The 87,634-nt window shown below is 61.2% G+C and carries 78 protein-coding genes and 2 pseudogenes; 25 read left to right on the forward strand and 55 right to left on the reverse strand.

What is annotated here, in order from left to right; translation table 11 throughout:
• Nucleotides 1–389: 389 nt before the first annotated feature.
• From lysS to BT116_RS20245, 3 genes are all read right to left on the reverse strand, one after another.
• Nucleotides 390–1,892, reverse strand: coding sequence for a lysine--tRNA ligase (gene lysS / locus BT116_RS20235; RefSeq protein ID WP_057448378.1), 1,503 nt, complete (start codon nucleotides 1,890–1,892; stop codon nucleotides 390–392).
• A gap of 108 nt (nucleotides 1,893–2,000) precedes the next feature.
• Nucleotides 2,001–3,096 (reverse strand): peptide chain release factor 2 gene (gene prfB / locus BT116_RS20240; protein ID WP_139209464.1). Its coding sequence is split into 2 segments (ribosomal slippage): nucleotides 2,001–3,023 and nucleotides 3,025–3,096, totalling 1,095 coding nucleotides; the frame shifts between segments, so codons are not numbered across the junction.
• A 230-nt stretch (nucleotides 3,097–3,326) separates the two neighbouring features.
• Entirely contained in the window at nucleotides 3,327–4,037 is a 711-nt protein-coding gene (locus BT116_RS20245) for a tellurite resistance TerB family protein (RefSeq protein WP_072346658.1), read from the reverse strand.
• Between the two features lie 183 nt (nucleotides 4,038–4,220).
• On the opposite strand from BT116_RS20245, the gene BT116_RS20250 reads away from it, so the two are divergent.
• The 9 genes from BT116_RS20250 (at nucleotide 4,221) to BT116_RS20290 (ending at nucleotide 13,202) form a co-directional block, all read left to right on the forward strand.
• Entirely contained in the window at nucleotides 4,221–5,135 is a 915-nt protein-coding gene (locus BT116_RS20250) for a LysR family transcriptional regulator (protein WP_072346660.1), read from the forward strand.
• Nucleotides 5,136–5,279: 144 nt separating this feature from the next.
• On the forward strand, nucleotides 5,280–6,737 hold the full coding sequence (locus BT116_RS20255; RefSeq protein ID WP_072346661.1) for a gamma-aminobutyraldehyde dehydrogenase: 1,458 nt from the start codon (nucleotides 5,280–5,282) through the stop codon (nucleotides 6,735–6,737).
• A 90-nt stretch (nucleotides 6,738–6,827) separates the two neighbouring features.
• Nucleotides 6,828–7,979 (forward strand): putative ABC transporter substrate-binding protein YdcS, encoded by a 1,152-nt coding sequence (gene ydcS / locus BT116_RS20260; RefSeq protein WP_072346663.1) that lies wholly within the window; start codon nucleotides 6,828–6,830, stop codon nucleotides 7,977–7,979.
• 259 nt (nucleotides 7,980–8,238) lie between these two features.
• Nucleotides 8,239–9,276, forward strand: a complete 1,038-nt coding sequence (locus BT116_RS20265) for an ABC transporter ATP-binding protein (RefSeq protein ID WP_003198125.1) — start codon at nucleotides 8,239–8,241, stop codon at nucleotides 9,274–9,276.
• Between the two features lies 1 nt (nucleotide 9,277).
• Complete coding sequence (locus BT116_RS20270) at nucleotides 9,278–10,225, forward strand: ABC transporter permease (RefSeq protein ID WP_072346665.1); 948 nt, start codon at nucleotides 9,278–9,280, stop codon at nucleotides 10,223–10,225.
• Nucleotides 10,215–11,033 (forward strand): ABC transporter permease, encoded by an 819-nt coding sequence (locus BT116_RS20275; protein ID WP_057448389.1) that lies wholly within the window; start codon nucleotides 10,215–10,217, stop codon nucleotides 11,031–11,033. Before BT116_RS20270 ends, BT116_RS20275 begins: the two co-directional genes overlap by 11 nt.
• A gap of 72 nt (nucleotides 11,034–11,105) precedes the next feature.
• The gene (locus BT116_RS20280; protein ID WP_072346667.1) at nucleotides 11,106–12,530 is read left to right on the forward strand and encodes a gamma-aminobutyraldehyde dehydrogenase; all 1,425 of its coding nucleotides are present in this window, start codon (nucleotides 11,106–11,108) and stop codon (nucleotides 12,528–12,530) included.
• Between the two features lie 146 nt (nucleotides 12,531–12,676).
• Entirely contained in the window at nucleotides 12,677–12,940 is a 264-nt protein-coding gene (locus tag BT116_RS20285; RefSeq protein WP_063322816.1) for a CopG family ribbon-helix-helix protein, read from the forward strand.
• The gene (locus BT116_RS20290) at nucleotides 12,903–13,202 is read left to right on the forward strand and encodes a type II toxin-antitoxin system RelE/ParE family toxin (RefSeq protein ID WP_063322817.1); all 300 of its coding nucleotides are present in this window, start codon (nucleotides 12,903–12,905) and stop codon (nucleotides 13,200–13,202) included. Before BT116_RS20285 ends, BT116_RS20290 begins: the two co-directional genes overlap by 38 nt.
• Before the next feature lie 44 nt (nucleotides 13,203–13,246).
• Here BT116_RS20290 and BT116_RS20295 read toward each other — a convergent pair whose 3' ends face one another.
• Nucleotides 13,247–13,432 carry a hypothetical protein gene (locus tag BT116_RS20295; protein WP_072346669.1) on the reverse strand — a complete coding sequence of 62 codons (186 nt, stop codon included), beginning with the start codon at nucleotides 13,430–13,432 and terminating at the stop codon, nucleotides 13,247–13,249.
• 362 nt (nucleotides 13,433–13,794) lie between these two features.
• On the opposite strand from BT116_RS20295, the gene BT116_RS20300 reads away from it, so the two are divergent.
• A complete protein-coding gene (locus BT116_RS20300) occupies nucleotides 13,795–15,423 on the forward strand; it encodes a glucan biosynthesis protein D (RefSeq protein ID WP_072346672.1) in 1,629 nt (542 codons plus the stop codon).
• Nucleotides 15,424–15,521: 98 nt separating this feature from the next.
• On the opposite strand, the gene BT116_RS20305 is transcribed toward BT116_RS20300, so the two are convergent.
• The 3 genes from BT116_RS20305 to BT116_RS20315 all read right to left on the reverse strand — a co-directional run bounded on the left by BT116_RS20305 (nucleotide 15,522) and on the right by BT116_RS20315 (nucleotide 19,416).
• Nucleotides 15,522–16,628 (reverse strand): NADH:flavin oxidoreductase/NADH oxidase, encoded by a 1,107-nt coding sequence (locus BT116_RS20305; protein ID WP_063322819.1) that lies wholly within the window; start codon nucleotides 16,626–16,628, stop codon nucleotides 15,522–15,524.
• Between the two features lie 377 nt (nucleotides 16,629–17,005).
• Entirely contained in the window at nucleotides 17,006–18,715 is a 1,710-nt protein-coding gene (recJ, locus tag BT116_RS20310) for a single-stranded-DNA-specific exonuclease RecJ (protein WP_072346674.1), read from the reverse strand.
• A gap of 158 nt (nucleotides 18,716–18,873) precedes the next feature.
• Complete coding sequence (locus tag BT116_RS20315; RefSeq protein WP_003198109.1) at nucleotides 18,874–19,416, reverse strand: YaeQ family protein; 543 nt, start codon at nucleotides 19,414–19,416, stop codon at nucleotides 18,874–18,876.
• 147 nt (nucleotides 19,417–19,563) lie between these two features.
• Here BT116_RS20315 and BT116_RS20320 point away from each other — a divergent pair, with 147 nt between their 5' ends.
• Entirely contained in the window at nucleotides 19,564–20,763 is a 1,200-nt protein-coding gene (locus BT116_RS20320; RefSeq protein ID WP_072346676.1) for a CaiB/BaiF CoA transferase family protein, read from the forward strand.
• Nucleotides 20,764–20,997: 234 nt separating this feature from the next.
• On the opposite strand, the gene BT116_RS20325 is transcribed toward BT116_RS20320, so the two are convergent.
• The 11 genes from BT116_RS20325 to ffh all read right to left on the reverse strand — a co-directional run bounded on the left by BT116_RS20325 (nucleotide 20,998) and on the right by ffh (nucleotide 31,596).
• On the reverse strand, nucleotides 20,998–21,285 hold the full coding sequence (locus BT116_RS20325) for a DUF3509 domain-containing protein (protein WP_072346678.1): 288 nt from the start codon (nucleotides 21,283–21,285) through the stop codon (nucleotides 20,998–21,000).
• A gap of 184 nt (nucleotides 21,286–21,469) precedes the next feature.
• Entirely contained in the window at nucleotides 21,470–22,840 is a 1,371-nt protein-coding gene (locus tag BT116_RS20330; protein WP_072346680.1) for a transporter substrate-binding domain-containing protein, read from the reverse strand.
• Nucleotides 22,841–22,960: 120 nt separating this feature from the next.
• Nucleotides 22,961–24,370, reverse strand: a complete 1,410-nt coding sequence (gene thrC, locus BT116_RS20335; protein WP_072346682.1) for a threonine synthase — start codon at nucleotides 24,368–24,370, stop codon at nucleotides 22,961–22,963.
• 146 nt (nucleotides 24,371–24,516) lie between these two features.
• The gene (locus BT116_RS20340) at nucleotides 24,517–25,821 is read right to left on the reverse strand and encodes a homoserine dehydrogenase (RefSeq protein WP_003198098.1); all 1,305 of its coding nucleotides are present in this window, start codon (nucleotides 25,819–25,821) and stop codon (nucleotides 24,517–24,519) included.
• Between the two features lie 132 nt (nucleotides 25,822–25,953).
• Nucleotides 25,954–26,685, reverse strand: a complete 732-nt coding sequence (locus BT116_RS20345; RefSeq protein WP_063322825.1) for a DsbC family protein — start codon at nucleotides 26,683–26,685, stop codon at nucleotides 25,954–25,956.
• Nucleotides 26,686–26,994: 309 nt separating this feature from the next.
• Nucleotides 26,995–27,891 (reverse strand): site-specific tyrosine recombinase XerD, encoded by an 897-nt coding sequence (gene xerD / locus BT116_RS20350; RefSeq protein ID WP_003198093.1) that lies wholly within the window; start codon nucleotides 27,889–27,891, stop codon nucleotides 26,995–26,997.
• Nucleotides 27,892–28,023: 132 nt separating this feature from the next.
• Nucleotides 28,024–28,374, reverse strand: a complete 351-nt coding sequence (gene rplS, locus BT116_RS20355; RefSeq protein ID WP_003175895.1) for a 50S ribosomal protein L19 — start codon at nucleotides 28,372–28,374, stop codon at nucleotides 28,024–28,026.
• A 45-nt stretch (nucleotides 28,375–28,419) separates the two neighbouring features.
• The gene (gene trmD, locus BT116_RS20360; RefSeq protein WP_170845966.1) at nucleotides 28,420–29,193 is read right to left on the reverse strand and encodes a tRNA (guanosine(37)-N1)-methyltransferase TrmD; all 774 of its coding nucleotides are present in this window, start codon (nucleotides 29,191–29,193) and stop codon (nucleotides 28,420–28,422) included.
• Nucleotides 29,175–29,711: a ribosome maturation factor RimM gene (gene rimM / locus BT116_RS20365; protein ID WP_058544503.1), complete on the reverse strand. Its 537-nt coding sequence runs from the start codon at nucleotides 29,709–29,711 to the stop codon at nucleotides 29,175–29,177. Before rimM ends, trmD begins: the two co-directional genes overlap by 19 nt.
• A gap of 5 nt (nucleotides 29,712–29,716) precedes the next feature.
• Nucleotides 29,717–29,968: a 30S ribosomal protein S16 gene (rpsP, locus tag BT116_RS20370; protein WP_003198088.1), complete on the reverse strand. Its 252-nt coding sequence runs from the start codon at nucleotides 29,966–29,968 to the stop codon at nucleotides 29,717–29,719.
• A gap of 251 nt (nucleotides 29,969–30,219) precedes the next feature.
• Complete coding sequence (gene ffh, locus BT116_RS20375) at nucleotides 30,220–31,596, reverse strand: signal recognition particle protein (protein WP_072346684.1); 1,377 nt, start codon at nucleotides 31,594–31,596, stop codon at nucleotides 30,220–30,222.
• Between the two features lie 206 nt (nucleotides 31,597–31,802).
• On the opposite strand from ffh, the gene BT116_RS20380 reads away from it, so the two are divergent.
• From BT116_RS20380 to cmoB, 8 genes are all read left to right on the forward strand, one after another.
• Complete coding sequence (locus BT116_RS20380; RefSeq protein WP_072346686.1) at nucleotides 31,803–32,615, forward strand: cytochrome C assembly family protein; 813 nt, start codon at nucleotides 31,803–31,805, stop codon at nucleotides 32,613–32,615.
• Between the two features lie 12 nt (nucleotides 32,616–32,627).
• Nucleotides 32,628–33,869: a transporter associated domain-containing protein gene (locus BT116_RS20385; RefSeq protein ID WP_072346688.1), complete on the forward strand. Its 1,242-nt coding sequence runs from the start codon at nucleotides 32,628–32,630 to the stop codon at nucleotides 33,867–33,869.
• 411 nt (nucleotides 33,870–34,280) lie between these two features.
• The gene (locus BT116_RS20390; RefSeq protein ID WP_072346690.1) at nucleotides 34,281–35,594 is read left to right on the forward strand and encodes an MFS transporter; all 1,314 of its coding nucleotides are present in this window, start codon (nucleotides 34,281–34,283) and stop codon (nucleotides 35,592–35,594) included.
• A 153-nt stretch (nucleotides 35,595–35,747) separates the two neighbouring features.
• The gene (gene lon / locus BT116_RS20395; RefSeq protein WP_063322830.1) at nucleotides 35,748–38,162 is read left to right on the forward strand and encodes an endopeptidase La; all 2,415 of its coding nucleotides are present in this window, start codon (nucleotides 35,748–35,750) and stop codon (nucleotides 38,160–38,162) included.
• Nucleotides 38,163–38,356: 194 nt separating this feature from the next.
• The gene (locus tag BT116_RS20400; protein WP_072346692.1) at nucleotides 38,357–38,749 is read left to right on the forward strand and encodes a protease inhibitor I42 family protein; all 393 of its coding nucleotides are present in this window, start codon (nucleotides 38,357–38,359) and stop codon (nucleotides 38,747–38,749) included.
• A gap of 2 nt (nucleotides 38,750–38,751) precedes the next feature.
• Nucleotides 38,752–39,387 (forward strand): lysoplasmalogenase, encoded by a 636-nt coding sequence (locus BT116_RS20405; RefSeq protein ID WP_072346694.1) that lies wholly within the window; start codon nucleotides 38,752–38,754, stop codon nucleotides 39,385–39,387.
• A 148-nt stretch (nucleotides 39,388–39,535) separates the two neighbouring features.
• The gene (cmoA, locus tag BT116_RS20410; RefSeq protein WP_072346696.1) at nucleotides 39,536–40,279 is read left to right on the forward strand and encodes a carboxy-S-adenosyl-L-methionine synthase CmoA; all 744 of its coding nucleotides are present in this window, start codon (nucleotides 39,536–39,538) and stop codon (nucleotides 40,277–40,279) included.
• Complete coding sequence (cmoB, locus tag BT116_RS20415) at nucleotides 40,276–41,232, forward strand: tRNA 5-methoxyuridine(34)/uridine 5-oxyacetic acid(34) synthase CmoB (protein WP_072346698.1); 957 nt, start codon at nucleotides 40,276–40,278, stop codon at nucleotides 41,230–41,232. Before cmoA ends, cmoB begins: the two co-directional genes overlap by 4 nt.
• 196 nt (nucleotides 41,233–41,428) lie before the next feature.
• Here the strand turns inward: cmoB and tadA are convergent, their stop codons facing one another.
• From tadA to treP, 7 genes are all read right to left on the reverse strand, one after another.
• A complete protein-coding gene (gene tadA, locus BT116_RS20420) occupies nucleotides 41,429–41,926 on the reverse strand; it encodes a tRNA adenosine(34) deaminase TadA (RefSeq protein ID WP_072346701.1) in 498 nt (165 codons plus the stop codon).
• A complete protein-coding gene (locus BT116_RS20425; RefSeq protein WP_072346703.1) occupies nucleotides 41,926–43,302 on the reverse strand; it encodes a multicopper oxidase family protein in 1,377 nt (458 codons plus the stop codon). Before BT116_RS20425 ends, tadA begins: the two co-directional genes overlap by 1 nt.
• Nucleotides 43,303–43,483: 181 nt before the next feature.
• A complete protein-coding gene (locus BT116_RS20430; protein WP_072346705.1) occupies nucleotides 43,484–43,771 on the reverse strand; it encodes a PTS sugar transporter subunit IIB in 288 nt (95 codons plus the stop codon).
• A gap of 2 nt (nucleotides 43,772–43,773) precedes the next feature.
• Complete coding sequence (ptsP, locus tag BT116_RS20435; RefSeq protein WP_072346707.1) at nucleotides 43,774–46,308, reverse strand: phosphoenolpyruvate--protein phosphotransferase; 2,535 nt, start codon at nucleotides 46,306–46,308, stop codon at nucleotides 43,774–43,776.
• A 71-nt stretch (nucleotides 46,309–46,379) separates the two neighbouring features.
• Nucleotides 46,380–47,603: a maltoporin gene (locus tag BT116_RS20440; RefSeq protein WP_072346709.1), complete on the reverse strand. Its 1,224-nt coding sequence runs from the start codon at nucleotides 47,601–47,603 to the stop codon at nucleotides 46,380–46,382.
• Nucleotides 47,604–47,743: 140 nt separating this feature from the next.
• The gene (gene treC / locus BT116_RS20445; protein ID WP_072346711.1) at nucleotides 47,744–49,387 is read right to left on the reverse strand and encodes an alpha,alpha-phosphotrehalase; all 1,644 of its coding nucleotides are present in this window, start codon (nucleotides 49,385–49,387) and stop codon (nucleotides 47,744–47,746) included.
• Between the two features lie 73 nt (nucleotides 49,388–49,460).
• Nucleotides 49,461–50,903, reverse strand: coding sequence for a PTS system trehalose-specific EIIBC component (gene treP / locus BT116_RS20450; protein WP_072346713.1), 1,443 nt, complete (start codon nucleotides 50,901–50,903; stop codon nucleotides 49,461–49,463).
• A 244-nt stretch (nucleotides 50,904–51,147) separates the two neighbouring features.
• Here treP and treR point away from each other — a divergent pair, with 244 nt between their 5' ends.
• Both treR and BT116_RS20460 read left to right on the forward strand, forming a co-directional pair.
• Nucleotides 51,148–51,852 (forward strand): trehalose operon repressor, encoded by a 705-nt coding sequence (gene treR, locus BT116_RS20455; protein WP_072346715.1) that lies wholly within the window; start codon nucleotides 51,148–51,150, stop codon nucleotides 51,850–51,852.
• Nucleotides 51,853–52,141: 289 nt separating this feature from the next.
• Nucleotides 52,142–54,214, forward strand: a complete 2,073-nt coding sequence (locus BT116_RS20460; RefSeq protein ID WP_072346717.1) for a TerD family protein — start codon at nucleotides 52,142–52,144, stop codon at nucleotides 54,212–54,214.
• A gap of 449 nt (nucleotides 54,215–54,663) precedes the next feature.
• Here BT116_RS20460 and BT116_RS20465 read toward each other — a convergent pair whose 3' ends face one another.
• The 7 genes and pseudogenes from BT116_RS20465 to BT116_RS20490 form a co-directional block, all read right to left on the reverse strand.
• Nucleotides 54,664–55,248, reverse strand: a complete 585-nt coding sequence (locus BT116_RS20465) for a plasmid pRiA4b ORF-3 family protein (RefSeq protein ID WP_072346719.1) — start codon at nucleotides 55,246–55,248, stop codon at nucleotides 54,664–54,666.
• A 185-nt stretch (nucleotides 55,249–55,433) separates the two neighbouring features.
• Nucleotides 55,434–55,511: pseudogene (locus tag BT116_RS31895) on the reverse strand (hypothetical protein); the annotation flags it as partial.
• A gap of 82 nt (nucleotides 55,512–55,593) precedes the next feature.
• Entirely contained in the window at nucleotides 55,594–57,207 is a 1,614-nt protein-coding gene (locus BT116_RS20470) for a Fic family protein (RefSeq protein ID WP_072346721.1), read from the reverse strand.
• A gap of 254 nt (nucleotides 57,208–57,461) precedes the next feature.
• Complete coding sequence (gene guaA, locus BT116_RS20475) at nucleotides 57,462–59,039, reverse strand: glutamine-hydrolyzing GMP synthase (RefSeq protein ID WP_045155136.1); 1,578 nt, start codon at nucleotides 59,037–59,039, stop codon at nucleotides 57,462–57,464.
• 79 nt (nucleotides 59,040–59,118) lie between these two features.
• Nucleotides 59,119–60,588: an IMP dehydrogenase gene (gene guaB / locus BT116_RS20480; protein ID WP_072346723.1), complete on the reverse strand. Its 1,470-nt coding sequence runs from the start codon at nucleotides 60,586–60,588 to the stop codon at nucleotides 59,119–59,121.
• 293 nt (nucleotides 60,589–60,881) lie between these two features.
• Nucleotides 60,882–61,430 (reverse strand): sugar ABC transporter ATPase, encoded by a 549-nt coding sequence (locus tag BT116_RS20485; protein WP_072346754.1) that lies wholly within the window; start codon nucleotides 61,428–61,430, stop codon nucleotides 60,882–60,884.
• Between the two features lie 70 nt (nucleotides 61,431–61,500).
• Nucleotides 61,501–62,268 (reverse strand): sulfite exporter TauE/SafE family protein, encoded by a 768-nt coding sequence (locus BT116_RS20490; RefSeq protein ID WP_072346725.1) that lies wholly within the window; start codon nucleotides 62,266–62,268, stop codon nucleotides 61,501–61,503.
• A gap of 219 nt (nucleotides 62,269–62,487) precedes the next feature.
• Between BT116_RS20490 and xseA the strand changes: the two genes are divergently transcribed.
• The 3 genes from xseA (at nucleotide 62,488) to leuA (ending at nucleotide 66,761) form a co-directional block, all read left to right on the forward strand.
• On the forward strand, nucleotides 62,488–63,867 hold the full coding sequence (gene xseA / locus BT116_RS20495; protein WP_072346727.1) for an exodeoxyribonuclease VII large subunit: 1,380 nt from the start codon (nucleotides 62,488–62,490) through the stop codon (nucleotides 63,865–63,867).
• A 3-nt stretch (nucleotides 63,868–63,870) separates the two neighbouring features.
• The gene (locus tag BT116_RS20500) at nucleotides 63,871–64,692 is read left to right on the forward strand and encodes a peptidoglycan DD-metalloendopeptidase family protein (RefSeq protein WP_072346729.1); all 822 of its coding nucleotides are present in this window, start codon (nucleotides 63,871–63,873) and stop codon (nucleotides 64,690–64,692) included.
• A 389-nt stretch (nucleotides 64,693–65,081) separates the two neighbouring features.
• A complete protein-coding gene (gene leuA, locus BT116_RS20510) occupies nucleotides 65,082–66,761 on the forward strand; it encodes a 2-isopropylmalate synthase (RefSeq protein ID WP_063322843.1) in 1,680 nt (559 codons plus the stop codon).
• A 134-nt stretch (nucleotides 66,762–66,895) separates the two neighbouring features.
• Here the strand turns inward: leuA and BT116_RS20515 are convergent, their stop codons facing one another.
• The 22 genes from BT116_RS20515 to trmJ form a co-directional block, all read right to left on the reverse strand.
• Complete coding sequence (locus BT116_RS20515; RefSeq protein ID WP_072346734.1) at nucleotides 66,896–67,309, reverse strand: hypothetical protein; 414 nt, start codon at nucleotides 67,307–67,309, stop codon at nucleotides 66,896–66,898.
• A gap of 63 nt (nucleotides 67,310–67,372) precedes the next feature.
• Nucleotides 67,373–68,167 (reverse strand): amidohydrolase, encoded by a 795-nt coding sequence (locus tag BT116_RS20520; RefSeq protein WP_072346736.1) that lies wholly within the window; start codon nucleotides 68,165–68,167, stop codon nucleotides 67,373–67,375.
• Nucleotides 68,155–69,303 carry a pyridoxal phosphate-dependent aminotransferase gene (locus BT116_RS20525; RefSeq protein WP_072346738.1) on the reverse strand — a complete coding sequence of 383 codons (1,149 nt, stop codon included), beginning with the start codon at nucleotides 69,301–69,303 and terminating at the stop codon, nucleotides 68,155–68,157. The genes BT116_RS20520 and BT116_RS20525 overlap by 13 nt, the downstream gene beginning before the upstream one ends.
• Nucleotides 69,304–69,612: 309 nt before the next feature.
• Nucleotides 69,613–71,085, reverse strand: coding sequence for a ribosome biogenesis GTPase Der (gene der / locus BT116_RS20530; protein ID WP_063322847.1), 1,473 nt, complete (start codon nucleotides 71,083–71,085; stop codon nucleotides 69,613–69,615).
• Between the two features lie 133 nt (nucleotides 71,086–71,218).
• The gene (gene bamB / locus BT116_RS20535; RefSeq protein ID WP_072346740.1) at nucleotides 71,219–72,370 is read right to left on the reverse strand and encodes an outer membrane protein assembly factor BamB; all 1,152 of its coding nucleotides are present in this window, start codon (nucleotides 72,368–72,370) and stop codon (nucleotides 71,219–71,221) included.
• The gene (locus BT116_RS20540) at nucleotides 72,363–73,004 is read right to left on the reverse strand and encodes a YfgM family protein (protein ID WP_063322849.1); all 642 of its coding nucleotides are present in this window, start codon (nucleotides 73,002–73,004) and stop codon (nucleotides 72,363–72,365) included. Before BT116_RS20540 ends, bamB begins: the two co-directional genes overlap by 8 nt.
• Before the next feature lie 40 nt (nucleotides 73,005–73,044).
• Nucleotides 73,045–74,334 carry a histidine--tRNA ligase gene (gene hisS, locus BT116_RS20545; RefSeq protein WP_014336698.1) on the reverse strand — a complete coding sequence of 430 codons (1,290 nt, stop codon included), beginning with the start codon at nucleotides 74,332–74,334 and terminating at the stop codon, nucleotides 73,045–73,047.
• Between the two features lie 22 nt (nucleotides 74,335–74,356).
• Nucleotides 74,357–75,466, reverse strand: a complete 1,110-nt coding sequence (gene ispG / locus BT116_RS20550) for a flavodoxin-dependent (E)-4-hydroxy-3-methylbut-2-enyl-diphosphate synthase (RefSeq protein WP_072346742.1) — start codon at nucleotides 75,464–75,466, stop codon at nucleotides 74,357–74,359.
• 3 nt (nucleotides 75,467–75,469) lie between these two features.
• Entirely contained in the window at nucleotides 75,470–76,489 is a 1,020-nt protein-coding gene (locus BT116_RS20555) for a RodZ domain-containing protein (RefSeq protein WP_072346744.1), read from the reverse strand.
• Nucleotides 76,489–77,247, reverse strand: a complete 759-nt coding sequence (pilW, locus tag BT116_RS20560) for a type IV pilus biogenesis/stability protein PilW (RefSeq protein ID WP_063322851.1) — start codon at nucleotides 77,245–77,247, stop codon at nucleotides 76,489–76,491. The genes BT116_RS20555 and pilW overlap by 1 nt, the downstream gene beginning before the upstream one ends.
• Nucleotides 77,248–77,259: 12 nt before the next feature.
• A complete protein-coding gene (gene rlmN, locus BT116_RS20565; RefSeq protein WP_063322852.1) occupies nucleotides 77,260–78,408 on the reverse strand; it encodes a dual-specificity RNA methyltransferase RlmN in 1,149 nt (382 codons plus the stop codon).
• Nucleotides 78,409–78,436: 28 nt separating this feature from the next.
• Nucleotides 78,437–78,862 (reverse strand): nucleoside-diphosphate kinase, encoded by a 426-nt coding sequence (gene ndk, locus BT116_RS20570; RefSeq protein WP_003185145.1) that lies wholly within the window; start codon nucleotides 78,860–78,862, stop codon nucleotides 78,437–78,439.
• A gap of 88 nt (nucleotides 78,863–78,950) precedes the next feature.
• A complete protein-coding gene (gene iscX, locus BT116_RS20575) occupies nucleotides 78,951–79,151 on the reverse strand; it encodes a Fe-S cluster assembly protein IscX (protein ID WP_003198004.1) in 201 nt (66 codons plus the stop codon).
• A 13-nt stretch (nucleotides 79,152–79,164) separates the two neighbouring features.
• The gene (fdx, locus tag BT116_RS20580; protein ID WP_003198002.1) at nucleotides 79,165–79,506 is read right to left on the reverse strand and encodes an ISC system 2Fe-2S type ferredoxin; all 342 of its coding nucleotides are present in this window, start codon (nucleotides 79,504–79,506) and stop codon (nucleotides 79,165–79,167) included.
• Nucleotides 79,507–79,509: 3 nt separating this feature from the next.
• On the reverse strand, nucleotides 79,510–81,372 hold the full coding sequence (gene hscA / locus BT116_RS20585; RefSeq protein WP_072346746.1) for a Fe-S protein assembly chaperone HscA: 1,863 nt from the start codon (nucleotides 81,370–81,372) through the stop codon (nucleotides 79,510–79,512).
• A 50-nt stretch (nucleotides 81,373–81,422) separates the two neighbouring features.
• Entirely contained in the window at nucleotides 81,423–81,944 is a 522-nt protein-coding gene (gene hscB / locus BT116_RS20590; RefSeq protein WP_072346748.1) for a co-chaperone HscB, read from the reverse strand.
• Nucleotides 81,945–81,952: 8 nt separating this feature from the next.
• Nucleotides 81,953–82,276: an iron-sulfur cluster assembly protein IscA gene (gene iscA / locus BT116_RS20595; protein ID WP_030139597.1), complete on the reverse strand. Its 324-nt coding sequence runs from the start codon at nucleotides 82,274–82,276 to the stop codon at nucleotides 81,953–81,955.
• 24 nt (nucleotides 82,277–82,300) lie between these two features.
• Entirely contained in the window at nucleotides 82,301–82,687 is a 387-nt protein-coding gene (gene iscU / locus BT116_RS20600) for a Fe-S cluster assembly scaffold IscU (RefSeq protein ID WP_003185157.1), read from the reverse strand.
• A gap of 43 nt (nucleotides 82,688–82,730) precedes the next feature.
• The gene (locus BT116_RS20605; protein ID WP_063322856.1) at nucleotides 82,731–83,945 is read right to left on the reverse strand and encodes an IscS subfamily cysteine desulfurase; all 1,215 of its coding nucleotides are present in this window, start codon (nucleotides 83,943–83,945) and stop codon (nucleotides 82,731–82,733) included.
• A gap of 50 nt (nucleotides 83,946–83,995) precedes the next feature.
• Nucleotides 83,996–84,487, reverse strand: a complete 492-nt coding sequence (iscR, locus tag BT116_RS20610; protein ID WP_003185160.1) for a Fe-S cluster assembly transcriptional regulator IscR — start codon at nucleotides 84,485–84,487, stop codon at nucleotides 83,996–83,998.
• Nucleotides 84,488–84,753: 266 nt separating this feature from the next.
• Nucleotides 84,754–85,530, reverse strand: coding sequence for a serine O-acetyltransferase (cysE, locus tag BT116_RS20615; protein ID WP_072346750.1), 777 nt, complete (start codon nucleotides 85,528–85,530; stop codon nucleotides 84,754–84,756).
• Between the two features lies 1 nt (nucleotide 85,531).
• A complete protein-coding gene (trmJ, locus tag BT116_RS20620; protein WP_072346752.1) occupies nucleotides 85,532–86,302 on the reverse strand; it encodes a tRNA (cytosine(32)/uridine(32)-2'-O)-methyltransferase TrmJ in 771 nt (256 codons plus the stop codon).
• 144 nt (nucleotides 86,303–86,446) lie between these two features.
• Here trmJ and suhB point away from each other — a divergent pair, with 144 nt between their 5' ends.
• On the forward strand, nucleotides 86,447–87,265 hold the full coding sequence (gene suhB, locus BT116_RS20625) for a type III secretion system regulator SuhB (protein WP_003185165.1): 819 nt from the start codon (nucleotides 86,447–86,449) through the stop codon (nucleotides 87,263–87,265).
• 41 nt (nucleotides 87,266–87,306) lie between these two features.
• Here suhB and BT116_RS20630 read toward each other — a convergent pair.
• Nucleotides 87,307–87,634, reverse strand: a pseudogene (locus BT116_RS20630) (IS4 family transposase); the annotation flags it as partial.

Genomic DNA, 87,634 nt, shown 5'->3' on the forward strand with positions numbered 1-87,634 from the left:
CTCACGGCGCCGGTAGCACATGGCAGGCTAAACAGATCTCCCAGGGTAATTCGCGCGACCTTCCTGCTTATGCCTGTCGGATCTACGTCACAGCGTTCCGTGCAAGTATCGGGCTTTGAAGATATTGGCCTTCTTACCCCGCTGTGCCGCCTAATCCGCTTCCTGTTCGTCAGGCCAGCATTTTGCCTCGGGCTGCCTTCAGATTCGCAGTCGCCCGCGACACCCTTGCCTCTGGCTAACACTTCCCCTTGCCGGGTGTGTAGAGGACTTGCACCTCCAAGTCACCAGCGTGGCCACCACAGCCAAGCTGGTTGCGCTTGCGCGCAACGCGCCATGCCTGGCGCACCAATAAAAAGCCGCCCATCGAGGCGGCTTTTTAGTTGAAGCACTTACGCTTGAGGCCGCATGTGCGGGAAGAGAATCACGTCCCGGATCGACGGCGAGTTGGTCAACAACATCACCAGGCGATCGATGCCGATGCCTTCGCCTGCGGTCGGCGGCATGCCGTATTCCAGGGCCCGCACGAAGTCGGCATCGTAGTGCATGGCTTCGTCGTCGCCAGCGTCCTTGTCAGCCACCTGGGCCATGAAACGCTCGGCCTGGTCTTCTGCATCGTTGAGCTCGGAATAGGCGTTGGCGATTTCACGACCACCGATGAACAGCTCGAAACGGTCGGTCACGCTTGGGTTCTCGTCGTTGCGACGGGCCAGCGGCGACACTTCGAACGGGTACTGGGTAATGAAGTGCGGCTGCTCCAGCTTGTGCTCGACCAGCTCTTCGAAAATCATCACTTGCAGCTTGCCCAGACCTTCGAAGCCGAGCACCTTGGCACCGGCCTTCTTGGCGATGGCGCGAGCCTTTTCGATGTCGTTCAGGTCATCGGCAGTCAGTTCAGGGTTGTACTTGAGGATCGAGTCGAACACCGACAGGCGCACGAACGGCTCGCCGAAGTGGAACACCTTGTCGCCGTACGGCACGTCGGTGGTCCCGAGAACAAGCTGCGCCAGCTCGCGGAACAGTTCCTCGGTCAGGTCCATGTTGTCTTCGTAGTCGGCGTAGGCCTGGTAGAACTCGAGCATGGTGAACTCGGGGTTGTGCCGGGTCGAAACGCCTTCGTTACGGAAGTTGCGGTTGATCTCGAAGACTTTCTCGAAGCCACCGACCACCAGCCGCTTGAGGTACAGCTCCGGCGCGATGCGCAGGAACATTTCCATGTCCAGGGCGTTGTGGTGGGTTTCGAACGGCTTGGCCGCCGCACCGCCGGGGATGGTCTGCAGCATCGGCGTCTCGACTTCCAGGAAGTCACGCTTCATCAGGAAGCTGCGGATGTGAGCGATGACTTGCGAGCGCACGCGGAACGTCTGGCGCACGTCTTCGTTGACGATCAGGTCGACGTAGCGCTGGCGATAGCGCTGCTCGGTGTCGGTCAGGCCGTGGTGCTTGTCCGGCAACGGGCGCAGGGACTTGGTCAGCAGGCGCACGCTGGTCATTTCGACGTACAGGTCGCCCTTGCCGGAACGGGCCAGGGTGCCTTCGGCGGCAATGATGTCGCCCAGGTCCCAGGTCTTGACGGCGGCCAGGGTTTCTTCCGGCAGGGTCTTGCGGTTGACGTAGACCTGGATGCGCCCGGTCATGTCCTGGATCACCATGAACGAACCACGGTCGAGCATGATACGACCGGCCACCTTGACTGGAATCGCCGCCTCGGCCAGCTCTTCCTTGGTCTTGTCCGCATACTGCTTCTGCAAGACGTCGCAGTAGGCGTCGCGGCGGAAGTCGTTGGGGAAGGCCTGGCCCTTGGCGCGCTCGGCAGCAAGCTTTTCCTTGCGCAGGGCGATCAGGGAGTTTTCTTCCTGTTGCAGGGCTTGCGGGTCGAGTTCTAGGTCGCTCATGTCTTTAAGGATTCCATCACAGGTTCGTTGCCCCCGGCCCCGGGCCGGAGTTTGCGGGCCAGTCTGCTCCTTGATGGAAGCGTGCCTGCCCGCCGCATGGGTGTCGCGTTACAGCCCTTGTTTGAGGCTGGCGATCAGGTATTCATCGATATCGCCATCGAGCACCTTGTCGCAATCGCTGCGTTCGATGCTGGTCCGCAGATCCTTGATCCGCGAGGCATCGAGCACGTACGAACGGATCTGGTGACCCCAGCCGATGTCCGACTTGGTGTCTTCCAGTGCCTGGGACGCCGCGTTGCGCTTCTGCACTTCCTGCTCGTAAAGGCGAGCCCGGAGCATCTTCATCGCGGTGTCTTTGTTGGCGTGCTGGGAACGCTCGTTCTGGCAGCTGACCACGGTGTTGGTCGGTACGTGGGTAATCCGTACGGCCGAGTCGGTGGTGTTGACGTGCTGGCCACCGGCCCCGGAGGAACGGTAGGTGTCGATGCGCAGGTCCGCCGGGTTGATCTCGATCTCGATGTTGTCGTCGATTTCCGGCGAAACGAACACGGCCGAGAACGAGGTGTGGCGGCGGTTGCCGGAGTCGAACGGGCTCTTGCGCACCAGGCGGTGCACGCCGATCTCGGTCCGCAGCCAGCCAAAGGCGTATTCGCCCTTGATGTGCAAGGTGGCGCCCTTGATCCCGGCGACTTCACCGGCCGACAGTTCCATGATGGTGGCGTCGAAACCGCGTTTGTCAGCCCAGCGCAGGTACATGCGCAGCAGGATGTTGGCCCAGTCCTGGGCTTCGGTGCCGCCGGAACCGGCCTGGATGTCCAGGTAGGCGTTGTTCATGTCCATCTCGCCGCTGAACATGCGACGGAATTCCAGCTTGGCGAGGTTCTCGTCGAGGCGTGTCAGCTCGGCGACGACATCGCCGACCGCGCCTTCATCGTTCTCTTCGACAGCCATGTCCAGCAGGTCGCGGCAATCGGCCAGGCCACTGGACAACTCGTCCAGGGTCTCGACGATCTGCGCCAGCGCAGAACGCTCGCGGCCCAGCTCCTGGGCGTACGAAGGGTTGTTCCAGACATTCGGATCTTCAAGCTCGCGATTGACTTCGGTCAGACGCTCATGCTTTTGATCGTAGTCAAAGATACCCCCGAATAGTTTCGGAGCGCTCGGACAGGTCCTTGATGGTGTTAAGGATCGGGTTGATTTCCATGGCGGGCAGCACTCGTTGGCGAACTTTTGAAAGCCGGCGAGTATAACGTAATCAAGCGCCAGCGGCAGCCCGCCTGGCGGCTTTAGGGGCAATGATACTCAGGGGTGGGTCAACACGGACCTGTGGCGAGGGAGCTTGCTCCCTCGCCACAGGGGGTTACGCCAGTCAATGCTCTTCTGTGGGAGCCTGCTCGCGATGGCGGTGGATCAGGGACTAGCGTTGGGGCTGTTCTAGGCGGTCGCCTGGCGCACCTGTTTTTCCAGTTCCACTTTCAACCCCGGCTCCAATTTGAGTTGGCGCGCCAGTTCATCGAGGTAGGACTTCTCCATGAAGTTTTCCTCGTCCACCAGCATCACGCTGGCGATGTACATTTCTGCCGCCATCTCCGGGGTGCTGGCGGCGCGGGCGACGTCGGTGGGGTCCAGGGGCTTGTTGAGTTCGGCGTGCAGCCAGTGTTGCAATTCCTGGTCGTTGTCGAGCTTGGTGAACTCGCCTTCGATCAACTGCCGCTCGCGCTCGTCCACATGGCCGTCGGCCTTGGCCGCCGCCACCAGCGCCTTGAGGATCGCCTGGCTGTGCTGCTCGACCTGCGCCGGGGGTACACGGTCGAGGGTCTGCGGTTCGGATTTCGGCGCGGTGCCTTGCTGGGCCTGCCAGTTGCCGTAGGCCTTGTAGGCGATCACGCCCAAGGCCGCGAGGCCACCATAAGCCAGGGCCTTGCCGCCGAAGCTGCGGGCTTTCTTGTTGCCCAGCAACAGGCCCATGGCACTGGCGGCCAGTGCCCCGCCGCCCGCGCCGGAAAGCATCCCGCCCAGGTTGCCGGAGCCGCCGAGTAATCCACCCAGACCACCGGACGACTTGCCTTGGGACCCGCCAGCCTTGTTCTGCAACATTTCCTGGCCGGACTTGAGAAGCTGATCGAGCAATCCACGGGTGTTCATTTGTTGCCTCCACAGTGTCGGGTCAACGTAAGGCCACCAGCCTAGATCGAAAGTGCCCCGGCGCCGTTGGCGAGATTGCTTCCAGATGTTGCCTGGCTCATTCAAAGACGCATTCACCTATCCTTCTAAAAAAACGATATACACTCCAGTACATTGATAAAATCGCCCACCGGGTATTCGACCATGATGACCCTGCGCCAGATCCGCCATTTCATCGCGGTGGCCGAAATCGGCTCGATCTCCGCCGCTGCGCAAACGGCGTTCATTTCCCAGTCGACCTTGACCCTGGCCATCCAGCAACTGGAGCAGGAAATCGGCGTCAGCCTGTTCAACCGCCATGCCAAAGGCATGACCCTGACCCATCAGGGTCATCAATTCCTGCGCCAGGCCCATTTGATCCTGGCTACGGTCGACAATGCCAAGCGCAGCCTGCAACAGAGCACCGACCAGGTCACCGGCCAAGTCACCATCGGCGTCACCAGCCTGGTCGCCGGCTATTACCTGGCGGACCTGCTGACCCGTTTCCAACGCGCCTATCCCAACGTGGAAATCCGGGTGATGGAAGACGAGCGGCCCTACATCGAGCATTTGCTGGTCAGCGGCGAAATCGACGTCGGGGTGTTGATCCTGTCCAACCTGGAAGACCGCCACGCCTTGCAGACCGAAGTGCTGACGCATTCGCCACATCGCTTGTGGCTGCCGGCGCAGCACCCATTGCTGGAACACGACAGCATCAACCTGGCCGACGTGGCCCGCGAGCCGCTGATCCAGCTGAACGTCGATGAAATGGACCGTAACGCCCAACGCCTGTGGCGCGGTGCCGGCCTGCAACCGAAGATCACCCTGCGTACGGCATCGACCGAAGCGGTGCGCAGCCTGGTGGCGGCGGGGTTGGGCGTGTCGATCCAGCCGGACATGACCTACCGGCCTTGGTCGCTGGAGGGTGACATCATCGAAGCACGACCGATTGCCGACCTCAACCAGACCCTCGACGTCGGCCTGGCCTGGCGCCGGGGCACGGCGCGACCGGCGTCGGTCGACCCGTTCCTGGCCGTCGCCCGGGAACAACCTCATGGCGGGCGCAAGCCATCTATTTAATCGAACGCAGCCTTGAGTATTTCGAATTTGTCGGCCTTGAGGCTGAGCACTAGTCTTGCAGCATCACCCCATTCCATTGTGGGCGCGAGCAAGCTCGCTCCCACAGGTTCGGTGTTTCAACCGATATAAAAAGAGAAATCGGACATGGCTGGTATGCAAACCCCGTTGTGCACCGCGTTGCTGATCGACGGGGAACTCGTTCCCGGTGCAGGCCTTGTCGAGCCGATTCTCAACCCAGCTACCGGCGAAGTGGTGGCTCACATCGCCGAGGCCAGTACGGAGCAAGTCGAAGCTGCAATCCTCGCCGCCCATCAGGCCTTCGACGGTTGGTCGCGCACCACGCCGCAACAACGCTCGAACCTGCTGCTGGACATTGCCAGCGCCATCGAAAAGAACGCCGATGAACTGGCCCGCCTCGAATCCCTGAACTGCGGCAAGCCGCTGCACCTGGCGCGCCAGGATGACCTCAGTGCGACGGTGGATGTATTCCGTTTCTTCGCTGGCGCCGTGCGCTGCCAGACCGGCCAGCTCAGTGGCGAATACCTGCCCGGCTACACCAGCATGGTGCGCCGCGACCCGATTGGCGTGGTGGCGTCCATCGCACCATGGAACTACCCGATCATGATGGCCGCGTGGAAAATCGCCCCGGCCCTGGCTGCCGGCAATACGCTGGTGTTCAAGCCGTCGGAACACACACCGCTGTCGATCCTGGCCCTGGCGCCGACACTGGCCCAGATCCTGCCTCGAGGCGTCATCAATATCCTCTGCGGGGGCGGCGAAGGTGTGGGCAGCCATCTGGTCAGCCATCCCAAGGTGCGCATGGTCTCGCTGACCGGCGATATCGTCACCGGGCAGAAGATCCTTCAGGCAGCAGCGAAAACCCTCAAGCGCACGCACTTGGAACTGGGCGGCAAGGCACCAGTGATCGTGTGCAACGACGCCGACATCCAGGCCGTGGTCGAAGGCGTGCGCACCTACGGCTATTACAACGCCGGGCAGGATTGCACCGCGGCGTGCCGGATCTACGCCCAAGGCGCGATTCACGATCGCCTGGTGGCCGAACTCGGTGCGGCGGTCAGCAGCCTGCGCTTTGCCGGCAAGCGCGACGCCGACAACGAGATCGGCCCGCTGATCAGCACCCGTCAGCGCGACCGGGTGGCCAGTTTCGTCGAGCGCGCCCTCAGCCAGCCGCACATCGAACGCATCACCGGCGCGGCGGTGCATTCCGGCGCCGGTTTCTACTACCAACCCACGCTGCTGGCCGGCTGCAAGCAAAGCGATGAAATCGTCCAGCGCGAAGTGTTTGGCCCGGTGGTCACCGTGACCCGCTTCGACGAACTCAGCCAGGCGGTGGACTGGGCCAACGACTCCGAATACGGCCTGGCCTCCTCGGTGTGGACGCAAAACCTGGACAAGGCCATGCAGGTCGCGGCGCGCCTGCAATACGGCTGCACCTGGATCAACAGCCATTTCATGCTGGTCAGCGAAATGCCCCACGGCGGCCTGAAGCGCTCGGGCTATGGCAAAGACCTGTCCAGTGACTCGCTCCAGGACTACAGCGTGGTGCGCCACATCATGGCCCGCCACGGCCAGCATCTGTAGATAACAGCACTACTCTAATAACAGGCCTTCGATGGCGCTTCACCCCGTTGAAACACTGCCCCGACCATAATTAAAGCAAGAGGGATTTCCATGTACGCGCACAAGACCGTATTGCTCAGTGCAATCACCACGGCGCTGCTGACCAGCGTCAGCCTCCAGGCCGCCGAACCGCTCAAGGCCGTTGGCGCCGGCGAGGGCCAACTGGATATCGTCGCCTGGCCGGGTTACATCGAACGCGGCGAAAGCGACAAGGCTTACGATTGGGTCACCGGTTTCGAGAAGGAAACCGGTTGCAAGGTCAATGTGAAAACCGCCGCCACCTCCGACGAAATGGTCAGCCTGATGACCAAGGGTGGCTACGACCTGGTCACCGCCTCGGGCGACGCCTCGTTGCGGCTGATTGCCGGCAAGCGTGTGCAGCCGATCAACACCGCGCTGATCTCCAACTGGAAAAACCTCGATCCGCGCCTCAAGGATGCACCGTGGTATGTGGTCAACCAACAAACCTACGGCACCCCGTACCAATGGGGCCCGAACGTGCTGATGTACAACACCGACGTGTTCAAGCAGGCGCCCACCAGTTGGAACGTGCTGTTCAGCGCCCAGAACCTGCCCGATGGCAAACCGAACAAAGGCCGCGTGCAAGCCTACGATGGCCCGATCTACATCGCCGACGCGGCGCTGTACCTCAAGACCGCCAAGCCCGAGCTGGGCATCAAGGACCCCTACCAACTCGACGAAGCCCAGTACAAGGCCGTGCTGGAGTTGCTGCGGGCCCAGCAACCGCTGATCCACCGCTACTGGCACGACACCACTGTACAGATGAGCGATTTCAAGAACGAAGGCGTGGTGGCATCCGGTGCCTGGCCGTATCAGGTCAACGGGCTGATGAACGAGAAGCAACCGATCGCCTCGACCATTCCCAAAGAAGGTGCCACTGGTTGGGCCGACACCACGATGTTGCACGCCGAGGCCAAGCACCCCAACTGCGCGTACAAGTGGATGGACTGGTCGCTGCAACCGAAAGTCCAGGGTGACGTCGCCGCCTGGTTCGGCTCGTTGCCGGCGGTGCCAGCGGCGTGCAAGGGCAGCGAACTGCTGGGCGCCGAGGGCTGCAAGACCAACGGTTTCGATCAGTTCGACAAGATCGCCTTCTGGAAAACCCCACAGGCCGAGGGCGGCAAGTTCGTGCCGTACAGTCGCTGGACCCAGGACTACATTGCGATCATGGGCGGGCGCTAAGTCCCTCAGTCGGCGAAAAAACCGGAGCTGAGCACCGCTCTTGTGGCGAGGGGATTTATCCCCGCTGGGGCGCGAAGCGCCCCCAAAACTGACGCCTCTGACTATCAGGCAGACTGAGTCGACTGCTTTGGGGCTGCTTCGCAGCCCAGCGGGGATAAATCCCCTCGCCACAGGTCCGCCATGTTCCCGATCCAAACAGTTCGTGCCCGGCAACCGGGTAATGATTCAACACAAGCCCCGCTTGTTGGAGCACCGCACCATGACGCTTGCAGTCCAATTCACCCAGGTATCCCGTCAGTTCGGCGATGTCAAAGCCGTTGACCGGGTTTGCATCGACATCCAGGACGGCGAGTTCTTTTCCATGCTGGGCCCATCCGGTTCGGGCAAGACCACCTGCCTGCGACTGATCGCCGGATTCGAACAACCCAGTGCCGGCTCGATCCGCATCCATGGCGAAGAGGCCACCGGGCTCGCGCCGTACCAGCGCGACGTCAATACGGTTTTCCAGGATTACGCCCTCTTCCCCCATATGAACGTGCGCGACAACGTGGCCTACGGCCTGAAAGTCAAAGGCGTCGCCAAGGCCGAGCGCATCCAGCGCGCCGACGAAGCGCTGGAGATGGTTGCCCTGGGCGGCTACGGCGAACGCAAGCCGGTGCAGCTCTCCGGCGGCCAGCGCCAACGCGTGGCCCTGGCGCGCGCGTTGGTCAATCGCCCACGGGTGTTGCTGCTCGATGAGCCCTTGGGCGCCCTGGACTTGAAGTTGCGTGAACAGATGCAGGGCGAGTTGAAAAAGCTGCAACGCCAGTTGGGCATCACCTTCATTTTCGTCACCCACGACCAGACCGAAGCACTGTCGATGTCCGACCGCGTGGCGGTGTTCAACAAGGGCCGCATCGAACAGGTCGACACCCCACGCAACCTGTACATGAAACCGGCGACCACCTTCGTCGCCGAATTCGTCGGCACCTCCAACGTGATCCGCGGTGAGTTGGCCCGGGAACTGAGCGGTTATCCACAGCCGTTCTCGATTCGCCCGGAACACGTGCGTTTCGCCGAGGGTCCGTTGGCCAGTGGTGAGATCGAAGTCCACGGCCTGCTGCACGACATCCAATATCAGGGCAGCGCCACGCGCTACGAGTTGAAACTTGCCAACGGCCAGACCCTGAACCTCAGCCAGGCCAACACCCAGTGGCTCGACAACACGGCGCAGCACCAGACCGGCCAGCATCTGAGCGTACGCTGGGCGCGGGAGGCGATGGTCGCGCTGCACGACACCGTCAGTGGCGAGGTGTGAGATGAACACCCTGGCCATCGCTCAAACGCCCTCGCCCGGCTCACCGTTGCGACGCTTTTCCAACCTGCTGTACCGGCGCCCCAACCTGTACCTGTCGATGTTGTTGGTGCCGCCGCTGATCTGGTTCGGCGCAATCTACCTGGGCTCGCTGCTGACCTTGCTGTGGCAAGGTTTCTACACCTTCGACGACTTCACCATGGCGGTCACGCCGGACCTGACCCTGGCGAATTTCGCGGCGCTGTTCCAGCCGTCGAACTTCGACATCATTTTGCGCACCCTGAGCATGGCGATAGCGGTGTCCATCGCCAGCGCCATCGTCGCGTTCCCGATTGCCTATTACATGGCGCGCTACACCAGTGGCAAGACCAAGGCGTTTTTCTACATCGCGGTGATGCTGCCGATGTGGGCCAGCTACATCGTCAAGGCCTATGCCTGGACGCTGCTGCTGGCCAAGGGTGGCGTGGCGCAATGGTTCGTCCAGCACCTGGGCCTGGGGCCGGTGTTGCAGTTCGTGCTGGGGATCCCGGGCGTGGGTGGCAGCACCTTGTCCACCTCACACCTGGGGCGTTTTTTGGTGTTCGTCTACATCTGGCTGCCGTTCATGATCCTGCCGATCCAGGCGTCCCTGGAGCGTCTGCCGCCCTCGCTGCTGCAAGCCTCGGCCGACCTGGGCGCCAGGCCACACCAGACGTTCATGCAGGTGATCCTGCCGCTGTCGATCCCCGGCATCGCCGCCGGCTCGATCTTCACCTTCTCGCTGACCCTGGGGGATTTCATCGTGCCGCAACTGGTGGGCCCGCCAGGCTACTTCGTCGGCAGCATGGTCTACGCCCAGCAAGGCGCCATCGGCAACATGCCCATGGCCGCGGCGTTCACCCTGGTGCCCATCGTGCTGATCGCGATTTATCTATCCATCGTCAAGCGACTGGGAGCTTTCGATGCACTCTGACTCTCAAGACCGGGCCTCGTGGGGCTTGCGGATCGCGGCGTGGGGCGGGCTGGTGTTCCTGCACTTCCCAATCCTGATCATCTTCCTCTACGCCTTCAATACCGAGGACGCGGCGTTCAGCTTCCCGCCCAAGGGCCTGACCTTGAAGTGGTTCAGCGTCGCCTTCTCGCGCCCGGATGTGCTGGAAGCGATCAAGCTGTCGTTGCAGGTCGCGGCCATCGCCACGCTGATCGCCATGGTGCTTGGCACCCTGGCCTCGGCGGCGCTGTACCGGCGCGATTTCTTCGGCAAGCAAGGCATTTCGCTGATGCTGATCCTGCCGATTGCCTTGCCGGGCATCATCACCGGTATCGCGCTGCTGGCGACCTTCAAGACCTTGGGCATCGAACCCGGGATGTTCACCATCGTCGTCGGCCATGCAACCTTCTGCGTGGTGATCGTCTACAACAACGTGATCGCCCGCCTGCGCCGCACCTCCCACAGCCTGATCGAGGCTTCGATGGACCTGGGCGCCGACGGCTGGCAGACCTTTCGCTACATCATCCTGCCTAACCTGGGGTCGGCACTGCTGGCCGGCGGGATGCTGGCGTTCGCGCTGTCGTTCGACGAGATCATCGTCACCACCTTCACCGCCGGCCACGAACGCACCTTGCCACTGTGGCTGCTCAACCAGCTCAGCCGCCCGCGCGATGTGCCGGTGACCAACGTGGTGGCGATGCTGGTGATGATGGTCACGATGTTGCCGATATTGGGCGCGTATTACCTGACCCGTGGCGGTGAGAGCGTGGCCGGTAGCGGTGGGAAATAATCAACATTGATCGCTCACTGGGGAACCGCTCCCACAGGGGACTTGGGAAAACATTCAAGAGAGGACTTGGACATGCAAACCAAACTGCTGATCAACGGCCACCTGGTGAACGGCGAAGGCCCCAGCCAGGCGGTGTTCAACCCGTCGCTGGGGCGAGTACTGGTGGAAATCAACGAGGCCAGCGAGGCCCAGGTCGATGCTGCCGTGCGCGCCGCCGATGCCGCCTTCGAAGCCTGGTCGCAAGTACCGCCCAAGGACCGTTCCCTGTTGCTGCTCAAGCTGGCCGATGCCATCGAAGCCCACGGCGAAGAACTGGCGAAGCTGGAGTCGGACAACTGCGGCAAACCCTTGAGCGCCGCGCTGAACGACGAGATCCCGGCGATTGCCGACGTGTTCCGCTTCTTTGCCGGTGCCAGCCGCTGCATGAGCGGTTCGGCGAGCGGCGAATACCTGCCGGGGCACACTTCGATGATCCGTCGCGATCCGGTGGGCGTCATCGCCTCCATCGCGCCGTGGAACTACCCGCTGATGATGGTCGCCTGGAAAATCGCCCCGGCCCTGGCGGCCGGCAACACCGTGGTGCTCAAGCCGTCGGAGCAAACCCCACTGACAGCGTTGCGCCTGGCGGAACTGGCGTCGGAAATTTTCCCGGCTGGTGTACTCAACGTGATCTTTGGCCGTGGGCAGACCGTCGGCAATCCGCTGGTCACCCACCCGAAAGTGCGCATGGTGTCGCTGACCGGCTCCATCGCCACCGGCTCAAACATCATTTCCAGCACGTCCGACAGCGTCAAGCGCATGCACATGGAACTGGGCGGCAAGGCCCCGGTGATCATTTTCGACGACGCCGATATTGACGCGGCGGTGGAAGGCATTCGCACTTTCGGTTTCTACAACGCCGGCCAGGACTGCACCGCCGCCTGCCGCATCTATGCCCAGCAAGGCATCTACGAGCAGTTCGTCGAGAAACTCGGCGCCGCGGTGGGCAGCATCAAGTATGGCCTGCAAACCGCATCCGACACCGAAATGGGCCCGCTGATCACCGCCCAGCACCGCGACCGCGTGGCCGGTTTCGTCGAGCGGGCCATCGCCCAGCCACATATCCGCCTGATCACCGGCGGCAAGGCCGTGGACGGCAACGGTTTTTTCTTCGAGCCGACGGTGCTGGCCGACGCCCAGCAGGATGACGAAATCGTCCGCCGGGAAGTCTTCGGGCCTGTGGTCTCTGTCACGCCGTTCCTCGACGAGGCACAGGTGCTGGCCTGGGCCAACGACTCGGACTATGGGCTGGCCTCATCGGTGTGGACCGCCGACATTGGCCGTGCCCATCGCCTGTCAGCCCGCTTGCAATATGGCTGCACCTGGGTGAACACGCACTTCATGCTCGTCAGCGAAATGCCCCATGGCGGTCAGAAACGTTCCGGCTATGGCAAGGACATGTCCATGTATGGGCTGGAGGACTACACGGTGGTGCGACATGTGATGTTCAAGCATTGACGACAAGACAACGTTGGCAACACATGCTCGCGCCTGCCCGGCGTTCGTCCTGCTAAGGTTTTCGTCGATCGGTGCACGCCCGCCGGTTGACGGAAATCCTGGCAGCACCTAGGGTGTCTACAACGTATACACCTTGGAGATCAGCCATGGCCTCGCCCGTTTTGTCCTTTCGTGTGGAAGAAGGTCTGGCCCAACAGCTGGACTTGCTGGCTGCCGCCACCGACCGCGACCGCCAATATCACCTCAAGCGTGCACTGGTTCGATATGTGGAAGCCGAATCCTGGCATCTGCAAGCCATCAGCGAAGGCATGGCCGATGCCGACGCTGGAAATCTGACCGATCTGGACGCCGTGAAGGCTAAGTGGGCAAAGCGTGCCGAGCATCGTACTGACCGACAAAGCACAGAGTGACCTCGACTCGATCCACGAACATTACCAAAGCGCTATCGGCGCAGAAGGCGCCGATGAGGTCATCCTCGCCATCCTGGAGACATTGCGCCAACTGCAACGCTTTCCCGGCTCGGGCCGTCCTTCGGTCGTTCCCGATATTCGAGAGCTGGTGTTGACACGCTACCCGTTCGTTGCCCCGTACCGGCTCGAGCAGGGACAACTACAAGTCCTGCGGATACTGCACCAGCGCACCGAACGTCCCCAGGACTGGTCGGTGGAGTGATGTCGGCCGGCGCGCCTGCCCCGACCGCTCACCTGCGCCACGCTTCAAAACCGCGAAACACTCCTCATCGCATCCACCAGGTAGCGCATGGCGATGCGGTCGTTTTCCGACAGCTCTCGATAGCGCTCCACCAGTCTCAATTCTTCAAGGCTGAGCCGGCGTGGCCTGCGCAGGTTGGTCAGGCCAGGAAAGATTCCCAGCATTTCGGTAATGCCCTGTATTTTTGTCATGAGTTGTCCTTCTTTACGTCGAGGTTGACCTGGTAGCCCCGTCTGAACCCGGATTAAATCGTCTAACACGCTAAAGAATAGGGAGGATTCAAAGCGTGAAAAGGGAGTTTTAGAGTAATTAGTCAAAAAAAGCCGAAATCTGCATAAAAAAAGAAATAACTGTAAGAAAATTTGACCAAGCCAGGCTTTCCTTGCTCTCAAAGCCCGTATTTCCCCTATGATCTTGCGCCTCGGTGAACCGATCCAGCTCTCAGGCATCTGTTCTAACGTTCGTCGCGTTTGGCCAAAGGCATTGTCCGAACTCCCTTATCAGTCTTTGTTGCCAGGAACGGCTCGGGATTGTTTCGAGAAAGGTTGTATTTATGCACCGCAGGAATCTGCTCAAGGCCTCCATGGCCTTCGCCGCCTACACCGGGCTTTCAGCCTCCGGGCTCATGGCCGCACGCGCCTGGGCCGCCGATCAGACTGCCGACGGCGAAGCCCGTCCTTTCGACTTCAACGGTTTGAAAGATCAAGCCCGACGGCTGGCCGAGAGCCGCTATGTCGACACCAAGCAAGTCCTGCCAGAAACCCTGGCCCTGATGTCTCCGCTGCAGTTCAACGCCATCCAGTACGACGTCAACCACTCGCTGTGGAATGACCTGGACGGGCGGCAACTGGATGCGCAGTTCTTCCACGTCGGCATGGGCTTCAAACAGCCAGTGCGCATGTACAGCGTCGATCCGAAGACGCGCATGGCCCGTGAGGTGCACTTCCGTCCGGAACTGTTCAACTATGAGAAAACCACGGTCAACACCGCGCAACTGAAGGGTGACCTGGGCTTCGCCGGCTTTCGCGTCTTCAAGGCGCCGGAACTGGACCGGCACGACATCGTTTCGTTTCTGGGGGCCAGCTACTTCCGCGCCGTGGATGCCAGCGGCCAGTACGGGCTGTCGGCCCGCGGCTTGGCCATCGACACCTACGCCAAGCAACGCGAAGAGTTCCCGGACTTCACCAAGTTCTGGTTCGAAACCCCGGAAAAGAACAGCACCCGATTCGTGGTCTATGCCCTGCTCGACTCCCCCAGCGCCACCGGAGCTTATCGGTTTGACATCGATTGCCAGCCAACCCGGGTAGTGATGGAGATCGACGCGCACATCAATGCCCGTACCGCCATCGAGCAACTGGGGATCGCCCCCATGACCAGCATGTTCAGCTGTGGCACTGTCGAACGGCGCATGTGCGACACCATTCACCCGCAAATCCACGATTCCGACCGGCTGGCCATGTGGCGCGGCAACGGCGAGTGGGTGTGCCGTCCGTTGAACAACCCCGCCACCCTGCAATTCAACGCCTTCGCCGACAAGGACCCGAAAGGTTTCGGCCTGGTGCAGACCGACCACGACTTTGCCAGCTACCAGGACACTGTGGACTGGTACAGCAAGCGCCCAAGCCTGTGGGTCGAACCGACGACGGCGTGGGGCGAAGGCTCGGTCGACTTGCTGGAGATTCCTACCACCGGCGAAACCCTGGATAACATTGTCGCGTTCTGGACGCCGAAAAAACCGGTGGCCGCCGGCGACTCGCTGAACTATGGCTACAAGCTCTACTGGAGCGCGCTGCCGCCGGTCAGCACGGACCTGGCCCGCGTCGACGCCACCCGCTCAGGCATGGGCGGTTTCATCGAAGGCTGGGCACCGGGCGAGCATTACCCGACCGTCTGGGCCCGTCGTTTCGCCGTGGATTTCAGCGGCGGCGGCCTCGACCAACTGCCGCCGGGCACCGGCATCGAACCGGTGGTGACCTGTTCCCACGGTGAAGTGAAGGACTTCAACGTGCTGGTGATGGACGCAATCAAGGGCTACCGCATCACCTTCGACTGGTACCCGACCGACGACAGTGTGGAGCCGGTGCAGATGCGCCTGTTCATTCGCACCAAGGACCGCACCTTGAGCGAGACCTGGTTGTACCAGTATTTCCCGCCGGCGCCGGATAAGCGCAAGTACCCCTGAGCCCTGCTGCTCGCGATGAGACAGATATAGACACCGAATATTTCCGCCAGATAAGCAAAAGCCCCGGCCAACAAGACCGGGGCTTTTTTATCGCTCACTCAATCGCGCAAATCCGACTCATGAATCGGCTGGTCCCGATGCGTTGCCCGCTGGTACTGCGCGGGCCACGTGGCCTTGCGTCCGCCCAGGTCATCGTCGGCATGCAGGGCCCAGTACGGATCGCGCAACAATTCGCGGGCCAGGAAGATGATATCGGCCTGGCAGGTGCGCAGGATGTGCTCGGCCTGGGCTGGTTCGGTGATCATGCCGACGGTGCCGGTGGCGATTTCCGACTCCTTGCGCACCCGCTCGGCAAAGCGCGTCTGGTAACCCGGGCCGGTGGGAATTTCCGCATTGGCGGCCGTGCCACCCGATGACACATCGATCAAATCCACTCCCAAGGCCCTGAATCGCCGCGCCAGCTCCACGGTTTCGTCCGGGTTCCACCCGTCCTCGACCCAATCGGTGGCGGAAACGCGAACGAACACCGGCAGTTCTTCAGGCCATACGGCCCGCACCGCTTCGGTGACTTGCAGCACCAGGCGGATGCGATTCTCGAACGAGCCGCCATATTGATCGCGCCGCTGATTGCTCAAGGGCGAGAGGAATTGATGCAGCAGATAGCCATGGGCCGCGTGGACCTCGACCACCTTGAAACCGGCCGTGAGGGCGCGCTTGGCTGAATCCACGAAGGCCTGGATCACCCCGGCGATCTGCCCTTCGTCCAGTTGGACCGGCTGGGTGTGCTGCGGGTCGAAGGCAATCGGCGATGGGCCGACCGGCACCCAACCGCCGTCCGCCGGTTTTACGCTGCCATGCTTGCCCAGCCAGGGTCGCCAGGTGCTGGCCTTGCGTCCGGCATGGGCCAGTTGTATGCCCGGCACGGCCCCTTGGGCGGTGATGAACCGGGTGATGCGTTGCAAGGGTTCGATCTGTTCATCATTCCACAGCCCCAGGTCCTGGGCAGTGATGCGACCGTCGGCGGTGACGGCGGTGGCTTCGGTGAACACCAGGCCGGCACCGCCCACGGCACGGCTGCCCAAGTGCACCAGGTGCCAATCGTTGGCCAGGCCATCGGTGCTCGAATACTGGCACATCGGCGATACCGCGATGCGATTGGGCAGGGTCAATTGGCGAAGGGTATAGGGTTCCAGCAGCAGACTCATGGGGCACCTCTCGAATCAGTGGGCAGGCTCCAGGGTTCTGTTTGAAAAGTCGACGTGTGACAAAAGGTGCAACACCCGCCCCCGCGGGCAAAAAATTCGACAAGACGTCACAAGGGCTATCAAGCAGTGCTTAGAGCCTAGTCGACAACCCGCAAGGACGGAGGGTTCAGAACTTAAAAACCGACGGTGCGAACAGATTACTCTCGAACGGGCCTGTGACTTTGTGGCGAGGGGATTTATCCCCGCTGGGCTGCGCAGCAGCCCCCTGGATCTATCAGACGGACCGAGTTGTCAGGTTGTAGGGCCGCTTCGCGCCCCAACGGGGATAAATCCCCTCGCCACAGGACAGTATTCCCACAGTAACTAACAGCTAGAGCCTAGCGCGGTTCGATATGGGCAATCATCAACTGCACCGTTTCCTGGCCGCGGAACTCGTTGAGGTCGAGCTTGTAGGCCAGTTCCACCCAGCGCACGGTAGGGTTCGGCCAGATCTCGCGGTCGATGCCGAAGGCAATGCCGTCGAGCTTCACCGAACCGCACTCGCTCTTGAGGACGACCTTAAGGTGCCGTTCGCCCACCACCCGTTGTTCGACCAACTGGAACACGCCATGGAACATCGGCTCCGGGAAATGCTGGCCCCAGGGACCGGCATGGCGCAGCGCCCGGGCCAGTTCGAGGTGGAATTCCTCCACCGCCAGGGTGCCATCGGACAACAGCCGGCCGGTCAGGTCTTCTTCACGCAATTGCCGACGCACTTCAGCGTCGAACGCCTCGGCGAACAACGGGAAATTCGCTTCCGGCAAGGTCAGGCCCGCCGCCATGGCGTGACCGCCGTACTTGCTGATCAGGGTCGGATGTTGCGCCGCCACCACGCTCAGCGCATCACGAATATGAAACCCCGGCACCGAGCGCCCCGAGCCCTTGAGCAGGCCGTCCCCGGCATCGGCAAAAGCAATGGTCGGACGGAAATAGCGCTCTTTCATCCGCGAGGCGAGAATGCCGATGACCCCTTGGTGCCACTGCGGGTCGAACAGGCACAAACCGAATGGCATCGACTCCACGGGCAGGTCCTTGAGCTGGGCCAGGGCTTCGCGCTGCATGCCCTGCTCGATGGACTTGCGGTCCTGGTTCATGCCGTCCAGTTGCGCCGCCATCTCCCGCGCCAGGGCCGGATCGTCGGTGAGCAGGCATTCGATGCCCAGGCTCATGTCGTCCAGGCGCCCGGCCGCATTCAGACGCGGCCCGAGGATAAAGCCGAGGTCCGTGGAGGTAATGCGCGAATGATCGCGCTTGGCCACTTCCAGGATTGCCTTGATGCCGGGCCGGGCACGCCCGGCGCGAATCCGTTCCAGGCCCTGATGGACAAGGATCCGGTTATTCGCGTCCAGGGGCACTACGTCGGCCACGCTGCCCAGGGCCACCAGGTCGAGCAATTCGCCGATGTTCGGCTGGGGTGTACTGGCATACCACCCCAGGCTGCGCAGACGGGCCCGCAGGGCCATCAGCACATAGAAAATCACCCCGACACCGGCCAGGGCCTTGCTCGGGAACTCGCAGCCCGGCTGATTCGGATTGACGATGGCATCGGCTGCCGGCAGTTCGAGGCCGGGCAAGTGGTGGTCGGTGACCAGCACCTTGAGCCCCGCCGCTTTCGCCGCCGCCACGCCTTCCACACTGGAAATACCGTTATCCACGGTGATCAGCAACTGCGGTTCGCGGGCCAGGGCGACTTCGACGATTTCCGGGGTCAGCCCGTAGCCATATTCGAAGCGATTGGGCACCAGGTAGTCGACATGGGCCGCACCGAGCAGGCGCAACCCCAGCATCCCCACGGTGCTGGCGGTGGCGCCATCGGCATCGAAGTCGCCCACGATCAGGATGCGTTGGCGTTGTTCCAGCGCCGTCACCAGCAGATCCACCGCGGCGTCGATCCCCTTGAGCTGCTGAAAGGGAATCAAGCGTGCCAGGCTCTTGTCCAGTTCAGCCTCGGACTGCACGCCACGCGCGGCATACAGGCGGGTCAACAGGGGCGGCAGGTCACCGAGAAATGGCAGGGTGTCGGGCAGTTGGCGGGGTTCTATGCGCATGGGGTGACGGACATTTCTCTATTTTTTGGATCCTGGACTGCGGCGAGGGAGCTTGCTCCCGCTGGGCTGCGAAGCGGCCCCCTTTTGTGGGTGCTGCGCACCCAAGCGGGAGCAAGCTCCCTCGCCACAATGAGTTCACTCAATACCGGGTCAACGGCTCAACCACGCTCGCCCAGCAACCATTGCAGCTGGACTTCATGCTGGCCACGGTCGTCGGTCACGAAAATCGTGCCCTCACTGATCATCACATCCCACTTGATCACCCGGGGCATGTCCTGGGCCAGGGTTTCGAGCACTTCCTGGGGCACAGCGGCGATGTTGACGTTCTTCAGGTTCTTGACCGCCGGGATCACCTTGCCTTCCCAGACCCGCAGGCTGCCGTAAGCCAGCAGGCTGGTGCGCTCGGTCCGGCGCGAGCACCAGGTCAGGCGATCGGCATCCGGCTGGCCGACTTCGATCCAGTGCAGCACACGGTCATCCAGGCTTTTTTCCCACAGCGCAGGCTCGTCGACGTCTGACAGGCCACGACCAAACGCCAGCAGCTCGTTGTACCAGAATGCGTAGGCCAACAGACGCACAGTCATGCGCTCTTCGGTTTCCGAAGGGTGGCGGGCGATGGTCTGCTTCACATTCTCATACACATTGCGGTCGAGATCGGTGAGGTTCAGTTCAAACTTGTAAGTCGTGGACGGCTGGGCCATGAACGGGCTTCTTGATACGAGGAAAGGCGGCAAGTCTAACCGATGACGCGGGCAATCCACGAATTGCCGACCATCAACCTACGGCGACTGACGCTGGCCTATGATAAAACGCTCTATTCGTTCTGCCTTTGTCCTACAGGATCTGTCATGTCGCTTACTGCCAAACCCCTTGCCGGCGTCAAAGTCATCGAACTCGGCACCTTGATCGCCGGGCCTTTCGCCTCGCGCATCTGCGGCGAATTCGGTGCCGAAGTCATCAAGGTCGAATCGCCCGACGGCGGTGACCCCCTGCGCAAGTGGCGCAAGCTATACGAAGGCACCTCGCTGTGGTGGTTTGTCCAGGCACGCAACAAGAAGTCCCTGACCTTGAACCTCAAGCACCCTGAAGGCCTGGCGATCCTGAAAAAACTGCTCGGCGAAGCCGACATCCTGATCGAGAATTTTCGCCCCGGCGTCCTGGAAAAGCTCGGCCTGGGCTGGGATGTCCTGCACGCACTGAACCCGAAACTGGTGATGGTGCGGCTTTCGGGCTTCGGCCAGACCGGACCGATGAAAGATCAGCCCGGGTTTGGCGCGGTGGGCGAATCCATGGGCGGCCTGCGCTACATCACCGGCTTCGAGGACCGCCCGCCAGTGCGTACCGGGATTTCCATCGGCGACTCCATCGCCGCCCTCTGGGGCGTGATCGGCGCATTGATGGCCCTGCGTCACCGCGAGATCAATGGCGGAACCGGGCAAGTGGTGGACGTGGCCCTGTACGAAGCGATTTTCGCCATGATGGAAAGCATGGTGCCGGAGTTCGATGTGTTCGGCTTCATCCGTGAGCGCACCGGCAACATCATGCCCGGCATCACCCCCTCGTCCATCCACACCAGTTCTGACGGAAAGCACGTGCAGATTGGCGCCAACGGCGACGCAATCTTCAAGCGCTTCATGCAGATCATTGGCCGCGACGACCTGGCCAATGACCCGCAACTGGCCAGCAACGATGGCCGTGACAGCCGCCGCGACGAGTTGTACGGCGTCATCGATCGCTGGGTCAACGCGCTGCCGCTCGATAGCGTTATCGACCAGTTGAACCAGGCCGGAGTGCCGGCCAGTCGGATCTTCAGCGCCGAGGATATGTTCAACGACCCACAGTTTCTGGCCCGTGAAATGTTCCTGCAGGCCAAGTTGCCGGACGGCAAGGCGTTCAAGATGCCGGGGATCGTACCGAAACTCTCCGACACCCCGGGCACCTCCGAATGGGTCGGGCCGGCGCTGGGTGAACACAACGCACAAGTGCTCGGCGAGCTTGGCTACGATGCACAGCAGATCGCCAAGCTGCGCACCGAGGGTGCCATTTGACACATCGCAGCAGGCCGTCACAGAAGATCGGACCTGTGGGAGCGCCTGACAGAACGCGCTGAAAACGTAAAAGCCAGGCAAAAAGAAACCCCGAGAAGTGGGGAGACGACTCGGGGTTAAACGTGACCATTCATGGTCCGTACAACAAGCGACAAGCACCGGAGCACAATGCTTGCTCTTGTTGGTAAAGAGTCTGACTCATCAGGACGTAGGAAGGTTCCCACGCCCCTCCAGTCAATTCGCCCCGATCATGACCTTGTCGCGCGCCAGATTGCGCAGCGCCGCAATCACACAGGGCTCCAGGCGGCCCTCGGCAATCAATACATCGCGATGCAGGCCATCGACCACATCCGTCAACTGACGCTTGTCGGTCAATTGGGCCTGATTGAACACTCGCTCGACCATGATGGCCCCCGAGGCATTCTTCAGCGTCACCAGGCATTCGCCCTTGGCGCCGGAGGGAGTCAGCGTGACCAGATACGGGCTCAAAGCCTCACTCAGCAATAGGCTGATACTTTCCATTCGCTCACCCTTCAATAGTCCGAAAACAACTGCATGTTCACAATAAGTGACCGTGGGCCGCAGCACAAAGTTCGTCAGCGCACCGGACCGGCACGCCTCCAACCTGTTCAACCGAGCATGCGCGCCCAATATGACAGGCAAACAACCGCCTTCTCTCGAAGCCTTGGCGTGGTGACGGTCGGCGTCAGGCCATCAACTTGTCGCAACGGCGCCGCCGACGCCCGGCATCGGTCCAGCCCCCCAGAATGCCGCGCAACTGCCCATCAGCCCCATAGAAGGGCACCGACCAATGATAGATTTCCCGCAAGCCGCTGCTGAACATCAATTGCCGGTCGACGAACCGAGACTGGCCGGTGCGCAATTGCTCCATCACCTCCCCATGGAGCAACTCGGCGGTGGCCGGTGGAAATGCCGCCGAATCCGTCAGCCGCGTGCCCCGCAGCTTTTCGAAGCGGGTCGCTAACTGGTCCTCGTAGCTTTTGTTGCACATGACCAGGCGCCCTTCCAGGTCCCGGATGAAAATCGGGTCGGGAATGGCGTCCATCAAGGCGCGTTGGAGCATCAATTGGTCCTTGAGGATCGCCTCAGCCTTGAGGCGCTGGTCGATCTGTATCTGCAGACGGCGGTTCCATAGCAGGGACAGGAGGCCGAACACCACGACCACGGTCACGCACCAGTACCCCCAGCGGGAAAACCGCTCCCAGATCGATGGCGCCGGCGCGGGTGTGCTGCCGGCCATCCATTTGGAACGCAGCGCGCGCATGTCCTTGGCCGGGAAGGCCTCCAGGGCTTTGTTCAAGATGCTCAGCAGCACGGCCAGGTCCTGGCGTACCGCGAGGTAGTCAGGTTCCCACTTGCCCTCAAGCCCCCTTCCTACCTGCAATTGCCCCGCCGGATAGAGATGCACCCCGGTTTCATTTTCGATGGTGGCATAGGCCTCCCGACTCTCGACCAATGCTCGCGCCTCGCCATAGGTCTTGGTCGTGCGCAATTTGATGGCCGGGTAGTCGCGCCTGATCTCCGCTTCCAGGGCATGCCGCGCCGGCAACGCCAGGACCTTCCCTTCCAGTTGTTCCAGCGAATGGAGGATCGATTCTCCGTCACGGCCAACAAATACCCAGCCCGAGCCACCAAATGCATGGCTGAAGCTCAGGAAATCCTTGCGTTCGTCATTCATCGCCAAGAGGGTCGTCATGTCGGCTTCGCTGTTCTCCAGCATCGTCAGCAACTCGCCGGGGGAGAACGACTCCCGATGCACGAACTCAAGGCCAGTCATTTGCGAGATGCGCTGGAGAATGTCGTGGTTCAGACCGTTCCACTGCCCCAGTTCATTCTTGAACAGGTACAACGGAAACTGCATCGTGGCCACGATGACGCGTGGGTTCTCCTTGATCCACTTCAATTCCTGCGCATCCAATACCAGCCGCTCGCCAGGATTGAACGGCGGCGTTTCGAAAGCCGCCAACTGCGTCGCATTGCCCCCTTGCATCCAGTGCATCAGGGCCAGGCCCATTACCCAGCCCCGGGCTGGCTTGCATTTGCTAAAAAACGACATCTGCATTTCCTTCGAGATGACTCGCCCGTCCCTCCAAGGGCGAAAACCTGGTCAGTTTGGCATGCAGAAACAAGAAAGCCCGTCAGGAGACGGGCTTCAAAATGTGACAGGTCTAGGCTATCAGAGCGGCTTGCCGCGGTTGCCATGCTGGCTGACAAAGGCCTGCACGGCTTTCAAATCGTTGGGCAACACGGTGCAACGCTCATCTCGCTCAAACAAATCAGAAAGATGCGCAGGCAGTTCGAGCGCTTTTCCTACACCGGCTTTCTCCACCGCTTCCGGGAACTTGACCGGGTGTGCCGTGCCCAGGATCACCATGGGGATGTCCAGGCTGCGACGGCATTCACGGGCCGCCCTGACGCCGATGGCCGTGTGCGGGTCGAGCAGTTCGCCGCTCTGGGCGAACACCTCGGCGATGGTTTCGCAGGTCTGCTCATCATCCACGGCCAGGGAGTCGAACAACTTGCGAGCTTCGGTCCAGCGCTCAGGCTCGACGCTGAAACCGCCACCCTGGCGGAAGCTGTCCATCAGCCCGACAATCGCCGCACCGTTGCGACCGTGCAGGTCGAACAGCAGGCGCTCGAAGTTCGACGACACCATGATGTCCATCGAAGGCGACAGCGTGGCGTGCAGGGTTTCCTTGACGTACTGGTTGCCGCTCATGAAGCGGTGCAGGATGTCGTTGCGGTTGGTGGCGACGATCAATTGGTTGATCGGCAGCCCCATGTTGCGCGCCAGGTAACCGGCGAAGATATCGCCGAAGTTGCCGGTCGGCACCGAGAACGATACGGAACGGGCCGGACCGCCCAATTGCAGGGCCGCGTGGAAGTAATAGACGATCTGAGCCATGATCCGCGCCCAGTTGATCGAATTCACCGCCACCAGCCGCGTACCCTTGAGGAAGCTCTGGTCGGCGAAGCTGGCCTTGACCATTTCCTGGCAGTCATCGAAGTTGCCCTCGATGGCGATGTTGTGGATGTTGTCGCCGAAAATCGTCGTCATCTGTCGACGCTGCACTTCCGAGACCCGGTTGTGCGGATGCAGGATGAAAATGTCGACGTTTTCGCAATGCTTGCAGCCTTCGATGGCCGCCGAACCGGTGTCGCCAGAAGTGGCACCGACGATCACCACACGCTCGCCACGCTTTTGCAGCACGTAGTCCAGCAGGCGACCGAGCAATTGCAGGGCGAAGTCCTTGAACGCCAGGGTGGGGCCGTGGAACAGCTCCATGACCCATTCGTTACTGTTGAGCTGACGCAGCGGTGCGATGGCGTTGTGGGAAAAGACGCCATAGGTCTCTTCCAGGATTTTCTTGAAATCGGCGTCCGGGATGCTGCCGGTGACGAACGGGCGCATGACCCGGAACGCCAGCTCGTGATACGGCAGGCCGGCCCAGGAAGCGATTTCTTCCTGGGTGAAGCGCGGCAGGTTTTCCGGCACATAGAGACCGCCGTCCGTGGCCAGGCCGGCCAGGAGGACATCTTCGAAATTCAGGGCCGGTGCCTGGCCGCGGGTGCTGATATAGCGCATGGGGGCAAACCTTTGGTTTGAGCTTCGAGCTTCAAGCTACAAGCTACAAGTTAAAAGCAGCCGGGCTTTTGCTTGTAGCTTGCAGCTCATGGCTTGCAGCTGTATTGATTTAACTTGCAGCTTTTAGCTTGGAACTTGCAGCTGCTTCAATTCAAATGCTCGACGCGGATACGGACCACCGGACCCACGACGCCCTGCAGGGCCTCCAACGCCGCAATCGCGTCGTTGATGCGCTGCTCGACCACACGGTGGGTCAGCAGGATCATCGGCACCAGGCCGTCGTGTTCCTCGACTTCCTTCTGCATGATCGACTCGATGTTGATACCGCGTTCCGAGAGAATGCTCGCCACTTGGGCCAGCACACCCGGATGGTCCTTGGCCTGGATACGCAGGTAGTAGGAGCTTTCGCATGCCTCGATCGGAAGAATCGGGTGAGCCGACAACGAGTCTGGCTGGAAGGCCAGGTGCGGCACACGGTTTTCCGGGTCCGAGGTCATGGCGCGAACCACGTCCACCAGGTCGGCGATCACCGAAGAGGCCGTCGGTTCCATGCCCGCACCGGCACCGTAGAACAGCGTCGAGCCGGAGGCGTCGCCGTTGACCATCACCGCGTTCATCACACCGTTGACGTTGGCGATCAGGCGATCGGCCGGGATCAAGGTGGGGTGCACACGCAGCTCGATGCCATTGGCGGTGCTGCGCGCCACGCCCAGGTGCTTGATGCGATAGCCCAAGGCTTCGGCGTAATTCACGTCAGCGGTGGTCAGCTTGGTGATGCCTTCGGTGTAGGCCTTGTCGAACTGCAACGGGATGCCGAACGCAATGGAGGCCAGGATCGTCAGCTTGTGCGCTGCGTCGATGCCTTCCACGTCGAACGTCGGATCAGCCTCTGCGTAGCCCAGGGCCTGGGCTTCGGCGAGCACGTCTTCGAAGGTACGACCCTTCTCGCGCATCTCGGTGAGGATGAAGTTGCCGGTGCCGTTGATGATCCCCGCGACCCAGTTGATGCGGTTGGCCGACAGGCCTTCGCGGATCGCCTTGATCACCGGGATACCACCGGCCACGGCGGCTTCGAAAGCCACGATCACGCCCTTCTCGCGGGCCTTGGCGAAAATCTCATTACCGTGAACAGCGATAAGCGCCTTGTTCGCGGTGACCACATGCTTGCCATTCTCGATGGCCTTGAGTACCAGCTCACGGGCAACGGTGTAGCCGCCGACCAGCTCTATGACGATGTCGATCTCAGGGTTCGTGGCCACTTCGAAGACATCGTTGGTAATCGCAATACCGGTCGTCTGGAACTGAGGCTTTGGCGTGCGCATGGCAATTTGTGCCACTTCGATCCCACGCCCGGCACGACGAGCAATTTCCTCGGCGTTGCGCTGAAGTACGTTGAAGGTGCCGCCACCGACGGTACCTAACCCACAGATGCCTACTTTGACCGGATTCACTCTTGACTCCCCATGAAACGGCCGACACAAGGTCGGCCGTGAAATACAGCCGCGCAGCAACGCGACTTTGTGTTTAACGGCCCGACGAAGGTTTTCGCCGAGCCGTGATCTTCAGAAGCGGATCGCCCATGATCATTTCGCGCCCAGGGCCAGTTTGGCGACTTGTGGCGCCGGCTGGTAGCCCGGAATCACCTGGCCGTCGGCCAAAACGATGGCCGGCGTGCCGTTCACACCAATGGACTGGCCAAGGGCGAACTGCTTGGAAACCGGGTTCTCGCACTTGGCGGCCTTGATTTCCTTGCCATCGACCATCTTGTCCATGGCCGCTTTCTTGTCCTTGGAGCACCAGACCGCCTGCAACTGCTCATCGCCCGGCGAGCCCAGGCCCTGGCGCGGGAATGCAACATAGCGCACTTCGATGCCACGCTTGTTCAGTTCCGGCACTTCGGCGTGCAGTTTGTGGCAATACGGGCAAGTGGTGTCGGTGAACACGGTGATGTGGGACTTGGTTTCGCCAATGGCCGGATAGACCACGGTTTCAGCAACTGGAATGCCGTTGATCAACTTGGAAATGCCCTGGCGCTCGGTCATCTCGGTGAGATTGACCGGCTTGCCGTCCTTGAGCTCGAACAGGTTGCCCTGGACGATGTACTGACCGTCGGCGCTGGCGTAAAGCACGCGGCTGCCCTTGAGCTTGACCTCATACAGGCCAGCCATGGGACTGGCCGAGATGGTTTCGATCGGCACTTCGAGCTGAAGGTTTTCCAGGCTCTTGCGGATAGCCTTGTCAGCCGCGTCGTCGGCGATGGCAAAGGTACTGGCCAGCGCAATGGCGGCGGCGGTGAACATCTGGATCAAACGCATGGGGACTCCTGAGGCGAACAAATGAGACGGGAAACGCCGACCCGCAGATTCGGGTTCCAACCGCCCACTGTGCAAACCGGGAAAGCCTACCACATAAGGCCCGCGTGACCGAATGCACCTGTCGCAAGACAACATGCAATGCACGAGGCCCAGGAACTGGGTGGCGAGGGAGCGTGCTCCCGCTGCGGCGCGTAGCGGCCCTGGAGCCTGACACCACGAATCTCCAGAAAAAAACGGGGGTGTTCCATGAGCGACTGCTGCGCAGTCGAGCGGGAGCAAGCTCCCTCGCCACAAAAAGCGATGCAACGCCTATCCACGCGGGTGATGCTTGGCATGCAAGTCCTGCAACCGCGCCCGGGCGACGTGGGTGTAGATCTGGGTGGTGGACAGGTCGCTGTGGCCGAGCAGCATCTGCACCACCCGCAGGTCGGCGCCGTGATTGAGCAGGTGCGTGGCGAAGGCGTGACGCAAGGTGTGGGGCGAGAGGGATTTGTTGATTCCGGCCACCTTGGCCTGGTGCTTGATGCGGTGCCAGAACGTCTGGCGGGTCATCTGCTCGCCGCGCAGGCTGGGGAACAGCACGTCGCTGGGGCGCCCGCCCAGCAGTTCGTGGCGGGCATCGCGCATGTAGCGCTCGACCCAGACGATCGCTTCCTCACCCATCGGCACCAGGCGTTCCTTGCTGCCTTTGCCCATCACCCGCAGCACGCCCTGGCGCAGGTTGACCTGCTCCAGCGTCAAGCTGATCAACTCGGTGACCCGCAGGCCGCAGGCGTACAAGACTTCCAGCATGGCCCGGTCGCGCTGACCAATGGCTTCGCTGAGATCGGGGGCCGCCAGCAGCGCTTCCACATCGGCTTCCGAGAGGGACTTGGGCAATGGACGCCCCAATTGCGGCATTTCCACGCGCAAGGTCGGGTCCACCGCAATCAATTTTTCCCGCAGCAAATAGCGATAAAAACCACGCAAGCCAGAGAGAAACCGTGCCGTCGAGCGCGGTTTGTAGTTCTGCTCCAGGCGCCACGCCAAGTGATCGAGGATTAATTCCCGGCCGGCATTGATCAGTTCCAGGTGGTTTTCCTGCAACCAACCGTTGAATAGCGCCAGGTCACTGCGATAAGCATCACGGGTGTTATCGGACAACCCCTTTTCCAGCCACAGGGCGTCGAGAAACTGGTCTATCAGCGGATGATCGATGGCGGGCATAAGAACTCTTGAAGGATGCAGGCACACACAGCATCAAAATGGCAAATGAAGCTATGCAGGGTGCTCAAAGCGCAAATCGCAGGCAACAAAAAAGCAGCCCGCAGGCTGCTTTTTTTGCATCGGAAGCTGGACTTAAGCCAGTTTTTCCTTGATGCGAGCTGCTTTACCCGACAGGTCACGCAGGTAGTACAGCTTGGCTTTACGTACGTCACCGCGACGCTTGACAGCCATGCTGTCGATTTGCGGGCTGTAGGTCTGGAAAGTACGCTCTACGCCAACACCGTTGGAGATTTTACGAACGGTGAATGCACTGTTCACGCCACGGTTACGCTTGGCGATAACGACGCCTTCGAACGCTTGCAGACGGGAACGGTCGCCTTCCTTCACTTTCACCTGAACGACAATGGTGTCGCCTGGGGCAAAGGTAGGGATTTCTTTGGTCATCTGCTCTGCTTCGAGTGCAAGGATGATTTTGTTAGTCATGCTGTGCTCCTAAGGCAAGTCGTCGGACTTACCATCGATACGTTGTTAACTATCGTCCCGCTCGCGGATGTATTCCTCGAGCAGCTTCTTCTCTTCTCCAGAAAGCGAGCGGCTTTCCAGAAGATCGGCGCGTCGTTCATAGGTCCGACCAAGGGACTGCTGTAAACGCCAACGCCGGATGTGCGCGTGGTTGCCACTTAGCAACACGTCGGGAACACGCTGATCCGCATACACCTCCGGTCGGGTGTAGTGCGGGCAATCCAGCAGACCATCCGTAAAGGAATCTTCCTCAGCGGAATCTGCATGCCCTAAAGCTCCAGGCAGCAGTCGTGTAACCGCATCGATCAGGACCATCGCCGGCAGCTCGCCGCCAGACAGTACATAGTCGCCAATCGACCACTCTTCATCGACATGAGCTTCAATGAAACGCTCGTCAATGCCTTCATAACGGCCGGCAATAAGGATCAATGCATCCGAATTCGCCAGCTCGCGTACCGCCGACTGAGTCAGCTGGCGGCCTTGGGGCGACAGGTAGATCACCTTCGCACCCTCCCCGGCTGCCGTCCTGGCCTGAACCAGCGCATCTTCCAGGGGCTTGATCTTCATCACCATGCCCGGACCACCGCCAAACGGGCGATCGTCCACAGTGTGATGTCGATCCGTGGTGTAGTCCCGCGGATTCCAACAAGTGAGCTGTAACAGCTCCTGTTTCACCGCGCGGCTGGTTATGCCGTACTCGCTGATGGCGGAAAACATCTCGGGAAACAATGTGATGACTTCAACGCGCAAGTTAGCCACGTTTAGAAATCCGCATCCCATTCCACCTTCATCTCGCCTGCGGCAAGGTCGACGGCCAACACGCATTGCTCGGTATAGGGCAACAGGCGTTCGCGATCATCCAGGCTGCCGACGCAAGGCTTGACCACCATGACATCGTTCGAACCGGTCTCGAGCAGGTGATCGATTTTCCCGAGCAATTGCCCGAGGTGGTCGATGACCTTCAGACCCACCAGCTGGTACCAGTAGTACTCGCCGTCGGTCAGTTCAGGGAACAGGTTGCGCGGCACGCAGATCTCATAACCGGCCAGAAGACGCGCTTCTTCACGATCATCGAGACCCTTGAGCTTTGCGACCAGGAACTTGTCGTTCCCGCGTCCGCTGACCAGCTCCACCTGTTTCACGCTACCTTCGCGCTTGAGCGTCCAGGTTTTGTAGTCCAACAGGTTCTTGATCGGATCAGTAAAGGAATACACCTTCACTTCGCCGCGAACGCCATGTACAGAGTAGATTTTGCCGACAACGATCAAATCATCAGCATCTTTTGGCGTCGCGTTCATATTGCTCAGGCCGCAGCCTTAGCCGATTCCTTCAACAACTGAGCAACGCGCTCAGAAGGCTGTGCACCAACGCTCAGCCAGTAGGCTACGCGCTCTTGGTTCACAGACAGACGAACTTCCTGACCACGGGCAACAGGGTTGAAGAAACCAACCTGCTCCTTGTGGGAACCGTCACGCGGGTTGCGGCTGTCGGTTACGGTCAGGTGGTAAAACGGGCGCTTTTTGGAGCCGCCAAGGGCAAGACGGATTGTTAGCATGTGAACATCGTTCCTGTAGTCGGTGCTGCAAATCTAAATGCACAGCGGGCATAGGTGCCCGAAAGGCCGCATATTCTAAGGAATATCCGGACTTTTGCAAATGTCTTTTTCCGGCGCCTGGCGCCATGCGATCAAGATTTGCCATAGAGCCGTCATGAAAAACGGCAAGTCAGCTCCCGCGTAGCACGGGTTTGCTGGAGATCCCCGCATCCGTGCGGGGCAACGCCGACATGACAGCCGGCGCAGATTCTTTACATTTTCGGCATGCCGCCGCCGGGCAACATACCGCCCATGCCGCGCATCATCTTGGCCATTCCGCCCTTGGCGGAGAATTTCTTCATCATCTTCTGCATCTGCTTGTGCTGCTTGATCAAGCGACCGATATCCTGCACCTGGGTGCCGGAACCCATGGCGATACGGCGCTTGCGCGAACCGCTGATCAGCTCAGGGTCGCGGCGCTCGGCCGGGGTCATGGAGTTGATGATGGCTTCCATCTGCTTGAACTGCTTTTCAGCCGCGCCCTGGGCGTTGCCCATCTGCGCCAGGTTCACGCCGCCGATGTTCGGCAGTTTGTCCATGAGCCCGCCAAGGCCGCCCATGTTCTTCATTTGTTGCAGCTGGTCGCGGAAGTCTTCGAGGTCGAAGCCCTTGCCCTTCTTCAGCTTCTTGGCCAGTTTGTCGGCCTTGTCCTTGTCGAGGGTCTGTTCGGCCTGTTCGATCAGGCTGAGCACGTCGCCCATGCCGAGGATGCGCGAAGCGATACGCTCGGGGTGGAACGGCTCGAGCGCTTCGCTCTTCTCGCCCATACCGATGAACTTGATCGGCTTGCCGGTGATGGCGCGTACCGACAGCGCGGCACCGCCACGGGCGTCACCGTCGACCTTGGTCAGGATCACGCCAGTCAACGGCAACGCATCGCCGAATGCCTTGGCGGTGTTGGCCGCGTCCTGGCCGGTCATGGCATCGACCACGAACAGGGTTTCCACCGGCTTGATCGCAGCATGCAGCGCCTTGATCTCGCCCATCATCTCTTCATCGATGTGCAGGCGACCGGCGGTATCGACGATGACCACGTCGATGAATTTCAGCTTGGCTTCTTTAATAGCCGCCTGGGCGATGTCCACCGGCTTCTGGCTCAGGTCGGACGGAAAGAACGTCACGCCGATGTCGTTGGCCAGGGTTTCCAGTTGCTTGATCGCCGCCGGACGGTAGATGTCCGCCGACACCACCATCACCGACTTCTTCTTGCGCTCTTTAAGGAAGCGCGCCAGCTTGCCGGCTGTCGTGGTCTTGCCCGCGCCCTGCAGACCTGCCATCAGCACCACCGCTGGCGGTACGGCGCTCAGGTTCAGGTCTTCGTTGGCGGCGCCCATCAGGCTTTCGAGTTCGGCCTGGACGATCTTCACGAACGCCTGGCCCGGTGTCAGGCTGCGCGACACTTCGGTGCCGACGGCGCGTTCCTTGACCGAATTGACGAAGTCCTTGACCACCGGCAGGGCGACGTCGGCTTCGAGCAACGCCATGCGCACTTCGCGCAGGGTGTCTTTGATGTTGTCCTCGGTCAGTTTCGCCTTGCCGGTGACATGGCGCAGCGTCTGCGAGAGACGGTCGGTTAGGTTTTCAAACATGCGCGATCCTTTCAGGCCCAGATGAGACCGGGATAATGGCGGCCCAGACCGTGAAAAATGTGCTCGGCGAGCCTGCGGCGTGGGCAGGTCGCGGATTATAGCGAAGAAGCGGGCAACGTACACCTTGCTGTCAGTTGCTGTGGTCTTTCGTGCGGAGGCGGTTCTATGCCAAACTCAGCGCCTTTCGGGCTTGCCTAACAGGATTTATGCTCCCCTTGTCACCCAGCTTGCTTGCCACGCTCGCCGCCGCCTGCCTTTATGCCGCTGCGACCCTCTATCAAGGCACTCGCCTGGCCACCGGCGCCAAGGCGAACAAACGCCTGCTGGTCACGCTCGGCGTGCTGGCGGTGCTCGGCCACGCGGCCAGCCTTTATACCCACTTGATGACGCCGATCGGCCTGGGCCTGGATTTTTTCAACGCCGCCAGCCTGATCGCCGTGGCTGTGATCGCCTTGACGCTGATCGCCTGCTCGCGGATCCCGGTGGAGAACCTGCTGGTGCTGCTGTTCCCGCTGGGGCTGGCGACGGTGCTGCTGGCGCAGTTCGCGCCATCCGGAACGGTGCAGATCATCGACGAAGAGCCGGGCATCCTTGCCCACATCCTGCTGTCGATCCTCGCCTATGGCCTGTTCACCATCGCAGTGTTCCAGGCCTTGCTGCTGCTGGTGCAGGACCACCAGCTCAAAAACAAACACCCGTCCGGGCTGATCCGCAACTTCCCGCCATTGCAAACCATGGAAAGCCTGCTGTTCGGCTTCCTCTGGGCCGGCTGGAGCCTGCTGTCGCTGTCATTGATCTCCGGCTGGTTGTTCGTCGAGAACCTGTTCGCCCAGCACCTGGTGCACAAGACCTTGCTGGCTTGCCTGGCGTGGGTGGTCTTCAGCGTGCTGCTGTGGGGCCGCAACCGCCTCGGCTGGCGTGGGCACAAAGCGATTCGCTGGACCCTGGCCGGTTTCTGCCTGCTGATGCTGGCGTACTTCGGCAGCAAGCTGGTCCGTGAATACATCCTGCATATCTGACGGACGGCCCTGATGGATACGTTGCCCGTAGCGCCGTTGTTCGCCGTGCTGGTGGTGCTGATCCTCTGGTCGGCCCTGTTCACCGCCATCGAAGCCGCCCAGCAGCATCTGTTGGCCCAGCGCACGGCCTCGCGCGCCAGTGACAAACCACTGGCGACACTGACATTCCCACTGGCCAGCCTGATCCTGTGCAATACCCTCTGTCGCACCCTGGCCGTGGTCATCGGCACCTTGCTGGCGATTTTTACCTGGCTGGAAAACGGCCCCTGGGTCGCCTGGCTCGGCACCAGCGCCGCCCTGCTGGTGCTTGCCGACTACCTGCCGCGCGCCTTGGCCACCCGCCAGCCCGAAGCGGTGCTGGCGCTGGGCAACGCCTTGCTTGGCATACCGTTGAAGATCCTCTATCCGTTTGCCTGGCTGTTGAATAGTGCCAGCCAATTGTTGCTGCGCCCCTTTGCGCGCAAAGCCAGCATGGTGCAGCAGAGCGACGACGAGATGCCCGCGCCACCGCGCAGCGAACACGAACCTGAGCACGGCAGCAGCCGACTGCACCCGATTTCCGGCATCCATGCCCTGGACAACATCACCGTCAACGATATCCTCGTGCCCCGCAGCGAGGTCGATGGGATCAACCTCGACGACCCCATCGGCGAGATCATCGAACAGCTGCGCCTGAACCGTCGCACCCGCCTGCCGGTGTTCCACAGCGACATCAACCAGGTCGAAGCGGTGCTCAACACGCGCCAGATCCGTCATTTGCTGGCGGATGCGAGCCTGACCCAAGAAGCGCTGCTGGCCGCCTCCCACGAGCCTTACTTCGTCCCTGAAAGCACGCCATTGCAGCTGCAACTGCTGAATTTCCACAAGCAGCAACGGCGCCTGGGCATGGTGGTGGACGAGTACGGCGAAGTGCTGGGCATCGTCACACTGGAAGACATCCTGGAAGAAATCGTCGGCGAATTCGAAAGCGAGCACAGCCTCGACAACCCCCACGTCCACCCCCAGCCCGATGGTCGCCTGATGATCGATGGCGCGGCGTCGATCCGCGAATTGAACAGGACCCTGGGCTGGCATCTGCCTTGCGACGGCCCCAAGACCCTCAACGGGCTGGTGACCGAAGCCCTGGAAACCATCCCCGAAAGCCCGGTGTGCCTTAAGATCGGCCGTTATCGACTGGAAATCATCGAGACCGTGGACAACCGTGTCAGCCAGGTGCTGGCGTGGCATAACAGTTCGGTGCCTGCAGTTTCCTGATTCCGGGCAAGCTCAAGGTGAAACACTGTTGTGGCGAGGGGATTTATCCCCGCTGGGTTGCGCAGCGGCCCCAAACTGTTAGTCAGCTGCCTCAGATTCGGCGCAACGTCTTTTTGGGACTGCTTCGCAGTCCAACGGGGATAAATCCCCTCGCCACAAAAGCTCGTTTCGGCGTCAACAGGTATTGTTGATTCGTTAGCCCCCTTCCTATACTCAACCCGCTTACCCAGCCCCGCCCGAACCCAGTGCCTACCCCGCACCCGACCGGTTCCGGCCAGACCATCGGCAAAATCCGCATCAGCCCTGCGACTGTTCCTACCCGAAACAGCGAAAGGGTACCCACCCACATCCCTGGGTGTTCGACCATAATAATTCGCTCCAATGGAGCACATGACTGTCAGGGATAACCGCATGACGACCGCTACCTGCAACGAGGCTGTGCCTGCCCAGCCGACCAACTCGGCCACTCGCGTGGCGACCGCGAGTTTCATCGGCACTGCCATCGAGTTCTACGACTTCTACGTCTATGCCACGGCGGCGGCCCTGGTGATCGGGCCGGTGTTCTTCCCGCAAACCTCAGGCACGGCACAGATGCTGTCGTCCTTCCTGACGTTCGGCATCGCCTTCCTTGCCCGCCCGTTGGGCTCTGCGCTGTTCGGCCACTTCGGTGACCGGATCGGGCGCAAGTCCACGCTGGTGGCGTCCCTGCTGCTGATGGGTGTGTGCACCACCCTCATCGGTGTGCTGCCCGGCTACGCCAGCATTGGCGCCTGGGCGCCGATCCTGCTGTGCGTGCTGCGTTTCGGCCAAGGCCTGGGGTTGGGCGGTGAATGGGGCGGCGCGGCGCTGCTTGCCACCGAGAACGCGCCCCAAGGCAAGCGCGCCTGGTTCGGCATGTTTCCCCAACTGGGGCCTTCCATCGGTTTCCTGGCGGCTAACGGGCTGTTCCTGACCCTGGCCATGGGCCTGGATGATGAGCAATTCCGCGCCTGGGGTTGGCGGATTCCGTTCCTGCTCAGTGCCGTGCTGGTGATCGTCGGCCTCTATGTACGGCTCAAGCTCCACGAAACCCCGGTATTCGCCAATGCCATGGCCCGCCAGGAGCGGGTAAAGGTACCGTTGGTCGAGCTGTTCAGCCAGTACTGGGCGCCAACGTTGCTGGGCGCGGCGGCGATGGTGGTGTGTTACGCGCTGTTCTATATCTCGACGGTGTTTTCCCTGAGCTACGGCGTATCCACCCTCGGCTACAGCCGCGAGACCTTCCTGGGTCTGCTGTGCTTTGCCGTGCTGTTCATGGCCGCCGCTACGCCCCTGTCGGCCTGGGCCAGCGACCGCTACGGGCGCAAGCCGGTGCTGATCGTCGGCGGCGTATTGGCGATTGCCTCGGGTTTCCTCATGGAACCCTTGCTGACCCACGGCTCGACCGGCGGCGTGGCGCTGTTCCTGTGCATCGAGCTGTTCCTGATGGGCGTGACCTTCGCCCCCATGGGCGCCTTGCTGCCGGAACTGTTCCCGACCCACGTGCGCTACACCGGCGCCTCGGCGGCCTACAACCTGGGCGGCATCGTCGGCGCCTCGGCCGCGCCGTTCTTCGCCCAGAAACTGGTGGCGATGGGTGGTTTGAGTTATGTCGGGGGCTACGTTTCAGCGGCCGCACTGCTCAGTGTGATCGCCGTGCTGTGCTTGAAGGAGTCGCGTCATAACGACTTGAACCGGGTCGCCTAGGCCGGGCCTGTGGCGAGGACTCCAGGCCTCGCCACGGGAACCTGTCGCAAGCCTGAACATCCGCCAATGAAATAACCGCTAACAATCACCCGCCATTGAAACCACCCCACACCTGCCCCATCTAAGACCCATACCCCATTGCGCAGGTGCCCCATGAGCGACCAGCACTCTACCGAAGCCACTCACGATTACGCCGATTCCGAACACATCGAACACACTTCCTCCGGCACCGGCCTGGCGCTGCCTGGCCAGAATTTGCCGGACAAGGTCTACATCATCCCGATCCACAATCGTCCGTTCTTCCCGGCCCAGGTGCTGCCGGTCATCGTCAACGAAGAACCGTGGGCCGAAACCCTGGAGCTGGTGGCCAAGTCCGACCATCACTCCCTGGCACTGTTCTTCATGGACTCGCCCCAGGAAGACCCGCGCCATTTCGACACCTCGAAACTGCCGCTATACGGCACGCTGGTGAAGGTGCACCACGCCAGCCGGGAAGGCGGCAAACTGCAATTCGTCGCCCAGGGCCTGACCCGCGTGCGTATCCGCACCTGGCTCAAGCACCATCGCCCACCGTACCTGGTGGAAGTCGAATACCCGCACCAGCCGAGCGAGCCAACCGATGAGGTCAAGGCCTACGGCATGGCGCTGATCAACGCGATCAAGGAACTGCTGCCGCTCAACCCGCTGTACAGCGAAGAGCTGAAGAACTACCTCAACCGCTTCAGCCCCAACGACCCTTCGCCGCTGACCGACTTTGCCGCCGCACTCACCTCCGCCACCGGCAATGAGCTGCAGGAAGTACTCGACTGCGTGCCCATGCTCAAGCGCATGGAAAAAGTCCTGCCGATGCTGCGCAAGGAAGTCGAGGTGGCGCGGCTGCAGAAAGAGATTTCCGCCGAGGTCAACAACAAGATCGGCGAACATCAGCGCGAGTTCTTCCTCAAGGAGCAGCTCAAGGTCATCCAGCAGGAGCTGGGGCTGACCAAGGACGACCGCAGCGCCGATATCGAGCAGTTCGAGCAGCGGCTCGAAGGCAAGGTGCTGCCGACCCAGGCGCAGAAGCGCATCGAAGAGGAAATGAACAAACTCTCGATCCTGGAAACCGGCTCGCCGGAATATGCCGTCACCCGCAATTACCTGGATTGGGCGACCTCGGTGCCGTGGGGCGTGTATGGCCAGGACAAGCTTGACCTCAAGCACGCACGCAAGGTGCTCGACCAGCACCACGCGGGCCTGGACGACATCAAGGACCGCATCCTGGAGTTCCTCGCCGTCGGCGCCTACAAAGGCGAGATCAGCGGTTCCATCGTGCTGCTGGTCGGCCCGCCGGGCGTGGGCAAGACCAGCGTCGGCAAATCCATCGCCGAATCCCTGGGGCGGCCGTTCTACCGTTTCAGCGTCGGCGGCATGCGCGACGAGGCGGAGATCAAGGGCCATCGGCGCACCTACATCGGCGCCCAGCCGGGCAAGCTGGTGCAGGCGCTGAAAGATGTCGAAGTGATGAACCCGGTGATCATGCTCGACGAAATCGACAAGATGGGCCAGAGCTACCAGGGCGACCCGGCCTCGGCCCTGCTGGAGACCCTCGACCCGGAGCAGAACGTCGAATTCCTCGACCACTACCTGGACCTGCGCCTGGACCTGTCGAAAGTACTCTTCGTCTGCACCGCCAACACCCTGGACTCGATCCCCGGCCCGCTGCTGGACCGAATGGAAGTGATCCGCCTGTCGGGTTACATCACCGAAGAAAAAGTCGCCATCGCCAAGCGTCACTTGTGGCCCAAGCAACTGGCCAAGGCTGGCGTGTCCAAGGGCAGCCTGAGTATCAACGACAGCGCCCTCAAGGCCCTGATCGACGGCTATGCCCGTGAAGCCGGGGTGCGACAGCTGGAGAAACAGCTGGGCAAACTGGTGCGCAAGGCGGTGATGAAGCTGATCGACGACCCCAAGGCCGTGATCAAGCTCGGGCCGAAGGACCTCGAGGCCTCCCTCGGCAAACCGGTATTCCGCAACGAGCAGGTGTTGTCCGGCATCGGCGTAATCACCGGCCTGGCCTGGACCAGCATGGGCGGCGCGACCTTGCCGATCGAAGCGACGCGCATCCACACCCTCAATCGCGGCTTCAAGCTGACCGGGCAACTGGGGGACGTGATGAAGGAATCGGCGGAAATCGCCCACAGCTACGTCAGTTCGCACCTGAAGCAATTTGGCGGCGATCCGAAGTTCTTTGACGAGGCCTTCGTTCACCTGCACGTACCGGAAGGCGCCACGCCCAAGGACGGCCCGAGCGCTGGCGTGACCATGGCCAGCGCGCTGCTGTCCCTGGCCCGCAACCAGCCACCGAAAAAAGGCGTGGCCATGACCGGCGAACTGACCCTCACCGGGCATGTCCTGCCGATTGGCGGGGTGCGCGAGAAGGTCATCGCGGCGCGGCGGCAGAAAATCAACGAACTGATCCTGCCGGAAGCCAACCGGGGCAACTTCGAAGAACTGCCGGACTACCTCAAGGAAGGCGTCACGGTGCACTTTGCCAAGCGGTTTGCGGATGTGGCCAAGGTGTTGTTCTGATCGTTATGTAGCGGCTGTACCGGCCTCATCGCGAGCAAGCTCGCTCCCACAAAGGAATCTTGTGAACGCCACAAGTCCCTGTGGGAGCTTGCTCGCGATGGGGCCCTGACAGACAACACAGCCCCACCTGACACACCCAGTAGCATCTTCGGTTATGCTCGCCGTTCGTCGTGAATGCCGGAGCCGTTGCCCTTATGTCCCTCACTCGCCTGCTTGTCCCCGTCAGCCTCGCTCTGTTGAGCGCCTGTGCCACGCAACCGAAACACAACGTGACCGTGGAAAGACTGAGCCAGTGCCCGGTGCGACTCAACAGTGGGCAAAACCTGATCCTGAGCTTGCCCAGCAACCCCACCACCGGTTATCGCTGGGCGGTCCAGGACTCGGCCGGTGGTGTATTGAAGGGCTTGGGGCCGGAGGTTTATCGCAACCCGGAAGACGCCGGCATCGTTGGCGCCGCAGGTGTTTCGACCTGGCGCTTCCAGGCGTTCAGCGCCGGCACCGGGCGCTTGCGCCTGACCTATCAACAGCCCTGGGCCCCGGAAGTGCCGCCCGTGGAAACCTTTGACTGCGCCATTTCGGTGAATTGACCGTGGGCTGGCTGATCCTGGCACTGATGGGCACCGTCACCTACCTGTACGGCCTGACCGTGCACGCCACACTCTTGTGCCTGCTGGTCAAGCCCATGCCGGTCCTGGCCCTGCTCGGCTGGCTGCACGATGCGCCGCCCAGTGACTATCGGCGCTGGGTCAGCCTCGGGCTGATTTTCTCGCTGGTGGGCGACGTGTTGCTGGCCTGGCCGGGGGACCTGTTCGTGTTCGGCCTCGGCGCGTTTCTGCTGGCGCACCTGGCCTACCTGAAAGCCTACCTCAGCGACTGCCGCCGCCCGGCGCTGCTGCCATTGGCCCTTGCCTTGGGTATCGGCGCGATGTTGTTGGGAGTCCTGGTGTCGAACGGCCTAGGGTCGTTGCTGGTGCCGGTGATTGTCTACGGCCTGGTCATCAGCACCATGCTCTGGCGGGCGTTGGCACGACTGGGCACGAACGTGCCCAAGCGTTCGGCCTGGCTGGCCGCCGCCGGGGCGCTGGCGTTTGTGTTCTCCGACAGCCTGATCGGCATCGACCGGTTCGTCTCGCCCTTCCAGGCTGCGCCATACCTGATCATCGTCAGCTATTGGCTGGGCCAATGGGGCATTACAGCGTCGGCGTTCGCCCGAAAGCCACACTGAGCCAAATAATGTGGGAGCGAGCTCGCAATAGCGGTCTGTCAGTCAACATTATGGCCGGCTGAACCATCGCCATCGCGAGCAAGCTCGCTACCACAGGTTTTTTGGTTAAAATGCCGGCCTTTTCACCACCCATTCCGCTGGAACCGCCGTGAGCAAAGAGCCCGACCGCCTATTCGCCCAACCCCTGGCCCAAGTGCCGGACTTCGCCTTCAACGAGGACGTGGTGCGGGTGTTTCCGGACATGATCAAGCGTTCGGTGCCGGGTTACCCGACCATCGTCGAAAACCTCGGCGTGCTCGCCGCGCAATTCGCCCAGCCAGGCAGCGTGCTCTACGACCTGGGCTCGTCCCTGGGCGCCGTGACCCAGGCCCTGCGCCGCCACGTGCGCACCGACGGTTGCCGGGTAATCGCGGTGGATAACTCGGCGGCCATGGTCGAGCGCTGCCGCGAATACCTCAACGGCCAGGACTCGATGTTCCAGGAGCTGCTGCCGGTGGAAGTGATCGAAGGCGACATCCTCGCCCTGACGTTCCAGCCGACCTCGGTGGTGGCACTGAACTTCACCCTGCAATTCATCGCGCCGGACCAGCGCACCGCACTGTTAAGCCGCATCCGCCAGTCGTTGCTGCCCGGTGGCGCCCTGATTCTCTCGGAAAAGCTGCGCTTCAACGATGCAGAGGAACACGCCCTGCTCACCGACCTGCACGTGGCGTTCAAGCGCGCCAACGGCTACAGCGAGCTGGAAATTGCCCAGAAACGCAGCGCCATCGAAAACGTCATGAAGCCCGACAGCCTCGAAGAACACCGCGAACGCCTGCTCGCGGCCGGGTTTTCGAAAGTCGTGCCGTGGTTCCAGTGTCTTAACTTCGCCTCGTTGATTGCCCTGCCATGATCGATCTGTCCCCCCTCGCCCGCCATCTGGCCGGCACGCCCCTGGCCGATTGGGCCGCGACGCTGCAGACGCAACTCGACAGCAAGATGGAAAAGGGCCACGGCGACCTGGAGCGTTGGCAAAGCGCCCTCGATGCGCTGCCGGCCTTGCAACCCACCACCGTCGATCTGCTGAATGGCCTGACGCTCGACACCGATTGTTCCGACGAAACCCGCGCGCAGATGCGTACCGCGTTGATGGGCTTGTCGCCATGGCGCAAAGGACCTTTTGACCTGTTTGGCGTGCACGTAGACACCGAATGGCGCTCGGACTGGAAGTGGTCACGGGTGGCCCCGCACCTGGACCTGAAAGGCAAGCGCATCCTCGATGTGGGCTGCGGCAACGGCTACTACATGTGGCGGATGCTCGGTGCCGGGGCTGACACGGTGATCGGCGTCGACCCCAACTGGCTGTTCTTCTGCCAGTTCCAGGCGGTACAGCGCTACCTGTCGCAGCCCAACGCCTGGCACCTGCCGTTTCCATTCGAAGCCTTGCCGCCGGAGCTGGAAGGCTTCGACACGGTGTTTTCCATGGGTGTGTTCTACCACCGACGCTCGCCGATCGAACATCTGCTGGCGCTCAAGGACTGTCTGGTCAAGGGCGGCGAACTGGTGCTCGAAACCCTGGTGATCGAGGGCGACGAACATCAGGTGCTGGTGCCCGAGGATCGCTACGCACAGATGCGCAACGTGTGGTTTCTGCCGTCGGTCCCGGCCCTGGAGCGCTGGCTGCGCCGCGCCGGGTTCAGCGATGTGCGTTGTGTGGACGTGAGCCTGACCACCGTAGAGGAACAGCGCAGCACCGAGTGGATGAAGTATCAATCACTGAACGACTTCCTCGATCCCGCCGACCACAGCAAAACCATCGAAGGATTGCCGGCGCCGATGCGGGCGGTGATTGTGGCGCGTAAGTAAATAGCCCCGCCTTATTGGAGGCCATGCTGTTCACTGGAGATGATCAGAGTCACTGTGGCGAGGGAGCTTGCTCCCGCTGGGCTGCGCAGCAGCCCCTCTCAAGCTCACTCAATCACCATGATCCACCGCGTCGCCGGGCTCCAGGGCCGCTGCGCGCCCCAGCGGGAGCAAGCTCCCTCGCCACGGGGTTATGTGTTCAATCTTGCGACTTGGCTCTTCGCGCCCTGAAGAACTCGCTCAACACCGCACTGCACTCCTCGGCCAGCACGCCCCCTTCATACATCACCCGATGGTTCAGGAAACCCTGGCTGAAGAACTGCCCCTGGCTCTGCACGATGCCAGCCTTGGGCTCCAGGGCGCCATAGACGACCCGGGCGATACGCGAATGGACGATGAGGCCAGCGCACATGCTGCAGGGCTCCAGCGTCACATACAGCGTACTGCCGGGCAGGCGATAGTTGCTCACCGCCTGGGCGGCAGCGCGGATGGCGACCATTTCCGCGTGGGCACTGGGGTCGTGGCCACTGATCGGGCAGTTGAAACCGCGTCCGATGATCTCGCCGTCCTGCACCAGCACCGCGCCCACGGGCACTTCGCCCAGGGCTGCGCCTTCTGCGGCAAGGGCCAAGGCTTCGCGCATGAAGTCCTGGTCGCGGCTACGGTCGATGATTTTGGCGGGACGAATCTGACGCATCACGCCACCTCGATGGCGGCCATCAGGCCGGTTTCCATGTGGTCGATCACATGGCAGTGGAACATCCACACGCCTGGATTATCCGCCACCAGCGCCACCTGCGCCCGCTCGTTCTTGCCCAGCAGGTAAGTGTCGGTGAAATACGGCACGACCTTGTGCCGGTTCGACGCGATCACCTTGAAGCTCATGCCGTGCAAATGGATCGGGTGCTGGTACTGGGTCATGTTCTTCAATTCGAAAATGTAGCTCTGGCCTTTCTTCAGCGTGGCGATCGGCCGGTCGGCGCAGGTCTTGTCGGTGATGTCCCAGGCCTTGCCGTTGATTTGCCACAGGCTCGGCGGCTTGCCGTTGTCGACGTTGACCGACACCGAACCGACCCATTCGAAATTGAAGTTGAGTTTCTCGGCATTGGCCAGGTCCGGCTCGGACACCGGGTTGGCCGGCAGGGCCGGCGGCCATTGGCCCGGCGCATCCGTGTTGGCCACCGAGCGCAGCGTCCCCAAGCGAACCGGGCCATTGCGCAACGACAACTCTTCGCCGGCTGGCGGCGCCTTGATCGCCAGGCAAATGCGCATGCCCGGGCCAAGCCAGTATTCCTTGCCCAACGGGCGCGGTTCGATGGGGTTGCCGTCCAGCGCATAGATCTGCGCTTCAACGCCTGGGATGTTGATGCGGTAGGTCAGGGTGTTGTCCAGGTTGAGCAAGCGCACCCGGGTGATCTGCCCGGCCGGCAGGTCGATCACCGCCTGCGGCACACCGTTGATGGTCGCCAGCCGCCCGGCCGTGCCGCCACGCGCCGCCTCACGGGGAATGCTGAACTCCACGAACTGGCCTTGCTCATCCACATGCCAGCTCTTGAGGCTCAGGGTCTGTTCATACTTGAAGCCAGTCGGCTCACGCTCTTCGACGATCAATGGTCCCACCAGCCCACGCCCGAGCTCTTCGCTGCTGTTGACGTGAGGGTGGTACCAGTAACTGCCGGCGTCCGGCACACGGAATTTGTAGTCGAAATACTCGCCCGGCAGCACCGGCAGTTGCGAGACATACGGCACGCCGTCCATCTCCAGCGGTAAACGGATACCGTGCCAGTGAATGGTGGTGGCGACCGGCAGATGATTGATGAAGCGCACCCGCAGCCACTCGCCCTGGCGCACCCGCAGTTCGGTGCCCGGCGCCGAGGGGCCAAACGCCCAGGCCTGGGTCTTGTGCCCGGCCACCAGTTCCACGTCCAGCGGTGCGGCGATCAGTTCATAGTCGTGACCGGCCTCGGCATCGGCGCGCTTGCCCAGCCAATACCGCGATGCGCCCCCCGCGCCTACGCCAACGACAACAAGACCGGCCAGGCCACCGAGTATTTGGCGACGGGAAAAGGACATGAACGCAACCACCTATTGAATCTGCGGCGAACCGGGAGGCCCGCAAAAGGCGAATACGATACACCCGCAGATGAGAAACAGTAAGGCCAGCGAAAATGAAACAAACAAAATGAAAAACCCGGGGGAAGTTATCCACAGGGTTTTTCAGTGAGCATCGCGACGTCGCCAGTCGCCCTTCGGTTCAGGTCGGCAAACCAGTGATCAAATGCACCACGCCGTTGTCCAGAGTCATCACACCGGTCACTCCCGCCGCGCTCAACGCCGGACGGTCGATCCGCGCCACATCTTGCAACTCCACTCGCAACCGCGTCAGCGCCACGGGTTGATGGTGCTTGAGGTTATCCGCGCCACCCAGCGCGACGACGATGGCCGGGGAAAGCTCATCAAGCGCTGTCGCTGGCCTGGGCTCTTCCGGTACCAGGTCCGGGGTCAGGGCTTTCCAGAATGCCTGTTGCAGTTTGTCGAACATGTTCAATGCTCCATGACCAGGGTGGCCGAACTGGCCGTGGATAAATGTCTGCGCAAGAGGTCGCGCACCTGCTCGGCGCTTTCCTGGGCCAAGGCCTGTTGGGCCAGCGTGCGGCATTCACTCAGATCCCATTCACGCACGCAGGCCTTGATGGCCGGAATCAGCGGCACGCTGACCGATAGCTCATCCACGCCCAGCCCCAGCAACACCGGTACCGCCAAGGTTTCCGATGCCAGCGCGCCACATACTCCGACCCATTTGCCATGGGCGTGAGCGGCCTCGACTGTCCGGGCGATCAGGCGCAATACCGACGGATGCAGTCCATCGGCCTGGCTGGCCAAGCGCGGGTGGTCGCGGTCCATGGCCAGGGTGTACTGGGTCAAGTCGTTGGTCCCGATGGAGAAGAAATCCACTTCGGGAGCAAACAGGTCGGCCATCAGGGCCGCCGCCGGGACTTCGATCATGATGCCAAGCTTCGGCGCTTGCGACAGGCCCAGGTTGCGCACCTCTTCATTGAGGATCTGCCGCGCTTGCCGCAACTCCGACAGTTGCGTGACCATTGGCAACATGATGTGCAACCGCGCCAGCCCTGAACAGGCGAGGATTGCCCGGAACTGTTCGCGCAATAACTGCGGTCGCTCCAGGCACAGGCGAATACCACGCATGCCCAGGAACGGGTTGGCCTCCCGGGCCATCGGCACATAGGCCAGCGGCTTGTCCCCGCCCACGTCCAGGGTACGCACCACCAGATTGCGCTCTGCCCCCAGGGCCCGGGCGACGGCGCTATACAGGAGCGCTTGCTCGTCGTGTCCCGGTGGATGGGCGCGATCCAGGTAAAGCAGTTCGGAGCGCAACAGCCCCACCCCTTCGCCCCCCAGGGTCATGGCCTGCTCCACATCCCGAAGCGAGCCGACATTGGCAGTGATCTCGACTCGGTGACCGTCAAGGGTACGGGCCGCCTGGGCCGATTGCTCGAGGTCGCGCCGCTGTCGTCGCAACTGTCGGTCACGGGAGGCCTGGAGTTGCTCAATCCGCGCCGCGTCTGGATTCAAATGCAGTTCGCCGCTGTCGGCATCCAGCAACACCGGGGTGCCGTTGGCAAGGGTCAGTACCTGCTCAGGCACGCCACACAACGACGGCAGGCCCAGCGCACGGGCCAGGATCGCCACATGGCTGGTAGCACCGCCACCCACCGTGACGAAACCGGCGATTCGCGAGGTGTCCAGGTTGGCGGTCTGGGACGGCGTCAACTGCGCGGTCACCAGGATCGACTGCTCGGGCAGATCCCAGGCGTGGTCCCGCACGCCGAGAATCAGCTTGAGGACCCGATGCCCGACATCGGACAGATCCGTCGCGCGCTCGGCCAGCAAGGCACTGCCCGATTGCTGGAACTGCGTGGCGGTCGCCTCGGTCGCGGTTTTCCAGGCAAAGGCCGCACTCTTGCCTTCGACGATCAAATCCCGAGCCTGCTCCAGCAAGGTGGGGTCTTCCAGCAGCTCCTGATGAGCGCCAAAAATCTGCGCCTGGACGCTGCCCGCGCCCTCGTTCTGCAGTGCCTTCAATGCCTGGTTCGCCTGGTTCAACGCCTGGTCCAGGAGGGCCTGCTCGGTCTCGATTCCCGCGCCTGGCTCTTGCACTTCCAACGCCTGGGTCGCGATCTGCACCACCACACCCGACACCGAGCCCGGCGAGGCACACACGCCTTGCCAGCGCTCAGGCGTGGGCGATTCGACACACATGGGCACTTCTGGCGTCGGCTGCGCCTGGACGGATTCACCGCAGCCCGCCAACAATAGTTGCGTCAGTGCCTCGAGCGCCTGTTCGGCCTGTGGACCGGCGGCACTGAGCTGCAAACTGTCGCCCTTGACCGTCTGCAACGCCATGATCGCCACCAGGGACTTGGCATTGGCGCTGGCCTGCTGCTTGTGCAGGCAGATGTTCGCCTCAAAGCCTTTGGCCGCCTGGGCGAACACCGCAGCGGGGCGCGCATGCAGACCGCTGTCATTAGGCAGGATCAGCGGCTTGGAAAACAGCACCGAGCCCTGTTGCGTCTGCGCGTCCTGCCCTGGCGTCCCTTGACTCACCTGCAGCAACGGCTGACCGCTTTCCACCCAGGACGACTGGGCCGGTATCAGGCTGAAGTCTTCGCCAGTGACCACCAGCATCAACGTCAACAGACTGCGCGCGTGCAAGGCGATGTAGTCGGCATCGAAATCGATCAGCGGTTGCCCGGCCTCGACTCGTTGACCTATTTCTACTCGGGAAGTAAAGCCCTTGCCCGCCAGGTTCACCGTATCCAGGCCGATGTGCATCAACACCTGAACACCGTTGTCACTGGTGACACTCACTGCGTGGGCGCTGTCCTGGAGCGTGCCGACGACACCGGAGAGCGGCGCACAAAGGGTCTGCGACGTCGGATCGATACAGATTCCATCCCCCACGACACGATTGGAGAAGACCGGGTCCGGCACCTTGTCCAGGGGCATCAAGACCCCGGACAACGGTGCGAGCAATTGCAAAGGTTGCGTTGTGTTCATGACATCACCTGCTGCTGTCTGTTCTTTTGGCATCGCGGGCAGAGCGCGTTCACCGACCCGCGTCACACGGGTCATTTCCACCAGTACTCAACCTGCACGCCCACGTTGGAACCATGCCGCGTGCCGCCAAATGCACCGGTGTCGGACAGCGCCGAACCGGCCGCCAGTTCATTGGCTGCGCGCTGGGCCGCCGCGTTCCAGCTGGCGTAGGTGTAATACAGTCGTATTTCCGGGCGAGCCCAGAATTCCGGGCCCTTGGGCGACCAGGTAGGGGCAAAGGTGAATTTGCTCAGCTTGCGTGTTCCATCGCTGGCCTGCACTTGGTCATGGCCCAGTTCGGTCACCAACTTGAACTGATCGGTGATGGCGTAGGCCGGGCGAACCCCCAACGACAGCCAGTCCTGATCGACGCCATCAGGGCGAATGTCCTTCTGGTACACCGCCTGTACTTGCCCGCCGAAACGCGGCGTGACCTGCCAATCGAAAAACTCCACCAGACGATAGCTCTTGTTGCTGTCGTCCAGTCCGGTATCGCCGGTATAACCCAGTCCTGTGCCGGGCCCCTCACCGTATTGCAAGGCCAGTTTATTCTTGCCGCCAAGGAAGTCCTGCTGCACATGCTGGGCGGTCAAGGCCCAGCCGCGATGAGCACCGCGACGATTCGCCTGGTCGATGAAGCTTACGCCGAACTCCAGCTCGCCACCGGGGTTGGTGTCGAAGCCGCCCACGTTGAAATCATGCCGGTTGACTGGGTCTTTCTGGTACAGGTTGTCCTTGCGCGAAAAGGCGTAGCTGTATTTCAGCCCGCCGATCAACACATCCTCGATTCCGGCCCCAGTGGCGCTCTGGTTCCAGTAGTAGAAATCGGAAATATGGATGTCGTTACGCTTGTAGTAACGCCGACCGGCCCATAGCGAGCCTCCGTTCAGGCTGGGCATGTTCGACCACTGGGCATACATCTGCGGCATCCGCGCCGCGCCGTTTTCGCCCCGGAACGTCGGCGTGCGGTCGTAGCGGTTGTACAGCGACGCCATGCCATCCACGCTCAGTACCGAACCGTCGTCGAGGGTGAAAAGATCCTGGCGCAGCTCCAGTTCGCCATATTGTTCGCACTCGTTGCCCAATCGGTATTTGCTTTGCGCCCCGGGTAACTGGAAACAGGATTGGGAGCGGCCATTGGTGGCGCTGCCGACGCCGCTGCGCAGGTAGCCGGAGAACTCCAGGGCCTGGGCGGGGAATGGCAATGTCAGGCAGATACAAGACACCGCAAGTCCACGATTTATTGTTGTTTTCATTACCGCTCCTTCTTTTTATTGTTTTTTGATGCACTTCAATCGCCCTTCGCCTGCCAACGAATGGGCGACAAAGGGCACACGGTGCGTCGAGCGCAACGTGGTCGCTATCAGGCAATGCCTGGGTCAGAAATGACGTTTATTCAGTCGCTCAGGTGCAGCACGAACGACTCGTAGGGACGTAGGAACAATCGTCGCTCACGGTGTTGGCGGTCGTAGTTGCCGATCACCCATCGTTGCCTCGTGTCGGCGCAGAGAATTCCTTCCGGCAACTGGACGTCGCAGTCGCCACCGTAAAAGTGGCTGACCACTAGCAGGCGCTCGCCCTGGCCTTCGCGCAGGTACGCCCACACCTGGGGATGCTCGGGCAGCAGCAGGCGATAGACCCCGTCCTGGATCAAGGCCTCGCTGCGGCGCAAGGCAATCAGCTGACGGTAGTAATGCAGCACCGAGGTCGAGTCTTGCAGTTGCTGCTCGACATTGATGAAGGCCGCGTTGGCAGGTACGTCGATCCAGGGTTCGGCACGGCTGAAACCCGCATTCGGCCCGGCACTCCATTGCATCGGCGTACGCCCGTTGTCACGGGACTTCTGCATGATCGGCGCCATGGCGTCGGCTTCAGGCATGCCGGCGTTGCGCTGGAGGCGATAGATGTTCAGGGTTTCCACATCGCGGTATTGATCGATGTGATCGAAGCCCGGATTGGTCATCCCCAGCTCCTCGCCCTGGTACACGAAAGGCGTGCCCTGCAGAAAGTGCAGCGCAGTGGCGAGCATCTTCGCCGAGACCACCCGATACTCTCCGTCATGCCCGAAACGCGACACCACCCGCGGCTGATCGTGGTTACACCAGAACAATGCGTTCCAGCCGCCACCGGCCTGCATGCCGGTCTGCCAGTCGGACAGGATGCGCTTGAGCTCGAAAAAGTCGAAGTCGGCCCGCACCCACTTCTGCAGGTTCGGATAGTCCACCTTCAAGTGATGGAAATTGAAGGTCATCGACAACTCCCGTGAGGCCGGGCACGAGTAGCGAACGCAGTGTTCAAGGCTGGTGGACGACATCTCGCCAACGTTGATCAGGTCGAAACCCTCAAAGACCTCTTGGTGCATTTCCTGTAGATAGCGGTGCACGTTGGGGCCGTCGGTATAGAAGCGGCGGCCATCGGTGTGATCGTCAGGAAAATCGGCCGGCTTGGAGATCAGGTTGATCACATCGAGACGGAAGCCCCCCACGCCCTTGTCCCGCCAGAAGCGCATCATCTTGAACACTTCGGCGCGCACCTGAGGGTTGTCCCAGTTCAGGTCGGCCTGGGTGTGGTCGAACAGATGCAGGTAATACTGGCCGGTCTGTGCTTCGTACTCCCAGGCCGAGCCACCAAATTTGGATTCCCAACTGTTGGGCTGGTCGCGCCAGATATAGAAATCGCGATACGGGTTGTCGAGGCTGCTGCGAGCGGCCTGGAACCAGGGATGCTCGATAGAGGTGTGGTTGACCACGATATCGAGCATCAGCTTGATACCGCGCCTGTGGGCTTCGGCGATCAGCAATTCACAATCGGCCATGGTGCCGTAGCTGGGGTCAATGGCGTAGTAATCGCTGATGTCGTAGCCATTGTCCCGTTGCGGCGAACGCAGGAACGGGGTGAGCCACAGGTAATCCACACCCAGCCAGTGCAGGTAGTCGAGCTTGTCCACGACGCCCAGCAAATCGCCGGTGGCCTGGCCACCATGGCTGTAGAAACTCTTCGGATAAATCTGGTAGATCACTGAACGTTGCCAATCTTGCATGGCGAGATTCCTTCAGTCTGTTGGGTACCAAACCGGGAGGCCTCATCGCGGGCCAGCCCGGATCCCACGAGTGTCAGGCGACGCGATACCCCGGCCGGACGATCTTCATGCTCAATGCACAGGTCAGGGCAAAGGGCACGCTCATGGCGATGGCCATGCCGATCACGAACATGGGTATGGCGTCGGGAACGATCGAGATGAAACCCGGCAAGCCTCCCACGCCAATGGCCGAGGCCTTGATCTTGTTCAACGAGAGGAAAATACAGCCCAGGGCCGAGCCGGCCAGGGCGCAATAAAAGGGGAACTTGTAACGCAGGTTGACCCCGAACATCGCCGGCTCCGTGATGCCGAAGTAAGCGGAAATCGCCGAGGTGGACGCCATGCTCTTGTCCCGGGCATTGCGGGTCATGTAGAACACCGCCAGCGCCGCACTGCCCTGGGCCAGGTTGGACATGACGATCATCGGCCAGATAAAGGTCCCGCCCTGGGTCGAGATCAACTGAAGGTCCACTGCCAGGAACATGTGGTGCATGCCGGTGACCACCAGCGGCGCATAGAGCAGGCCAAAGATCGCCCCGCCAATCACCGGCGCCAGGTCGAACAGCGCCACCATGCCCTCGGTGATCAGGATCCCCAGGTGCCGGGTGACCGGACCGATGATGGCGAGGGCCAGCACTCCGGTAACCACGATGGTGGTGATGGGTATCACCAGCAGTTGGATCGCGTTGGGCACCCTGGCACGCAACCCTTTCTCGATCACGCTCATGACATAGGCCGCCAGCAGGATCGGCAGAATCTGCCCCTGGTAGCCGACTTTTTCGATCCGGAACCAACCGAAGATATCGAAATAGGGCAGGCTCTGGCCGTCCAGCCCCGCCACGGCCTTGCCGTAGTTCCAGGCGTTGAGCAGGTCCGGGTGAACCAGCATCAGGCCCAGCACGATGCCGAGGATTTCACTGCCACCAAAACGCTTGGCTGCCGACCAACCCACCAGGGCCGGCAGAAAGACGAAGGAGGTGTTGGCCATCAGGTTGATCAGGCTCCAGACACCGTCCAGGTTCGGATACGCATCGAGCAACGTCTGGCCGGCAATGAACATGCCCTTGGCCCCCAGCAGGTTGTTGACGCCCATCAACAGGCCGGCGATCACCAAGGCGGGCAGGATCGGCATGAACACGTCGGAAAGCACCCGTACCAGGCGCTGCATGCCGTTGCCCTTCTGCGCGCCCTGGCGCTTGACGTCGGCAATGGTCGCGGCGGCCAGGCCCGTCAGTTCCCGCAGAGCGGCGTAGACCTTTTCCACTTCGCCCGGCCCGATGACCACCTGGAACAGCCCGCCGGTAAAAAACGAGCCCTTGACCAGGTCGATCTGGTTCAGCGTGGCGCTGTTCACCCGGGCGGCATCCTTGAGGGACAGGCGCAGGCGCGTCACGCAATGGGCGGCCTGCTCGATATTGTCGACGCCACCAAGGCTTTGCAGCAGCTCACTGGCGATTTTGGAGTAGTCATGGCTCATGCTTTTTTCTTCCGCGTCATTCTTGTTATTGAGAGTCGACAGCACGTGGAAGGGAAAGTACTCGTCTGTACGAGTTAAATCAACAACTCGTACAGACGAGTTTCGAATTTGTTTATGATGCCACCTGACAAAACAGGAAACGTCCTACGCTACTGTCATCAAATAATGACAGCCGAATGGACAAATCCCCCACTTGGCCCTTAAGGTTCCGCCCCGGTGAACAGTGCGGTACAGAGCCCTCTCCATGAGTAAATACAACCGGATCTACAACGATCTGCTGACCAGCATTACCACCGAACGCCTGGAGCGTGGCGCCCGCTTGCCTTCGGAAACCGAACTGATGGACAGCTACCAGGCCAGTCGCGGCACCGTGCGCAAGGCGATCGAACAGCTTCAGGAACGTGGTTTTGCCCAGAAGGTCCACGGCAAGGGCACCTTCGTGCTGTCGACCTCCCCCATCGAATTCCAGCTCGGCGGCATCGTCAGCTTCCAGGAGACCTACCCGCGCCTGGGCGACGACGTCAGCACCGATGTGGTCGAGTTCACTCAACTGCCGTTGGAAGGCGCCTTGCTCGAGCACATCAAGGCACCCGTCGGCAGCCAGGTGACGCGCATCAAGCGGGTACGGCGAATCGACGGCAAACGGGTGATCCTGGACATCAACCATTTCGTCAGCGACGTGATCCCCGGCCTGACCCGCGACATCGCCGAGCGCTCGATCTATGCCTTCATCGAACAGACCCTGCAGCTGCAAATCGCCTATGCCCAGCGCACCATCGAAGCGATTCGCTGCGGCAAGGACGACCAGCAACACCTGGACCTCGACGGCCAGAGCCACGTCATCGTGGTCAGCAACCAGACCTTTCTCCAGGACGGCCGACAGTTCGAGTACACCGAATCGCGGCATACCCTGGATAAGTTTTATTTTTCGGATGTGGCGCGGCGTTGAACACAAAAAGCCGCGTGGGTACGGGTTAACTTATTGCGCGATAGGCACGTCACAACGAAAAAATTGCCAGCCGAGAATCGAGCTGGTTTCAAGATATGTGTTTGCATGACAAGCAGAACCCACCATCCGTACAATGCCTGCGTGGCTATGGAACACCTTCCTTCTAACCTCCTATGATCTAGGGGTTCCGCTCTCCACACCGCGCCTGCTTCTTGCAGGCGTTTTTACATCGACTGCAAACGTGACGCTGCAGCTCACTCACAACGGCGGCCAAGGGAGAACATCAAGCATGAATCAGGAGCTGTTCCTGCGTCGCCGTACCAAGGTTCACGTCCCTACTGGTACCGGCGGAGCCACACGCGCTCAGGTCGCGTCGGCTGTCCGGGAAGTCGCGGCGTTCCGATGCGTGCTATCGGAGTCACTGATCGAGCGAATCGGCATGCTCTCGGCGGCAGAACTCACGCACTGGCTGCACGACGTTGTCGGAGTGCTTCGACGGCAGACCGGCGCCCATGTGCACCACCAGCCGTTTTATCCTGACTTCCCAGAGCAAGTTCTTAAGGCCTCAGAGGCGGAGTTGTACCTTACCGCCGTCATTCACTACCTCACCCTTCGGCGTTTGCCGCCGAGCGAACACGCTCGACCTGTGATGCTTGAAGGAAACTTCATATCCCGAGTTATCGAACTGGGCAGCGTCTCTGAGTTTGAGTCATTGCTCGAGCCGCTGGTTTCATCGCGCACCTCGCTCTCCGAAGAGGAAACAGCCGATGTCGCCTGGTTTATCCGAGCGTACAAAAGCGACGTATTTCGTCTGCTGCCGGAGGCTGTCCCGTTCCGTGAGATTCGCGCACTGGTTGGCGGCGCACTGCTCCTGCATGTAGCCGGCGATGCACGGGTGGACGCATTCTTGGAGCAAAACGTCGAAACGGCGACAGACGTGCTACGGCTGGCGGTCGCGCTGAGTGGAGGCGACGTGTCGCTGACGACAGCTTCGACACGTTTCACAGCGATGAAGCGCGCGACGCGCCGTCTGCTGTTACGCCTACTCGATCGCGCATCCAACGCTGGGGAGGATGTGGCGCGTCATGCCGAACGCTGGAAACGCCTGGCCGAAGTACTGCATCCGGGGGAGTACGCCGATAAGTATCCACGAGCACTCGCGGCCATCACGGCAGCGCGCCGCAACGATCCGCCGGCCTCGTTTGGATCACGTGTCGAAACAATGCTTGCCCTGCGTCAGATCGACGCGCTTACGCCCTTATTGCAGGATCGCCCCGGTGAATTCGCACGACGACTGGATGTGACCTTGCGCCGCGCGACCGAAGCAGACGCTGTACTCGACGCGTTCGAGGCCGTCGCGACACAAGTGTCCACACCTATCCTGCTGCAGGCACTGGCCCAAGTACGAGCCCCGCGCCCCCTGCCTCTGCGGGCCTTCACGCCGAAAGGCGCATTGGCCAAGGTCTACGGCATCGAGGATCGACGTGAACCTCTCGCACCCGAGGTGTTGGCACGTGCAGCCCGAATCTGCCAGGACGCTCTCGTAACACGTTTTGCGTCGCTGCCGCCGCTAGGCCGCTGTTTCATCGACCCCGCCCTGCGCGACTACAGGGTGCCGCTGGCACAACGTGCCGCATCGAAGTCGCTACGTACGCTGGTGCGAGGCAGCCAGATACCTATGCCTGACACGCGTTTCATTCGCCTGTTCCTGTGGTGGAAAAACGGTCGTGAACGCACGGACATCGACTTGTCCGCCGCATTTTTCGACGCCAACTTCGTGTTCACACAAACTGTCGCGTATTACAACCTGAAGGGGGTTGGTGGCTACCACAGCGGCGACATCGTCGACGCGCCCCACGGGGCTTCCGAGTTCATCGATCTCGACCTTGATGCCCTCGTCGAGAAGGGTATCCGCTACGTTGTCACGTCTATCAACTCATTCACCGAGCAATCGTACTGCGATCTTCCCGAGTGCTTCGCTGGCTGGATGGCCCGTGCCGACGTGGCATCGGGTGAAGTGTTCGAACCGCGATCCGTGATCGACCGTCTTGATATCGCATCCGATACCGGGATCTGTCTGCCATTCGTGATGGACTTGCAGGAGCGGCGCGTGATTTGGGCCGATCTGGGGCTCACATCATCGCCGCGGTGGAACAACGTTCAGAACAACCTGAGTGGGATATCGTTGATGCTACAGGCCCTCGTGCACACACCTCGTCCGGATTTGGAGACGCTGTTCGATTTACATGCACGAGCACGAGGAGAACGGGTAGCTTCGCCGCAACAGGCACAGGCGGTATTTGCGCCTAATCAAGGGATAACGCCGTTCGATACGGATTTGATTCGATCACAGTTTCTCTAATACCTAAGCCAGCCTTTTGGCATTGGCCAAAACCCTTTCCTACGGCCCTCCGAACCTCGCGCTGCATGGTACGTGCTGCTTCCTTTTTTCCTAGCTCATTATTTGCCCAGGTTAAGCCCTATATTTTTGATCGTTGCGCCGCCTTTCTGTAGCACTCTCGCATCATCCGATATCACGCTGTAGTACCCCGGCGGAATATCACATGTGAGAACACCACCACACTGAGGGCAGACTGGCTTGGCCAGAACTGCAATATCAGACGGAATGTCGTCAGGCCACCAAACCTTTTGACAGCTCCCGAGACATGCGTGAGTTGGCGAGCCTTGATTAGCGCTATAGATCAAATGTCCTTTCGTTTTTACGATTTGCATTCAACTTTCCCTATGCATCCGGATCAGGAGCCCAGCCCCGCTTAGCACGTAAGCGTCCGCCCGGCACCCTCTTGTGGATCAGGTCTTCACCTGTTTCTTCAGCCACTGGTTGACCCAATCGCAGTCAAACGCTGTCGGATCAAATCCATCATCCCCATACCACTCCGACATTTCTTCATGTTCGGGATGATTCGGATCCGCCAACGCCGCCAGAAACGTTTCATATCCAGGCGCACCGCCAATATCTTCCGGCGGGCGTCGATTGGCCCCATCAATGCAACACGGCACCTGCGGAAAAATAATTGCGGGCAAGGTTTTCTCGACTTTGATGCGCAGCTCCCAGTTGTCGCCAAAGTCATAGACATAACGAAACGTCTTCTTGCCATACAACACGTTGATCAGCTTTTTACGCTGCTCGGAAATCACCGGCGGACCCCAATCCGGGTCAGGCACGCCGTAACTTTCACCATCAATTTCAAACTCATGCAGATGCGTGTCACTCCAGCCAAACACAGCCTGGATCACCTGATGCAACTTGCTCAAGGTGATGTTTTCAGGCACTGCAACTCGACGCCAGATCGAAGGTTTTATCCATTTAAATTCGATGTGCAGAATCAGGACTTGGTCGGATTTAATCACGGACAGAGGAGTCGTCTTTGGCATGGGTCAAGCAGCCTCGCAGTGTTCGAGGGGGTTAAGGGAAACGTTCCAGGGAGTTGATCAGAAAAGTCATGACCCGCATGTTACTGAATTTGTTTAGTGCGGCAAGTCAGACCGCAAGGACGGGTGCTGTACGAATTGGCCTGGGTCAATCAACGCCCTCCACAGTATCGACAGCTGCGCACTCGTCAGCGAAACACTGCGCTGTTTGCTTGCGGCCAAACAAAGCGCCCTTGTTCCAACTGCCTGCAAAGCAGGCACAAACCGTCGCCATCTCACCCAACAATTTGATCCAATCGCCGTGTCACCCATAAAAGACGAAGATTACGGAGCTTGGCAGGAAGGGTTTCAGCGGTCGACGGGCTTTCCAGGGCGATACCGATCAATCACGCCAGCACCCACTCCACCGTCCTCTGCAAACGCCCGCGAGACGGCATCAACGATTTCGGCCCAGACCCCGACCTGTTGCAGCACGGGCATTTCCTTGGCAAGCACATTGCTCAACTCGCCGCGATTCTGCTCAATTGAGCGCAGCACCCGATCCGCCTGTTGGTCGGGCATCTCGACCACCTCCTTCAGCATCGCGCGGGCACGCGCATGGCTGCGCAGATAACGAGACTCTTCGCGCATCTGCTCGGTCAAAGTCCGGCCAATGATATTGGCCAGAAACACGGTATGAGGTCCGAGATCCGGATAACGCCACAGCGATCGGGCTTGGTCAGCGCCCTGAAAAGAGAAGTTCGACACGACACCATCTGGATAGGTCGTCTGTCTGGACTCGAAGACTACTCGCTCGCGTACAGCCTGCATAAGCGGCCTGGACACCTGGTCCAGCACTCGGTCATAGCCGCGACGCTCGCCTACGTCATCTGTAATAACCGCAGAGATCGGCAGAATCACAGGATCCGGGATTACGCCGTCGCGTCGCAGTACGTCGTTGACCAAAAACCGGTGCACACGGCCGTTACCATCAGCGAGTGGATGGATATAGACGAAACCAAAGGCTGCAACTGCGCTGCGCATCACCGACGACTGGCCTTGCGTCCTTTCGAGGAACACCCTCAGCCCTTCAAGCATCGCGCCGATTTCATCGGCCGCAGGGGCGACGTAGTGTACGACCTCCTGGTAGCGCACCGTTTCGCCGACGAAAACCGGTGACTGGCGCACGCCGAAGTGGGCGATCGTCGTCCGATCACCGAGAATTTCCCGCTGCAACTCCGCCAGTGCAGCGTTGCTCAATGGCACCAGACCTTGTCCGGTGCGGCGCGCCATCACGTCGGCAAAACGTTGTACTCGCCCAACCCGGTCAGCCTCGCCTTCGATGGCGAAACTGGCCTTGCTTTCGCGTAACGTCATCCAGACCGCCGATCGTATCAGCAGATCCTCGCCGAACTCGTCCGTCAACTCACCGAACAAACGTGGAATGTCCAGACTGGCCGCACGCATCATCGCCTCAGTCTTGACTACGCAGGGGCAGAATTCGCGCGTACCGGCCAGATTGTCATTCACCCGCCAGCGCTGCACCTTGACCACCCGGTCCCGCGATGCCGAAACCAGCTTGGCTTCGTCGATGGCATCGACGTAGTTGCCCCCCAGACGCTCGGGTACGACCAGGGTGTCCCGGGTCAGCCATTCATACAGAAACGCAGCGCGACGCGCATACTGCCCGGTAGGCTCGGCCGCGACCCAGGCTTGGACGAAATCAGGCCCCGTCCGCTCGAAAAGACGGGCCAGGAACTCCAGATGGGGGACTTCATGCCGTAGGTGGAACTGCAGATGCGCGGCAGGCTTTGCATCCGGTCGCATCGCCTCAGGATAGGTTTCCAGACTAAAACCGTCGTTGATCTGGGTTGCGCGTCGCCCGCCCGCCTGGCTCGTCACAGGCAGTCTCCCCAGCGGCAGCACGCCATAGAGTCGGGCCAGCCAGCTGGCGCCTATGGGATCGGCGGGCAAATCGATCATAAGGGACCTCTGCGGACAAGAAGGCTTTTCAGGGATTTAAAAATGATGCGAGACGCCTAATCTTGTTAATTGATGCTTAAGATCAGACAAAAACAATTAGAAAACAAGAGAAACGAACAAAAGCGATTATTGCCTGCAATCCAGCTCGTCAGAGCTGAGGAAGGGGCTGAACATGCACCCTTCCTCTGTCCGACTACGGAATCGACGTTGCATCGATTTCAAGATAGCTGGAGATGGCCTCTAGAGACCTCCCTTCACTCCCACTCAATCGTCGCCGGCGGCTTGCTCGACACGTCATACGTCACGCGAGAAATACCTTCGATTTCATTGATGATCCGCCCGGAAACGGTTTCCAGCAGCTCATACGGCAGATGCGCCCAACGCGCGGTCATGAAGTCGATGGTTTCCACGGCACGCAGGGCCACGACCCAGGCGTAGCGACGGCCATCGCCGACCACGCCCACCGATTTCACCGGTTGGAACACCACGAATGCCTGGCTGACCTTGTGGTACCAGTCGGCCTTGCGCAGTTCTTCGATGAAGATGTGGTCGGCGCGACGCAGCAGGTCGGCGTATTCCTTCTTCACTTCACCGAGGATCCGCACGCCCAGGCCCGGGCCCGGGAATGGGTGGCGGTAGACCATGTCGTAGGGCAGGCCCAGCTCCAGGCCGAGGCGACGAACCTCGTCCTTGAACAGTTCGCGCAGTGGCTCGACCAGCTTGAGGTTCATTTCTTCCGGCAGGCCACCGACGTTGTGGTGGGACTTGATCACGTGGGCCTTGCCGCTCTTGGCGCCGGCCGACTCGATCACGTCGGGGTAGATAGTGCCCTGGGCCAGGTACTTGATGTTGTCGAGCTTGCAGGATTCGGCATCGAACACGTCGATGAAGGTACGGCCGATGATCTTGCGCTTCTTCTCCGGGTCGGACTCGCCGGCCAGGTTGTTCAGGAACTGCTCTTCGGCGTTGGCGCGGATCACCTTGACGCCCATGTTCTCGGCGAACATGGCCATCACTTGCTCGCCTTCGTGCAAGCGCAGCAGGCCGTTGTCGACGAAAACGCAAGTCAGCTGATCGCCGATGGCCTTGTGCAGCAGCGCAGCGACCACCGAGGAGTCCACACCGCCGGACAGGCCCAGCAGCACGTTATCGGTACCGACCTGGGCGCGCACCTGGGCGATGGCGTCTTCAGCGATTTTCGACGGGGTCCACAGGGCTTCGCAACCGCAGATGTCGAGGATGAAGCGCGACAGGATGCGGCCGCCCTGTTTGGTGTGGGTCACTTCAGGGTGGAACTGCACGCCGTAGTAACGGCGATCATCGTTGAACATGCCGGCAATCGGGCAGCTCGGGGTGCTGGCCAGGATGTGGAAGTCTTCCGGCATCTTGGTGACTTTGTCACCGTGGCTCATCCACACGTCCAGGCCGAACAGGCCGTCGGCGTCGACGTGGTCTTCGATGCCGTCCAGCAGGCGGCTCTTGCCCACGACGTCAACGCGGGCATAACCGAACTCACGCAGGTCGGAGCCTTCTACCTTGCCGCCCAGCTGTTCGGCCATGGTCTGCATGCCGTAGCAGATACCAAAGACCGGTACGCCCAGGTCGAACACGGCTTGCGGGCAGCGCGGGCTGTCGGCTTCGTGCACGGACTCGGGGCCGCCGGCGAGAATCACGCCTTTAGGCGCGAATTCGCGAATCGCTTCGTCATCCATGTCGAACGGATGCAATTCGCAGTACACACCGATCTCACGCACGCGGCGGGCGATCAGCTGGGTGTACTGGGAACCGAAGTCGAGGATCAGGATGCGGTGAGCGTGAATGTCGAGGGCCATGACTCATTCTCATGTAGTGAATCAGAAACAACTCGGGGCTGAATGAACAGCCCCGGTGATTAGCGTTTTGCTGGAAGCCTTAACCTACGCGGTAGTTCGGCGCTTCCTTGGTGATCTGCACGTCGTGGACATGGGACTCGGCCATGCCGGCGCCGGTGATCCGGACGAATTCCGGCTTGGTGCGCATCTCTTCGATGTTGGCGCTGCCGGTGTAGCCCATGGAAGAACGCAGACCGCCCATCAGTTGATGAATGATGGCGCTCAGGGAACCCTTGTACGGCACGCGACCTTCAATACCTTCCGGCACCAGCTTCTCGGCGCCGGCGGAGGAGTCCTGGAAGTAACGGTCGGAAGAACCCTGGGCCTGGGACATGGCGCCCAGCGAACCCATGCCGCGATAGGCCTTGTAGCTACGGCCCTGGAACAGTTCGATCTCGCCCGGCGCTTCTTCGGTACCGGCGAACATCGACCCCATCATCACGCAGTAGGCCCCGGCGACGATGGCCTTGGACAGGTCACCGGAGAAGCGGATACCGCCGTCGGCGATCAACGGCACGCCCGTGCCTTCAAGGGCGGCGGCGACGTTGGCGATGGCGCTGATCTGCGGCACGCCGACACCGGCAACGATACGGGTGGTGCAGATCGAGCCAGGGCCGATACCGACCTTGACCGCGTCGGCGCCGGCTTCGGCCAGGGCCTTGGCGGCTTCGCCGGTGGCGATGTTGCCGCCGATCACCTGCACGTCAGGGAAGTTCTGCTTGACCCAGCGAACGCGGTCGATCACGCCCTTGGAGTGGCCGTGGGCGGTGTCGACCACCACCACGTCAACACCGGCACTGACCAGGGCGGCGACACGGTCACCCGTGTCCTTGCCGGTACCGACCGCAGCGCCGACGCGCAGACGACCCTGGTCGTCCTTGCTGGCCAGCGGGTAGGCCTTGGCTTTTTCGATGTCGTTGACGGTCATCATGCCCTTGAGGGCGAATTTGTCGTCGACGATCAGCACGCGCTCGATACGGTGCTTGTGCAGCAACTCGCGGACTTCGTCCTTGTTGGTGCCTTCCTTGACCGTGACCAGGCGCTCTTTAGGCGTCATCACTTGGCGGACGGTGGCATCCAGGCGGTTCTCGAAACGCACGTCGCGGGAGGTGACGATGCCGACCAGGTCACCATCGTGCAACACCGGAACGCCGGAGATGTTGTGCATACGGGTCAGTTCGAACAGATCCCGGACCGTGGCGTCAGCCTCGATGGTGATCGGATCCTTGACCACGCCAGCCTCGAACCGCTTGACCTTGCGCACTTCGGCGGCCTGCTGTTCGATGGTCATGTTCTTGTGGATGATACCGATACCGCCTTCCTGGGCCATGGCAATGGCCAGACGGGCTTCGGTCACGGTGTCCATGGCGGCGGAAACCAGGGGGATATTCAGTTCGATGCCACGGGTGAGACGGGTTTTGAGACTGACTTCGTTAGGCAGTACTTCGGAATAACCGGGCACTAGGAGAATGTCGTCGAAGGTCAGAGCTTCTTGGCTGATACGCAGCATCGCGGGGGCTCCCGAGCGGGAAAATGGAAGCGCGCCATTATACTCATGGACCCCGTCTGGCTCAATGTAAAACTCTGTCTATTATTGCCGGGGTGATTGACGGAGCTAATCACAGCATTGTGGCTGTGCACCGCCCCCTTGTGGCGAGGGGATTCATCCCCGCTGGACTGCGCAGCAGTCCCAAAGCAGTCGACTCATATACCTGATGTACCGCATAGCCTGGGTTTAGGGCCGCTTCGCGCCCCAGCGGGGATAAATCCCCTCGCCACAAAAGCAGTCTCCAGTGCACTTATCTACAACTCCACCCTCACCCAACTCACCGGCTGATCGAGCCAATCGGCGAATTCATCGAGAAAGTCCTGCTTGAACCCCGCCTCCAGCCAATTGTTGAAAATGAACCCCAGGTTGGAAAACCCGCAGGGCTGCAGGAACAGGAAGCCGTTGATGTCGTCCTCATGACCGCATTCGGGGCACGTGAAGTTGTCGGTGCGCGCCGGCATCCAGTCTTCCAGGCTTTCGAACAACGCTTCACCGATTTCCTTGCGGCACTCGGCACAGCCGGCTTCTTCGAGAAAGCCCTTGGCCGGTGTATAGATGCAGCGCTTGGTGATGATTTCCAGGCCATTGATCGCGTCACCGAACGGCAAGGCTTCGGGATGCAGGACCACCTCGCGAGCACCGGGGGCAATGGCGTGGGCCATGCGATTGCCGGTGCGCCCGCAGGTGGTCAGTTGTTCTTCGACGATATTCTTGCGCACCAGCCAGCGCACGATCGCCCGGGCCCGGGGCTCGTGGACCGGCAGGGTGGAAATTTTCGGAACGATGATGCTTTGCGAGTTCATGGCGAGGCCTGGCTGTTTCCCTGGCAGGGTCTGATCAAAGGCCGGCAGCTTAATCCCTGGCGGGGCCAGGTCAAGCACTCAGGTAGCGCCCGATCAACGCGAGGCCGCTGGCAAGCACCAGCCAGGTGACCAGCCGCACGAATGCTTCTCGCGACATTTTCATGGTCAAGCGACGCCCTACCCACAACCCCAGCGCCATGGCCGGCAACAAACACAGCGCCAGTACCAACAAGGGTAGCTCGGCATAGACCCCGGCCACGATAAACAAGCTCAGGCGCACCACGGTGCTGCAACTGATCAGGGCACTTTGCGTGGCTCGGGCCGGGTCCTTGGGCAATCGACTGTTCAGGTAGATGGCATATAAAAAGCCGCCACTGCCAAACAACGCGCCAAACATCCCGCCCACCGTCCCCATCGGAACCGCCCACAGCGCCGACAACTGTGTCGGCCGGTTCTTGATCAGCAGGCTGTAGATCGCATAGCAACTGATGAACACCCCCATCAGCAGCAACAACAGGTCGGACTTGAGGTTGAGCAGGAAAATCACCCCGAGGGTGCAGCCCAATGCCATGCACGGCAACAACCGCAGCAGCTCCGGCCGGGACACGTCCCGACGCGATGGCAGCAAGTTGCCGAAGGCCGCGACAAAATCCAACAAGACCAGCAGCGGGACGATTTTCGACAGGGGCATGAACAGCAGCAGGATGGGCGCGGCCACCAGCGCCGTGCCGAACCCGGCAATGCCGAAGACGATGTAGGCCAGGGCAATGGCCGAACCGATCACCAGCCATTGCGTGGGGGCAAATGCCCACTGGCCCAACCATGGGAGAAGATTCATCCGGCACTTCCTTGATGAGGAGAGCGGGGACTTTAGCCAGAGGTCGGGGGCATATCCAGCATTTGTGGTGACAGGCCTGTCGCTATCGCGAGCAAGCGCGCTCCCACATTTGATCTTCAGTGCGACATAGATCCCCTGTGGGAGCGAGCTTGCTCGCGATGCAGGCAACCCGGTCTAATTGTCTGCACACCATCGGCGAATCCCCTTATCATGCCGCCCATGATTAAAGATCCCTTTGCCCGACTGGGCCTGGACCGCGAGGTCCTGACTGTCAGCCAGCTCAACGGCCGTGCGCGGGTGTTGCTCGAAGACGTGTTCAGCAACATCTGGGTCGAGGGCGAAATTTCCAACCTCGCCCGCCCGGCCTCCGGCCATGTGTACTTCACCCTCAAGGACAGCGGTGCCCAGGTGCGTTGCGCGTTGTTCCGGCAGAACGCCGCGCGTGTGCGCCAGGCCTTGAAAGACGGGCTGGCGGTGAAAGTGCGCGGCAAGGTCTCGCTGTTCGAAGGCCGTGGCGATTATCAGCTGATCCTCGACACCGTCGAGCCGGCCGGCGATGGCGCCCTGCGCCTGGCCTTCGATGCCTTGAAGGAAAAACTCAGCGCCGAAGGCCTGTTCAGCGCCGAACGCAAGGTGCCGCTGCCGGCCCATCCACAACGCATCGGCATCATCAGCTCGCCCACCGGCGCGGTGATCCGCGACATCATCAGCGTGTTCCGCCGTCGTGCGCCGCAGATCGCCCTGACCCTGATCCCCACCGCCGTGCAAGGTCGCGAAGCCACCGCGCAAATCGTCCGTGCCCTGAAGCTGGCCGATGCCCGTGGTTTCGATGCGCTGATCCTGGCCCGGGGCGGCGGTTCGCTGGAAGACTTGTGGTGCTTCAACGAAGAAGCCGTGGCCCGGGCGGTGGATGCCTGCGTCACGCCGATCGTCAGCGCCGTGGGCCATGAAACCGATGTATCCATCAGCGATTTCGTCGCCGACGTACGCGCCCCGACCCCGTCCGCCGCCGCCGAACTGCTGGCACCGGATGCCGGCGACCTGGTGCGCCGGGTCGAAAGCCTGCATCGCCGGCTGGTGATGCGCATGCGCGACCGCCTGATGCGCGATCAACTGCGCCTCGAAGGCCTGACCCGACGCCTGCGCCACCCCGGCGAACGCCTGCGCCAGCAAGCCCAACGCCTCGACGACCTGGACATGCGCATGCGCCGGGCCTTCGAGCGCAGCCTCAATACCCGCCGCGAACGCTTGATCCGCCTGGAAACCCGCCTGGCCGGGCAGCATCCGGGCCGGCACCTGGCATTGCTTCGCCAACGCCTGGACAGCCTCGCCGAACGCCTGCCCCGAGCCATGCGCGAAGGCCTGAAAGCGCGACGCATGCAGCTGCACAACCAGATGCAGACGCTGCACATCGTCAGCCCCCTGGCGACCCTCGGCCGCGGCTACAGCATTTTGCTCGACGAACGCGGCCAGGCGATCCGCAGCGCCGGGCAAACCCAGACCGGCCAGCGCCTGACCGCCAGGCTCGGCGAAGGCGAATTGCTGGTACGGGTCGAAGACAATCACCTCACGCCGGTCACCCTTTCTTTACTGGATTGATTCATGCCGCGATATCTCGCCCCACTGCTGTTGCTGTGCCTGGCCTTCAACGCCCATGCCGACAGTTACATCACCCGCCTGCTGAACAAACCGGTGCCCGGCGGCGTGGCCGTGGTGGATCTGGGCAGCGCCGCCGCGGCACCGAAAGCCAGTTACCAGGGCAAGCCGGTGCTGGTGGTCAAGGAACAGGACAACTGGCTGGCGATTGTCGGCATCCCGCTGACGGTGCAGCCCGGCACGCAACAGATCAGCAGTGGCGGCGGCACCCAGCCGTTCGTGGTCGGCTACAAGAAGTACCCCGAGCAACACATCACCCTGAAGAACAAGCGCCAGGTCAACCCGAACCCGGCGGACCTCAAGCGCATCGACGCCGAGTTGGCGGTACAACTGAAGGCCTATCGCAGCTTCAGCCCGAACATCCCCAGCAACCTGTTGCTGGACAAACCGGTCAACGGCCCGCTGTCGAGCAAGTTCGGCGTGCGCCGCTTCTTCAACGGCGAAGAACGCAACCCCCACGCCGGCCTGGACTTCGCCGTGCCCGCCGGCACGCCGATCAAGACCCCGGCCGCCGGCAAGGTGATCCTCACCGGTAATTACTTCTTCAATGGCAACACCGTGTTCGTCGATCATGGCCAAGGCTTCATTAGCATGTTCTGCCACATGTCGAAGATCGATGTGAAGGTCGGCCAGCAACTGGCCCGGGGCACCGTGGTGGGCAAGGTCGGCGCCACCGGCCGCGCGACCGGGCCGCACATGCACTGGAACATCAGCCTGAACGATGCGCGGGTGGATCCGGCGATTTTCATCGGCGCGTTTCAGCCCTGAGATGTGTGCCTGGGCTACTGGCCTCATCGCGAGCAAGCTCGCGATGAGGACGGCAGTAGCACCGCCCCTCCCTGAATTGCCGAGCCACAAACATCGACGCAATAAAACTACAAATTTCCGAAAATCTCGCGATTAAATCTCGCAAAACCTCCCCAAAGCAAAACTTCTCTCAATTTTTCCCGACTGCTTGCGATCCTTCCCCCACGCGGTTAGGGTTGAAGGCATGAAAACCTCTCACACCCTCATTCAGCTTCGCCAGCACCGCAGCCTGTGCCTCGTCAGCGCACGACTGCCGGGCTGAATCGCGGCACCTCGTCCAGGCTTCAAGCCACCCCATTCGAACCACCGGCAGGCCGCCTTTTTCCGGCCACGACAATAAGGATTTCCCCATGAGCATGCTCAAAGACCCGTCTTCCAAGTACCGCGCCTTCCCGACTATCAACCTGCCGGATCGCACCTGGCCGTCGAAGACCATCACCGCCGCGCCGATCTGGTGCAGTTCCGACCTGCGCGACGGCAACCAGTCGCTGATCGAGCCGATGGACGCGGTGAAGAAGCTGCGCTTCTGGAAAACCCTGGTGGCCGTGGGCGTCAAGGAAATCGAAGCTTCGTTCCCAGCCGCTTCGCAAACCGACTTCGACTTCGTACGCACCCTTATCGAAGAGGGCCACATCCCGGACGACACCACCATCCAAGTGCTGACCCAGGCCCGTGAAGACCTGATCGCCCGTACGTTCGAATCCCTGCGCGGCGCGAAAAAAGCCATCGTCCACCTGTACAACGCCACCTGCCCGTCGTTCCGCCGCATCGTGTTCAACCAGGACAAGGAAGGCGTGAAGGAAATCGCGGTGAACGCGGCCAAGCTGTTCGTCAAATACGCCGCCCAGCAACCGGAAACCCAGTGGCAATTCGAATACTCGCCAGAAACCTTCAGCGCCACTGAGCTGGAATTTGCCAAGGAAGTCTGCGACGCAGTGATCGAAGTCTGGAACCCGACGCCCGAACGCAAGGTGATCCTCAACCTGCCCGCTACCGTGGAAGTCGCCACCCCGAACATCTACGCCGACCAGATCGAGTGGTTCCACCGCAACATCAGCCGGCGTGACAGCGTGCTCATCAGCCTGCACACCCACAACGACCGTGGCACTGGCGTGGCCGCTACCGAGCTGGGCCTGATGGCCGGCGCTGACCGTGTCGAAGGCTGCCTGTTCGGCAACGGCGAACGCACCGGTAACGTCGACCTGGTGACCGTGGCGCTGAATCTTTACACCCAGGGCGTCAACCCGGAGCTGGACTTCTCCGACATCGACGGCGTGCGCAAAGTGGTCGAGGAATGCAACCAGATTCCGGTGCACCCGCGTCATCCGTACGTTGGCGACCTGGTTCATACCGCGTTCTCCGGCTCGCACCAGGATGCCATCCGCAAGGGCTTCGCCCAGCAGAAATCGGACGGTCTGTGGGAAGTGCCATACCTGCCAATCGACCCGGCCGACATCGGTCGCAGCTACGAGGCGGTGATTCGCGTCAACAGCCAGTCGGGCAAGGGCGGTATCGCCTACCTGCTGGAACAGGAATACGGCATCAGCCTGCCGCGTCGCATGCAGATCGAGTTCAGCCAGGTGGTACAGCGCGAAACCGATCGCCTGGGCCTGGAAATGACTGCACAGCAGATCCACGCCTTGCTGCAGCGTGAATACCTGCAAGCCAACACTCCGTACGCACTGGTCAGCCATCGCCTGCAGGAAGAAAACGGCAATAGCGCCGTAGAAGTGGAAGTGGCCAGCAAGGGCCAGGGCGAGACCAACCTGCACTGGCGCGGCAAGGGCAACGGGGCGCTGGAAGCCCTGGTGGCCGGCCTGCCGATTCCGGTGGAGATCATGGACTACAACGAACACGCCATCGGCGCCGGCACCAATGCCAAGGCGGCGGCGTACATCGAACTGCGAGTCAACGGCGAGCGCGCGGTGCATGGCGTGGGTATCGATGAGAACATCACCACCGCCAGCTTCAAGGCGCTGTTCAGTGCGCTGAACCGCTCGTTGAGCCAGCCGGAAGCCAAGGCGGCCTGATCTACAGCTGAAATGCAAAAAGGCCCTGGGGTGTGAACCCTGGGGCCTTTTTGTTTGGCTGATGGTTGGGTGCTGACTGTACTGGCCTCATCGCGAGCAAACCCGCGATGACGACCTGTCAGGCGACCAGAATGTCAGGCATGGGTATCGACAGAAACGGTCATGGCCTGCAACAACGAAGCCCGCAAGGTTTGCAGCATCGCTTGGGTCCCCATGATCTGGGTCTGGATGGCCATGGCCTGCTGGGCCTTCAGCTCTTCGTTGGCCTGGCTTTTCTGGACCCGGGCCAACTGGGCTTGCTGCTGGGCCAGCAGTTTTTCGGCCTGCTCGATCTGCTTTTTCAGTTGCTCGATGATGTCCCCACCGCCGCTGGCGGGAGCGCCGGCGACATTCGCGCCGCGGGTATCGACCTGCAGTGTCTTGCTTTTGTCGTCGGCGTCAGTCGATGCCACTGGACTGACCGCTTTCTCTTCTTCAGCCCCGCGGATGGAGACTTTAGGGGCTGACAATGGATAGGGGTTTACGGTGGTTGCGCTGATACTGGTCATAGGGACTTCTCCTTGGCTGACCGGTTATCGGCATGCAACACCGTTCCTTGAGGCTGAATCGTTTCAATTCGTGAACTCGAAGCGATCGGCATCCAGGTTCGCCGGAAACCGCGTGCGATACGCCGCCAGGTCCGCTGCGTTCAAGCACACCTTGAACACACCATCGGCTTCGCCAGCGCTGAGCAAGCTCTCGCCCTGGAAATTCAGCACCTGGCTGTCACCGGTATAGGCGAAACCCTTGCCGTCGGTACCCACACGGTTTACCGCGGCCACGTAGCACAGGTTCTCGATCGCCCGGGCCGGCAACAGCCGATTCCAGTGCAGACGCCGCGCCCCGGGCCAGTTGGCGGTGTATAGCAGTAGGTCGGTGTCCTCGGCGTCGCGGCTCCAGACCGGGAAGCGCAGGTCGTAGCAAATCAGCGGACGAATCCGCCAGCCCTTGAGCTCGAACAGCGCCTGTCGCTCACCCGGGGTGTAGTGGTTGTGCTCCCCCGCCATGCGAAACAAATGGCGCTTGTCGTAATGCAACACTTCTCCATCCGGCCGCGCCCAGAGCAAGCGATTGCGATGGCTACCGTCCGCGGCCTGGATGATCACACTGCCGGTAATCACCGCGTCCAGCTTCGCGGCCTGGGCCTTGAGCCATTGGCGCGTCGGGCCGTTCTCCGGCTCCGCCAGGGTCTCGGATTCCATGGAGAAACCCGTGGTGAACATCTCTGGCAGGATGATCAGATCAGCCCCACGTGCCTGCTCAAACAGCGCTTCGAAATGCTCAAGGTTGGCCCGGCGGTCGTGCCAGACCAAGGTGGTCTGGACCAGTGCAATGTCGAGGTCCGGTAACGTGCTCAGATCACGCATAGTTTTTCCGCAGCTTCACGCAGCGTCTCCTCGCGTTTGGCAAAGCACAGGCGCACCAGGCGCTGGCCTTGGAGTGGGTGCTGGTAGAACACCGAGATCGGAATCGTCGCCACGCCATGCTCGCGAGTCAGCCACACGGCCATGTCGACATCATTCAGGTCCGGGCGAATCTGCGAGTAGTCCACCAACTGGAAATAAGTACCGGTCACGCGCTTGAAGCTGAACCGCGATGGGGCCAGCAGATCGCAGAACAGGTCGCGCTTGGCCTGGTAGAAGTCCGGCAGTTCATCGACATGTTCTGGATGCTCTGCCATGTAGTCGGCCAGGGCGTACTGCAACGGCGTCACGCCACAGAAGCTGACGTACTGGTGTACCTTGCGCAGTTCCGCCGTCAAGGCCGCTGGCGCCACCACGTAGCCGGTTTTCCAGCCGGTGACGTGGTAGGTCTTGCCGAACGAACTGACCACGAAGGCGCGGCGGTACAGTTCTTCATGGGCCAGGACACTGGCGTGGGCGACGCCGTCGAACACCAGGTGTTCGTAGACCTCGTCGCTGACCAGGTAGATGTCACGGTCGCGAATCAGCGTCGCCAACTGATCCAGTTCGGCGCGGCTGATCAGCGCACCACTGGGGTTGTGCGGCGAGTTGAGGATGATCATGCGCGTACGCGGGCTCAGGGCTTCGCCGAGCTTCTCGAAATCGATGGCGAAGTCGTCCAGGCCCAATGGCACGTGCACGCAGCGCCCACCGGCCAATAGAACGGAAGGCTCGTAGCTGTCATAGCTCGGATCGAAAACGATCACTTCGTCACCACTGTGGACCACCGCCGCGATGGCACAGAAAATCGCCTGGGTCGCACCAGGGGTCACGGTGACTTCCTGATCGGCATCGACGTTGGCGCCATAGCTGCGGGCGATCTTCGCTGCGATCTGCTGGCGTAGCGCCGGCAGGCCGGTCATGGGCGAATACTGGTTATGGCCTTGGGCAATGTGCCGGCCAACCGCATCGCGCAGGGCCTGCGGGCCATCGAAATCGGGAAATCCCTGGGACAGATTGAGCGCACCGGTCTGCGCCGCGAGCTGGGACATCTGAGTAAAGATAGTGATGCCGACATTCGGCAACTTGCTGGTGATCATCAAGGGTTCCCTGCTCTGCACCCGGCTCTGGTGCGGCGCGGGAGAGCTCGAGAATAGCCCAATCGCCGGGCATGAAAAAGGGTGCCCTAGGCACCCTATTATCAAGCATCCCGACACAGAACCCTGTGGCGAGGGGATTTATCCCCGCTGGGTTGCACAGCAACCCCAAAGCAGTGAATTCAATCTACCTGACACACCGAGCTGTGGGTATTAGGGATGCTTCGCAGCCCAGCGGGGATAAATCCCCTCGCCACAGGTTCTGTGTGCTGTCTCAGTCACTGTGGGCAACGCCCTTCAGTGAGCAGCCAATCAGCGCTTGTCGCGGCGCTTCTTGTCGGCCTTCTTGTGGTGCGACATCAAGCGGCGCTTCTTGTTGACCTGGCGGTCGGTGAGCGTGTTCTTGTTGCCTTCGTACGGGTTCTCGCCGCCCTTGAACTCGATGCGGATCGGCGTACCGACCAGCTTCAGGACGCGACGGTAGGTGTTCTCCAGGTAACGAACGTACGACTTGGGCACCTTCTCGATCTGGTTACCGTGGATCACGATAATCGGCGGGTTGGCACCGCCCAAGTGGGCATAGCGCAGCTTGATCCGACGGTTGTTGACCATCGGCGGCGCGTGCTCGCCCACCGCATCTTCGAGGATCTGGGTGAGGCGGTTGGTCGGCCAGCGGGTCACTGCGGACTTGAACGAGTTCTGCACCGAAGCGTAGAGGTTGCCCACGCCCGTGCCGTGCAGGGCCGAAATGAAGTGGATGTCCGCGAAGTCGACGAAGAACAGGCGACGCTGCAATTCGACCTTGACGAAATCCCGTTCGCTCGGTGTCATGCCGTCCCACTTGTTGATCGCGATGACCAGCGCACGACCGGCTTCCAGGGCGAAACCCAGCAGGTTCAGGTCGTGATCGACCACGCCTTCGCGGGCGTCCATCACGAAGATCACCACGTTGGCGTCTTTGATCGCTTGCAGGGTCTTGACCACGGAGAACTTTTCAACTTCTTCGTGGATCTTGCCGCGCTTGCGCACACCGGCGGTGTCGATCAGCGTGTACTTCTCTTCGTTACGCTCGAAGGGGATGTAGATACTGTCGCGGGTGGTGCCGGGCTGGTCGTAGACGATGACCCGGTCTTCGCCGAGCATGCGGTTGACCAGCGTCGACTTGCCCACGTTCGGACGGCCGATGATGGCGATCTTGATCCCGTCTTTCTCGCTTGGGCCCGGAATGCGCTTGGCTTCCTCGCCTTCGGCAACGATCTCTTCTTCGCCTTCTTCCGGCTCTTCCACGTCGTCCTTGGGGAAACTCTCCAGGGCGATTTCCAGCATCTGGGTGATGCCACGACCGTGGGCGCCGGCGATCGGGATCGCCTGGCCCATGCCCAACGGTGCGAATTCGGCGCGGGCCATGTCCGGGTCGATGTTGTCGACCTTGTTGGCGACCACGTAGGAACGCTTGTTACGCTTGCGCAAATGCTCGGCGATCATCTGGTCGGCGGCGGTAAAACCGGCCTTGGCGTCTACCAGGAACAGCACCACATCGGCTTCTTCAATGGCGAGCAACGACTGCTCGGCCATTTTTTCGTCCATGCCATGTTCATCACCGGAGATGCCGCCGGTGTCGACCAGAATATAGGTACGCCCTTGCCACTTGGCCTCACCGTATTGGCGATCACGGGTCAGACCGGACAAGTCGCCGACAATGGCGTCGCGAGTCCTGGTCAGGCGATTGAACAAGGTGGACTTGCCGACGTTCGGTCGGCCCACCAGGGCGATTACGGGAACCATGCGGCTCTCCACTTCGTTATTTCAGAAAATACAAAAGCCGCTGCGAGGCAGCGGCTGGTGCTCGGGGCAGTCTGTGCAAGCCCTGCAAACCTTGAGAACAAGGCCGCTTGGGGGATTAGCCCCAAGCATAGTCTTACTTGATGGTCAGGGCTTCCAGTTTGCCGCTGTTGCCATACACATAGATCATGTTGCCCACCACCAGCGGACGGGCACGCAGGCCGTCGCTGTCGATGCGCTCACGGCCGACGAAACGACCGTCCACCTGGCTGAGCAGGTGCAGGTAACCTTCCAGGTCACCCACTGCAACGTAGCTGGAGAACACTTCCGGGGCCGACAGTTGACGACGGGCCAGGGAGTCATTGCTCCACAAGGCGGTGGTGGAACGCTCGTCAACGCCTTCGACGGTGCCAGAGGACAGGCTCACGTAGACGCTGCCAAAACCCTGGGCGACACCGGCGTAGCTGGACGCATCGCGCTGCCACAACGGACGACCGCTTTCCAGGTCCAGTGCCGCCACGCGGCCCTGATAGCTGGCGACGTACAACGTACCGCCGGACAGCAACAAGCCACCGTCGATGTCGACCACACGCTCCAGCTCCGAACGACCTTGCGGGATCGCTACGCGCTGTTCCCAGACCGGCACGCCGTTGGAAATATCCAGGGCCACCACTTTACCGGTCGACAAGCCAGCCACCGCCAGGCGGTTGGTGACGATCGGTGCACTGGTGCCACGCAGGGTCAGTACTGCCGGGGTGCTGTCATACAACCAGCGCTGGTTGCCAGTAGCGGCATCCAGGCCGATCAGGCGGTCGTCCTGGGTCTGGACTACCACCACGTCACCGTTGGTGGCCGGCGGTGCGAGCACTTCGCTGGTCACGCGGGCGCGCCATTTCTCTTCACCGCGGCTCGCGTCCAGGGCGACGATCTCGCCCTTGAGCGTGCCGATCATGACCAGGCCGTAACCCACGCCAACGGCGCCGGAAACAGGCAGCTCAAGATCTTTCTTCCATTTGACGTCACCGTTGGTACGGTCCATCGCCATCACCACGCCCGTGACATCACCTGCATAGATGGTGTCGCCGTCAATGGCCGGCACCAGCATGTTGTAGGTTTCGCCCTGGCCATCGCCGATGGAACGGCTCCACTGCTTCTGCAGCACGACTTCTTCTTTGAAGTCGGTCAGTTCGGCCGGAGGCAGTTCTTTCTTGCTGTTGCTGCTGCAACCCGCGGCCAGAATGGCCAGGGCCAGCAATGCTGCATGTTTCCAACGGATCACGTCACGCATCCCCTTTGGCCAGGTCGTCCAGCTTGATTTGCAGGCCACCGACCGCGGCTTCATCCGACAGCGCAGCCTTGGCTTTTTGGTAGGCCGCATGGGCCTCATCGGCACGGCCCAGCTGTACCAGCAGGTCGCCCTTGAGTTCTTCGCGGGTCGCCAGGAATGCCTTGTCGGCATCGCCGTCGAGCAGCTTCAATGCCTCTTCAGCCTTGTTCTGTGCCGCCAACACCTGCGCCAGGCGCTGACGCGCCACTTCGCCCAGGGTCGGGTTGGCCGGCTTGTCGACGATACCTTTGAGCTCGGTCGCGGCGTCGTCCAGCTTGCCGCTGTCCACCGCCACCTTGGCCACGAACAGGCGACCGTATTGCGCGTAGGCGGTGCCGCCGAATTCCTTGTCCAGCTTGCCGGCCAGGTCCGCCACGCGGGCCGCGTCAGGCTTGCCGTCCGGGGTCAGGGTGGTTTCCAGCAATTGCTGGTAGAGCACCGAGGCGCCTTGCGACTGGTTGCTCTGGTATTTCTGGTAGGCCTGCCAGCCGAACACGATGACCAGCGCCAACAGGCCGCCAGTGACCAGCGGCTTGCCGTTGCGCGTCCACCAGTCCTTCAAATCCGCCAGCTGTTCATCTTCGGTACTCGACACCCCAATACTCCTTAATCGCTAAATCGGCTGTTTGACAGCTTCAACCCTGCACGACGCAGGTGGCCAGGTGTGCAGCAAGCGCATCCCAGGCAATGCTTTGTTGCTCGCCCTGGCCACGCAGGGGTTTGAAACCTACCACTTGTTGGGCCAGTTCGTCGTCACCGAGGATCAGTGCGTACAGCGCACCGCTCTTGTCGGCCTTCTTGAACTGGCTCTTGAAACTGCCGGCGCCGGCGTTGATCTGCAGCCGCAGGTTGGGCAACTGGTCGCGGATCCGCTCGCTCAACGACAAGGCGGCCAGTTCGGCGGCCTCGCCAAAGGCGCACAGATAGACGTCGACCTGACGGGACAGTTCTTCGGGGACCTTGTCCAAGGCTTCCAGCATCAGCACCAGGCGCTCGATGCCCATGGCAAAGCCCACGCCCGGGGTCGGCTTGCCGCCCATCTGCTCCACCAGTCCGTCGTAGCGGCCGCCAGCACATACAGTGCCTTGGGCGCCGAGTTTGTCGGTGACCCACTCGAAGACGGTCTTGCTGTAGTAGTCCAGGCCACGGACCAACTTGGGGTTGATCACGTAAGGGATACCCACGGCGTCGAGGCGCGCCTTCAGCCCTTCGAAGTGTGCACGGGATTCGTCGTCGAGGTAGTCGGCCATTTTCGGCGCGTCGACCAGGACGGCCTGGGTCTCGGCATTCTTGGTGTCGAGCACACGCAGCGGGTTGGTCTTCAGACGGCGCTGGCTGTCTTCGTCGAGCTTGTCCAGGTGGGCGGAAAGAAACTCCACCAACGCTTCACGGTAGCGGCCACGGGACTCGCTGGTGCCCAGGCTGTTGAGCTCGAGCTTGACCGCATCGCGAAGCCCCAGCTCGCCCCACAGGCGCCAGGTCATGACGATCAGCTCGGCATCGATGTCCGGCCCCTCGAGGTTGAACACCTCCAGGCCAATCTGGTGGAACTGGCGATAACGGCCTTTCTGCGGACGCTCGTGACGAAACATCGGGCCGACGTACCAGAGTTTCTGCACCTGGCCGCCGCCGGTAATGCCATGCTCGAGCACCGCACGCACGCAGGCCGCCGTGCCTTCCGGGCGCAGGGTCAGGGAGTCGCCGTTGCGGTCGTCGAAGGTGTACATCTCTTTTTCGACGATGTCGGTCACTTCACCGATGGAGCGCTTGAACAGCTCGGTGAACTCGACGATCGGCATGCGGATCTGCCGATAGCCGTAGTTATCCAGCAGACGCGCCACAGTGCCCTCGAAATAACGCCACAGGGGCGTCTGCTCGGGCAGGATGTCGTTCATGCCACGAATGGCTTGCAGGGACTTGCTCACGTGTATTCCTTAATCTTTCGACTTAACCGCGCGCGATGATCGCTGCGTCGGCTTCGACCTTTTCGGCCGCTTTCTGGCGAATCAGCCGTTCCAGCTCATCCACCAGATTGTCATTCGTCAGTTTCTGCGACGGCTTGCCGTCGATGTAAATCAGGTTCGGTGTACCGCCAGTCAGGCCGATGTGCGCCTCCTTGGCTTCGCCCGGCCCGTTGACCACGCAACCGATCACCGCGACATCCAGCGGCACCAGCAGGTCTTCGAGGCGCCCTTCCAGTTCGTTCATCGTCTTGACCACATCGAAGTTCTGCCGCGAGCAGCTCGGGCAGGCGATGAAGTTGATGCCACGGGAACGCAGGTGCAGGGACTTGAGAATGTCGTAGCCGACTTTCACTTCCTCGACCGGGTCAGCCGCCAACGAGATGCGGATGGTATCGCCAATCCCTTCGGCGAGCAGCATACCGAGGCCGACGGCGGATTTCACCGTACCCGAACGCAACCCACCGGCTTCGGTGATGCCCAGGTGCAGCGGCTGGACGATTTCCTTGGCCAGCAGGCGGTAGGCTTCGACGGCCATGAACACGTCGGACGCCTTCACGCTGACCTTGAAGTCCTGGAAATTCAGGCGTTCGAGGTGCTCGACGTGGCGCAGGGCCGATTCCACCAGTGCCGCCGGGGTCGGTTCGCCGTATTTCTTTTGCAGGTCTTTTTCCAGGGAACCGGCGTTCACGCCGATGCGGATCGGGATGCCACGGTCGCGGGCGGCATCTACCACGGCGCGCACGCGGTCTTCACGACCGATGTTGCCCGGGTTGATGCGCAGGCAATCCACACCCAGCTCGGCCACACGCAGCGCGATGCGATAGTCGAAGTGGATGTCGGCCACCAAGGGGACCTTGACCCGTTGCTTGATCTTGCCGAACGCCTCGGCCGCGTCCATGTCCGGCACCGATACGCGCACGATGTCGACACCGGCGGCTTCCAGGCGGTTGATCTGGGCGACCGTGGCGGCTACGTCATTGGTGTCGCTGTTGGTCATGCTCTGCACAGCGATAGGCGCATCGCCGCCCACGGGCACGTTACCGACCCAGATCTTTCGGGATTCGCGACGCTTGATTGGAGATTCGCCGTGCATGACTTATTGACCCAACTTCAGGCGAGCGGTCTCGCCACTGGTGAACGGAGCGATGTCGACCGGCTGGCCGTTGTAGCTGACCTGCGCGCCACGGGCATACCCCAGGCGTACGGCAAACGGCGGCTTGCCATTGACGGCGGTGCTGTCGCCCTTGCGCTTGAGGCCACTGAACAGCACCTTGCCGTTGCCGTCGGTGATCTGCGTCCAGCAGTCGGCGACAAACTGGATCTGTACCTGGCCTTCACCTGCGGCTGGAGCCGAGGTCGGGGCCGCCGGAGCTGCCGGAGCAACTGGCGCGGCTGGCGCAACGTGGGTCGCAGGCGCAGCCGCGGTCGGCGCTGGCGTGCTCGGTGCGGCAGGCGCCGTGGCAATCGGTGCAGCCGGCGCTGCTGGTGCAACTGGCGCAGGGGCTGGAGCAGCCGGCTCGGCACCCGCTTCGGCACCGGCGTCCTGGCCCTGTGGCAACGCCAGGGCGGTCTCGCCTTCGGCCTGGCCTTCGACGACAGCCTGGTCTTCCGGCTCGTCCAGCGGATGGATCTGGGTGGTGCCGTCGGCGCCTTCGACCTCGACGTGCTCAGGGTTCATGGCGACCGGCTCCTTGTTGCGCAAGGAAGCCTGGTCCTGCCACCAGACAAAACCGCCACCAATCACCGCGATCAGCAGCAACAGGCTGACGATTCGCAAAATGGTGTGGGAAACGCGAACCGGTTCCTCGATGCGCCCCAGGCTGTGCACGTTGCTGCCCTGGGCATCGGAACCGGTGTATTGATCGAATTGCTGGACCAGCACGGTCTGGTCCATACCGAGCAACTTGGCATAGGCGCGGATATAGCCCCGGGCGAAGGTATGCCCAGGCAGCTTGTCGAACGCGCCCGCTTCCAGATTGCCCAGGGAGGCCACGGTGAGATTGAGCTTGAGGGCCACTTCGGCCAGCGACCAACCATTGCTTTCGCGGGCTTGACGCAGGGTCTCACCAGGATTTACGCGAGTCGCTGCTACAACTTCGGGATGCGCCGCTTTCATCATTGCTCCGACAGGTATTGCTGATATTCCGGCGTACCGGGATAGAGTCTTTTGAGTTGCAGGCCGTAACTTGCAGCCTTGTCGCGATCTTCAAACACATGTGCCAGCCGAACGCCGAGCAATAGACTACGTGCATTTTGCTCACTCAGCAGGCTAAAACGCTCGTAGTAGTCACGCGCGGGCACATAATGCCTGTCTTCGTAGGACAACTCAGCCATTTCCAGCAGCGCCCGCGGTTGCTGGCGGTTGAGCCGCAGTGCCTTTTCCAGTTGCTGGCGGGCCAGGTCGCGCTGGCCGAGCTGCGCAGCCGTCATGCCGAGGTTTTCGAAAACCCGCGAACGCTCAGGGTAAAGGGTGTCGGCGGCAGCCTGCTCGAAGCGCTCGTAGGCGTCCTTGTAGCGTTTCTGCTCGAAAAGAAAACTGCCGTAGTTGTTCAGGATCCGCGCGTCTTGCGGGCGGGCAGACAGTGCCTTGCGAAAATGCTGGTCGGCCAGCTCCGGCTCCATTTCGGCCTGGAACACCAGGGCCAGGGCCGCGTTGGCATCCGGGTCGGAGTCGTCCAGTTCCAGGGCTTTCTTGAGCGGCACCTTGGCCCGTTCGGTCATGCCCTGCTGCAGGTAGCCAATGCCCAACTGCACGTAGGCCACACGCGCCTCGTCGCGCCCTTTGCTGGTCCTCATCGGGTTGTAGTCACCCGACAGGACACAACCGGAACAAAGGCCGGCCAACAGCAAAACGAGCGCGAAGCGCAGGGACATAGAGTTCCTCTCTTAGTGACTGTTCGCAGCGTTTTGCACCGCATCGTCCGTGGCGTTCAACTCACGCACGGCAATGTAGCGTTCGCTGCGACGGGTGCGATCCAGCACCTGTCCTACCAATTGGCCACAGGCGGCGTCGATATCTTCGCCGCGAGTGGTGCGCACGGTGACGTTGAAGCCAGCGTGGTGAAGCTGATCCTGGAAGCGACGAATCGCGTTGTTGCTCGGACGCTCGTAACCGGAATGCGGGAACGGGTTGAACGGGATCAGGTTGATCTTGCACGGGATGTTCTTGAGCAACTCGATCATCTCGACCGCGTGTTCGACCTTGTCGTTCACATCCTTGAGCAGTGTGTACTCGATGGTCAGCACGCGCTTTTCGCCCAGGGACGACATGTAGCGCTGGCACGACTCGAGCAGCATCTTAAGCGGATATTTCTTGTTGATCGGCACCAATTGGTTACGCAATGCGTCATTGGGTGCGTGCAGCGACAACGCCAGGGAGACGTCGATGTGCTTGGCCAGCTCATCGATCATCGGTACCACGCCGGAGGTGGACAGGGTCACGCGGCGCTTGGAGATGCCGTAGCCCAGGTCGTCCATCATCAGGTGCATGGCGGAAACGACGTTGTCGAAATTCAGCAGCGGCTCACCCATGCCCATCATCACCACGTTGGTGATGGCACGGTCGACGGTCGCCGGGACACTGCCAAAGGATTTGTTGGCAATCCACACCTGGCCGATCACTTCGGCGGCGGTGAGGTTGCTATTGAAGCCTTGCTTGCCGGTGGAGCAGAAACTGCAATCCAGGGCACAGCCTGCCTGGGACGAAACGCACAAGGTTCCGCGTTTGCCCTGGGGGATGTAGACGGTCTCGACGCAGCTGCCGGACGCCACGCGCACCACCCACTTACGGGTACCGTCGCTGGAAATGTCCTGGCTGACCACTTCGGGGCCGCGAATTTCGGCAACAGCCTTGAGCTTTTCGCGCAGGGCCTTGCCGACATTCGTCATGGCGTCGAAGTCGTCGACGCCAAAGTGGTGAATCCATTTCATCACCTGACCGGCACGGAAACGCTTCTCCCCGATCGAGTCGAAGAATTTCTCCATTTCCGGCTGGGTCAGCCCCAGCAGATTGGTTTTAACAGTCGATGTAGTCATGGATTCACCTTCGCTCTTAAGCCAATGCTTAGCGAGCGGTTACTTCAGTAGCAGCGAAAAAGTAAGCGATTTCGCGAGCAGCAGCGGCTTCGGAGTCCGAACCGTGAACGGCGTTGGCGTCGATGGACTCGGCGAAGTCAGCACGGATGGTGCCGGCAGCCGCTTCTTTAGGGTTGGTAGCGCCCATCAGCTCACGGTTGCGAGCGATAGCGTTTTCGCCTTCGAGCACCTGAACGACAACCGGACCGGAAGTCATGAAGGCAACCAGCTCACCGAAGAAACCGCGCTCGCTGTGCTCAGCGTAGAAGCCTTCGGCTTCGGCTTTGGACAGTTGCTTCATTTTCGAAGCTACAACGCGCAGGCCAGCGTCTTCGAAGCGGGTAACGATCTTGCCGATCACGTTTTTAGCAACGGCGTCAGGCTTGATGATGGAGAAAGTACGTTGAACAGCCATGGTGTAACTCCAGAAACGGTAATTTGCGAAAAATTAAACCCGCGAATTATACGCGGGTTCAGGGGTATTGCCTAACCTGCCAGGTCGATCAGTCGATTTCTTCGATCCAGAGCGCCTGGACCGCTTCCAAGACCTTCTCGCCACAACGGCCAGAGGTACTGTCGAAACCGGGAAGCTCCATGATCCAGTGCTGCAGATCGACGAAATTGACCTTCAGCGGATCCACGTCCGGCTTGGCTTCGGCCAGTTCTTCTGCGATGCGTTGTACATCATTCCAACCATAGCTCATGACAGTGTCACCATCAGTGCGGCGCTTCGGCCGCATGGTTAAGCGAATATTTCGGGATTTCGACCACCAGGTCTTCGGTGCCGACCTTGGCCTGACAGGTCAGGCGCGACGTCGGTTCCAGGCCCCAGGCCCTATCAAGGTAGTCCTCTTCCAGCTCGTCGGCCTCATTCAGCGAGTCGAAACCCTCACGAATGATGCAATGGCAGGTGGTGCAGGCACAGACACCGCCGCAGGCGCTCTCGATCTCGATGTGGTTGTCATGGGCCACTTCGAGAATGGACTTGCCGGTTTCGGCCTCTACCACCATACCGTCCGGGCAATGCTCGGCGTGTGGCAGAAAAATGATCTGCGGCATCAGTTATTCCTCGATTTCATTCAGGTTGCGCCCCGCCAGGGCGGCTTTCACCGTCGAGTCCAGGCGGCGGGCAGCAAAGGCATCGGTGACTTGCGACAGACGCTTGGTCTGCTGCTCGATGGCATAGCCATCGGTGCCTTTGATCAATTCGGACAATTCCTGCATCTGCAGCTCGATGACCATGCGCTCTTCAGCGTCGAGCAAACGGTCGCCGTCTGCCTCCAGGGCACCTTGCACGGCTTCGATCAGGCGCTGGGCATCGACCTGCTGCTCACGCAGCACGCGGGCCACCTTGTCGTCGCTGGCATGCTGGAAGGAATCCTTGAGCATCTTGGCGATTTCGCCGTCGGTCAGGCCATAGGACGGCTTGACCTGGATGCTCGCCTCCACGCCCGAACCCAGTTCGCGGGCGGAGACATTGAGCAAGCCGTCGGCATCGACCTGGAAGGTCACGCGAATCTTCGCCGCACCCGCCACCATCGGCGGGATGCCGCGCAATTCGAAGCGAGCCAGGGAGCGGCAGTCGCTGATCAGCTCACGCTCGCCTTGCAGCACGTGGACCATCATGGCCGACTGGCCGTCTTTATAGGTGGTGAAGTCTTGGGCGCGAGCCACGGGGATGGTGGTGTTACGCGGAATCACCTTCTCCATCAAGCCGCCCATGGTTTCCAGGCCCAGGGACAACGGAATCACGTCGAGCAGCAGCAGTTCGCCGCCATCGCGCTTGTTGCCCGCCAGGGTATCGGCCTGGATCGCGGCGCCAATGGCGACCACCTGGTCCGGGTCGATTTCAGTCAGCGGCTGGCGGCCAAAGGCCTCGGCAACGGCTTCGCGAACCCGAGGCACGCGGGTCGAACCACCGACCATGACCACAGCCTTGACGTCTTCGAGCTCCACGCCGGAATCGCGCACGGCACGGCGGCAGGCCTTCAGGCTGCGGGCGACCATGGGCTCGATCAGAGCATCGAAGGCTTCGCGGGTCAGCGTGGCTTTCCAGTCGCCATAAGCGACTTCAACGGTGGCGGCGTCGGTCAAGGCTTCCTTGGCGGCGCAGGCGGTTTGCAGCAGGTGGCGTTGCGCACCCGGGTCGAGGTCAGCGGACAAACCGGCTTGCTCGATGATCCAGCCGGCGATGGCGTGGTCGAAGTCATCGCCACCCAGGGCACTGTCGCCACCGATGGCCAGGACTTCGAAAACACCGCCGGTCAGGCGCAGGATCGAAATATCGAAAGTACCGCCACCCAAGTCGTAGATGGCAACCAGGCCTTCGGCATGCTGGTCCAGGCCATACGCGACCGCAGCGGCCGTCGGCTCGTTGAGCAGGCGCAGCACGTTCAGGCCGGCGAGCTTGGCGGCATCCTTGGTGGCTTGGCGCTGGGCGTCGTCGAAATAGGCCGGCACGGTGATGACCGCACCCACCAGCTCACCGCCCAACGCCGCTTCGGCGCGCTGGCGCAACACCTTGAGGATGTCGGCGGAAACCTCGACCGGGCTTTTCGGGCCCTGCACGGTCTCGATGAACGGCATGTGGGATTCGCCACCGACGAAGCGGTACGGCAGTTGGTCGCCCAATTGCTTGACGTCGGACAGACCACGACCCATCAAGCGCTTGACCGAGACGATGGTATTCAACGGATCGGTGGCGGCGGCCAGCTTCGCCGACTCGCCCACTTCAACGCGATCGGCGTGATAACGCACGGCGGACGGCAGGATCACCCGCCCCTGCTCGTCGGCCAGCGGTTCGGAAAGACCGCTGCGCAAGGCAGCGACCAGGGAGTTGGTGGTACCCAAGTCGATCCCGACAGCCAGGCGACGCTGGTGCGGTTGTGGACTTTGGCCGGGTTCGGCGATCTGCAGTAGGGCCATCGTAATCAGGACTTATCTGTAATCAGGCGTGCGACCGGAGCGGCACTGGGTTAATCGTCGAGGCGCTCTTCGAGCTGGCGCACTTCGTAGGTGAGCTTGTCGAGGAACTGCATGCGCCGCATCAGGCGTTCGGCCTGTTCGCGTTGCGCGGCATCGTTCCAGCAGGCTGCGAAGCTTTCGTTCAGTGTTTGCTGGGCGTCTTTCAAGCGCCGCTTGAATACCGCGACACCGGCCAGGTCGGCGCTGTCCTGCAGGTCTTCGAGCTCTTCGCGCCATTGCATCTGCTGCAAAAGAAACTCGGGATCGTGGACCGTGACTTCCAGCGGCAACTCATGACCGCTGATGGCGAGCAGGTAGCGTGCGCGCTTGGCCGGGTTCTTGAGCGTCTGGTAAGCCTCGTTGAGGTTCGCCGACTGCTCGAGCGCCCGCCGCTGCTCCGCCTCGGAGGCATCGGCAAAGCGGTCGGGATGGACGCCACGGGCCAATTCCAGATACCGCGCGGACAACTGGTCGAGATCCAGCTGGAACGCAGGCTGCATCTGGAACAACGCAAAATGACAAGGAGTACCCACAAGCCGCCTCAGATGTTGAAGCTTTCGCCGCAGCCACACTCACCGCGCACGTTGGGGTTGTTGAACTTGAAGCCTTCGTTCAACCCTTCCTTGACGAAATCCAGTTCGGTGCCGTCCAGGTACGTCAGGCTTTTCGGGTCGATGATCACTTTCTGACCATGACTTTCGAACACCTGATCGTCTTCGCCCACTTCGTCGACGAATTCCAGCACGTAGGCAAGGCCAGAGCAGCCTGTGGTGCGAACACCCAGGCGGATACCCTCGCCCTTGCCACGCCCCGCGAGGGAACGCTGCACATGCTTAGCTGCCGCTTCTGTCATCTGGATAGCCATGAAAACTCCTTACCAATGCGCGGATCAGATCAAGCCTTTCTTCTGCTTGTAGTCGCGAACGGCGGCCTTGATGGCGTCTTCGGCGAGTACCGAGCAGTGGATCTTCACTGGCGGCAGGGCCAGTTCTTCGGCCAGCTGGGTGTTCTTGATGGTTTCGGCTTCATCAAGGGTCTTGCCCTTCATCCACTCGGTGGCCAGGGAGCTGGACGCAATGGCGGAACCGCAGCCATAGGTCTTGAACTTGGCATCTTCGATGATGCCTTGCTCGTTGACCTTGATCTGCAGGCGCATCACGTCGCCGCACGCCGGGGCGCCGACCATGCCGGTGCCGACATCAGGATCCTGCGCGTCCATCTTGCCGACGTTGCGCGGGTTCTCGTAGTGGTCGATGACCTTTTCGCTATATGCCATTTGCTTCAATCCTCATCAGTGAGTCGCTCTGGTGGCGACTTCTTCAGTGCGCCGCCCACTCGATTTTCGAAATGTCGACGCCGTCTTTGTACATGTCCCACAGCGGCGACAGAGCGCGCAGCTTGGTAACGGCCTCGCAGACTTTCTGCGCGGCGTAATCGATTTCCTCTTCGGTGGTGAAGCGGCCGAAGGTGAAGCGGATCGAGCTGTGGGCCAGTTCGTCGTTGCGGCCCAGGGCGCGCAGTACGTACGAAGGCTCAAGCGATGCCGAGGTGCACGCCGAACCGGACGACACGGCCAGATCCTTGAGCGCCATGATCAGCGACTCGCCTTCAACATAGTTGAAGCTCAGGTTCAGGTTGTGCGGTACGCGGGCGATCATGCTGCCGTTGACGTAGAGTTCTTCCAGATGCTCGACCTGCTTGAAGAAGCGGTCGCTCAGGGCCTTGATGCGCACGTTCTCGGCTGCCATGTCTTCCTTGGCGACACGGAAGGCTTCGCCCATGCCGACGATCTGGTGGGTCGCCAGGGTGCCGGAACGCATGCCACGCTCGTGACCGCCGCCGTGCATGGTCGCTTCGAGGCGAACACGCGGCTTGCGGCTGACGTACAGCGCACCAATGCCTTTAGGGCCGTAGGTCTTGTGGGCCGAGAACGACATCAGGTCGACTTTCAGCTTGGACAGGTCGATGTCGACCTTGCCGGTGGACTGGGCCGCATCCACGTGGAACAGGATGCCCTTGGAACGGGTCAGTTCGCCGATGGCGGCGATGTCGTTGACGGTGCCGATTTCGTTGTTCACGTGCATGATCGAAACCAGGATGGTGTCGTCGCGCAGGGCGGCTTCAACCATGGCAGGAGTGATGATGCCGTCTTCACCCGGTTCGATGTAGGTGACTTCGAAGCCTTCACGCTCCAGTTGGCGCATGGTGTCCAGGACAGCCTTGTGCTCGATCTTGGAGGTGATCAGGTGCTTGCCCTTGGTGTGATAGAAATGCGCGACACCCTTGATTGCCAGGTTGTCGGATTCAGTGGCACCGGAGGTCCAGACGATTTCACGCGGGTCGGCATTGACCAGGTCGGCGACCTGGCGACGGGCGTTTTCGACCGACTCTTCGGCCTTCCAGCCGAACACGTGGGAACGGGACGCCGGGTTACCGAAGTTTCCGTCGACCAGCAGGCATTCACTCATTTTTTGCGCAACACGCGGATCAACCGGGGTGGTCGCAGAGTAATCAAGGTAAATCGGCAATTTCATGGACTCTCTCCTAAATCAGGCTGGCTGGCGTTCCGCGTGCTCTGCGGCAGTCATTCGACGGCGGACGCTTCAATCTTGTCCAGGTGCGGCGCCTTGCTATTGCAACGACGCTGGTCCTGACGCTGGGCTACTTCTTGCACCTCACGACGAGTTACAAGGTCAGCCAAGCTGATACCGCTTAGAAATTCGTGAATCTGCAAGCTGAGGTCGCACCACAAGTGGTGGGTCAGGCAAGTATCGCCGCCATGGCAGTCGCCAAGGCCCTGGCATTTGGTCGCATCGACCGATTCGTTCACCGCATCGATCACCTGGGCGACCTGGATGCCCTGCATGTCCCGCGACAGCTGGTAGCCGCCGCCCGGGCCGCGAACGCTGGAAACCAGGTTGCTGCGGCGCAGCTTGGCGAACAGCTGTTCAAGGTAAGACAGGGAAATGCCCTGGCGCTCGGAGATATCGGCCAGGGACACCGGCCCGTGCTGCGCATGCAATGCCAGATCCAGCATTGCGGTCACGGCGTATCGGCCTTTTGTAGTCAGTCGCATGGACAATTACCACGGAGTTCGGAATGGGGGCGAGTATGCAATTCCCGAGTATTTAAGTCAAGTATAAGACCTAGTGCTTTACTCAGGTTTACCCGCGAAAGAGCGCGCGCATGATAGCAAAGGCTGGTCGGCGGCGACCAGCGATACCGCGTTATCGTTTATCGCGAGCAAGCTCGCACACAGAGGGGCCTTGGTGGATGCACAATTTGTGCACACCACAGATCCCCTGTAGGAGCGAGCTTACTCGCGATGAGGCCAGCAGGGTGTCAGCTAGCCTGGCTCTGATCCTTGTCCTTCACACACGCAAAGTCTTCCTCGCGCAGTTCGGGCAAGTCCTTGGCACAGTAATTACTGCCCAGGTCCTTCAGGGCGCCACACATCCCCTCCAGGCGCCCATCGACGGCCTGCAGGTGATCGAGCAACTGGTTGATGGCGCGGGCGACCGGGTCGGGCATGTCTTCGCCGACACCGTAGGCGTCGAAGCCAATCTTCTCGGCCATGGCCTTGCGGCGCGCGTCCTGCTCGTCATCGGACTTGACGATGATCCGCCCCGGAATACCCACCACGGTCGCGCCGGGCGGCACGGCCTTGGTAACCACGGCATTGGAACCGACTTTCGCCCCCGCCCCTACCGTGAACGGCCCGAGCACCTTGGCACCCGCACCCACCACCACACCGTCTTCCAGGGTCGGGTGGCGCTTGCCCTTGTTCCAGCTGGTGCCGCCGAGGGTCACGCCCTGGTACAGGGTCACGTCGTCGCCGATCTCGGCGGTTTCGCCGATGACGATGCCCATGCCGTGGTCGATGAAGAACCGACGGCCGACCTTGGCGCCCGGATGGATCTCGATCCCGGTCAACCAGCGCCCGAAGTTCGAGACCAGCCGCGCCAGCCACTTCCAGCCCATGTTCCACAAGGCGCCGGACAGGCGATGGATCCAGATCGCGTGCATCCCCGGGTAGCAGGTCAGCACTTCAAAGGCATTGCGCGCCGCCGGGTCACGATGGAAAACACTTTGGATATCTTCACGCAAACGTTCGAACATTTTATTTCTTCCGCTTAATCAGCTCGCCACGGGCCGCCTTCTGGGTTTCCGTGAGGATGCCGCGCAATATATTCATCTCCGCCCGGCTGACCGAGCTTCGTCCGTACAACCGACGCAGGCGCGCCATCAAGTGTCGCGGCTTTTCCGGGTCGAGGAACTCGATGTCCACCAGGGCCTGCTCCAGGTGTTCATAGAACCGTTCCAGTTCGTCCATGGTCGCCAGTGTCTCACTGCGCGGCGACGTGACCTCGGTTTTTTCGACTTTGCTGGGCTTGCCTTCGGCTGCCAGCCAAGCCATGCGCACTTCATAGCTCAATACCTGCACCGCCGCCCCCAGGTTCAAGGAACTGAACTCGGGGTCGGAAGGGATATGCACGTGAAAGTGACATCGCTGCAGCTCGTCGTTGGTCAAGCCGGAATCTTCACGGCCGAACACCAGGGCGATCTCAAAACCTTGCGCGGCCTCCTCGACCACTTTGGTGCCGCATTCGCGGGGGTCGAGCAGCGGCCAGGGGATACGCCGGTCGCGGGCGCTGGTGCCAAGCACCAGGTTGCACCCCACCAAGGCGTCTTCCAGGGTGGCGACGACCTGGGCATTGGCCAGGATGTCACCGGCACCGGAAGCCCGGGCGTCAGCCTCGTGATGAGGAAACAAGCGCGGTTCGACCAGCACCAGGCGCGACAGGCCCATGTTCTTCATGGCCCGCGCAACTCCGCCGATGTTACCCGGATGGCTGGTATTGACCAGGACGACACGAATGTTCTGCAACAAGGGAGGCGCTCTCGAACACGATAAAGGGAGCAAATCTTACATAAGCACCTACCGTTAAGCTATGAAAGCGAACACCAACCTTCTCCTCGGAAAACTTTCTGATAGAATGCGCGGCTTTCTTTAACAACCTTAGGTGACACATCCATGCAGCCCATGCTGAATATCGCGCTGCGCGCCGCCCGCAGCGCCAGTGAACTGATCTTCCGCTCCATCGAGCGCCTGGATACCATCAAGGTCGATGAAAAAGACGCCAAGGACTACGTGTCCGAGGTTGATCGCGCCGCCGAGCAAAAGATCGTCGACGCCCTGCGCAAGGCTTACCCGAATCACTCCATCCTCGGTGAAGAGACCGGCATGCACGCCGGCACTGGCATCGAAGGCGAAGAGTACCTGTGGATCATCGATCCGCTGGACGGCACCACCAACTTCCTGCGCGGCATTCCTCATTTCGCTGTCAGCATCGCCTGCAAATACCGTGGCCGCCTGGAACACGCCGTCGTGCTGGACCCGGTTCGCCAGGAAGAATTCACCGCCAGCCGTGGCCGTGGCGCCCAACTGAACGGTCGTCGCCTGCGCGTCAGCGGCCGCACCAGCCTGGACGGCGCCCTGCTGGGTACCGGCTTCCCGTTCCGCGATGACCAGATGGACAACCTGGACAACTACCTGGGCATGTTCCGCGCCCTGGTCGGCCAGACCGCCGGCATCCGCCGCGCCGGCGCTGCGAGCCTGGACCTGGCTTATGTGGCCGCAGGCCGTTTCGATGCGTTCTGGGAGTCGGGCCTGTCCGAGTGGGACATGGCTGCGGGCGCCCTGCTGATCCAGGAAGCCGGTGGCTTGGTGAGCGACTTCACCGGCGGCCACGACTTCCTTGAAAAAGGCCACATCGTTGCTGGCAACACCAAATGCTTCAAGGCTGTGCTGACTGCTATCCAGCCGCACTTGCCGGCTTCGTTGAAGCGCTAAGCAACCGGCTACAGAAAAGGCACCTTTCGGGGTAATGCCAGTCAGTTAAGCTGACTGGCATTTCTATTTCTGATCGGATATTTCGGTGATTTCAGCCGAATCGCCCGAGGATAAACGCGCTCCTCACGTCGATGCGGCAGCACGTAGTGCGGCGCTGAAGCATGAAGCTCGGCCAAATACTTGGGGATGTTCCCGGAACGGTCGGCGGAGACGCTGTTGATAAACCCGAGAATCGCCCAAGTGCAGGCGGTGAAGCTCATTTCGCACGGGTAAATGCCAGGACAGTGGCGACTCATTTCCACCATCTGATAGCGCAACAAGTTGTAGCCCAATAACACGCCCCACAACTCTTGCTCGATCATCTCTGGC

Source organism: Pseudomonas sp. NFACC16-2, assembly GCF_900119205.1.
Taxonomy (GTDB): domain Bacteria; phylum Pseudomonadota; class Gammaproteobacteria; order Pseudomonadales; family Pseudomonadaceae; genus Aquipseudomonas; species Aquipseudomonas fluorescens_Q.

Excerpts from the sequence above, each read along its gene's own strand:
- lysS (WP_057448378.1), bottom strand. The coding sequence starts at position 1,892 with ATGAGCGACCTAGAACTCGACCCGCAAGCCCTGCAACAGGAAGAAAAC.
- BT116_RS20245 (WP_072346658.1), bottom strand. The coding sequence starts at position 4,037 with ATGAACACCCGTGGATTGCTCGATCAGCTTCTCAAGTCCGGCCAGGAA.
- BT116_RS20250 (WP_072346660.1), top strand. The coding sequence starts at position 4,221 with ATGATGACCCTGCGCCAGATCCGCCATTTCATCGCGGTGGCCGAAATC.
- BT116_RS20255 (WP_072346661.1), top strand. The coding sequence starts at position 5,280 with ATGGCTGGTATGCAAACCCCGTTGTGCACCGCGTTGCTGATCGACGGG.
- ydcS (WP_072346663.1), top strand. The coding sequence starts at position 6,828 with ATGTACGCGCACAAGACCGTATTGCTCAGTGCAATCACCACGGCGCTG.
- BT116_RS20265 (WP_003198125.1), top strand. The coding sequence starts at position 8,239 with ATGACGCTTGCAGTCCAATTCACCCAGGTATCCCGTCAGTTCGGCGAT.
- BT116_RS20270 (WP_072346665.1), top strand. The coding sequence starts at position 9,278 with ATGAACACCCTGGCCATCGCTCAAACGCCCTCGCCCGGCTCACCGTTG.
- BT116_RS20275 (WP_057448389.1), top strand. The coding sequence starts at position 10,215 with ATGCACTCTGACTCTCAAGACCGGGCCTCGTGGGGCTTGCGGATCGCG.
- BT116_RS20280 (WP_072346667.1), top strand. The coding sequence starts at position 11,106 with ATGCAAACCAAACTGCTGATCAACGGCCACCTGGTGAACGGCGAAGGC.
- BT116_RS20285 (WP_063322816.1), top strand. The coding sequence starts at position 12,677 with ATGGCCTCGCCCGTTTTGTCCTTTCGTGTGGAAGAAGGTCTGGCCCAA.
- BT116_RS20295 (WP_072346669.1), bottom strand. The coding sequence starts at position 13,432 with ATGACAAAAATACAGGGCATTACCGAAATGCTGGGAATCTTTCCTGGC.
- BT116_RS20300 (WP_072346672.1), top strand. The coding sequence starts at position 13,795 with ATGCACCGCAGGAATCTGCTCAAGGCCTCCATGGCCTTCGCCGCCTAC.
- BT116_RS20305 (WP_063322819.1), bottom strand. The coding sequence starts at position 16,628 with ATGAGTCTGCTGCTGGAACCCTATACCCTTCGCCAATTGACCCTGCCC.
- recJ (WP_072346674.1), bottom strand. The coding sequence starts at position 18,715 with ATGCGCATAGAACCCCGCCAACTGCCCGACACCCTGCCATTTCTCGGT.
- BT116_RS20315 (WP_003198109.1), bottom strand. The coding sequence starts at position 19,416 with ATGGCCCAGCCGTCCACGACTTACAAGTTTGAACTGAACCTCACCGAT.
- BT116_RS20320 (WP_072346676.1), top strand. The coding sequence starts at position 19,564 with ATGTCGCTTACTGCCAAACCCCTTGCCGGCGTCAAAGTCATCGAACTC.
- BT116_RS20325 (WP_072346678.1), bottom strand. The coding sequence starts at position 21,285 with ATGGAAAGTATCAGCCTATTGCTGAGTGAGGCTTTGAGCCCGTATCTG.
- BT116_RS20330 (WP_072346680.1), bottom strand. The coding sequence starts at position 22,840 with ATGTCGTTTTTTAGCAAATGCAAGCCAGCCCGGGGCTGGGTAATGGGC.
- thrC (WP_072346682.1), bottom strand. The coding sequence starts at position 24,370 with ATGCGCTATATCAGCACCCGCGGCCAGGCACCGGCCCTGAATTTCGAA.
- BT116_RS20345 (WP_063322825.1), bottom strand. The coding sequence starts at position 26,685 with ATGCGTTTGATCCAGATGTTCACCGCCGCCGCCATTGCGCTGGCCAGT.
- xerD (WP_003198093.1), bottom strand. The coding sequence starts at position 27,891 with ATGCCCGCCATCGATCATCCGCTGATAGACCAGTTTCTCGACGCCCTG.
- rplS (WP_003175895.1), bottom strand. The coding sequence starts at position 28,374 with ATGACTAACAAAATCATCCTTGCACTCGAAGCAGAGCAGATGACCAAA.
- trmD (WP_170845966.1), bottom strand. The coding sequence starts at position 29,193 with ATGGGATGCGGATTTCTAAACGTGGCTAACTTGCGCGTTGAAGTCATC.
- rimM (WP_058544503.1), bottom strand. The coding sequence starts at position 29,711 with ATGAACGCGACGCCAAAAGATGCTGATGATTTGATCGTTGTCGGCAAA.
- rpsP (WP_003198088.1), bottom strand. The coding sequence starts at position 29,968 with ATGCTAACAATCCGTCTTGCCCTTGGCGGCTCCAAAAAGCGCCCGTTT.
- ffh (WP_072346684.1), bottom strand. The coding sequence starts at position 31,596 with ATGTTTGAAAACCTAACCGACCGTCTCTCGCAGACGCTGCGCCATGTC.
- BT116_RS20380 (WP_072346686.1), top strand. The coding sequence starts at position 31,803 with ATGCTCCCCTTGTCACCCAGCTTGCTTGCCACGCTCGCCGCCGCCTGC.
- BT116_RS20385 (WP_072346688.1), top strand. The coding sequence starts at position 32,628 with ATGGATACGTTGCCCGTAGCGCCGTTGTTCGCCGTGCTGGTGGTGCTG.
- BT116_RS20390 (WP_072346690.1), top strand. The coding sequence starts at position 34,281 with ATGACGACCGCTACCTGCAACGAGGCTGTGCCTGCCCAGCCGACCAAC.
- lon (WP_063322830.1), top strand. The coding sequence starts at position 35,748 with ATGAGCGACCAGCACTCTACCGAAGCCACTCACGATTACGCCGATTCC.
- BT116_RS20400 (WP_072346692.1), top strand. The coding sequence starts at position 38,357 with ATGTCCCTCACTCGCCTGCTTGTCCCCGTCAGCCTCGCTCTGTTGAGC.
- cmoB (WP_072346698.1), top strand. The coding sequence starts at position 40,276 with ATGATCGATCTGTCCCCCCTCGCCCGCCATCTGGCCGGCACGCCCCTG.
- tadA (WP_072346701.1), bottom strand. The coding sequence starts at position 41,926 with ATGCGTCAGATTCGTCCCGCCAAAATCATCGACCGTAGCCGCGACCAG.
- BT116_RS20425 (WP_072346703.1), bottom strand. The coding sequence starts at position 43,302 with ATGTCCTTTTCCCGTCGCCAAATACTCGGTGGCCTGGCCGGTCTTGTT.
- BT116_RS20430 (WP_072346705.1), bottom strand. The coding sequence starts at position 43,771 with ATGTTCGACAAACTGCAACAGGCATTCTGGAAAGCCCTGACCCCGGAC.
- ptsP (WP_072346707.1), bottom strand. The coding sequence starts at position 46,308 with ATGAACACAACGCAACCTTTGCAATTGCTCGCACCGTTGTCCGGGGTC.
- BT116_RS20440 (WP_072346709.1), bottom strand. The coding sequence starts at position 47,603 with ATGAAAACAACAATAAATCGTGGACTTGCGGTGTCTTGTATCTGCCTG.
- treC (WP_072346711.1), bottom strand. The coding sequence starts at position 49,387 with ATGCAAGATTGGCAACGTTCAGTGATCTACCAGATTTATCCGAAGAGT.
- treP (WP_072346713.1), bottom strand. The coding sequence starts at position 50,903 with ATGAGCCATGACTACTCCAAAATCGCCAGTGAGCTGCTGCAAAGCCTT.
- treR (WP_072346715.1), top strand. The coding sequence starts at position 51,148 with ATGAGTAAATACAACCGGATCTACAACGATCTGCTGACCAGCATTACC.
- BT116_RS20460 (WP_072346717.1), top strand. The coding sequence starts at position 52,142 with ATGAATCAGGAGCTGTTCCTGCGTCGCCGTACCAAGGTTCACGTCCCT.
- BT116_RS20465 (WP_072346719.1), bottom strand. The coding sequence starts at position 55,248 with ATGCCAAAGACGACTCCTCTGTCCGTGATTAAATCCGACCAAGTCCTG.
- BT116_RS20470 (WP_072346721.1), bottom strand. The coding sequence starts at position 57,207 with ATGATCGATTTGCCCGCCGATCCCATAGGCGCCAGCTGGCTGGCCCGA.
- guaA (WP_045155136.1), bottom strand. The coding sequence starts at position 59,039 with ATGGCCCTCGACATTCACGCTCACCGCATCCTGATCCTCGACTTCGGT.
- guaB (WP_072346723.1), bottom strand. The coding sequence starts at position 60,588 with ATGCTGCGTATCAGCCAAGAAGCTCTGACCTTCGACGACATTCTCCTA.
- BT116_RS20485 (WP_072346754.1), bottom strand. The coding sequence starts at position 61,430 with ATGAACTCGCAAAGCATCATCGTTCCGAAAATTTCCACCCTGCCGGTC.
- BT116_RS20490 (WP_072346725.1), bottom strand. The coding sequence starts at position 62,268 with ATGAATCTTCTCCCATGGTTGGGCCAGTGGGCATTTGCCCCCACGCAA.
- xseA (WP_072346727.1), top strand. The coding sequence starts at position 62,488 with ATGATTAAAGATCCCTTTGCCCGACTGGGCCTGGACCGCGAGGTCCTG.
- BT116_RS20500 (WP_072346729.1), top strand. The coding sequence starts at position 63,871 with ATGCCGCGATATCTCGCCCCACTGCTGTTGCTGTGCCTGGCCTTCAAC.
- leuA (WP_063322843.1), top strand. The coding sequence starts at position 65,082 with ATGAGCATGCTCAAAGACCCGTCTTCCAAGTACCGCGCCTTCCCGACT.
- BT116_RS20515 (WP_072346734.1), bottom strand. The coding sequence starts at position 67,309 with ATGACCAGTATCAGCGCAACCACCGTAAACCCCTATCCATTGTCAGCC.
- BT116_RS20520 (WP_072346736.1), bottom strand. The coding sequence starts at position 68,167 with ATGCGTGATCTGAGCACGTTACCGGACCTCGACATTGCACTGGTCCAG.
- BT116_RS20525 (WP_072346738.1), bottom strand. The coding sequence starts at position 69,303 with ATGATCACCAGCAAGTTGCCGAATGTCGGCATCACTATCTTTACTCAG.
- der (WP_063322847.1), bottom strand. The coding sequence starts at position 71,085 with ATGGTTCCCGTAATCGCCCTGGTGGGCCGACCGAACGTCGGCAAGTCC.
- bamB (WP_072346740.1), bottom strand. The coding sequence starts at position 72,370 with ATGCGTGACGTGATCCGTTGGAAACATGCAGCATTGCTGGCCCTGGCC.
- ispG (WP_072346742.1), bottom strand. The coding sequence starts at position 75,466 with ATGCACGGCGAATCTCCAATCAAGCGTCGCGAATCCCGAAAGATCTGG.
- BT116_RS20555 (WP_072346744.1), bottom strand. The coding sequence starts at position 76,489 with ATGAAAGCGGCGCATCCCGAAGTTGTAGCAGCGACTCGCGTAAATCCT.
- pilW (WP_063322851.1), bottom strand. The coding sequence starts at position 77,247 with ATGTCCCTGCGCTTCGCGCTCGTTTTGCTGTTGGCCGGCCTTTGTTCC.
- rlmN (WP_063322852.1), bottom strand. The coding sequence starts at position 78,408 with ATGACTACATCGACTGTTAAAACCAATCTGCTGGGGCTGACCCAGCCG.
- ndk (WP_003185145.1), bottom strand. The coding sequence starts at position 78,862 with ATGGCTGTTCAACGTACTTTCTCCATCATCAAGCCTGACGCCGTTGCT.
- iscX (WP_003198004.1), bottom strand. The coding sequence starts at position 79,151 with ATGAGCTATGGTTGGAATGATGTACAACGCATCGCAGAAGAACTGGCC.
- fdx (WP_003198002.1), bottom strand. The coding sequence starts at position 79,506 with ATGCCGCAGATCATTTTTCTGCCACACGCCGAGCATTGCCCGGACGGT.
- hscA (WP_072346746.1), bottom strand. The coding sequence starts at position 81,372 with ATGGCCCTACTGCAGATCGCCGAACCCGGCCAAAGTCCACAACCGCAC.
- iscA (WP_030139597.1), bottom strand. The coding sequence starts at position 82,276 with ATGGCTATCCAGATGACAGAAGCGGCAGCTAAGCATGTGCAGCGTTCC.
- iscU (WP_003185157.1), bottom strand. The coding sequence starts at position 82,687 with ATGGCATATAGCGAAAAGGTCATCGACCACTACGAGAACCCGCGCAAC.
- BT116_RS20605 (WP_063322856.1), bottom strand. The coding sequence starts at position 83,945 with ATGAAATTGCCGATTTACCTTGATTACTCTGCGACCACCCCGGTTGAT.
- iscR (WP_003185160.1), bottom strand. The coding sequence starts at position 84,487 with ATGCGACTGACTACAAAAGGCCGATACGCCGTGACCGCAATGCTGGAT.
- cysE (WP_072346750.1), bottom strand. The coding sequence starts at position 85,530 with ATGTTCGAACGTTTGCGTGAAGATATCCAAAGTGTTTTCCATCGTGAC.
- suhB (WP_003185165.1), top strand. The coding sequence starts at position 86,447 with ATGCAGCCCATGCTGAATATCGCGCTGCGCGCCGCCCGCAGCGCCAGT.